Annotated in this window: 106 protein-coding genes and 4 tRNA genes (1 of these 110 cut by a window edge); 38 read left to right on the top strand and 72 right to left on the bottom strand. The window is 64.7% G+C overall.

Translation table 11 applies throughout. The features are described 5' to 3' along the window. The first annotated feature begins 880 nt into the window (after positions 1 to 880). The 6 genes from VGR99_RS17855 to VGR99_RS17880 are packed head-to-tail and all read left to right on the top strand — an operon-like array spanning position 881 to position 6008. Complete coding sequence (locus tag VGR99_RS17855; protein ID WP_326900063.1) at positions 881 to 1588, top strand: c-type cytochrome; 708 nt, start codon at positions 881 to 883, stop codon at positions 1586 to 1588. 11 nt (positions 1589 to 1599) lie between these two features. Then, entirely contained in the window at positions 1600 to 2838 is a 1239-nt protein-coding gene (locus VGR99_RS17860; protein WP_326900338.1) for a cytochrome c, read from the top strand. Between the two features lie 9 nt (positions 2839 to 2847). Then, positions 2848 to 3024 (top strand): hypothetical protein, encoded by a 177-nt coding sequence (locus tag VGR99_RS17865; RefSeq protein WP_188103317.1) that lies wholly within the window; start codon positions 2848 to 2850, stop codon positions 3022 to 3024. After that, positions 3021 to 3584: a cytochrome C oxidase subunit II gene (locus tag VGR99_RS17870; RefSeq protein ID WP_326900066.1), complete on the top strand. Its 564-nt coding sequence runs from the start codon at positions 3021 to 3023 to the stop codon at positions 3582 to 3584. Before VGR99_RS17865 ends, VGR99_RS17870 begins: the two co-directional genes overlap by 4 nt. Then, positions 3571 to 5193 carry a b(o/a)3-type cytochrome-c oxidase subunit 1 gene (locus VGR99_RS17875; protein WP_326900067.1) on the top strand — a complete coding sequence of 541 codons (1623 nt, stop codon included), beginning with the start codon at positions 3571 to 3573 and terminating at the stop codon, positions 5191 to 5193. Before VGR99_RS17870 ends, VGR99_RS17875 begins: the two co-directional genes overlap by 14 nt. Beyond that, complete coding sequence (locus tag VGR99_RS17880; RefSeq protein WP_326900068.1) at positions 5193 to 6008, top strand: c-type cytochrome; 816 nt, start codon at positions 5193 to 5195, stop codon at positions 6006 to 6008. Before VGR99_RS17875 ends, VGR99_RS17880 begins: the two co-directional genes overlap by 1 nt. Before the next feature lie 149 nt (positions 6009 to 6157). On the opposite strand, the gene VGR99_RS17885 is transcribed toward VGR99_RS17880, so the two are convergent. Next, a complete protein-coding gene (locus VGR99_RS17885; protein WP_326900069.1) occupies positions 6158 to 6628 on the bottom strand; it encodes a type II toxin-antitoxin system RatA family toxin in 471 nt (156 codons plus the stop codon). A gap of 6 nt (positions 6629 to 6634) precedes the next feature. After that, positions 6635 to 7591, bottom strand: a complete 957-nt coding sequence (gene lipA, locus VGR99_RS17890; protein WP_326900071.1) for a lipoyl synthase — start codon at positions 7589 to 7591, stop codon at positions 6635 to 6637. A 130-nt stretch (positions 7592 to 7721) separates the two neighbouring features. Between lipA and VGR99_RS17895 the strand changes: the two genes are divergently transcribed. Further along, positions 7722 to 8324 (top strand): DNA-3-methyladenine glycosylase, encoded by a 603-nt coding sequence (locus tag VGR99_RS17895; protein WP_326900072.1) that lies wholly within the window; start codon positions 7722 to 7724, stop codon positions 8322 to 8324. 2 nt (positions 8325 to 8326) lie between these two features. Here the strand turns inward: VGR99_RS17895 and VGR99_RS17900 are convergent, their stop codons facing one another. The 16 genes from VGR99_RS17900 to VGR99_RS17975 all read right to left on the bottom strand — a co-directional run bounded on the left by VGR99_RS17900 (position 8327) and on the right by VGR99_RS17975 (position 28284). After that, complete coding sequence (locus tag VGR99_RS17900; protein WP_326900073.1) at positions 8327 to 11203, bottom strand: valine--tRNA ligase; 2877 nt, start codon at positions 11201 to 11203, stop codon at positions 8327 to 8329. Positions 11204 to 11356: 153 nt separating this feature from the next. Then, positions 11357 to 12118 (bottom strand): DUF2497 domain-containing protein, encoded by a 762-nt coding sequence (locus VGR99_RS17905; RefSeq protein WP_326900074.1) that lies wholly within the window; start codon positions 12116 to 12118, stop codon positions 11357 to 11359. 301 nt (positions 12119 to 12419) lie between these two features. Beyond that, positions 12420 to 13826 carry a TolC family outer membrane protein gene (locus tag VGR99_RS17910; RefSeq protein ID WP_326900075.1) on the bottom strand — a complete coding sequence of 469 codons (1407 nt, stop codon included), beginning with the start codon at positions 13824 to 13826 and terminating at the stop codon, positions 12420 to 12422. A 205-nt stretch (positions 13827 to 14031) separates the two neighbouring features. Then, positions 14032 to 14694 (bottom strand): protein-L-isoaspartate O-methyltransferase, encoded by a 663-nt coding sequence (locus VGR99_RS17915; protein WP_326900076.1) that lies wholly within the window; start codon positions 14692 to 14694, stop codon positions 14032 to 14034. Positions 14695 to 14833: 139 nt separating this feature from the next. Then, positions 14834 to 15013 carry a hypothetical protein gene (locus VGR99_RS17920; protein ID WP_326900077.1) on the bottom strand — a complete coding sequence of 60 codons (180 nt, stop codon included), beginning with the start codon at positions 15011 to 15013 and terminating at the stop codon, positions 14834 to 14836. Between the two features lie 215 nt (positions 15014 to 15228). Then, a tRNA-Asn gene (locus VGR99_RS17925) sits at positions 15229 to 15303 on the bottom strand. 134 nt (positions 15304 to 15437) lie between these two features. Beyond that, complete coding sequence (locus VGR99_RS17930; RefSeq protein ID WP_326900078.1) at positions 15438 to 15806, bottom strand: hypothetical protein; 369 nt, start codon at positions 15804 to 15806, stop codon at positions 15438 to 15440. Positions 15807 to 16017: 211 nt separating this feature from the next. After that, entirely contained in the window at positions 16018 to 17715 is a 1698-nt protein-coding gene (locus tag VGR99_RS17935; RefSeq protein WP_326900080.1) for a flotillin family protein, read from the bottom strand. Between the two features lie 24 nt (positions 17716 to 17739). Then, entirely contained in the window at positions 17740 to 18399 is a 660-nt protein-coding gene (locus VGR99_RS17940; protein ID WP_326900081.1) for an OB-fold-containig protein, read from the bottom strand. Between the two features lie 10 nt (positions 18400 to 18409). Further along, on the bottom strand, positions 18410 to 19573 hold the full coding sequence (locus tag VGR99_RS17945; protein ID WP_326900082.1) for a PspA/IM30 family protein: 1164 nt from the start codon (positions 19571 to 19573) through the stop codon (positions 18410 to 18412). Between the two features lie 1186 nt (positions 19574 to 20759). Next, positions 20760 to 21143 carry a RidA family protein gene (locus VGR99_RS17950; RefSeq protein ID WP_326900085.1) on the bottom strand — a complete coding sequence of 128 codons (384 nt, stop codon included), beginning with the start codon at positions 21141 to 21143 and terminating at the stop codon, positions 20760 to 20762. Positions 21144 to 21157: 14 nt separating this feature from the next. Continuing rightward, positions 21158 to 23488, bottom strand: coding sequence for an acetamidase/formamidase family protein (locus tag VGR99_RS17955; protein ID WP_326900086.1), 2331 nt, complete (start codon positions 23486 to 23488; stop codon positions 21158 to 21160). A 258-nt stretch (positions 23489 to 23746) separates the two neighbouring features. Next, on the bottom strand, positions 23747 to 24988 hold the full coding sequence (locus VGR99_RS17960) for an acetamidase/formamidase family protein (RefSeq protein WP_326900087.1): 1242 nt from the start codon (positions 24986 to 24988) through the stop codon (positions 23747 to 23749). Between the two features lie 49 nt (positions 24989 to 25037). Then, complete coding sequence (locus tag VGR99_RS17965; RefSeq protein ID WP_326900089.1) at positions 25038 to 26672, bottom strand: amino acid ABC transporter permease/ATP-binding protein; 1635 nt, start codon at positions 26670 to 26672, stop codon at positions 25038 to 25040. Next, the gene (locus tag VGR99_RS17970) at positions 26672 to 27553 is read right to left on the bottom strand and encodes an ABC transporter substrate-binding protein (RefSeq protein ID WP_414645135.1); all 882 of its coding nucleotides are present in this window, start codon (positions 27551 to 27553) and stop codon (positions 26672 to 26674) included. Before VGR99_RS17970 ends, VGR99_RS17965 begins: the two co-directional genes overlap by 1 nt. A gap of 467 nt (positions 27554 to 28020) precedes the next feature. Next, positions 28021 to 28284 (bottom strand): hypothetical protein, encoded by a 264-nt coding sequence (locus VGR99_RS17975; protein WP_326900091.1) that lies wholly within the window; start codon positions 28282 to 28284, stop codon positions 28021 to 28023. Between the two features lie 274 nt (positions 28285 to 28558). On the opposite strand from VGR99_RS17975, the gene VGR99_RS17980 reads away from it, so the two are divergent. Then, positions 28559 to 28753, top strand: a complete 195-nt coding sequence (locus VGR99_RS17980) for a hypothetical protein (protein WP_326900092.1) — start codon at positions 28559 to 28561, stop codon at positions 28751 to 28753. A 72-nt stretch (positions 28754 to 28825) separates the two neighbouring features. Here the strand turns inward: VGR99_RS17980 and VGR99_RS17985 are convergent, their stop codons facing one another. The 9 genes from VGR99_RS17985 to VGR99_RS18025 form a co-directional block, all read right to left on the bottom strand. Continuing rightward, the gene (locus tag VGR99_RS17985) at positions 28826 to 28972 is read right to left on the bottom strand and encodes a hypothetical protein (protein WP_326900093.1); all 147 of its coding nucleotides are present in this window, start codon (positions 28970 to 28972) and stop codon (positions 28826 to 28828) included. Between the two features lie 1283 nt (positions 28973 to 30255). Continuing rightward, positions 30256 to 30329 (bottom strand) — tRNA-Cys (locus VGR99_RS17990). Positions 30330 to 30427: 98 nt separating this feature from the next. Next, on the bottom strand, positions 30428 to 30814 hold the full coding sequence (locus VGR99_RS17995; RefSeq protein ID WP_326900094.1) for a hypothetical protein: 387 nt from the start codon (positions 30812 to 30814) through the stop codon (positions 30428 to 30430). Beyond that, on the bottom strand, positions 30811 to 31572 hold the full coding sequence (locus tag VGR99_RS18000; RefSeq protein WP_326900095.1) for an ABC transporter permease: 762 nt from the start codon (positions 31570 to 31572) through the stop codon (positions 30811 to 30813). The genes VGR99_RS17995 and VGR99_RS18000 overlap by 4 nt, the downstream gene beginning before the upstream one ends. Before the next feature lie 153 nt (positions 31573 to 31725). Further along, entirely contained in the window at positions 31726 to 32466 is a 741-nt protein-coding gene (locus tag VGR99_RS18005; RefSeq protein WP_326900097.1) for a tRNA-uridine aminocarboxypropyltransferase, read from the bottom strand. A 37-nt stretch (positions 32467 to 32503) separates the two neighbouring features. Beyond that, a complete protein-coding gene (locus tag VGR99_RS18010) occupies positions 32504 to 35611 on the bottom strand; it encodes an efflux RND transporter permease subunit (RefSeq protein ID WP_326900098.1) in 3108 nt (1035 codons plus the stop codon). Further along, positions 35611 to 38760, bottom strand: coding sequence for an efflux RND transporter permease subunit (locus VGR99_RS18015; RefSeq protein ID WP_326900099.1), 3150 nt, complete (start codon positions 38758 to 38760; stop codon positions 35611 to 35613). The genes VGR99_RS18010 and VGR99_RS18015 overlap by 1 nt, the downstream gene beginning before the upstream one ends. Before the next feature lie 36 nt (positions 38761 to 38796). Next, a complete protein-coding gene (locus VGR99_RS18020) occupies positions 38797 to 40215 on the bottom strand; it encodes an efflux RND transporter periplasmic adaptor subunit (RefSeq protein ID WP_326900101.1) in 1419 nt (472 codons plus the stop codon). Continuing rightward, positions 40205 to 41689 (bottom strand): efflux transporter outer membrane subunit, encoded by a 1485-nt coding sequence (locus tag VGR99_RS18025; RefSeq protein WP_414645131.1) that lies wholly within the window; start codon positions 41687 to 41689, stop codon positions 40205 to 40207. Before VGR99_RS18025 ends, VGR99_RS18020 begins: the two co-directional genes overlap by 11 nt. A 583-nt stretch (positions 41690 to 42272) precedes the next feature. Here VGR99_RS18025 and VGR99_RS18030 point away from each other — a divergent pair. Further along, complete coding sequence (locus tag VGR99_RS18030; protein WP_326900103.1) at positions 42273 to 43307, top strand: cysteine synthase A; 1035 nt, start codon at positions 42273 to 42275, stop codon at positions 43305 to 43307. An 83-nt stretch (positions 43308 to 43390) separates the two neighbouring features. Here the strand turns inward: VGR99_RS18030 and VGR99_RS18035 are convergent, their stop codons facing one another. The 4 genes from VGR99_RS18035 to VGR99_RS18050 are packed head-to-tail and all read right to left on the bottom strand — an operon-like array spanning position 43391 to position 47890. Continuing rightward, positions 43391 to 44128, bottom strand: coding sequence for an amino acid ABC transporter ATP-binding protein (locus VGR99_RS18035; RefSeq protein WP_326900104.1), 738 nt, complete (start codon positions 44126 to 44128; stop codon positions 43391 to 43393). Positions 44129 to 44139: 11 nt separating this feature from the next. Further along, complete coding sequence (locus VGR99_RS18040) at positions 44140 to 45645, bottom strand: amino acid ABC transporter permease (RefSeq protein WP_326900105.1); 1506 nt, start codon at positions 45643 to 45645, stop codon at positions 44140 to 44142. Then, positions 45642 to 46847 (bottom strand): ABC transporter permease subunit, encoded by a 1206-nt coding sequence (locus VGR99_RS18045; protein ID WP_326900106.1) that lies wholly within the window; start codon positions 46845 to 46847, stop codon positions 45642 to 45644. The genes VGR99_RS18040 and VGR99_RS18045 overlap by 4 nt, the downstream gene beginning before the upstream one ends. A gap of 26 nt (positions 46848 to 46873) precedes the next feature. Beyond that, positions 46874 to 47890: an amino acid ABC transporter substrate-binding protein gene (locus tag VGR99_RS18050; RefSeq protein ID WP_326900107.1), complete on the bottom strand. Its 1017-nt coding sequence runs from the start codon at positions 47888 to 47890 to the stop codon at positions 46874 to 46876. 394 nt (positions 47891 to 48284) lie between these two features. Between VGR99_RS18050 and metC the strand changes: the two genes are divergently transcribed. Beyond that, positions 48285 to 49469, top strand: coding sequence for a cystathionine beta-lyase (metC, locus tag VGR99_RS18055; RefSeq protein ID WP_326900109.1), 1185 nt, complete (start codon positions 48285 to 48287; stop codon positions 49467 to 49469). 156 nt (positions 49470 to 49625) lie between these two features. Next, positions 49626 to 51314 (top strand): Na/Pi cotransporter family protein, encoded by a 1689-nt coding sequence (locus VGR99_RS18060; RefSeq protein WP_326900111.1) that lies wholly within the window; start codon positions 49626 to 49628, stop codon positions 51312 to 51314. A gap of 105 nt (positions 51315 to 51419) precedes the next feature. Here the strand turns inward: VGR99_RS18060 and VGR99_RS18065 are convergent, their stop codons facing one another. From VGR99_RS18065 to VGR99_RS18100, 8 genes are all read right to left on the bottom strand, one after another. Next, a complete protein-coding gene (locus VGR99_RS18065; RefSeq protein ID WP_326900112.1) occupies positions 51420 to 52280 on the bottom strand; it encodes a DMT family transporter in 861 nt (286 codons plus the stop codon). A 72-nt stretch (positions 52281 to 52352) separates the two neighbouring features. Continuing rightward, positions 52353 to 52967 (bottom strand): TetR/AcrR family transcriptional regulator, encoded by a 615-nt coding sequence (locus tag VGR99_RS18070; protein WP_326900114.1) that lies wholly within the window; start codon positions 52965 to 52967, stop codon positions 52353 to 52355. Positions 52968 to 53063: 96 nt separating this feature from the next. Then, positions 53064 to 53402 carry a lipid-A-disaccharide synthase N-terminal domain-containing protein gene (locus VGR99_RS18075; RefSeq protein ID WP_326900115.1) on the bottom strand — a complete coding sequence of 113 codons (339 nt, stop codon included), beginning with the start codon at positions 53400 to 53402 and terminating at the stop codon, positions 53064 to 53066. Next, entirely contained in the window at positions 53399 to 54133 is a 735-nt protein-coding gene (locus VGR99_RS18080; protein ID WP_326900116.1) for a glycosyltransferase family 2 protein, read from the bottom strand. The genes VGR99_RS18075 and VGR99_RS18080 overlap by 4 nt, the downstream gene beginning before the upstream one ends. 68 nt (positions 54134 to 54201) lie before the next feature. Continuing rightward, positions 54202 to 55047, bottom strand: a complete 846-nt coding sequence (locus tag VGR99_RS18085) for a phosphatase PAP2 family protein (protein ID WP_326900117.1) — start codon at positions 55045 to 55047, stop codon at positions 54202 to 54204. 1 nt (position 55048) lies between these two features. Beyond that, on the bottom strand, positions 55049 to 56791 hold the full coding sequence (locus VGR99_RS18090) for a glycosyltransferase family 39 protein (protein WP_326900118.1): 1743 nt from the start codon (positions 56789 to 56791) through the stop codon (positions 55049 to 55051). 50 nt (positions 56792 to 56841) lie between these two features. Continuing rightward, positions 56842 to 58977: a penicillin-binding protein 1C gene (pbpC, locus tag VGR99_RS18095; RefSeq protein ID WP_326900119.1), complete on the bottom strand. Its 2136-nt coding sequence runs from the start codon at positions 58975 to 58977 to the stop codon at positions 56842 to 56844. An 8-nt stretch (positions 58978 to 58985) separates the two neighbouring features. Beyond that, positions 58986 to 64190 (bottom strand): alpha-2-macroglobulin, encoded by a 5205-nt coding sequence (locus tag VGR99_RS18100; protein ID WP_326900120.1) that lies wholly within the window; start codon positions 64188 to 64190, stop codon positions 58986 to 58988. 405 nt (positions 64191 to 64595) lie between these two features. Between VGR99_RS18100 and VGR99_RS18105 the strand changes: the two genes are divergently transcribed. Both VGR99_RS18105 and VGR99_RS18110 read left to right on the top strand, forming a co-directional pair. Continuing rightward, positions 64596 to 64672, top strand: a tRNA-Arg gene (locus VGR99_RS18105). Positions 64673 to 65163: 491 nt separating this feature from the next. Beyond that, positions 65164 to 65538 carry a hypothetical protein gene (locus VGR99_RS18110; RefSeq protein ID WP_326900121.1) on the top strand — a complete coding sequence of 125 codons (375 nt, stop codon included), beginning with the start codon at positions 65164 to 65166 and terminating at the stop codon, positions 65536 to 65538. A gap of 41 nt (positions 65539 to 65579) precedes the next feature. On the opposite strand, the gene VGR99_RS18115 is transcribed toward VGR99_RS18110, so the two are convergent. Together VGR99_RS18115 and VGR99_RS18120 are read right to left on the bottom strand one after the other, a co-directional pair. Continuing rightward, positions 65580 to 67136: a hypothetical protein gene (locus tag VGR99_RS18115; protein ID WP_326900122.1), complete on the bottom strand. Its 1557-nt coding sequence runs from the start codon at positions 67134 to 67136 to the stop codon at positions 65580 to 65582. A 27-nt stretch (positions 67137 to 67163) separates the two neighbouring features. Further along, the gene (locus VGR99_RS18120) at positions 67164 to 67982 is read right to left on the bottom strand and encodes a hypothetical protein (RefSeq protein ID WP_326900123.1); all 819 of its coding nucleotides are present in this window, start codon (positions 67980 to 67982) and stop codon (positions 67164 to 67166) included. Positions 67983 to 68450: 468 nt separating this feature from the next. Between VGR99_RS18120 and VGR99_RS18125 the strand changes: the two genes are divergently transcribed. Further along, positions 68451 to 68669, top strand: coding sequence for a hypothetical protein (locus VGR99_RS18125; protein ID WP_326900124.1), 219 nt, complete (start codon positions 68451 to 68453; stop codon positions 68667 to 68669). Between the two features lie 117 nt (positions 68670 to 68786). On the opposite strand, the gene VGR99_RS18130 is transcribed toward VGR99_RS18125, so the two are convergent. After that, complete coding sequence (locus tag VGR99_RS18130; protein ID WP_326900125.1) at positions 68787 to 69035, bottom strand: hypothetical protein; 249 nt, start codon at positions 69033 to 69035, stop codon at positions 68787 to 68789. Positions 69036 to 69732: 697 nt separating this feature from the next. Here VGR99_RS18130 and VGR99_RS18135 point away from each other — a divergent pair. After that, complete coding sequence (locus VGR99_RS18135) at positions 69733 to 69897, top strand: hypothetical protein (protein ID WP_326900126.1); 165 nt, start codon at positions 69733 to 69735, stop codon at positions 69895 to 69897. Between the two features lie 103 nt (positions 69898 to 70000). Here the strand turns inward: VGR99_RS18135 and VGR99_RS18140 are convergent, their stop codons facing one another. From VGR99_RS18140 to VGR99_RS18150, 3 genes are all read right to left on the bottom strand, one after another. Continuing rightward, positions 70001 to 70768, bottom strand: a complete 768-nt coding sequence (locus VGR99_RS18140) for a hypothetical protein (protein WP_326900127.1) — start codon at positions 70766 to 70768, stop codon at positions 70001 to 70003. Positions 70769 to 70952: 184 nt separating this feature from the next. Next, the gene (locus tag VGR99_RS18145) at positions 70953 to 71201 is read right to left on the bottom strand and encodes a hypothetical protein (protein WP_326900128.1); all 249 of its coding nucleotides are present in this window, start codon (positions 71199 to 71201) and stop codon (positions 70953 to 70955) included. A gap of 77 nt (positions 71202 to 71278) precedes the next feature. Beyond that, positions 71279 to 71515 (bottom strand): hypothetical protein, encoded by a 237-nt coding sequence (locus VGR99_RS18150; RefSeq protein WP_326900129.1) that lies wholly within the window; start codon positions 71513 to 71515, stop codon positions 71279 to 71281. A gap of 266 nt (positions 71516 to 71781) precedes the next feature. On the opposite strand from VGR99_RS18150, the gene VGR99_RS18155 reads away from it, so the two are divergent. Next, positions 71782 to 72129, top strand: coding sequence for a DUF6481 family protein (locus tag VGR99_RS18155; RefSeq protein ID WP_326900339.1), 348 nt, complete (start codon positions 71782 to 71784; stop codon positions 72127 to 72129). A 109-nt stretch (positions 72130 to 72238) separates the two neighbouring features. Here the strand turns inward: VGR99_RS18155 and VGR99_RS18160 are convergent, their stop codons facing one another. After that, positions 72239 to 72481 carry a pentapeptide MXKDX repeat protein gene (locus VGR99_RS18160; protein WP_326900130.1) on the bottom strand — a complete coding sequence of 81 codons (243 nt, stop codon included), beginning with the start codon at positions 72479 to 72481 and terminating at the stop codon, positions 72239 to 72241. 352 nt (positions 72482 to 72833) lie between these two features. Between VGR99_RS18160 and dctP the strand changes: the two genes are divergently transcribed. The 4 genes from dctP to VGR99_RS18180 all read left to right on the top strand — a co-directional run bounded on the left by dctP (position 72834) and on the right by VGR99_RS18180 (position 79748). Beyond that, positions 72834 to 73856 carry a TRAP transporter substrate-binding protein DctP gene (gene dctP, locus VGR99_RS18165; RefSeq protein WP_326900131.1) on the top strand — a complete coding sequence of 341 codons (1023 nt, stop codon included), beginning with the start codon at positions 72834 to 72836 and terminating at the stop codon, positions 73854 to 73856. Further along, a complete protein-coding gene (locus VGR99_RS18170; protein ID WP_326900133.1) occupies positions 73853 to 74407 on the top strand; it encodes a TRAP transporter small permease in 555 nt (184 codons plus the stop codon). The genes dctP and VGR99_RS18170 overlap by 4 nt, the downstream gene beginning before the upstream one ends. Then, entirely contained in the window at positions 74404 to 75762 is a 1359-nt protein-coding gene (locus VGR99_RS18175; RefSeq protein ID WP_326900134.1) for a TRAP transporter large permease, read from the top strand. Before VGR99_RS18170 ends, VGR99_RS18175 begins: the two co-directional genes overlap by 4 nt. A gap of 461 nt (positions 75763 to 76223) precedes the next feature. Further along, positions 76224 to 79748 (top strand): autotransporter domain-containing protein, encoded by a 3525-nt coding sequence (locus VGR99_RS18180; RefSeq protein WP_326900136.1) that lies wholly within the window; start codon positions 76224 to 76226, stop codon positions 79746 to 79748. A 66-nt stretch (positions 79749 to 79814) separates the two neighbouring features. On the opposite strand, the gene VGR99_RS18185 is transcribed toward VGR99_RS18180, so the two are convergent. Continuing rightward, positions 79815 to 80501 carry a GntR family transcriptional regulator gene (locus VGR99_RS18185; RefSeq protein ID WP_326900137.1) on the bottom strand — a complete coding sequence of 229 codons (687 nt, stop codon included), beginning with the start codon at positions 80499 to 80501 and terminating at the stop codon, positions 79815 to 79817. 231 nt (positions 80502 to 80732) lie between these two features. On the opposite strand from VGR99_RS18185, the gene VGR99_RS18190 reads away from it, so the two are divergent. The 4 genes from VGR99_RS18190 to VGR99_RS18205 all read left to right on the top strand — a co-directional run bounded on the left by VGR99_RS18190 (position 80733) and on the right by VGR99_RS18205 (position 84614). Then, positions 80733 to 81341, top strand: a complete 609-nt coding sequence (locus VGR99_RS18190) for a TRAP transporter small permease (protein ID WP_326900340.1) — start codon at positions 80733 to 80735, stop codon at positions 81339 to 81341. Further along, positions 81341 to 82606, top strand: coding sequence for a TRAP transporter large permease (locus tag VGR99_RS18195; protein ID WP_326900138.1), 1266 nt, complete (start codon positions 81341 to 81343; stop codon positions 82604 to 82606). Before VGR99_RS18190 ends, VGR99_RS18195 begins: the two co-directional genes overlap by 1 nt. A 24-nt stretch (positions 82607 to 82630) precedes the next feature. Beyond that, positions 82631 to 83614 (top strand): TRAP transporter substrate-binding protein, encoded by a 984-nt coding sequence (locus VGR99_RS18200; RefSeq protein WP_326900140.1) that lies wholly within the window; start codon positions 82631 to 82633, stop codon positions 83612 to 83614. A 73-nt stretch (positions 83615 to 83687) separates the two neighbouring features. After that, entirely contained in the window at positions 83688 to 84614 is a 927-nt protein-coding gene (locus VGR99_RS18205) for a dihydrodipicolinate synthase family protein (RefSeq protein WP_326900141.1), read from the top strand. A gap of 235 nt (positions 84615 to 84849) precedes the next feature. On the opposite strand, the gene VGR99_RS18210 is transcribed toward VGR99_RS18205, so the two are convergent. From VGR99_RS18210 to VGR99_RS18225, 4 genes are all read right to left on the bottom strand, one after another. Continuing rightward, the gene (locus VGR99_RS18210) at positions 84850 to 85761 is read right to left on the bottom strand and encodes a hydroxymethylglutaryl-CoA lyase (RefSeq protein WP_326900143.1); all 912 of its coding nucleotides are present in this window, start codon (positions 85759 to 85761) and stop codon (positions 84850 to 84852) included. Between the two features lies 1 nt (position 85762). Continuing rightward, the gene (locus tag VGR99_RS18215; RefSeq protein WP_326900144.1) at positions 85763 to 87766 is read right to left on the bottom strand and encodes an acetyl/propionyl/methylcrotonyl-CoA carboxylase subunit alpha; all 2004 of its coding nucleotides are present in this window, start codon (positions 87764 to 87766) and stop codon (positions 85763 to 85765) included. A gap of 4 nt (positions 87767 to 87770) precedes the next feature. Then, positions 87771 to 89375, bottom strand: coding sequence for a carboxyl transferase domain-containing protein (locus VGR99_RS18220; RefSeq protein ID WP_326900146.1), 1605 nt, complete (start codon positions 89373 to 89375; stop codon positions 87771 to 87773). An 84-nt stretch (positions 89376 to 89459) separates the two neighbouring features. After that, positions 89460 to 90632, bottom strand: coding sequence for an isovaleryl-CoA dehydrogenase (locus VGR99_RS18225; protein ID WP_326900148.1), 1173 nt, complete (start codon positions 90630 to 90632; stop codon positions 89460 to 89462). Between the two features lie 109 nt (positions 90633 to 90741). Here VGR99_RS18225 and VGR99_RS18230 point away from each other — a divergent pair, with 109 nt between their 5' ends. Then, on the top strand, positions 90742 to 91770 hold the full coding sequence (locus tag VGR99_RS18230) for an AraC family transcriptional regulator (RefSeq protein ID WP_326900149.1): 1029 nt from the start codon (positions 90742 to 90744) through the stop codon (positions 91768 to 91770). A gap of 101 nt (positions 91771 to 91871) precedes the next feature. Here VGR99_RS18230 and VGR99_RS18235 read toward each other — a convergent pair whose 3' ends face one another. Beyond that, positions 91872 to 92159: a DUF3551 domain-containing protein gene (locus tag VGR99_RS18235; RefSeq protein WP_326900151.1), complete on the bottom strand. Its 288-nt coding sequence runs from the start codon at positions 92157 to 92159 to the stop codon at positions 91872 to 91874. A 224-nt stretch (positions 92160 to 92383) separates the two neighbouring features. Beyond that, positions 92384 to 92875: an Lrp/AsnC family transcriptional regulator gene (locus VGR99_RS18240; RefSeq protein ID WP_326900152.1), complete on the bottom strand. Its 492-nt coding sequence runs from the start codon at positions 92873 to 92875 to the stop codon at positions 92384 to 92386. 210 nt (positions 92876 to 93085) lie between these two features. Between VGR99_RS18240 and VGR99_RS18245 the strand changes: the two genes are divergently transcribed. After that, the gene (locus tag VGR99_RS18245; RefSeq protein WP_326900153.1) at positions 93086 to 94576 is read left to right on the top strand and encodes a hypothetical protein; all 1491 of its coding nucleotides are present in this window, start codon (positions 93086 to 93088) and stop codon (positions 94574 to 94576) included. Between the two features lie 23 nt (positions 94577 to 94599). On the opposite strand, the gene VGR99_RS18250 is transcribed toward VGR99_RS18245, so the two are convergent. Beyond that, a complete protein-coding gene (locus VGR99_RS18250; protein WP_326900154.1) occupies positions 94600 to 94905 on the bottom strand; it encodes an ETC complex I subunit in 306 nt (101 codons plus the stop codon). 260 nt (positions 94906 to 95165) lie between these two features. Between VGR99_RS18250 and VGR99_RS18255 the strand changes: the two genes are divergently transcribed. Next, positions 95166 to 96344 (top strand): OpgC domain-containing protein, encoded by a 1179-nt coding sequence (locus VGR99_RS18255; RefSeq protein ID WP_326900155.1) that lies wholly within the window; start codon positions 95166 to 95168, stop codon positions 96342 to 96344. A 14-nt stretch (positions 96345 to 96358) separates the two neighbouring features. On the opposite strand, the gene VGR99_RS18260 is transcribed toward VGR99_RS18255, so the two are convergent. Next, positions 96359 to 96553 carry a hypothetical protein gene (locus VGR99_RS18260; protein ID WP_326900157.1) on the bottom strand — a complete coding sequence of 65 codons (195 nt, stop codon included), beginning with the start codon at positions 96551 to 96553 and terminating at the stop codon, positions 96359 to 96361. A 929-nt stretch (positions 96554 to 97482) separates the two neighbouring features. Here VGR99_RS18260 and VGR99_RS18265 point away from each other — a divergent pair. Then, positions 97483 to 97731, top strand: a complete 249-nt coding sequence (locus VGR99_RS18265) for a hypothetical protein (RefSeq protein WP_326900159.1) — start codon at positions 97483 to 97485, stop codon at positions 97729 to 97731. A 238-nt stretch (positions 97732 to 97969) separates the two neighbouring features. Then, positions 97970 to 98191, top strand: coding sequence for an RNA-binding protein (locus VGR99_RS18270; RefSeq protein ID WP_326900160.1), 222 nt, complete (start codon positions 97970 to 97972; stop codon positions 98189 to 98191). Positions 98192 to 98241: 50 nt separating this feature from the next. Here the strand turns inward: VGR99_RS18270 and VGR99_RS18275 are convergent, their stop codons facing one another. After that, positions 98242 to 98970: an outer membrane protein gene (locus tag VGR99_RS18275; RefSeq protein WP_326900161.1), complete on the bottom strand. Its 729-nt coding sequence runs from the start codon at positions 98968 to 98970 to the stop codon at positions 98242 to 98244. 176 nt (positions 98971 to 99146) lie between these two features. Beyond that, positions 99147 to 99608, bottom strand: a complete 462-nt coding sequence (locus tag VGR99_RS18280; RefSeq protein WP_326900163.1) for a hypothetical protein — start codon at positions 99606 to 99608, stop codon at positions 99147 to 99149. A 95-nt stretch (positions 99609 to 99703) separates the two neighbouring features. Between VGR99_RS18280 and VGR99_RS18285 the strand changes: the two genes are divergently transcribed. Together VGR99_RS18285 and VGR99_RS18290 are read left to right on the top strand one after the other, a co-directional pair. Beyond that, positions 99704 to 100042, top strand: a complete 339-nt coding sequence (locus VGR99_RS18285) for a hypothetical protein (protein ID WP_326900164.1) — start codon at positions 99704 to 99706, stop codon at positions 100040 to 100042. A gap of 153 nt (positions 100043 to 100195) precedes the next feature. After that, the gene (locus VGR99_RS18290) at positions 100196 to 100399 is read left to right on the top strand and encodes a hypothetical protein (RefSeq protein ID WP_326900166.1); all 204 of its coding nucleotides are present in this window, start codon (positions 100196 to 100198) and stop codon (positions 100397 to 100399) included. 336 nt (positions 100400 to 100735) lie between these two features. Here VGR99_RS18290 and VGR99_RS18295 read toward each other — a convergent pair. The 4 genes from VGR99_RS18295 to VGR99_RS18310 all read right to left on the bottom strand — a co-directional run bounded on the left by VGR99_RS18295 (position 100736) and on the right by VGR99_RS18310 (position 103075). Further along, a tRNA-Pro gene (locus VGR99_RS18295) sits at positions 100736 to 100812 on the bottom strand. 74 nt (positions 100813 to 100886) lie between these two features. Beyond that, on the bottom strand, positions 100887 to 101363 hold the full coding sequence (locus VGR99_RS18300; RefSeq protein ID WP_326900167.1) for a DUF192 domain-containing protein: 477 nt from the start codon (positions 101361 to 101363) through the stop codon (positions 100887 to 100889). A 117-nt stretch (positions 101364 to 101480) separates the two neighbouring features. Beyond that, positions 101481 to 102113, bottom strand: a complete 633-nt coding sequence (locus VGR99_RS18305; RefSeq protein ID WP_326900169.1) for a cold-shock protein — start codon at positions 102111 to 102113, stop codon at positions 101481 to 101483. A 200-nt stretch (positions 102114 to 102313) separates the two neighbouring features. After that, on the bottom strand, positions 102314 to 103075 hold the full coding sequence (locus VGR99_RS18310) for an SIR2 family NAD-dependent protein deacylase (protein ID WP_326900171.1): 762 nt from the start codon (positions 103073 to 103075) through the stop codon (positions 102314 to 102316). A gap of 594 nt (positions 103076 to 103669) precedes the next feature. Here VGR99_RS18310 and VGR99_RS18315 point away from each other — a divergent pair. Continuing rightward, positions 103670 to 103834: a hypothetical protein gene (locus VGR99_RS18315; RefSeq protein WP_015686271.1), complete on the top strand. Its 165-nt coding sequence runs from the start codon at positions 103670 to 103672 to the stop codon at positions 103832 to 103834. Positions 103835 to 103900: 66 nt separating this feature from the next. On the opposite strand, the gene VGR99_RS18320 is transcribed toward VGR99_RS18315, so the two are convergent. Further along, positions 103901 to 104188 carry a hypothetical protein gene (locus tag VGR99_RS18320; protein WP_326900341.1) on the bottom strand — a complete coding sequence of 96 codons (288 nt, stop codon included), beginning with the start codon at positions 104186 to 104188 and terminating at the stop codon, positions 103901 to 103903. A gap of 320 nt (positions 104189 to 104508) precedes the next feature. Between VGR99_RS18320 and VGR99_RS18325 the strand changes: the two genes are divergently transcribed. Next, complete coding sequence (locus VGR99_RS18325; RefSeq protein ID WP_326900175.1) at positions 104509 to 104634, top strand: hypothetical protein; 126 nt, start codon at positions 104509 to 104511, stop codon at positions 104632 to 104634. On the opposite strand, the gene VGR99_RS18330 is transcribed toward VGR99_RS18325, so the two are convergent. The 4 genes from VGR99_RS18330 to VGR99_RS18345 all read right to left on the bottom strand — a co-directional run bounded on the left by VGR99_RS18330 (position 104631) and on the right by VGR99_RS18345 (position 106172). After that, positions 104631 to 104828, bottom strand: coding sequence for a hypothetical protein (locus VGR99_RS18330; protein WP_326900176.1), 198 nt, complete (start codon positions 104826 to 104828; stop codon positions 104631 to 104633). The two genes, VGR99_RS18325 and VGR99_RS18330, sit on opposite strands and share 4 nt — an antisense overlap. A gap of 149 nt (positions 104829 to 104977) precedes the next feature. After that, on the bottom strand, positions 104978 to 105343 hold the full coding sequence (locus tag VGR99_RS18335) for a GrlR family regulatory protein (RefSeq protein ID WP_326900177.1): 366 nt from the start codon (positions 105341 to 105343) through the stop codon (positions 104978 to 104980). 192 nt (positions 105344 to 105535) lie between these two features. Beyond that, a complete protein-coding gene (locus VGR99_RS18340) occupies positions 105536 to 105682 on the bottom strand; it encodes a hypothetical protein (RefSeq protein ID WP_326900178.1) in 147 nt (48 codons plus the stop codon). Positions 105683 to 106034: 352 nt separating this feature from the next. Continuing rightward, positions 106035 to 106172, bottom strand: coding sequence for a hypothetical protein (locus VGR99_RS18345; RefSeq protein WP_326900179.1), 138 nt, complete (start codon positions 106170 to 106172; stop codon positions 106035 to 106037). Positions 106173 to 106553: 381 nt separating this feature from the next. Here VGR99_RS18345 and VGR99_RS18350 point away from each other — a divergent pair, with 381 nt between their 5' ends. Then, on the top strand, positions 106554 to 106772 hold the full coding sequence (locus VGR99_RS18350; protein WP_326900180.1) for a hypothetical protein: 219 nt from the start codon (positions 106554 to 106556) through the stop codon (positions 106770 to 106772). A gap of 285 nt (positions 106773 to 107057) precedes the next feature. Here the strand turns inward: VGR99_RS18350 and VGR99_RS18355 are convergent, their stop codons facing one another. Beyond that, positions 107058 to 107354, bottom strand: coding sequence for an HU family DNA-binding protein (locus VGR99_RS18355; protein ID WP_007591377.1), 297 nt, complete (start codon positions 107352 to 107354; stop codon positions 107058 to 107060). Positions 107355 to 107601: 247 nt separating this feature from the next. Further along, positions 107602 to 108393 (bottom strand): helix-turn-helix transcriptional regulator, encoded by a 792-nt coding sequence (locus VGR99_RS18360; protein ID WP_326900343.1) that lies wholly within the window; start codon positions 108391 to 108393, stop codon positions 107602 to 107604. A 96-nt stretch (positions 108394 to 108489) separates the two neighbouring features. Between VGR99_RS18360 and VGR99_RS18365 the strand changes: the two genes are divergently transcribed. Further along, positions 108490 to 110040 (top strand): carboxylesterase/lipase family protein, encoded by a 1551-nt coding sequence (locus VGR99_RS18365; protein WP_326900195.1) that lies wholly within the window; start codon positions 108490 to 108492, stop codon positions 110038 to 110040. Between the two features lie 219 nt (positions 110041 to 110259). Here VGR99_RS18365 and VGR99_RS18370 read toward each other — a convergent pair whose 3' ends face one another. Continuing rightward, positions 110260 to 110685 carry a GFA family protein gene (locus VGR99_RS18370; RefSeq protein ID WP_326900196.1) on the bottom strand — a complete coding sequence of 142 codons (426 nt, stop codon included), beginning with the start codon at positions 110683 to 110685 and terminating at the stop codon, positions 110260 to 110262. A 160-nt stretch (positions 110686 to 110845) separates the two neighbouring features. Here VGR99_RS18370 and VGR99_RS18375 point away from each other — a divergent pair, with 160 nt between their 5' ends. Beyond that, positions 110846 to 111148: a hypothetical protein gene (locus VGR99_RS18375; RefSeq protein ID WP_326900197.1), complete on the top strand. Its 303-nt coding sequence runs from the start codon at positions 110846 to 110848 to the stop codon at positions 111146 to 111148. A 124-nt stretch (positions 111149 to 111272) separates the two neighbouring features. Beyond that, positions 111273 to 111767, top strand: coding sequence for a hypothetical protein (locus VGR99_RS18380; RefSeq protein WP_326900199.1), 495 nt, complete (start codon positions 111273 to 111275; stop codon positions 111765 to 111767). On the opposite strand, the gene VGR99_RS18385 is transcribed toward VGR99_RS18380, so the two are convergent. Genes VGR99_RS18385 through VGR99_RS18395 form a run of 3 tightly spaced genes read right to left on the bottom strand, consistent with a single transcriptional unit; the run spans position 111764 to position 112505 of the window. Then, a complete protein-coding gene (locus VGR99_RS18385) occupies positions 111764 to 112012 on the bottom strand; it encodes a hypothetical protein (RefSeq protein WP_326900201.1) in 249 nt (82 codons plus the stop codon). The two genes, VGR99_RS18380 and VGR99_RS18385, sit on opposite strands and share 4 nt — an antisense overlap. Positions 112013 to 112035: 23 nt before the next feature. Then, on the bottom strand, positions 112036 to 112305 hold the full coding sequence (locus VGR99_RS18390) for a hypothetical protein (RefSeq protein ID WP_326900202.1): 270 nt from the start codon (positions 112303 to 112305) through the stop codon (positions 112036 to 112038). Then, positions 112305 to 112505: a hypothetical protein gene (locus tag VGR99_RS18395; protein WP_326900204.1), complete on the bottom strand. Its 201-nt coding sequence runs from the start codon at positions 112503 to 112505 to the stop codon at positions 112305 to 112307. The genes VGR99_RS18390 and VGR99_RS18395 overlap by 1 nt, the downstream gene beginning before the upstream one ends. A 200-nt stretch (positions 112506 to 112705) precedes the next feature. Here VGR99_RS18395 and VGR99_RS18400 point away from each other — a divergent pair, with 200 nt between their 5' ends. Beyond that, on the top strand, positions 112706 to 112810 hold the beginning of the coding sequence (locus tag VGR99_RS18400; RefSeq protein ID WP_326900205.1) for a cupin domain-containing protein. It continues 375 nt past the right edge of the window; 105 of the gene's 480 nt are visible here — the first part of the coding sequence; its start codon is at positions 112706 to 112708; the stop codon falls past the right edge of the window.

Here is a 112810-nt window from a genome sequence, read left to right on the forward strand (position 1 = left end):
TTCGTAACCCTCCTGCAGGGCATAAAGGTTGCTCTATCGACCTCTTGGCGAATATTCCAGCCCCAGATCGCAATCGCCCGGTTCGCTACGGCCTAGGACAGCCAACAAACCAATTCTTGCTCAGCCTCGTCGGGCAAAACACGCAAGCCGTGGGGCAATGCCTTCCCGCAAAAATATTCGCCTTTACAGAATTTCGGAATGCGCGCATTCTCCCGCCACCTCATCCCTGTCAGAGGGGCGTATCGCGATCGTCACGAACGCGGGATGAGCCGTGGTGGACGCGGGCAGCATCGGCGCGAACGACTTCGCAGGGCGGGCAACCGTGAGCGAAACACCTCGCGCATACGACCGGTGCGGCCCAGCGTACGGCAAAACCGTGTCGTCCTGGCGCCCGGGGTCTGTGCGCCAAGTCTTGCGGTGATGCGGCGGTCCGACCGGGCACGTGCATCAGCCATCTGCAAGGCGACGGGGGCAATAGTGCATCGCTCCCCGGGGAGAGCTCGGCATAAGCCGTCAAACCACTGCGCAGGGAAGGCCGGTTGTTGGGCTTCACCTGTATGCCGCTGTGCAGCTTTTGTCGCCGCCTTTCGCACAGTGGACCGTGGGTGCCCGGCCGGCACCCGGTCTTCCCTGCGCCCTCTGACATCGAGGGCGACATGACCAAGCAAGACTCGGGCAGGGACTGCCGCGAGACCGCAGCGTTATGTGGTTGTCAAAAAGCACGCAAATTTTGTCGAATCCGATCGCGATCGCAAATGTGCAACCGCGACCAAACGTCATCACGGATGTCCGACCTTGCGCCGGGAAATATTGGCGCAATAATGCCGCCCTACGCTGTGATCCGGAATCAACCGCACCAGCATTGTGGAGGGCGACGAAATTGTTCGCTCGCGCCGCGGCCTCGGCCGCCGTGACTATCACCTTGGCCGCCTTTGATGGTGCGGCCGCCCAGACTGCCAACCAGCCGCCCGATACGATGGCGGCGCGGGTGGAAGCGTGCACGCCCTGTCACGGCAACAAGGGCGAAGGCACCAGCGACGTCTATTTCCCGCGCCTTGCCGGCAAGCCCGCCGGCTATCTCTACAACCAGCTCCTCGCCTTCCGCAGCGGCCGGCGCAAATATCCGCCGATGAACTATCTGCTGGAATTCCTGCCCGATCCGTATCTCGAGGCGATGGCCGAGTATTTTGCCAGCGAGCACCCTCCGCTGCCGCAGCCCGCGCCGAGCGAGGTCAGCAAGGAAGTCCTCGCGCAGGGTGAGCTGCTGGCCACCAGCGGCGATGCCGGCCGCAACATTCCGGCTTGCGTGAGCTGCCACGGCCCGGGCCTGACGGGCATGCAGCCTGGCATCCCAGGCCTGCTCGGCTTGCGCGCCCCCTATATCAGCGCCCAGCTCGGCGCCTGGCGCTACGGCACCCGCACCGCAAAATCACCCGACTGCATGCAGCTCGTTGCCGGCCATCTGACCGAGGCCGATGTGACCGCGGTTGCGGCCTGGCTTGCAACGCGCCCTGCTCCAGCTAATCCTGCTCCCGTCGCGAAAGGCACCTACGCGCTGCCCTTCGGCTGCGGCAGCCAGCCCAACTGACGAGGCGGATGATGGGCTCGAAACTGTCGATCGTACTGCTCGCATTCGCCGCGCTCACCACGGCTGCGCAGGCACAGGACAAGACCAGCGATGTCATCGCCCGCGGCGAATATCTCGCCCGCGCCGGCGATTGCACGGCGTGTCACACCGCGCCGGAGGGCCGCCTGTTCGCCGGCGGCCGCGCCATGCCGACGCCGTTCGGCACGCTCTACACCTCCAACATCACGCCGGATCCCGACACCGGGATCGGCAAGTGGAGCGCGGACGATTTCTACAAGACCATGCACAGCGGCCGCTTCCCGGATGGCGGTCTGATCTATCCGGCGATGCCGTTCGCGTCCTACACCAAGGTCACGCGCGCCGACAGCGATGCGATCTTCGCCTATTTGCGCTCGATCGCGCCGGTGAACCAGAAGAACAAGCCGCACGAGCTGCGCTTTCCCTACGACAACCGCCAGCTCATCCTCGGCTGGCGCACGCTGTTCTTTTCCGAAGGTGAGTTCAAGCCCGATCCAAAGAAATCGGCGGAATGGAATCGCGGCGCCTATCTGGTCGAAGGCCTCGGCCATTGCGGCATGTGCCATTCGCCGATCAACGCGCTCGGCGGCACCTCGCAATCGGATGCCTTCAAGGGCGGCCTGATCCCGATGCAGAACTGGTACGCGCCCTCGCTCACCTCCAATCGCGAGGCCGGCCTCGGCGACTGGAGCATCAAGGACATCACCGATCTGCTCCAGACCGGCGTCTCCGCGCGCGGCGTCGTCTACGGCCCGATGGCCGAGGTCGTGCACAACAGCCTGCAATATCTCAACGACGAGGATACGCGCGCCATGGCGGTGTACCTCAAGAGCATCGCGGAAGGCTCATCGCCGCCGCCGGCAAGCTCGGTGCTGCCGAATACCGAGAGCAGCCTGCTGATCAGCCTCGGCAAGACCGTCTACGACAAGAATTGCGCGAGCTGTCACGGCCTGCAGGGCGAAGGCAAGCCGCCGCACTGGCCGCCGCTCGCCAACAACCAGTCGATCGAGATGCAGTCGGCGGTCAATCCGATCCGCATGGTCCTCAATGGCGGCTATCCGCCGGGCACCAAGGGCAATCCGATGCCCTATGGCATGCCGCCGTTCGCGGGGCTCCTCTCCGACAACGAGGTCGCCGCCGTCGTCTCCTACATCCGCACCGCCTGGGGCAATCGCGGCACGCCGGTCTCGGCGCGCGACGCCAACGAGCTGCGCTCCGCACCGCTGAACTGAGGATCCGCCATGTTCAATTCCGATCCTCCGACCAGCCCAGCCGCGGCCGACCAGGCCGTCGAGGAGGTCGTTGCCCAGGGACCGTCAGGCGCGATCGTGCTCGCCGGCATCGCCACGGCCTGCGTCGTCGCGATGTGGCTTGCGTTCTATCTGTTCGTGTTCCTGCCGCGCGGGCCGCTGCAATGAGCACAGAGCAAGCTCATGGCAGCGCCGAGGTTGCAGCGCGCGTCGAGCGGCGCTGGGCCACCATCGCCGTGATCATCATCGTCGGCATGGCGCTGCTGGCGGCGTTCGCCGGCATCCATCGCGCGACCATGCCGCAGCCGCGCGTCGAGACCACCGATCCGTCGCGGATTCACCTCTCCGGCGAGTTCGTCGAGAGCAATCTCGGCAGCGTGCTGGAAGCCAATGGCAACGTGACCGTGCGCGCGATCGGCCAGCAATATTCCTTCACCCCGGCCTGCATCGTGGTGCCCGTGGACACGCCGATCACGCTGCGCGCCACCAGCGCCGACGTCGTGCACGGCATCCTGATCCAGGGCACCAACATCAACACCATGCTGGTGCCGGGCTACATTTCCGAGCAGCTGATGCGCTTTGCGAAGACCGGCGACTATCTGATGCCCTGCCAGGAGTTTTGCTCCTTCGGCCACGAGGGCATGTGGGGCAAGGTCAAGGTGATCGACAAGACCGAATTCGCGGGTCGCGCGAAGGGCGGCGGGAGGCTGAGCTGTGTTGGCGAATAGAAAGCTCATCCTCGCCCATTTCTGGCTGGCCTTCGCCGTGTTCGGCGTCGCGCTCACGCTCGGCGCCTGGCAGATGTTCATCCGCAGCCCGATCGGCACCTGGCTGTCCAATCCCGAGCTCTACTACCGCTCGCTGACCGCGCACGGCACGGTGATGGGCTACGTCTTCCCGACCCTGGTCGCGATGGGCTTCGGCTATGCCATCAGCGAGTCCGCGCTGGAGCAGCGCCTGGTCGGCGTGCGCTGGGCCTGGACCGGATTCTGGCTGATCGTGATCGGCAGCGTCATGGCGGTGATCCCGATCGCGCTGGGCCGCGCTTCGGTGCTCTACACCTTCTATCCGCCGCTGATCGGCAACGTCTTCTATTACCTCGGCGTCGTGCTGGTCGTGGTCGGCTCCTGGATCTGGGTCGCGCTGATGTCGATCAATCTGCGCGTCTGGCGCAAGGCCCATCCCGGCGCGCCAGTGCCGCTGGCGATGTTCGCCAATGTCGCGGGCTCATATCTGTGGGCCTGGACCGCGGTCGGCGCCGCGCTCGAGCTGCTGCTGCAGATCATTCCCGTCGCGGCCGGGCTGAAGAACACCATCGATGCCGGGCTCGCCCGCATCTTCTTCTCCTGGACGCTGCACGCCATCGTCTATTTCTGGCTCATGCCGACCTACATCGCCTATTACACCATCGTGCCGCGCGCGATCGGCGGCCGGGTCTATTCCGACACCATGGCGCGGATCTCCTTCATCCTGTTCCTGGTGGTGGCGATGCCGATCGGCATGCACCACACCTTTGCCGATCCGATGGTGGGTGCCGGCTTCAAGTTCATCCACTCGGCCTTCACTGCGCTGGTGGCACTGCCGACGCTGCTGACCGTATTCACGATCTGCGCCTCCATCGAGATCGCGGCACGCCTGCGCGGCGGCCGCGGGATGTTCGGCTGGATGAGGGCCCTGCCCTGGGACAATCCGATGATGCTGGCGCTGGCGTTCTCGTTCGTCATGCTCGGCTTCGGCGGCGCCGGCGGCCTCATCAACATGAGCTATCAGCTCGATGCCTCGATCCACAACACGCAGTGGATCACCGGCCATTTCCACCTGATCTTCGGCGGCGCCATCGTGATCATGTATTTTGCGATCGCCTATGACCTCTGGCCGCATCTGACCGGGCGCGAGCTGATCGATATCCGGCTGATCCGCACCCAGCTCTGGCTGTGGTTCATCGGCATGATCGTCACGACCTTCCCGTGGCACTGGGTCGGCATCTTGGGCATGCCGCGCCGCATGGCCTATTTCGACTTCGGTGATCCCGCGATCGCACCGCAGGCACTGTCGGTGACCTTCTCGGCGATCGGCGGCTTCATCCTGCTGGCTTCAGGCATCATGTTCATCGTCATCCTGGCGCGCGGCATGCGCGCGCCCCAGGCCGATGCCGGGCCCTACCGCTTTGCGGTTGCCGTGCACCAGGCCACGACCGTGCCGGTCGCGCTCAACACCCATGCGCTATGGGTGGCGTTGATGATCGCGCTCACCCTCACCAATTACGGCTATCCGATCCTCAATCTGGCACTTGGCGGGGGCACCTCGGTACCGGCCGTTTACGTGGGAGCGCAGTGATGAGCGCGCGCGACCTCTTTACCTTCGGCAATCCGCATTTCACGCGCGGTGTCGGCATCACTGCGGCGATCCTGATCGTGACGGCGATCGCCGGCTTCATCGTGCTGCCCTTCGCGCAGCCCTGGGTCCAGTTCGCCAATGTCTGGGATGCGATCTGCAGCGCCGCCGGCGTGCCGCAGCGGGCACCAAGCGTCACCGCGCCCGAGCAGAGCAAGCGGCTGTCGGAGGTCGTACTGACCTCGCACACGCTGTCACGTCCGAGCCAGGAGGCGATCGGCCGCGGCGCGACGCTGGCGCAGCGCTGCGCGATCTGCCATGGCCCGACCGGCATCAGCCGCGCGGACTCGCCCAACCTTGCGGGCCAGTATGCTGCAGTGATCTACAAGGAGCTGCACGATTTCCGCTCGGGCGCGCGCACCAATGCGGTGATGTCGCCGTTCGCCGTCAACCTGACGGACCAGGAGATCGCCGATCTCTCGAACTATTACGCCTATCTGCCGCGGCTTCCCGCCTATCACCCGACGCCGCAACTGCCGAAGCCGAACATCGTCATCTACGGCGCGCCGATGCGCGGCATCGCGCCCTGCGGCTCCTGCCATGGCAGCCTCGACAACAAGACCGGCAGCCCGTGGCTGGAGGGACAGTCGGAGGCCTACATGAAGGCCCAGCTCCAGGCTTTTGCCTCCGGCGAGCGCCGCAACGACATCAGCCAGCAGATGCGCAACATCGCGCGTGCGCTGACACCGCAGGAGATCGATCAGGCCGCGGCGTACTATGCCTCGCAGCCGCCGGAGGTGGTGAAGGCGGTGGATTGAGGTGAGCAGCTCGTGCCCCGGACGCAGCGCAGCGCTCCTTCAGCGGTGCGCTGCAGAGCCGGGGCCCATGCTTGGGGCACTCTGGGTCCCGGCTCTGCGCAGCAACGCTACGCGTCGCAGCGCGTCCGGGACACAAGAGTTACGACAACCTACGACGACGCCAGCTTCGGCCGGCCGTAGATCGCGTCCGCCCGCTTTTCGAACGCGGTCGAGAACCGCGCGAAGGCGGCGTCGAACATCGAGCCCATCAGCATCGCCAGCATGCGGCTCCTGAACTCATAGGCGAGATAGAAACCGACGTCGCAGACGCCCTCGCCTTTAGGCTCGAACGTCCAGCGGTTTTCCAGATTGCTGAACGGACCTTGCAGATATTCGACCAGGATCTTGAGATTGGCGCGGTCGAGCGTCACGCGGCTGGTGAAGGACTCCTTCACCAGCTTGAACGACACCGTCATGTCCGCGACCAGCACCTCGGTGCCGTCAGGCTTGGGCATGCGCTGGCGAATCTTCAGCGCGCTGCACAGCGGCACGAATTCCGGGTAGCGCTCGACGTCGGCGACCAGATCAAACATCTCGGACGCGCTGTGATTGACACGGCGCTTGCTCGAAAATTTAGGCATGGCGATTCAACGGGCAGTCGCGGCCCGCGCGGCCTTCAGTCTCGCAAAGTCCTCGCCGGCGTGGTGCGAGGAACGGGTGAGCGGGCTCGCCGACACCATCAGGAAGCCCTTGGTGTAGGCCACCTTCTCGTAGGACGAAAACTCGTCCGGCGGCACGTAGCGCATCACGGCATGATGCTTGCGGGTCGGCTGGAGATACTGCCCGATGGTCAGGAAGTCGACGTCGGCGGAGCGCAGATCGTCCATCACCTGCTGCACCTCGTGGCGCTCCTCGCCGAGGCCGACCATGATGCCGGACTTGGTGAAGATGGTGGGATCGAGCTCCTTGACCCGCTGCAGCAGCCGGATCGAGTGGAAGTAGCGCGCGCCCGGCCGCACCGTCAGGTAACGCGACGGCACGGTCTCGAGATTGTGGTTGAAGACATCGGGCCGCGCCGCGACGACGACCTCGAGCGCGCCTTCCTTGCGCAGGAAGTCGGGCGTCAGGATCTCGATCGTGGTCGAGGGGCATGCGGCGCGGATCGCGCGGATGGTCTGGGCGAAATGCTCGGCGCCGCCGTCGGCGAGGTCGTCGCGGTCGACGGAGGTGATGACGACGTGGGCGAGGCCCAGCTTGGCGACGGCCTCGGCGACGTTCTGCGGCTCGGCCGTATCCAGCGCATTCGGCAGGCCGGTCTTGACGTTGCAGAAGGCGCAGGCCCGGGTGCAGGTGTCACCCATGATCATGAAGGTCGCGTGCTTTTTGTCCCAGCACTCGCCGATATTCGGGCAGCCTGCCTCCTCGCACACCGTGTGCAGGCCATTGGCGCGCACGATGTTGCGGGTGTCGGCGTAGCCGCGGGTGTTGGGGGCGCGCACACGGATCCAGTCCGGCTTCGGCGGCGAAGCGGAATCGGGGCGATTCACCTTTTCGGGGTGACGGGGGCGCAACGGGTTCGAGATAGTGTCGACAATAACGACCATGGTCTGTCCGGTCTGTTCAGGTCCTACCTAATCGGTCTGCTTGCCTGCTGCAACCCGGCTCGCGCCGCTTCAGGGAACATGGCAGATATGGGCATTATCCTGCTCTGTTCTCAGGCGATTCTCACCTCGAATGGCTCCAACCTCGAAAGCCTCTACACCGCGGCTCGGCAAGGCCCTGAAACGGGCCTTTTTCAACCGCGACGTCCGCGAGGTCGCGCGCGATTTGATCGGTGCGACTATGCTGGTCGACCGTGTCGGCGGGATCATCGTCGAGGTCGAGGCCTATCATCATACCGAGCCGGCGGCGCACTCCTACAATGGCCCGACGCCGCGGAACCAGATCATGTTCGGGCCGCCCGGCTTTGCCTATGTCTACCGCTCCTACGGCATCCACTGGTGCGTGAACTTCGTCTGCGAGGGGGAAGGCTCGGCTGCAGCCGTCCTGATCCGCGCGCTGGAGCCGACGCATGGCCTCGCCGCAATGCGCCGCCGCCGCCATCTCCAGGAGGTGCACGCGCTGTGCTCGGGCCCGGGCAAGCTGACCGAGGCGCTCGGGATCACCATCGCGCACAACACCCTGCCCCTGGACCGGCCGCCGATCGCGCTGCATGCACGGACGGAGGATGTGGAGGTCGTGGCCGGCATCCGGATCGGCATCACCAAGGCGGTCGAGCTGCCCTGGCGCTATGGCGTCAGGGGCTCGAAATTCCTCAGCAAGCCGTTCCCGAAATAGGCCTACGAGGCCTGCTTCAGCCGCTCCAGCGCCTCGAGCAGTTTGGCCTTGCGAGCCAGCGCCGCCTCGCGCTTCTCGCGCTCCTCCTCGACGACCTCCTCGGCCGCGTTGGCAACGAACTTCTCGTTCGCCAGCTTCGACTCGGCGCGCTTGATGTCGGCGTCGGCCTTCGCGATCTCCTTGTCGAGGCGCGTGCGCTCGGCCGCGACGTCGATCACGCCCTTCAGCGGCAGCGCGGCGACCTCACCGCGCACGAGCAGCTGGACCGCGCCGTCGGGCGCGCGATCGGCGAACGAGATGTCCGACAGGCGCGCCATGCGCTTGATCACGTCGGTCCAGCGCGGCGCGCGCTCCTTGGTCTCGGCCGATGCGCCCGCAAGCACCAGCGCCGTCAGCGTGGCCGGCGCAATGTTCATCTCGGCGCGCACCGAGCGGATCTGCGTGACGAGGTCGATCACCCAGCCGATCTCGGCTTCCGCCTTGGGATCGGTGAAGTCGGCGTGGTCGAAGATCGGCATGATCAGCGTTGGCGAGATCAGCGGATCGGTCGGACCTGCCGCAGCCGCGAGCATCGCGAGCTGTTCCGGCGTCGGCGCGGTCGACTTCAGCGGCCACGGCGCCAGCGCCAGCAGGCCGTCGCGCTTGGCCGTCACTTCCCACAGCTCTTCGGTGATGAAGGGCATGAACGGGTGCAGCAGCTTCAGGATCTCGTCGCGCGCCCAGGCAACCATGGCGCGGGTCTCGTCCTTGGCCGGGCTGTCGGGACCGAGCAGCACGGGCTTGGCGAGCTCGACATACCAGTCGCAATAGACGTTCCAGACGAAACGGTAGATCGCGCCGGCAGCATCGTTGAAGCGATAGGCCTCGATCGCCTCGGTCACCTCGCGCGTGGTGTGCGCGCTCTCATGCGCGATCCAGCGGTTGAGCGTTTCCTTCGCCTTCGCCGGCTCGAAGCCTTCGGGCACGGCGCAATGGTTCATCTCGGCGAAGCGGGACGCATTCCACAGCTTGGTCGCGAAATTGCGGTAGCCTTCGACGCGGCTGGTGGCGAGCTTGATGTCGCGTCCCTGTGCCGCCATCGCGGCCAGCGTGAATCGCAGCGCGTCCGCACCGTATTCGTCGATCAGGTTGAGCGGATCGATGACGTTGCCCTTCGACTTCGACATCTTGGCGCCCTTCTCGTCGCGGACGAGCGCGTGGATGTAGATCGTCGAGAACGGCACCTCCTTCATGAAGTGCAGGCCCATCATCATCATGCGGGCGACCCAGAAGAAGATGATGTCGAAGCCGGTGACGAGCGCGTTGGTCGGATAGTAGCGCTTCACCTCGGGCGCATCTTCGGGCCAGCCGAGCGTCGAGAACGGCCACAGCGCCGAGGAGAACCAGGTGTCGAGCACGTCCTCGTCGCGGGTGATGAAGCCTTCGCGCTTGTTGCGGTCGAGCGCCATCTCGCGGCCCTGCTCGGCCGTGATGACTTCCTGCTCGACGTAATAGCCGAGCGCGTGGCTGATCGCCTCCTCCTCGGTCTCGGCGACGAACACCTTGCCGTCGGGGCCGTACCAGGCCGGGATCTGATGGCCCCACCAGAGCTGGCGCGAGATGCACCAGGGCTGGATGTTCTCCATCCACTCGAAATAGGTCTTTTCCCAGTTTTTCGGCACGAACGAGGTTTCACCCGAACGCACGGCCGCGATCGCGGGCTTTGCCAGCGTCTTGGCGTCGACGTACCACTGGTCGGTCAGGTACGGCTCGATCACGCTGTTGGAGCGATCACCGTGCGGCACCATGTGGGTGTGCGGCTCGATGCGCTCGACGAAGCCGAACGATTCCAGCCGCTCGACGATGCGCTTGCGCGCCGCGAAGCGGTCGACCTTGTTGAACTCCTCGGCGAATTGCGAGGCGCCTTCCGGCAGGCCCTTCAGATAGTCCTCGTTGTCGAGGAGATCGAGGCAGCCTTCCTTGTCGAGCACGCTGATGCGGCGCAGGCCGTGGCGATTGCCGACCTCGAAATCGTTGAAGTCATGCGCCGGCGTCACCTTGACCGCACCCGAGCCCTTCTCCGGATCGGAATATTCGTCGGCGACGATCTTGATCTTGCGGCCGACCAGCGGCAGGACGACGTTCTTGCCGACCAGCTTCAGGTAGCGCTCGTCCTCGGGATGCACGGCCACGCCGGTATCGCCGAGCATGGTCTCCGGGCGCGTCGTCGCAACGACGATGAAGGTCGTGGCATCCTCGGGATTGAACGTCTTGCCCTCGATCGGATAGCGCAGATACCAGAGGTGGCCCTTCACCTCGGTCTGCTGCACCTCGAGATCGGAGATCGCGGTGAGCAGCTTGGTGTCCCAGTTCACCAGGCGCTTGTCCTTGTAGATCAGGCCGTCACGGTGCAGCTCGACGAACACCTTGATGACGGCCTTGGACAGGCCTTCGTCCATGGTGAAGCGCTCGCGCGACCAGTCGCAGGAGGCACCGAGCCGCTTGAGCTGGTTGATGATGGTGTCGCCGCTCTCGGCCTTCCACTGCCAGACCCGCTCCAGAAACTTCTCGCGGCCCATCTCGCGGCGGCCGGGCTGCTGGCGCTCCATGAGCTGCCGCTCGACCACCATCTGGGTCGCAATGCCGGCATGGTCGGTGCCCGGCTGCCACAGCACGTCGCGGCCGCGCATGCGCTCGAACCGGCACAGGATGTCCTGCAGCGTGTTGTTGAGGGCGTGGCCCATGTGCAGCGAGCCCGTCACGTTCGGCGGCGGGATCACGATGGTGAAGGGCACCGCGTCGCGGCGGTCGGGGCGGCCGGCCTTGAAGGCACGGCTGTCCTCCCACACGACGGACATGCGGGCTTCGATATCGGCGGGTTGGTAATTTTTCTCGATCATGGGCTGCTAAAAAGCCGCGCGGGCCGGTCAAGTCAACGAAAAGGTCAACGGAAAGGCGGCAGCGGAAGGCGCCGCGGCAAATCGGCTTCCCCGCCCGTTCGGAAGGCCGAATATAATGCTTAAGCGCGGCTTAATGAGGGCCCCGGCCGGCCCTTACCGGCCGCCACGCGAGACCCGCTCGATCTCGGCCTTCACGATGCGTTCAACGAGGCCCGGCAGGTTGTCGTCGAGCCAGGATTTCAGCATCGGCCGCAGCATCTCCTTGACCAGATCCTCCAGCGTCCGCGCATTGCTGCTGAGCACCGTGTGGGCCAGGGAGTTGAAGGCGGATTCGACCGCGGAAACGGTCGACTGCGCCAGGATCGGCTGCTGCGGCGGCAGCGGCGGTGCGTCGAAATCCACCGGCGCAAAAGACGGCATCGGCGTCGGGCGCGGCGGCGGCGTTTCGGCGAATTCGAGATCGTCGCGCGGCTCGACCTTGCGGAAACTCGGCGGCGGCGGAGGCGGTGTCGGATCCATCGCCATCTCGTCGGTCAATTCGAGCACGTCGGGCTCAGGCTCCGGCGCGCGGACCTCGGGCGCAGGCGTGGCCGCGTCCAGCCCCGCCAGCAGCGCATCGATATCGTCTTGGCTGTTCGGGTCGGCACTCGCCGCAGGCGGAGGTGCTGGTGGAGGCGCTGCCGGCTTTGCGGCCGGCGGTGGCGCCGGCTTTTCAGCGGCGGGCTTGGTGGGAGCAACCTTGGGCGGAGAAATGCCGTTCATCGCCTGCGGCTTTGGTGCGGGCGCTACGGGAGCCGGCGCGGGCTTGGCGGCCTCGGCCGGCGGCGGCTTGGCCTCGTCGTCAGCAATGATGCGCCGGATCGAGGCCAGAATCTCCTCCATCGAGGGTTCTGTGACCTTTGCAGGCTGCGTCATCTCCGACTCCACATCATCAACGCCCTCGCATGCGCTGTTTTACACCAAGCACGACGGGATTGGCCGGTTCCGGACGGACGCCTCGACATTTTCGTCGCGGCGGCCCGACTTGTCCCCAGTTCACGGCTCAACGTGCAGCGGTGCGCCCTGCCCTCGGCACTCAAGCTTTACGCACACGACATCGAATGCGGGCGAATCGACCCGCATCTTCTTGGCAAGGCTATGTCAGGGATTTTGATGATTGCAAGCAAAGCACCGGTCGGCGTCCGCTGTTTGCGAAGCCGACCGGATGACTACGGGATCAGCGCCCGTCAGGCGTACGCACGCCGACCCAGCTGTCGCGGACCTGCTGGTAGTGCACGCTGGGATCGTAGACCGTGGTGTTGAGACCGAGCACCTGCGGCGCGAGACGGCCGACCGCGTTGAGCACCGAATAGGATGCCACGACGCGGTCATGCTGGGCCGTGACGAGCGCGACGCGCGCGTTGACCAGCGCCTGCTGCGCGTTGAGCACGTCGAGCGTGGTGCGCTGGCCGGCCTTGGCTTCCTCGCGCACGCCGTTCAGCGCGATCTCGGATGCCGTGACCTGCGCCTGCGCGGACTGCACCTGCGCCTTGCCGGCTTCGAGCTGGCCCCAGGCCTGCACGACGTTGGCACGGGTCTGATCGCGGGTGGTCTCGAGATTCAGGCGCTGCTGCGCCAGGTTCTCTTTCGACTGGCGGATCAGCGAATATTCGGTGCCGCCCTGATAGATCGGCACGGAGGCCGTCGCGATGGCGGAGGCCGTACTCGTTCGGAAGACGTTCAAGGTCTGTTGATAGGCCGTGCTGACACCAGCCGCCACCGTCACCGTCGGCAGCAGCGCGCCTTCGTTGATCTTGACCTGGAGATAGTTGACGTCGATGCCGTACATCGCAGCCGTGACGCTGGGGTTCTCCACCAGGCTGAGATTGACCGCGGAGGCGATCGTCCCGGGCAGGAAGCGATCGACCGGCGAGCCTGGGGCCAGGTTCGTCGGCTCGTTGCCGATGATCCGGCGGAAGTTTGCTCGCGTCGTCGTGAGATTCGATTCGGCGGTCAGGGCCTGGGTCTTGCCGGCGGCGAGCTGCGCTTCGGATTGCGCCACGTCGGTGCGGGTGACTTCGCCGACATTGAAGCGATCGCGCGTCTGCTTGAGCGTCTGTTCGAGCACGCGCACGTTGCTGCGCTGAACTTCGAGCGTCGCCGAATCGCGCAGGAAGTCCATGTAGGTCGTGGCAGCCTGCAGCAGGACCTGCTGCTCGAGCACGCGCAACCCCTCGCGGGACCCCGAGACCTGGCTCTCGGCTGCGCGCGTCCTGTTGGCGGTCTGATTGCCGTTGTAGAGCGTCTGGTTAACGGTCAGGCTGGCGCCGTTGGGCTGAAGGGGCAGCGTGGATCCGAGGTTGTTGGCATGGATCGACTGGCCCTTCTGCACCGCCTGGATATCTTGGTATTGATACCCTGTGGTGAGGCTCAAATTGACCCTGGGGCGATAGCCCGACAGCGCCTGCGGCACGTTTTCGTCGGTCGAGCGCACCTGGGCACGCTGCGCGTTGAGTTGCGGATTGTTCTGATAGGCGCGCACCAAGGCGGCCTCGATCGTATCCGCCAAGGCAGGCGTCGGCCCGGCAAGCGCCAGCATCAGGACCGAAACCGCAGCTCCGGTGAAGAGCTTCACCCCATGCATCCCAAAAATTCCGTTCATCTTAACGCCCGACTCGTGCCCGCGAGCTGGGTTACCGTCTACCGAGTGGAGTCGTTGCCCCGCCGCAACATAGGACGCGGAATGGCGCGACGGAACTACCTCAAGGCAGTTCCCGGTGGAAACTCTTCACGTGCAGCATCCCGGCCACACTTCTGATTCAGAACGGGATTTTAACGGGGTTTGGGCGTCAGAAGACGAAGGCGGCGGCCCGTTCCAGCCCGGGAAGGACCGGAGCTGCGGCATCGAACAGCGCCCGATGGCCGAATTCGCCGTGAGTACGGGTCACGATCATGGCCCGCGGCGGCTTGGATTCCGCCGACACCCCTACCAGGCGCCCGCCCTCCTTGAGCTGGCCGAGCAGCCCCTCCGGCACCACCTCGGTGGCGCCGTTGAGGATGATCACGTCATAGGGAGCGGCCGAAGAATCGCCCTCGGTGCAGGCGGCGGCCTTGCAGGTGACGTTGGCGAGCCCGAGGCCGGCAAAGGCGTCCTTGGCCTTCGCGACCAGAGCCGAATCACATTCCGTCGCGGTGACCTGGCGCGCGATCTTCGCGGCCAGCGCGGCGACGTAGCCCGTGGCACAGCCGACCACCAGCACGTTGTCGCCCTCGCCGATCTCGGCGGCCTGGAGCAGCTTGCCGGTAAGCTGCGGCTTGATCAGGTAGCGCTTGGCGCCACCCTCGCTGACGTCGAGATCGAGGTCCAGATAGGCCAGAGCCTGGCGGGCCGCGGGCACGAAGGCCTCGCGCGGAACCGTGAGCATGGCGTCGAGAACGCGGCGATCAGTGACGTCATTGGTGCGCACCTGGCCATCGACCATTTTGAGGCGCGCGGTCGAGAAACCGGACATTGGCGGACCCTGAAATGCGGACGATGCCGCGGACGGAAGTTGCGGCATCTTTGGAACATGCCCGGCGAAAACGCAACATAGCCGTTGGCATGCGCCCGCCAGCGCTTCCGCAACTCACCGCATCAGGGAACAGGATGGATTATTCGATCGTCACAGCGAGGCGGCCGATCAGGGCGGCGACCTCGTCGAGCCGCGCCGAATCGGGCGTCTCGACCGCACGCTTCAGGCAGGCGAGGCATTCATCGTCGCTGAGCTCGGGAACGTCGGCCGGCAGAATCGAGGGAGCCAGTTGGGCGCGGTCGATCTGGACGTGGGGCATGGGAATCAGCTCCGTAAAAATCCGACACCAGCCAAGCTCAATTCGAATTAAGTCGATTTTGGCGCCGCCATGCGGCGATGAAGCTGCCCGGATACACATCTGCTTGAAATGCGATTCTGCGCTGGATTCGGGGAATTGCTGCTCAGAGCCCGCTCAAACGACATCGCACGCCACTTCAAGGCTCGATCTCAACTTCTTGAATTTCAAGCGGAATTTGGCTCCCCGGGCTGGATTCGAACCAGCGACCATCCGATTAACAGTCGGATGCTCTACCGCTGAGCTACCGAGGAAAAGGGCGAACCTTCGTTCGCGCGCGGCTGCGTATAACAAAGCCGCTTGCGCTTGCAAAGGACGAATTCGTCCTGTTCGCAACGCATCTGAGGAAGGACCAAGCGGGCCCCTCCTCCGGCCGTGAGCGCCGAAACTATTCGGCGACGAAGGACGTGGTCTTGGTGCCGGGGTCGTAGCGCAGCCTCAGCACGTTGAACTTGCAGAGGTTGACGTTCTTCCACAGCACGGACTCGTCATAGTTCTGCCAGTCGACGCGGATGTTCCAGACGCAGCCCTCGTCGTCCTCGTCGAACTCGACATAGGTGCTGGCCTGGTTCTGCAAAACCTTCTCGAGCTCGTTGTCCCACTCGTCCATGCCGTCATCAGGTGCGTTGAAGCCCAGGAACTTGATGGCATAGCCGGTCTCGTTGACGACCGAGACGTTGCGGGAATCGGCTGCAAAGGACGCGGTGGCTGCGAGCGAAAGACCGATCGCAACTAGCCCGGACAGAAAATACTTCATTTGAAATTCCCTCGATCGAAACAGGCTCCGGCGCCTGACGTCGATCGGCGCAGGCGCCGCGGCAACGAATGGCGTTGCCTCTCAGGTTTCGTCCGGAGCACGATCGACAGCTTCGACACGCGATCGACCGCGGCTCCGGAGTTGTGCGCGCCGCGAGACGCGCACGGGAATTTCTTATCGATTCGAATTCTCAGCAGCAATGAACCGGCATTCATAGATCGGCGGTGTTTGTTTTCTCCGGTGCGGGCGCCGGCACCGCAGCGCCGTTGCTCTTGCCGGTCACGGCGCCGACCAGTGCCTTCACGGGATCATCGCCCGGCGCAAAGCCGCCCTGGCGGAGGATCTCGTCGATCATCGGACGCAGCGCGTGCACTTTGAGCAACTCGCCGGCGAGGCCTTCGCCGAAGCCGACGCCGCCATTCGCGGCACCATTGCCGCCGCCGAACGCGCCGCCGGTATGAAGGATGCGGACGTCCTTGAGGTTGGCGATCGGCTTCACCATCTCGGCCAGCGCCGACGGCATGATCTCGATCCGCTTCTTGGCGATCTCGAAATCGATCACGTTGCTGCCGAGCTTGTTCTGCGCCTCGTTCTTCATGGTGATGACGGCGGCCTCGGCTTCACCGATGTTGCGGACGCCGACCGCCTTGATCTTGTTGGACTCGGCTTCGGCCGTGGCCAGCGTCTTGACGGCCTCGGCGCGGTCGAGCGAGGCCTTCTTCTCGGCCTCGGCGGCGACGATCAGCTCGGTCGATTTGCGCTCGGCCTCGGTGCGGGCGGCCAGCACCTGGGTGAGACGGGCACGGTCGGCGACCTCGACCGCGCGTGCGGTGACGACCTTTTCCTCCGCGGAGACGGCGATCGCTTCGGCGGTCTTGGCTTCGGCGACGGCTTCGGAGGTCTGCTTGCTCTTGGCCGCGATCTGGATCTCGTTTTCCTGGGTGGCGATCTGGATCTCGCGCTGGGCGTCGGTCTTGCGCTTGTTGATGGCGAGATCCGACTCGATCACCGCGGTCTCCTTGACCTGCTTGGCCCCCGCCTCCTTCTCGGCAACGGCCCGGTCGGTGTCGATGCGAGCGTTCTCCTCGGTCAGGCGCGCGGTCTGGGTCGCGGTTGCAACCTCGGCGCGGGTGCTGGCGGTCTTGTTGGCAATGTCGCGCTCCTGGGAGAGCTCGGCCTCCTTCTTGGTCCGCTCGATCCCGAGGGTCTGCTGCCGCGCCTCGAGGTCCTTCTGTGCGATCGCCACCTCGTTGTCGCGCACGATGGCGTTGCGGTCACGCCTGCGGGTCTCGGTGACGGTCTTCAATTGGGTGAGACCTTCGGCGTCGAAGAAATTCTCCGGATTGAAGAATTTGACGTCGGTCTGGTCGAGCTTGGTCAGCGACACCGATTCAAGCTCGAGCCCGTTCGACTTCACGTCGGACTCGACGGTGGACTGCACGTGCTTGACGAAGTCCGAGCGCTTCTCCTGAAGCTCGAGGATGCTCATGGTCGCCGCGACCGACCGCAGGCCGTCGACGAACTTGGCCTCGACCTGGTTGCGCAGCGCCTCGGCATCGTTGGTCAGCGCACCCAGCGTCTGGCTGGCGAGCGCGATGCTCTCCTCGTCCGGGCGGACGCGCACGTAGAATTCGGCGACGATGTCGACGCGCAGGCGATCCTTGGTGATCAGGGATTCCCGCTCCTTGCGCTCGACCGTCAGCCGCAGCGTCTTCAGATTGACGCTGGCATAGGAGTGGAAGATCGGCAGGATCATGGCGCCGCCGTCGAGCACGACCTTCTTGCCGCCGAGGCCGGTGCGGACGAAGGCCTCGTCGCGGGTGGCGCGCTTGTAGAGAATGGTGAAGACGATCCCGAGGACGACGATCAGCGCGACGCCGATCATGGCCGGGACAGCGATGTCGAACATGACTTTCTCCAATGAAATGACTTGCTAGCTGCTTAGAGTCGGCTTGGAAGGTTTGAGTTCATCCTCGGCCTTGACCGCCACGAAACGGGTGTCGACGCGATCGACCAGCAGGACCAGGGTTCCCTGCGGCAGAGGCGGCGAAGACGGTGCTGCGACCGCCAGCACGAAATGGCGGTTGCCGTGGATGTCGGCGACGCTGACGCGTCCGGGCGGGCCCTGGTCGAGCGGTCCGACCACGACCTCGCCGACGCGGCCGACGAGATCGCCGAGGCCGACGACGTAGCTCTCGTCCTTGGGGATGATCCGCGCGATGGCGCCGCTCGCGGCGCGGACCAGCGGCACCGAAACGGCGACCGCCCCGACCGAGGCGAGCGTCGCGGGCAAGGGACCGGCCACCATCCGCGCGACGTCCTGGATCAGGAAGCCGGTGATGGAGAAGGCGCCAAGCACCAGCAGCAGGAAGATCAGCAGCGGCACGCCGCCGGCATTGATCCAGGAGATGGCGTTGAGCACGCCATTGTCGCTGGGATGGCTGAAATCGATGCTGGTGCCGAGCATCTCGCTCAAGGACGCCCCGACCAGCATCGAGATCACCTCGAGCGAGCCGACGATGACGATCATGGCCGCCGCGATCGCGAACGGCCTGACCTCGGGCGACATGACGTGTTCGAGCAGTGCGCTCATGACACGAACCTCAGGAGCGCGACTTCAACCGTGCGAGCCTCGCCGCAATCTCCTTGTCGCGATGAAGCGCGCTCAGTTCATCGATGTCGCTCGAATACGGGATGCCCTGCGGCACGCCGGTGGCCCGCGCCACCGCCCTGCCCGCACGCAAGGCCTTCGCTGCGGCCGAAGCGCCGCCGGACTTCCGGGGCGAGGTCGAGGCCTGATGGCTCGCCTGGGCCTCGCTCTTTTCGAGATCGGCCCGGCGCAGCTCGGCATCCTGCAGCGCCGACAGCACGGCGCGCAGCGATGTCACGCACTGCTCGATCTTCTCGTTGTTCTCGTCGATGGCGCGGGAGAGCACCTCGAACTGCGCCTCCAGATCCATCTGCCGCGCGATGCCGGCGCGGGCGAGATCGTCGCGGCTGTCGGCGATCGCTCCCTCGATCTTGGCGGCAAGATCGGTCATCTCGCGCTCGATCTCGGTGCGGCGGGCGTTGAGGCGGTATTCCTCGGCGCGCGCGCCCGCGAGCGCATCGCGCGCCTCGCTCTCGGCGCGCTCGATCTCGCGGATGGCCTGGCCGACCACCTTGAGCTTGTTCTTGCCTTCCGCCTGCTCGATCGCGTCGTAAGCGATCCCGGCAATGAGACGTCCGACCCGGGACAGGAAATTGTCGGGGGCGGCAGCGATGGTATCCATAGCGTTCTCCTCCTCTGGCAGACTGTTCGGCGTGACGCCGTAGTGAACTTCAAAGCCGTCGTCGGTGCGGATGAGATGCGCGGGCGCGCTCTGTCCCCAGCCCTCGGCATAGCCGGCGTAGTCGAAGGGCACGCTGAAGCGCCCTTGCACGGTCGCGATCGAAATGGTGGCGGGCCCCTTGATCTTGGCGAGCTTGTCGTCGAGCGGCAGGCGGCGGCCCTGCGCGGCGCGATAATCGGCGCGGTCCCGCAGGCCCAGCGTCACCAGCCGCGACGGCAGCGCGGTTTCCTTCCGGATCGGCTCATAGGCATGGGCGTGCAGCAGCACGACGTTGGAGCCGACATTATGGGTCCGGGCGACCTCGTCCAGGATCTGCATCATGCGGTCATAGGCCTGGAATGTCGCCTCCATGGCCGCCTTGGCGGCCGGGTCAGGGGCAAGCCGGTAACGCAGCGCAGACGGCGCGTTTCGGGGCGACGGGCTCATGGAAAGCACTAAAGCACCATTTTGGTGCTTTAGGAAGAGGAGATGCGATCACGTTCCACTGATCCTTAGGCACTCTATCGGATTAGTCGCTGTCGCCCGGGGCCGCGTTCAAGGCGACCCGTCACCTCTCGATCACCGCCGATCAAGACTTCTTGCACGCGCGGGTTGCAATTTGAGACGAAATGAGCGTTCGGCACCCCCTTTGCCCGCTTGCACCACTCTCGTGTCCCGGACGCGTTGCAGCGTTCTTACGCTGCTGCGCAGAGCCGGGACCCAGGAAGCTGCGCGGCTTGCTGTCGCATGGGCCCCGGCTCTGCAGCGCATCACTTCGTGCTGCGCAGCGTCCGGGGCACGAGACTGAGGTGCGACGCACCAGCCTCTCAACGTCATTGCGAGGAGCGAAGCGACGAAGCAATCCAGAGTCTTTCCGCGGTGGCACTCTGGATTGCTTCCGCCTTCGCCGAAGGCTTCGGCGGACAAGTCGATGCGCTCGCAATGGCGGAGCGAGCAGACATAGCTTCGCCTTCTCGCGGCTCATTTCGCCCGAGCTTTGCCTGGTCACGTCACCCTCCTTTGTCAGAGGGCGCAGGGAAGACCGGGTGCCGGCCGGGCACCCACGGTCCACTGTGCAAAAGGTGACGACAAGAAGCTGCACAGCGGCATACAGGTGAGGCCTAACAACCGGCCTTCCCTGCGCAGTGGTTTGACGGCTTATGCCGAGCTCTCCCCGGGGAGCGATGCACTATTGCCCCCGTCGCCTTGCGGATGGCTGATGCTCAGGCCCGGTTGGGCCGCGACATCACCGCAAGACTTGACGCACAGACCCCGGGCGTCAGGACGACACGGTTTTACCGTACGCAGGGCCCACCGGTCGTATGCGCGACGGCCTCGCTCACGGTTGCCCGCCCTGCGATTGCCTTCGCGCCGGTTGGCCTTGCGTCCACCACGGCTCACCCCGCGTTCGTGACGGTCGCGATACGCCCCTCTGACAGGGATGAGGTGGCGGGAGAATGCGCGTATTCCGAAATTCTGTAAAGGCGAATATTTTCGCCTGTGACGATTGACCGGCCGGTTGGGTGTTTTGCCCGTCGGGCGACACAAGGTCTCGTAGCCCGGGTGAGCGAAGCGACACCCGGGACAACATCCGTGCCGGTCCCGGATATCGCTGCGCTCCATCCGGGCTACGAAACTGTGGTCACGGCCGCCGGCACACGAGGTCGATCTCGATCAACGCGTCATAAGCAAGCCCGGTGACGCCGACGCAGGTGCGGGCCGGCAGCCGATCCGACGGGAAGTAGGTGCGATAGGTCTCGTTCATTGTGGCGTAGTCCTCCTTGAAGCGCGTCAGATAGATGCGCGTCATCACCACATGCTCGAGACCGAGATCGAGACCGGCCAGAACCACCTTCAAATTCTCCATCACCGCACGGGTCTGCGCGACGATGCCGTCGGGGAGCACGCCGGGCGTTTGCGGTGTGTCCGGCATCTGGCCGGTGACGAAGACGAAACCGTCGGTCTCGACGGCGTGGCTGAAGGGCGCGACCGGCTTCGGGCCGCCGCTGATCATGTGGAATTTCACTCGAGATGTCCTTGTTACGATGCGTCCTGAAACAGACGCTTGCTGAGGATGGCGTGCACGCCCCAATTGCCATCGACGACCTGCGTGACGCCGAAATCGACGGCGGCCGACATCAGCGCGATCGCCTCGTCCTCGCTGAGGCCTTTGGTGTTCATCAGGAAGCGCCGCATCTTGCGGAATGCGTCCTTCATGGCGAGGTCGAGCGAGGATTTGGCGTAGACCTCGCTCTGGCCCTGCGCGCCGAACTCGGCGAGGTAGTTGGGGTGGCTGAAGCCGGTCAGCACCCAATCGGTCTCGGTCTCGATCAGCGGATAAGAGAGATCGGCGAAGGGCCGGCCGGCCAGATCGGCCTTCTTGTGCAGGATCACCTCGAATGTCCCGGTCATCGAGCATTCGATCGCGGTGCCGCTGAGTTCGCCGTCGCCCTGCGTCGCGTGGGAATCGCCGACCGACAGCAGCGCGCCGGGAACCGAGACCGGAAGATAGACGGTCGATCCCTTCCCCAGCCGCCAATTGTCGAGATTGCCCCCAAAGTAGGACGGCGGCACGGAGTCGACGAAATCGACCTCGCGCGGCGCCACCGCGATCACGCCGAAATGCGGCCGCAGCGGAATGCGGATGCCGTCGAGCACGGCGTGCCGACGCTTGATCGTCGCGGGTGCAACGGGGATTCCGGGATAGTCGTAGGTGGTGTGCACGACGCCGAACGGATCGGTCTGCGGCTCCCAACGGTAGGAATACAGCGCGCGGGCATGCGGCTCCTCGGGATCGCCAAAAATCTCGTAGATGGTGACGACCTCGCGCGGCTTGGGGCCGCCGAGAAACTCGTTGTAGTGATAGCCCCACCAGGCCGCGACCGACGAGCCGAACACGCGCCCCGCGTGGTTCGGATTGCGGCTGGCGCGCGGCACGATGTCGAGGATGCGCACCTCGAGCACGTCGCCGGGCTGCGCGTCCTTCACTGCGACCGGGCCCGTGCAGATGTGCACGCCAAATCCCTCGCCGGCGCCGCGGCCGAACACGCTGGCATCCATTGGGCCTGCGCCGCGGCGATCGACGTTCTTCCTGTCGGCGGTCCAGCCGAACACGCTTTCGGCGCCGGGATCACCCGCGATCATCATCTCCGGCGCGTCGGAGGCGTGCTGAGTCAGCGTCTCGATGGTGATGGTGTCGCCCGAGGCAATTTCGATCTGCGGCGGCAACGAGCGGCTGAAATAGCCCCAATGGACGCGACTGGCCTCGACCGGGAGATGATGATGCCGGTGCTCCGCCGATGTCCGCTCCGCTGCACTGGCGCAAGCGACGTTGCTGCGGGCTTCCACGCTCTGATGCGCGCGCGGCTGCGCGAGCGCCTCCTGCGGCCAGCCGCGCTGGCCGGCAACGCCATGCTGCGAGGTCGCCCGCTCCGCTTCCTGCTGGCGGAATTCGCGCGGCGGCAGGCCGAAGCGATGGCGGAAGGCGCGGCTGAAATGCGCGGAGTCACCAAAGCCATAGGTGTAGGCGATCTCGGAGATCGAGCGGTGCGCTTCCGCCGGGTTGGACAGATCGGCCCAGGCCCGCTGAAGGCGCCGCTCGCGGACATAGTGGGTAAAGTTGTCTCCGACCGTCTCGAACAGCTTTTGCAAATAGCGCTCGGAAATCCCCTCGGCCTGCGCGACACGTGCGGGGACCAGCTCGGGATCGTCCAGTCGGCGCTCGATGGTCTGGCAGATCCGGTGCAGCAGCGCCGCCTGCGTTGCGCTCGATCCGGCATCGGATGTCGAGGACGCAAGCTGATGCGCGAGCGTCAGGAGCAGATCGACGAGTGACTGCGCGACAATATTCCATTCAGGGTCGCTCAATGTATCCAGCGCGCGCGCGGTTGCATCGAGCAGGCGCGCGAACACGTCGGCGAAGCCACCTGGTGGGACGACACGGGGCTCGCGGAGCCGCGGCTTGCCCGAGAGACGCCCGTGCAGCGCTTCCGAACTCACGGCCAGCACGATGGCGCGCATGTCGCGCTGGAACACGATGCTCCAGTCCCCGCTCCGCGGCAGCAGCACGAGATGGCCGACGGGAACGATGCGATGGCCGCCGGCGCTCTTGAGCACCATGCCGTCCTCGAGCGGCATCAACGCGATCGGAAGGTCTTCGTTGGTTTGCGAGAGCGGACCGACGGTTTGCGCACCCGCGGCCATCCGCGTCAGCGCGACGCCTGCGGCGCGGCGATGCGAAGCTGTCGCGTGCCCGTCCAGGAAGGAATGGCTGGTCGCCGGCTGCAAGCCGACCGCGGCCAGCACATCGCGCCAGGCCTCGGGGCGGTCGTCTTGCGCGTAGGACTCGCTCGTGAAGGGACGGAAGCTCATCGGATCCACCCAGATTGCGGTGGATCGAAGCAACCTCTGTGCCAGACGCGCGCGATCATCCGTCGCAGCGACGGGCCGCAAATGACCTTCCTTGTTCACGCCCTCACCCCGGAAATGGACTTTGCTTCAGAGTGTTAGAACCCAATGTCAAAGTTAAGCAGGATGCGTAGCCCGGATGGAGCGCAGCGCAATCCGGGACCCCCGTCGCTTGCGGCACGAATCCCGGATTGCGCTTCGCTCCATCCGGGCTACGACCCATCAATCGCACCGAAAGATGTTCTTGCGGATCGTGCCGTGGACGCCCCAATTGGCGTCGACGACCTGGGTGACGCCGAAATCGGCGCCGACCGACATCAGCGAGATCGCCTCGTCCTCGCTGAGGCCGTGCACGGTCATCAGGAACCGGCGCAGCTTTCTGAATGCGTCGCGCATCGCACGGTCGAGACTGCTGTGATTGGCAATCTCGGTCTGCGCATCGGCGCCGAGCGTGGCGAGATAGTTCGGATAGGTGAAGCCGTAGAACGACCAGGCGTGATCGGTCTCCAGCATCGGATGGTCGAGACCTTCGAGATTGGTGCCGGCGAGGTCTGCCTTCTTGTGCAGGATGAACTCGAAATCGCCGGTCAGCGAGGTCTCGATCGCGGTGCCGCCGAGCTCGCTGTCGCCCTGGGCGGCGTGGGGATCGCCGACCGAGAAATAGGCGCCCGGGACCGCGACCGGATAGAACATCCGCGCGCCCTTGCCGATGCGCCAGTCGTCGATGTTGCCGCCGGTATAGCTCGGCGGAATCGAGCTGACGAAATCGGCCTCCGATGGCGCAAGCCCCATGGTGCCGAAATGCAGCCGCGCCGGCACTTTCACGCTGGAGAGGATGTTCTCGCGCTTCCTGATGGTGGCGTGATCGACGCGGACGCCGGGATAGTCGATGGTCGGATGCACGATGCCGTCAGGGTCGGTCTGCGGGGTCCAGACGTAATTGTAGACCGCCTTGGCATAGGGCTCGCCCGAGGTGTCGAGCTCGAAGATGGTGACGACCTCGCGCGGCTTCGGCTCTTCAATGAGGTCGTGATAGTGAAAGCCCCAGTTCGCGGCGACGTTGGAGCCGAAGCAGCGGCCGGCGTGGCAGGCGCTGCAGCTCGGCCGTGGCCGGACGTCCAGAATGCGCACTTCGAGAATGTCGCCGGGCTCGGCGCCTTCGATTGCCACGGGCCCAGTGAGGAGATGCACGCCGATCCCCTCGCCTGCGCCGCGAATGAACGGACCTTCGACCGGGCCGGAGCCGCGGCGCGCGACCGCCTTGTGCTCGCGCGTCCACTGGAACACGCTCTCGGCGCCGGGATCGCCCTGGATCATGCGCTCATAATCGTCGTTGGCGTGATGGGTCAGCGTCTCGATGGTGGCGCGATCTCCGGAGCGGAGCGTCAGCGCCGGCGTGACCTTCTTGGAGAAATAGCCCCAGTGAACGGTTTTTGGCGAAACCGGCAGCGTGAAATGCTTCATGACGTGGCCTCATTAGGGAACGCGGTCTTGAACCTTGCGGAGACGGCGCTCATCGCACCGTCTCCGGAGTCTTGTCGGCCTCCATCACGCTGAGGAAACGCGCCGTCAGCGGATTACGGGGGTTGGAGAGGACCTCGTGCGCCGGGCCCTCCTCGATGATTGCACCGCCGCTCAGGAAAGCGACACGGTCGGCGACCTCGTCGGCGAAACGGATCTGATGCGTCGAGATGATCATGGTGAGGCCGTCGTCGATGGCGAGGCGGCGGATCACTTCCAGCACCTCGTTGACGAGCTCGGGATCGAGCGCCGAGGTCGGCTCGTCCAGCAACAGCACGCTCGGGTTCGGCGCCAGCGCGCGGGCGATGGCGACGCGCTGCTGCTGCCCGCCGGACAGATGCCGCGGCAGGGCATCGGCGCGATGCGACAGACCAACGCGGTCGAGCAGCTCGGTGGCGCGGCGGTCGGCATCGATGCGGGTCATGCCGTGGACCCAGCGCAGTGGCCCCGCGATGTTCTCCTTCGCCGAGAGATGCGCGAACAGATTGAACTGCTGGAACACCATGCCGACGCCGACGTTGGCGCGCTCATTGGCAATGGCACGCGGTGACAGCGGCTTGCCGTCCTCGCCAAAGCCGAGGCGGCGGCCGCCGACGCGCACGGTGCCGGCATCCCAGTTTTCGAGGTGGTTGATGCAGCGGAGCAGCGTGCTCTTGCCGGAGCCGCTGGGGCCGAGCAACGCGACCACCTCGCCGATGCGGACCGTGAGGTCGAGACCGGCGAGCACCTTTTGCGGGCCGTAAGTCTTGGTGAGCTCCCTGGCTTCGACCGCGATGTTGTTGCGTGCGATCGTCGCGGCGCGGCGGGCGCGCTCCTCGCGCGTCAGGGCCAGCGGCGGCGTGTCGGGCAGCTCCGCTGGGGCGGGCTCGGGATCAACAGCCGTTGCCTCCGCGAGCTCAAGCTTGGTGCCGAGTTCGACGCGGCGCCAGGGCAGATAATCGGCGAGCTTGCGCTTGCGCCCCATTGTGGGATTCTTGGCGCGGTCGAGATCAAGCAGCCATTCGACGAAGAGCTGGATGCCGCTGATCGTGGCCGTCAGCACGAGATAGAGCAGACCCGAGGCAAAGAAGATCGAGAAGAAGTCGAAGGTCGAGGACGCCAGCTGCGTCGAGCGCAGCGTCAGCTCCTGCACCGCGACGACGGAGGCCAGCGACGAATTCTTCAGCGCACTGACCGCCTCGTTGCCGAAGGCCGGGATCATGGTGCGGATCGCCTGCGGCGCGATCACCCGGCGCATCAGGACGGACGGCGTCATGCCGAGCGCCTGCCCTGCCGTCACCTGCCCGCGATCGACGCCGAGCACGCCGGCGCGCAGCATCTCGGCGATGAACGGCGCCTCGTTGCAGGCGAGTGCGAGGCCGGCCGCCAGCACCGCCGGCAGCTTGATGCCGATGTGCGGCAGCGCGTCGTAGGCGAACACCATCTGCAGGATCAGCGGCGTGCCGCGGAAGATCACGGTGTAGCCCCGGGCGATCGCCGCCAGGGGCCAGAAGCGCGAGAGCTGCATGCCGGCGAGGATCAATCCCAGGATCAATCCGCCGCCGAGCCCGAGGGCGGTCACCTCGAGGGTGAGCTCGATGCCCTCGAGCAGATAGGGCATGCTCAGGTAATGGAGGAACAGCGACATCAGTCAGCCGTCAGAATGTCCGGCTCCTTGAAATTGTTCACATCGAGCCCGTGCTTCTTCAGGAGCTCCATGTGCGTGCCGGCCTTCTGCACCTCGATCAGTGCGGCGAGCACGGCGTCGCGGAATTTCGGCTTGTCCTTGGGAACGGCGATGCCGACCGAATACGGGATCGTCACCGCGATCGCCTTCTCCAGCTTGTCCGGATAGGCCTTGACCGCGCTGTCGACCGTGTTGACGTCGTTGATGTAGGTGTCGGCGCGGCCGGCGAGGATCGCCTGGATGCAGTTGGCGTTGTTGTCATAGAGCTGGATGGTCGGCTCTGCCTTGCCCGCCTTCTTGCACTCGGGGATCAGGGCCTGGATCAGGGGCACCTCGACATAGCCGGTGTTCTCGGCTGCGGCCGTGCCGCACATCGACATGTTGATGCCGTTGATGCCCTTCGGATTGCCCTTGGCGACCAGCACGCCGTCGAACACCTTCGAATAGGTGATGAAGTCGGCGGCCTTGGCGCGCTCCTTGGTCGCATAGATGTCGGAGATGACGATGTCGGCCTGGCCGGCCGCGAGTGTGGTCAGCAGTGCTGCGAAGGTCACCGGCTTGTAGGTCAGCTTGAAACCGAGGCATTCGCCGATGGCTTCGCCGAGATCGATGTCGAAGCCGATATATTTGCTGGGATCCTTGGGATCGATGGTCTCATAGCCCGGCGTGTGCGGGTTGATGGCGTTGACGAGGGTCTTGCCCTTCCAGTCCGGATATTTCTCCTGGAGCGCGGCGCAGGCAGCGGGTGCGGCAGCCTGTGCGCTCAGTGGCGCAGCGGCGACCAGGCCGGCGGCGATGGCGGCGCCGAGCGCGAGCTTGCGCCATGGCAATGCGCGCGACATCCCCCGCTGCGCCTGGGACAAAACCCGTCTCTCCATCTCCAACTCCCTCGAATTGCCATGGCACTGGCCATGTTCCAAATCTCGGGAGCGAGCCTAGGTGGAGCGGCCCGCGAAAAGCTTGTCCGCGGGCGTACAAAAAATTGGACGGATGGGGCCTGCGATTTGGGCAAGGGGCTGCACAAAAACTGTTCGCGCGCGAGGCGCGCGACGGCCCGCAATTCCGAATTCGGGCGAACCAAATCATTGGAAATGACGCAGCAAACTGCGCGATCAGAGAATCAGATGATGAGGATGCTTGACGTAGATATGACAAAGGCTGGCGCAAATGCTGCGCAAAAAACGAGACAATTGCGTCCGATATCCACAGCACTCCACAGCCTGTCCGCAGCATATCCACAGGGCGACCATGCCGGATTCGCGAGGCCGCGCGGGATACTTGCTGCGCACAAACCCACAGGTCAGCCATGTCAGCCGCCGGCCTGATCGAACACGGTGCGGCAAGCTTCGCTCAAGCTTGATCGGTTACGGCGAAGGCAGGCCGTGATGGCGCGAACATTGGGGATCTCGCCGGCACAGAGCCTGTAGACGTCGGGGGTGCAGGCCCGGCGCTGCTCGGGGGTTCCCTGCTGCGCCTGGGCGGCTGTGGCGAACAGCGTGAGGAACAGCCCGACCGTCGAGGCGCGGCGCGCCCGGCTCTTCACACCTGCAAACCGCAAGAACCTTGCCTTCATGACCAAGTCTCCTGTCTGCCCTGCCCGCCCCCGGCCCTCGATGGCCGGTGTCGTGCGAAGGGGTAGGAGAAATAAATCGAGGGGGATGTGATCTCTTTCACACTGGGGCCGGCTGCGGGAACCGTAGGGTTCCACCGGGATTTCCGGGGCCGTCTTTAGACATTGCTAACCAACCGGGACCCGATCGCCGGATCGTTAAAATGCGAACGATCAGCTCAATCGGCTAACAAACCGGCTTTGCGACATTGCGCCATCCGCGTTCTGCGAGGGTGTAATGAGTGAAGCCGAATTCAACTTGATGCTGGATGCTGTGCGGGACGCCATGGTCTACGAGGATGTCGCGCCTGTGCCGGAGGAGGACTTCGTGCCCCGCTCGTGGTCGTACGCCGCAACGCCCAAAGCCGCCAACGACAACGAGGGCGCCTGGCCCCTGCTGCCGTTTCCCGACGGCTGGGATGCGGCCTGCTGAGGCCTCTCTTTCAACGTGACCCGACGCGCCCGCTTCATGCGGGCGTTTTGCTGTCGGCCGTCCCCGGCCTGATCAGCTCTTGACCCGCTCCTCGCCATCCTGCGGCGCCCGGTCCGGGGCCGTCGGCGGGAAGATGCTGTCGTAGATCGCGCGCGCCTCGGCAATGAGGCGGGCTCGCTCCAACTCGGATTTCGGGACAAATCGGACGATGTCGCCCACGTGGTCTCCAGCGCTCGTTGATGGAAAATGCATCACTTCGCAGATGCGAAGACTATGCCATCCCGCCTGAATCGCAGGGTTCCGCCAAGCCCCGGGCAAACCCGGTGCGCGCCGGTCGGCAAGCCGCGTCGGCGCGCCTGCGCACGGATCAAATTTGTTCTGGAATATCAGGATGTTGTGATGGAGGCCACGACCAGAATTGAACTGGTGTACACGGTTTTGCAGCCTGGCAGCGCGGAATTATGATAACCCGTTGGAACTGACGAAAAATTGCCAGCTGTCGCCGATTGAGGTGAGCACTTTCTTAATTGGAGGACGACTTAAAGTAGGAAGGACAGGGCCGGAGGTTGCCCCACCATCCGCTTCCCTCAATGCCGACGCCGATCAAACAGTCACCAACGTTTTCGAGTGGGACCTTTAGTCCATACCGCTCCCCGTTTGGAGCCCCGTCCGTCGTGTACCGAATTGATTGTCCCGACGACGGATCCTTTGGAATGAAATCGAGGTACCGGCCGCCCACGAGTGCGGTACTCAGATCCTCCACTGAATTGTTCCGAAATGGATGCGGGAAAGCGCCATTAGATGCGCGGTATCGCTCCAGCGCGGCTTGCAACGTTCTCGCTTGACTTATTCGCGTGGCGTCCCGCTGCCTCGATGCAGCCACATCTGCGAGACCATTGGCTTGCCCATCAGCGCTTGATGAAACGGCGGCGGCGCGGTCCAGTGCTGACGTTAGCTCGACTTGCCGCTCCTCCAAGGCACCAAGCCGCTCCGCAACAGACCGCAGAAACTCGTCCTCTCTATACACCAGTGCTCGCCGCTGAACTTCGGAAAGCCCGATTCCGATAACGTTCAGGACCACAAGGCCAAGCAGGATTGAACGCGCTGAAAATTGGGGCGCCATAATTTCGGGTTCCTGAATGAAAGAGACCGTTAGCCGGAATCGCGGGTGTGCCTGCGCCCCCCGTGAGCGACGCCGACGCTTCGGTCCCGGACTACCCTGAGTGACCAAGGTCAGCAAGATCCCAGCGCTTGATGGGCAAAGGTCAACGAGATTCTGATCGGCAGCAACGGCACGACATCGACCAGCTCGCGCGCCCCCGATCAATCTCGTCGGTGCCCCACGTCACCACGGCCAGCGCCAGCACGCCGACCGCGGCCGGGTTACCCCTGAGTCAAATTGATTCACCCCGAACGGCGATCTGAGCCCGGTTGGGATTACTGACGAAAAACTGACGAGGAAGGGATCACTTAAGAAAGCGCTTCTAAGTCATTGATTTTATTGGAGGCCACGACCAGAATTGAACTGGTGTACACGGTTTTGCAGACCGTTGCGTAACCACTCCGCCACGTGGCCCCGTAAGGGCGGAGCAATATAGGGGATCAATGGGTTAGGCAACCGCCTTCGTCCGGCTTTGGCAGCGACTTTCAACCGCTTGATGGGAATGACGAACGCTACGCCTTCCTCCCGCCATTGCCTGCGAGATATTGCGCAAGAATGGCGTCGGTGGCGCCTGCCGCGGTCATCCGGCCCTCCTCCAGCAGAATCGCGCGGTTGCAGGTGCTCTTGATCAGCTCGATGTCGTGCGAGGCCAGCACCAGGATGCCGGCCCGGGCGACGATCTCGTCGAGCCGCTGCCGCGCCTTCTTGCGGAACTGCTGGTCGCCGGCGCGGATGTCGAGGCTGACGCCGTTCAGTGCGGAGACGATGTGCGGCATCGCCGCTTTCCGCCGCAGCGTCACGGCGCTCGCGAAGCGGCTGCGCAGCGAGCGGTCGCGGAACGACAGCACCGGAAACGTCACGGAGGCGTTGCGCAGCACGATGTGGGCCGTGGTGCTCATGCCCGCCTCACAACCAATACGCCACGCGATGGCGGTAGCGCGTAGCAGAGCAGGCCGATGATCGCGGCGACGCTCGCATAGACGATCCCGAGCAGCCATTGCTCCGGATCGGTCGGCTGCGACAGCAGCGGCCTGCGCACGAGATCGAGCAGCGTCGCGAACGGATTGGCGCGGATCAGCCACTGAAACGCCGTGCCGCGCACGGTCTCCTCGGTCCAGATGATCGGCGTCAGGAAGAAGACGAATTGCAACCCGCTGACGATCGCCGAGCCGATGTCGCGGAAGCGCGCGCAGAGCATTCCGAGCGCGACCGAACCGCCGAGCAGCGCGGTGAGCAGGATCGCAAAGCCGGGCACCGCAAGCAGCATGGTCCAGTGCACCGGCCAGGGCATCACGATGTAGAGCAGCACGACGATCACCAGATGATGCGCGAAGATCAGGACGTTGCGCGCGATCATCTGGAGCACGTGCACGACCAGCGGCGCCGGCACGGCCTTGATCAAATGGCCGGAGGCCACGAAGATGTTGGAGCCTTCCTGCAGCGTGGTGGCGATCAGGGTCCAGACGATCAGGCCGACCGCGAAGGGCGGCAGGAAGCCGACAATGTCCTGCTTGAACAGGGCCGCATAGACGGTGCCGACGCTTCCGATCGTTGCGGCGAGCGTCAGCGTGATCCAGAGCGGGCCGATCACGGTGCGCCGGTAGCGCAGCGAAATGTCCATCAGCGCAAGCGTGCGCCAACGATCGAGCCGCGTCACCTGTGCCAGGAGTTCCTTCGCTGCGGCCTGAATACGACTGCCCCTTCCGCGTCCGGTAGTCCGATGCCGCGCAGGATGGCAGGCTTATCGGCCGATCGTCTCTACCGCATGCCTTCCGCGGGCAATCAACCGGATGGATGAGGATGGCCGAGATCAGGCGCGTTTGCCGCGCCGGACATTGCGTCGGCGGTCCTTGGTCACAGGCTTTGGCGCCAATTCCGGCATCTCGGCCTGGACCTCGCGGTAGCGTGCCAGCATCCGTTCAAAACTGGCGTGCAGGGTCTCGGCGATATCGGGGCGCCGCTCGAGGCCGGCCAGGATCGAGGCGGCCGCCTCGATGGTCGAGAGTCCGTCGCGACGCGGCTCCTTGCGCAGCCGCCCGTACCGCGAGGGGTGCTTCGGATTGAGGATCACGCGCTGGCACTTGAGCATCCAGGGATTGCGCCACCACAGCGCCTTGGCCTGGCTCCAGGTGCCGTCGAGCAGCACCACGCCTTCCAGCTTGCCAAGGCGCGTACGCTGGTTATCCGCGACCTCGCCCTTGCGGTTGAGCGCCACGATCTCGCCTTCCGCGTCGAGATCGGCCGCGCGCGCCGAGCCGAGATAGAGCACGGCCCAGTGCGAGGCGTTCTCGACCGGCCGGCCCAGCGCCTTGGACAGGCTCGGCCAGGACAGGCCGACCCGCACGGTGGCGTCTTCAAAATGCTTCGCCAGCAGCCGCGCGGTGCCGAGCGCCCTGTCCTGCTCCTGCGGATGCTGGAGGATCAGAAGCGAAAGCCGGTTTTCGATCGGCGTGACGCTGTCGCAGATGCAGAGCGGCATCGGCTTCTGGCAGTGCGGGCATTCGGGGATCGGCTCGGGCGCGGCGGCCGTGGTCTCGGGCGAGTGTGACATGGTCGCCGCTATACGCTCTGCGCGGCGCCTCAACAACCTATTCCGCCGGCGCGGGCAGCGGGCGCGGCTCGGAGCGCCGCCGCAGGCGGTCGATCAGGAGGTAGATCACGGGTGTGGTGTAGAGCGTCAGGATCTGCGAGACGAACAGGCCGCCGATGATGGTGATGCCGAGCGGACGGCGCAGCTCCGTGCCGGGGCCGGTCGCGATCACCAGCGGAATGCCCGCGAACAGGGCTGCCATCGTCGTCATCAGGATGGGACGGAAACGCGCCTGGCAGGCTTCGAAGATCGCTTCCGCCGAGGACAGGCCGCGCTGGCGTTCGGCGTCGAGCGCGAAGTCCACCATCATGATGCCGTTCTTCTTGACGATGCCGATCAGCAGGATGATGCCGACGAAGGCGATCACGGTCAGCGGCGTATTGGTGATCTGCAGGGCCAGCAGCGCGCCGAGGCCGGCCGAGGGCAGCGTCGAGATGATCGTGAGCGGATGGGCGAGGCTCTCATAGAGCACGCCGAGCACGATATACATCGCCACCAGCGCGCCGAGGATCAGCAGCGGCTGGCGGCCGCTGGTCCTGGCGAAATCGCCGGCATTGCCGTCAAAGCTGCCGCGGATGCCCTCGGGCATATGCAGCTCCTCGACGGCACGCTGGATGTTCTGCGTCGCGGCCTGGAGCGGCACATCGGGCAAGAGGTTGAACGACACCGTGGTCGAGGGGAACGACTGCGAATGATAGACCGCGAGCGCGGCGAGCCCGCGCGTCGCATGCACCACGGCCGAGAGCGGCACCTGCGCGTCGCCCGCGCCGGCGACGTAGATGCGATCGAGGTTGGAGGGATCGACCTGGAATTTCGGGTCGATCTCCAGCACGGTCATGTACTGGTTGCGCTGGGTATAGATGATCGAGATCTGGCGCTGCGAGAACGCGTTGTTCAGCGCGTTGTCGATGTCCTGGACGCGGACGCCGAGCGCCGAGGCCTTTTGCCGATCGATGGACAGGGTCAGTTGGAGCCCGCCGGGATCGCGGTCGCTGGAGATGTCGGTGATGCCCTCGACGCTCTCCATGCGCTTGGCCACGATCGGCGCCCATTTCTGCAACAGGCCGAGATCGGTGCTGCTCAGCGTGTACTGGTAGTCGGAATCGCTCTGCCGTCCGCCGGCGCGCACGTCCTGGGCGGCGAACATGAAGAGGCGGATGCCGGGGACCGGGAACAACGCGCGTCGGAGACGGTCGATCACCACCTGCGTCGAGACGTGGTCGCGCTCCTCCGGCGGCTTCAGGCTGATGAACATGGTGCCGTGGTTCGAGGTCGCCGCTCCCGGGCCCCCGCCTCCGCTGCCGACGGTCGAGCCAATGCCGGCCACGGCCGGATCCTGCATCACGATGTCGGCGAGCCGCTGCTGCAGACTGAGCATCGACTGGAACGAGATGTCGGCCGAGGCGCGCGTCGCGCCGATGACGAAGCCGGAATCGTCGGTCGGGAAATAGCCCTTGGGGACCTTGATGTAGAGCGTCACCGTCAGCGCAATGGTGGCGAAGAACACCAGCAGCGTCAGCACCGGGAATTCCAGCACCGAGCGCAAGGTGCGGGCGTAGAAGGTGACGATGCGCGACAGCGAGCCCTCGATCAGCCGGTCGAACAGCGTCGCCGTGCCGGAGGTGGTCTGCCGGATGTAATGCGCGCAGATCATCGGCGTGACCGTCAGCGACACCAGTGTCGAGACCAGGATCGCGAAGGTCAATGTCAGCGAGAATTCGCGGAGCAGCCGGCCGACGATGCCGTCCATGAAGATCAGCGGCGTGAAGGCGGCGATCAGCGACAGGCTGATCGAGACCACCGTGAATCCGATCTGCTTGGCCCCCTCCAGCGCCGCCTGCATCGGCCGCATGCCGTGCTCGAGATTGCGGTACATGTTCTCGATCATGACGATGGCGTCGTCGACCACGAAGCCGACGGAGATCGCGAGCGCCATCAGCGACAGATTGTCGATCGAGAAGCCCGCCACCCACATTCCGGCGCAGGTCCCGGCCAGCGCCAGCGGCACCGAGATGCCGGCCGCGATCGTCGGCGTCACCCGGCGCAGGAACACGAATACGACGACCATCACCAGGATCGCGGTCGCCAGCAGCGTCCATTGCATGTCCAGAACGCTGGCGCGGATCGTGCTGGTACGATCGACCAGCGTGGAGATGTCGACGCCCGCAGGAATCCATTGCTTCAGGTCCGGGATCAGCGCCTTGACCCTGTCCACGGTGTCGATGACGTTGGCGTCGCCCTGCTTGGTGATCTGGATCAGCACCGCCGGCTGCTTGTTGAACCAGGCGATCGAGCGGGCATTGCGGACGGAATCCTCGATGTCGGCGACGTCGGACAGCCGCACGAAATTGCCGTTCGAGCTCTTGATGATGATGTCGCGGAACTCTTTCGCCGTGCGCATCTGCTTGTTGAGCGCCAGCGTCTCGCTCTGGCGCTCGCCGTTGAAGATGCCGACGGGGCCAAGCGGGTTGGCATTGATGATGGCGGTCCTGATATCGTCGGTGGCGATGCCCGCATTCGACAGCGCGACGGGATTGAGCTGGATCCGCACGGCCGGCTGGTCGGCGCCGCTCACCGTCACGTCACCGACACCGGGCACCTGGGAGATGCGCTGCGCCAGGACGGTATCGGCGACGTCATAGATGGCGCTGGCGGACAGGGTCTTCGAGGTCAACGCCAGAACGAAAACCGGCGCGCCGGCCGAATTGGCCTTGCGGAAGCGCGGCAGCGTCGGCAGGTCGCTCGGCAGGTCCACAAGTGACGCGTTGATCGCCGCCTGCACGTCACGCGCCGCCTTGTCGATGTTGCGGCCGATGTCGAACTGAAGCTGGATATTGGAGACGCCGAGCGAGCTCGTGGACGTGATCTGGTTGATGCCGGAGATCTCACCCAGCCGCCGCTCCAGCGGCGAAGCCACCGTCGCCGCCATCACCGACGGGTCGGCGCCCGGTCGGCTGGCCGAGACGAAGATGGCGGGGAAGTCGACGTTCGGGACCGAGGCGACGGGCAGGAACTCGTAGGCGACGACACCCAGCAGGAACAACCCGATCGACAGCAGCGTGGTCGCGACCGGGCGGCGGATGAAGGGCTCCGAGATCGACGCCATCACTGCATCCCCTCGGTTGCGCCGGCGACCGGCGGGCCGCCGGATTCGGCCGGCGGCAGCGCCTGCTCGAGGCGGCGGTTGATGCGGTCGAGCGCGAGGTAGATCACCGGCGTGGTGTAGAGCGTGAGCAACTGGCTGAGCAGCAGGCCGCCGATGATGGAGATGCCGAGCGGAAAGCGCAGCTCGGCGCCGGTGCCGCTCTCGATCGCCAGCGGCAGCGCGCCGAACAGCGCAGCCAGCGTCGTCATCATGATCGGCCGGAAACGCAGCAGGCAGGCCTGGACGATGGCTTCGTTGGGCGACATGCCCTGCCCGCGCTCGGCCTCCAGCGCGAAGTCGATCATCATGATCGCGTTCTTCTTGACGATGCCCATCAAGAGGATGATGCCGATCAGGCCGATCACCGAGAGGTCCTGCCCGGACAACACCAGCGCCAGGATCGCGCCGACGCCGGCCGAGGGCAGCGTCGAGAGGATCGTGATCGGATGGATGTAGCTCTCATAGAGCACGCCAAGCACGATGTAGATCGTGATCACGGCGGCGAGCAGCAGCCAGGGCTGTCCAGCCAGTGCCTTGGCGAATTCGGCGGCATCGCCGGCATAGACGCCGACGATGCTGTTGGGCATCTCGATGCGGGTCTCGATCGCCTTGACGGCCGTGACGGCGTCGCCAAGTGCTGCGCCCGGCGCGAGGTTGAAGCTCAACGAGATCGACGGGAATTGCGCCTGGTGCGAGATCGCCAGCGGCGCCGTGGTGCGCTTCAATGTCGCCACGGCCGACAGCGGCACCTGGGCGTTCGGCGCTCCCGTGACGATGCTCGCGGCGCCCGGCAGATAGAGCTTTGACAGGATCGAGGGATCGCGCTGGTACATCGGCAGCGCCTCCAGCACCACGCGGTACTGGTTGGCCTGGCCGTAGATGGTCGAGATCTGCCGCTGCGCGAAGGCATCGTTGAGCGTGTCGGTGATCGCCTGGAGGCTGACGCCGAGCTGGCCGGCGCGGGTGCGGTCGACGTCGAGCTGCGCCCGCAGGCCGCCCTCCTGCGCCTCGGAGGAGACGTCGCGGAACAGCGGATCGCGGCGCATCTCCGCAACCAGCTTGCGCGCCCATTCGGAGACGAGCGCCGCATCCGTGCCTGTCAGCGTGTATTGGTATTGCGAGCGGCTCGACTGGGTCGAGATCTGCACGTCCTGCACCGGCTGGAAATAGACGGTCATGCCGGGAATGCCCGCCACCCGCTCCTTCAGCCGGGTCACGACCACGCTGACATCGTCGCGCCGCTCGCCGCGCGGCTTGAGCGTCATGACGAGGCGCCCGACATTGGTGGTCGGGTTGACCGAGCCCGCGCCGATCACCGAGACCACGCCGACGACATCAGGGTCTGCCTTGATCGCGTCGGCGGCTTCGGCCTGCCGCTTCTGCATCTCCGCGAACGACACATCGGGCCCCGCCTCCGTCACCGCCGTGATCGAGGCGGTGTCCTGGAGCGGCAGGAAGCCCTTTGGCGCGACGGCATAGAGCACCAGGGTCGCAATCAGCGTGGCGAAGGTCACGACCAGTGTGAGGCGCTGGTGCTGCAGAACCACGAGCAGCGTGCGGTGATAGAACGCGACAGTGCGGTCGATGAAGCGGCTGATCGCGGCGAGGCCCGGCACCGCCAGCTCCTCATGGGCGTGCTTGAGCAGCCGCGAGCACATCATCGGCGTCAGCGTCAGCGACACCACGGCCGAGGTCACGACCGCAATGGTCAGCGTCAGCGCGAATTCGCGAAACATGCGCCCGACCAGGCCCGACATGAACAGCAGCGGGATGAACACCGCGATCAGCGACACCGTCAGCGAGATCACGGTGAAGCCGATTTCGCTGGCGCCCTTCAGCGAGGCCTCCATCGGCCCGTCGCCGTTCTCCATGTGGCGGACGATGTTCTCGATCATGACGATGGCGTCGTCCACCACGAAGCCAGTGCCGATCGTGAGCGCCATCAGTGACAGATTGTCGAGGCTGAAGCCGGCGAAATACATGATGCCGAAGCTGGTGATCAGCGACAGCGGCAGCGCCACGCCGGCGATCAGCGTGGCCCGCAGCGAGCGCAGGAACAGCAGCACCACCAGCGTCACCAGCACCACGCTGAGGATCAGCGTGAACTGCACGTCGCGCACCGAGGCGCGGATCGTGACGGTGCGGTCGGAGACGATGGTGAGGTTCACGCCGGCCGGGATGGCGCGCTGGACCTTGGGGATTTCGGCGCGGATCTGGCTGACGACGTCGATGACGTTGGCGCCGGGCTGGCGCTGGATGTCGATGATGACGGCCGGCGAGCCCTGGTACCAGCCCCCGGTGCGGTCGTTCTCGAGGCCGTCGACGATCTGCGCGACGTCGGCGATCGTGACGGGCGATCCGTTGCGGTAGGCGATGATGACGGGCTTGTAGGCGTCGGCGGCGGCGATCTGGTCGTTGGCGGCGATGATGTAGGATTGCTGCGCGCCGTCGAGCGAGCCCTTCGGTCCTGATACGTTGGCATTGGAGATCGCGGTGCGCAAATCCTCCATGGCGATGCCATAGGCGGCGAGCCGCGCCAGATCCGCCTGGATGCGCACGGCCGGCTTCAGCCCGCCCAGCACCGAGACCCGGCCGACGCCGGAGATCTGGCTCAGGCGTTGCGCCAGCAGCGTGTCGGCGATGTCGCTCATCGCGCGCAGCGAGATCGTGTCGGAGCGCAGCGCCAGCGTCATGACCGGCGCGTCCGCCGGGTTCACCTTGGCGTAGGTCGGCGGGTAAGGCAGCGTCTTCGGCAGCACGCCGGCGGCCGCATTGATCGCGGCCTGCACGTCCTGCGTCGCGCCGTCGATGTCGCGGTTGAGGTCGAACTGCAGCGAGATCTGGCTGACGCCGAACGAGCTCGTCGAGTTCATCGCCGATAATGACGGGATCTGGCCGAGCTGCCGTTCCAAGGGCGCGGTGATCAGCGAGGCGATCACGTCGGGGCTCGCGCCCGGCAACTGCGTCGTCACCTGCACGGTCGGGAAATCGACCTGCGGCAGCGCCGAGACCGGCAATGCGAAATAGCCCAGCAGCCCGCCGATCAGCAGCGCAATGCCGAGCAGCGAGGTCGCGATCGGACGGCGGATGAAGGGTTCGGAGACACCCATGGGATCTGCCTGCCGCTCAGGCGGCTGTTGTCGGGATCATGGCTGCTTGGCTCCAGATCCCGATGCGCCCGGCCCCGGTGCCGGACCAGTCTGCCCCTTCTGGTCGCCTTCGCTGCTGCTGCGCTTGGCGCGGTGCTCGCCGTCCTTGCCCTGCCAGTCCTTCTGGCCGTCCTTGGCGCCGTCCTTCTGACCTTCCTTGGCCTGACCGTCCTTCTTCTGGGCGTCGGGCCCGCGCGAGCGCTTGCGCGGGGCGAGATCGGCTGACGGCGTCTGGTCGTCGCGGCCGACGATGACCTTGGAGCCGTCGGACAGATTGGCAAAGCCTGTCGTCACGACCTTGTCGGTCGCCGACAGGCCGCTGGCGATCACGGCGTCATGCTCGTTCTGCTGCGTCACCGTCACGGGCTTGGCCGAGACGACATTGTCCTCGCCGATGACATAGCTGAAGGTGCCGACCGGTCCGCGCTGCACGGCCGATGTCGGCACCACCAGCGCCTGCGACAAGGTCTCGACCTTGAGGCGGACATTGACGAACTGGCCCGGCCAGAGCTGGTAATTGGCATTGGGGAATTCGGCCTTGAGCTTGAGCGTGCCGGTGGTCTGGTCGACCTGGTTATCGATGCCAGTCAGCTTGCCGGTGTCGATCACGGTGATGCCGTCATTGCCGAACACGTCGACGGCAAGCGTGCCCTTCGACGCCGCGGCGTTGACCCGCATGATCTGCTGCTGCGGCAGGCTGAACCACACCGCAATCGGCTGCAATTGCGTGATCACCACGAGACCCGTGGTGTCGGCGGCATGGATGATGTTGCCCTGGTCGACCTGGCGCAGGCCGGCGCGGCCCGACAGCGGCGCCACGATCTTGGTGTAGCTGAGCGTCGCCGCCGCATTGTCGATCGCGGCCTGGTCTGCCTTCACCAGCGCCTCGGTCTGCGCGACCAGCGCACGCTGGGTGTCGGCCTGCTGCTTGGAGCCGGCATTGGAGGCAGCGAGCTGCTCGTAGCGCGTAAGGTCGATGCGCTGGTTGGCGAGCTGGGCCTGGTCCTGCGCCTTCTTGGCGACGGCCTGGTCATACGTCGCCTGATAGAGCGCGGGATCGATCTCGCCGAGCACGTCGCCCTTCTTGACGTCCTGGCCCTCGGTGAAGTTCACCGCGATCAGCTTGCCGTCGACCTGCGAGCGCACCGTCACGGTGTTGAGCGCGCGGATCGCGCCGACGCCGTCGAGATAGACCGGGACGTCCTGGATGCGCGGCGTCGCCGCCAGCACCGGCACCGGCAGATCGGGCCGCTGGTTGCGGTTGTTGGCCTGCTGCTGCTGGTGCATGACGATCCAGCCGACATAGCCAAGGCCGCCGAGGATCGAGAGCGTGATCAGGGTCATGACGAAGCCGCGGCCGCGCGACTTTTTCGCCGTCCCTTCCTTCGCGTCTTGCTTATCCGGCTTAAAGAGCATTGACCGGTTTCTCCATGCGCGGCTCCCAGCCGCCGCCGAGCGCCTGATACAGGCTGACGATGGCGAGAAGCCGTGCGAGTTGCGCCTGCCACAGCGCGTCTTCCGCCTGAAATAGTGTCTGTTGGACGTTCAGCACGGTCACGATGTCGGCGGTGCCGGCGCGCAATTGCTGCTCGGCGAGATCGAAGGCGCGCCGGGACGAGGCGACGACATCGCGCTGCAATTGCAGCTTGATCGTGGTTTGCTTGATCGAGTACAGCGCATTGTCGACGTCGGCGAAGGACTGGACGATGGTCTTGCGGTAGGTCTGGAGCAGCTCGTCCTGCCGTGCCTTGGCGAATTCGAAATTGCCGAGGATCTTGCCGCCGTCGAAGATCGGCTGCGTCGCGCTGCCGACGAGCTGGAAGAACGCCGCATGAGGTTGGAACAGCGACACCAGCGCCGAGCTCTGATAGCCGCCATTGCCGGTGAGCTGGATGGTGGGGAAGAACTGCGCGCGGGCATTGCCGATATTCGCGGTCGCGGAGGCCAGTTGCGCCTCCTGCCGACGAATATCCGGCCGCTGCGTCAAAATCTCCGACGGCAGGCCCGGCGTGACGCGCGGGATCGCGATCTTGTTCAGCGAGCCGCCGAGCACACGCACGCTCTCCGGCGGGCGCGACACCAGCACGGCGAGCGCGTTGACATTCTGGTCGAGCGTCTGGCGCAGCGGCGGCACTGACGCCTTCTGGTTGCCCAGCACGCTCTCCTGCTGCGCAACGTCGAGATCCGTGCCGGTGCCGGCCTTGCGGCGATCCTTGATGGCATCGAGGATGCGCTGTGCGCTCGCGATGTTGTTCTGCGCGGTCCGCAGGCGGTCCTGAGAGGCCAGCACCTGGAAATAGGCGTTGGCTACGGCTGCCAGCGTCGTCAGCGCGACGACGTCACGATCGAAGCGGTTGGCGTTCGCCGTCTCCTCCGCCGTCTGCAGCGCGTCGCGGTTCTGCCCCCAGAAGTCGAGCTGGTAGCTCGCGCTCAGCGAGGCCGAGTAGTTGACGACCTCGCGGCCGCCATTGGTAAGACCGGAGGACGACGAGCCGGAGGTCCGCGAATAGGTCTCGGATCCGCCGCCTGACAGGCTCGGCAGCAGCGCCGCGCCCGCCTGCCGTGCCTGGGCGTCGGCCTGAACGATGCGCGCGACGGCGGCCGCGATATCGAGATTGACGGTCTGCGCCTCCTCCATCAATTGCGTCAGTTCCGCGGAGCGGAAGCCGCGCCACCAATCCAGTGACGGCGGCGCGTCGCCCTTGCCGGCATATTTGTACTGCGTGGGAACATCGAGCGCGGGATCGGGAAGATCCTGCGTCAGCACGCAGGCGCCAGAACTGGTGGCCAGGCATAACACCGCAAGCCAGCGCGCCGCGCGGCGCGTCCTGGACGCAGACCCCAAAGACCGCCGCATGGCGATCGCCGGAACACGCTGTGTCACATCCACCCCCCGCCGGGCAGACCGAGCCGCCGCTGCGCTGCCGGATTAACCGATTCGCGGCGGGACAGTCGGAGGGCGTTTGGCAACTCGCTCACAGGTGATGCTTTCTGCGGAACCTTGAGATTCATACTAGCCGGGCGCGGAACAGCGGGACAGTCCCGCAGGTGCGAGATGACCGCTGCCTTGGCGCGATGGCGCGATCGTGCAAATGCAAAATATCCCTGTCTCGCAGCGATTTCTCGGCTTTTTACGTCGGCGCGAAGTGCACTCAAGCTTACCAAGATTTCATGTGATAAAGGCGCCACAGCTGCACAGATGCGGTCCATTTCACGCGTGCCGCCGAGAACGGCAACGAAAGCTGCTCATAGGGCCATGATCTTCCATGCTCCGACAGTGGCAGGACATATCATTCCACCGATATTGCGGCCGCGGACGCCGCAGCTCGCGCGCCGATCTCTCCTGGCGAATATGGTTGCTCTGCCGGCCCCTTGCACCACCTTCGCCGCAGCGCAAAAGCCTTCCCCTTTGGCCTCCCAAGCACTAGGTTCTGGCCAACCAGATCAACCCCTTGCCAGTGATTTCCCCCGATATGACCATTCGAAACGACGTTGTCGAAGCGATCGGCAACACTCCGCTGATCAAGCTCAAGCGCGCCTCGGAATTGACCGGCTGCACCATCCTGGGCAAGGCGGAATTCATGAATCCCGGCCAGTCGGTGAAGGACCGCGCCGGCAAATGGATGATTTTGGAGGCGGAGAAGCGCGGCGAGCTCAAGCCGGGCGGCCTCGTGGTCGAAGCGACCGCCGGCAATACCGGCATTGGCCTCGCGGTCGTCGCGAGCGCGCGCGGATATCGCACGCTGATCGTGATTCCGGAGACGCAAAGCCAGGAGAAGAAGGACTTCCTCAAGCTGTGCGGCGCCGAGCTGATCGAAGTCCCGGCCCTTCCCTATGCCAATCCCAACAACTACCAGCATGTCGGCAAGCGCCTCGCCGACGAGCTGCGCAAGACCGAGCCCAACGGCGTGCTGTTCGCCGACCAGTGGAACAACCTCGACAATGCCAAGGCGCATTACGACTCGACCGGCCCCGAGATCTGGCAGCAGACCGGCGGCAAGGTCGACGGCTTCGTCTGCTCGGTCGGCAGCGGCGGCACGCTCGCCGGCGTCAGCCGCTATCTGAAAGAGAAGAACAAGGACATCCGGATTGCCTGCGCCGATCCGCATGGCGCCGGCATGTACGAATACTTCAGGACCGGCGATCCCAAGGCCACGCCCGGCGGCTCGATCACGGAAGGCATCGGGCTCGGCCGTGCGACCGCGATCGTCGAGAGCGCCAAGGTCGATGACGCCTATCTCATCCCCGACGCCGAAGCGGTCACGGTGATCTACGAGCTGCTCCAGCACGAAGGCCTGTGCCTCGGCGGCTCGACCGGCATCAACATCGTGGGCGCGATGCGGCTCGCCAAGCAGCTTGGACCGGGCAAGACCATCGTCACCGTGCTCTGCGATTCCGGCAGCCGCTACCAGTCAAAGCTGTTCAACGCGGATTTCATGCGCGCCAAGAACCTGCCCGTGCCGGAATGGCTGGAGAAGCGCAGCAACATCAAGCCGCCGTTCGTCTAGGCGGATGCGCCGTGCCCACCATCGTCCGGTAAGCGGGCGCAAGGTGGGCACGCTACGCTTTGCCCCCCCTACGGCAGCTCGCTTCAGCGCAAAATCTGGCTCAGGAACAGCTTTGTCCGCGCGTGCTGGGGCGCGGCAAAGAACTCGTTCGGCGTGTTGGCCTCGATGATCTGGCCGGCGTCCATGAACACGACGCGGTTGGCGACCTCGCGGGCAAAGCCCATCTCGTGAGTGACGACCAGCATCGTCATGCCCTCCTCGGCGAGGTCGACCATGGTGTCGAGCACTTCCTTGACCATCTCGGGGTCGAGCGCCGAGGTCGGCTCGTCGAACAGCATCACCTTCGGGTTCATCGTGAGCGCGCGGGCGATCGCGACGCGCTGCTGCTGGCCGCCGGACATCTGGCCCGGAAACTTGTTGGCCTGGTGCGGGATCTTGACCCGCTCCAGGAATTTCATCGCGGTCGCTTCGGCATCCCTCTTGGGAATGTTGCGCACCCAGATCGGCGCCAGCGTGCAATTGTCGAGCACGGTGAGATGCGGGAACAGATTGAAACTCTGGAACACCATGCCGACCTCGCGGCGCACGGCGTCGATGTGCTTGAGGTTCGGCCCGAGCTCGATGCCGTCGACGACGATCTCGCCCTCCTGGAACTCCTCCAGCGCATTAATGCAGCGGATCAGCGTCGACTTGCCGGAGCCCGAGGGGCCGCAGATGACGATGCGCTCGCCCTTGTGGACCTCCAGGTCGATGTCGCGCAGCACATGAAATTCGCCGTACCATTTGTTGAGGCCGGAAATCTTGACGATGGGGTCGGTCATGGCGAGCTCGATCAGTTGCGGCGGTGGGCGTTGAGGCGATGCTCGACGAACAGCGAGTAGCGCGACATTCCAAAGCAGAACAGGAAATAGATGATACCGGCAAAGGCGAAGCCGGTGAACAGGGTCGATGGCGCCGACCATTTCGGGTCCGCGAACGAGGCACGCAGCGATCCCAGCAGATCGAACAGCGCGACGATCGACACCAGCGACGTATCCTTGAACAGCGAGATGAAGCTGTTGACGAGGTTCGGGATGACGTGGCGCAGCGCCTGCGGCAGCACGATCAGAGAGGTTGTCTTCCACCACGACAATCCCAGCGCCGCCGCGGCCTCGCCCTGCCCGCGCGGGATCGCGGCAAGTCCGCCGCGGACGTTCTCGGCCTGATAGGCGCCCGTGAACAGCGCGATGCCGATCAGCGCGCGGACGAGGCCATCGACCGTGAAATTGCCGGGCAGGAACAGCGGCAGCATGTAGGTGGCGAAGAACAGCACGGTGATCAGCGGCACCCCGCGCCAGAACTCGATGAAGGCGATCGAGAAGATCCGGATCAGGGGAATCGTGGACCTGCGGCCGAGCGCCAGCGCAATGCCGATCGGCAGCGAGGTGACGATGCCGGCGACGGAGACCACCAGCGTCACCAGAAGACCGCCCCAGAGCCGCGTCTGCACGACCGGCAGCCCGCCGTGATCGAGCCCCATCAGCTTGATCACGATGGCGATGGCCGCGAACGTAGCGATGCTCCACGCCAGCGGACGCCATCCCGTGCGCACGCCGCCGCCGAGCACGAAGGCAATCAAGGACACGACTGCGGTCGTGATGGCGAAATCACTCCAGACCGACTGGCCGGAGCCCGCCAGGTAGTCGCGCAGCCATGTCAGCGGAAAGATCAGCCAGTAGATCGCCTTGCCGACGAGGACGATGAAATTGCCGAGGACCCACAGCAGCGGGGCGATCGCCGAGGTCTTGCTGAGGCTGAGCAGCACCTGCCCCGCGCCGATGATGCTGTCGTCGAACAATTGCAGCAGGCCGGCGGTCCAGCTCAGGCCAAAGCCGGTGATGCCGCCGCCATGCAGCAGGAAGAACGCGACCACTGGAAAGGCGAAGAAGAACAGGCTGGCGTTCAGACTTTTCGCCGGCAGGCGCGGAACCAGCATTGGCACCAGCAAGACCGCGGCCAAAAGGAACGTGAGGTTGACCCGCCAGCGCTCCGCCTCGGGATAGAAGCCATAGATCAATTGCGGCAGCTTGGCCTGGATGTACGGCCAGCAGGCACCGCTCTCGGTCAGGCACGCCGTACGGTCCGTGCCGGTCCAGACCGCGTCGACGAACAGGAATTTGACGGAGGGAATGATGGTGAACCAAAGCAGCAAGGCACTGACGATGGTGATCAGGATGTTGGTCGGCGAGTTGAAGAGGCGCGTGCGCATCAGGCCGATGAAGCCCGTCGTCTTTACCGGCGCCGGACGTTCGGCGAGCAGGTCCCGGCGGACATAGCCGGACGATGTGATATCGCTCATGCGCCGAGGCTCCGGCTGACGCGCCAACCATAGACGCTCATGATCGCGCTGGTGAGCAGCGAGATCAGCAGATAGACGCCCATCGTCATGGCGATGATCTCGATTGCCTGCCCGGTCTGGCTCAGCGACGTGCCGGCCCAGACCGACACGAGGTCAGGATAGCCGATCGCGACCGCCAGCGAGGAGTTCTTGGTGAGGTTGAGATATTGGTTGGTCAGCGGCGGCACGATCACGCGCATCGCCTGCGGCACGACGATCAGGCGCAGCGTGGTGCCGCGGCTGAGGCCGAGCGAGGACCCCGCCTCCATCTGTCCCTTGTGGACCGACAGGATGCCGGCGCGGACGATCTCGGCGATGAAGGCGGCGGTATAGGTCGACAGCGCCAGCGTCAGAGCGACGAATTCCGGAATGATGCGCGCGCCGCCGGCGAAGTTGAACCCTTTGAGCTGCGGCAGCTCGACCGTGAAAGGCAGACCGAACACCAGCATGGTGGCGAGCGGCAGGCCGAACAGCAGGCCGAGCACATAGGGCCAGATCCGGATCATCTGCCCGCGCTGGAACAGCGCACGCCGCGCGTAGATGCGCAGCACCAGCGCCGCGACGATGCCGAATCCCAGCACCGCCAGGAACGGCTCGAGACCGGCCTGCCCGATCGGCTGTGGAATGACGAGGCCACGGTTGCTGACGAAGGCGACGCCGAACAGCGAGATGCTCTGCCGCGGGTTGGGCAGCGCCGCGAGCACTGCGAGATACCAGAACAGGATCTGGAACAGCAGCGGCAGATTGCGGATGATCTCGACGTAGATCTCGCCGACGCGCGACAGCAGCCAGTTCGGCGACAGCCGGCACAGCGCGACGATGAAGCCGAGCACGGTGGCGAAGAAAATGCCGACCACCGAGACCACGAGCGTGTTGAGCAGCCCGACCACGAACACGCGCAGGAACGTGTCCGAGCCGGTGTAGGAAATCAGGGTCTGGTTGACGTCGAAGCCGGCATTGTTCCGCAGGAAGCCGAAGCCGGCGGCAATGTGCTGGTTTTCGAGGTTGGCGCGGGCGTTGGAGACGATCTCGTAGCCGATCCAGCCCAGGATCGCCGCAAAGGCAAACTGGACGGCGATGCCGTTCCAGCCTGCCTTGCCGCCCAGAACGCGCCTGATCTTCAGCGCGATCTGGGCCGGCGGTTTTCGAGCTTCGGTGCCCATCGCCGCGAGCCGCGGATCAGGCGTGATCAGCGGATCGGCGGCGCGTACTGGAGACCGCCCTTGTTCCAGAGATTGTTGAGGCCGCGGTTGATGGCGAGCGGCGAGCCGGCGCCGACGTTGCGGTCGAACACCTCGCCGTAATTGCCGACCGACTTCACGATCCGGACCACCCAGTCCTTGGTGAGACCGAGCTGTTCGCCGAAATTACCGTCGGTGCCGAGCACGCGCTTCAGCTCCGGACCTTCCATCTTCGCCTTCTCATCGACGTTCTTCGAGGTGATGCCGAGCTCCTCGGCAGTGACCATCGCGAACAGAGTCCATTTCACGATGTCGAACCACTGGTCGTCGCCGTGGCGCACCATCGGGCCGAGCGGCTCCTTCGAGATGATTTCGGGGAGAACCATGTGGTCGTTGGGATTGGCGAGCTTGAGACGGTTGGCGTAGAGGCCCGACTGGTCGGTGGTGAAGACGTCGCAGCGGCCGGCTTCATAGGCCTTCACGGTTTCGTCGTTGGTGCCGAACGCGATCACCTCGTACTTCATGTTGTTGGCCTTGAAGTAGTCGGCGAGATTCTGCTCGGTGGTGGTGCCGGTCTGCACGCAGACCGAGGCGCTGTTGAGCTCGAGCGCCGAATTCACCTTGAGCGACTTCTTCACCATGAAGCCCTGCCCGTCATAATAGGTCACGCCGGTGAAGTTGGCGCCGAGCGAGGTGTCGCGCGAGATGGTCCAGGTGGTGTTGCGCGAGAGCACGTCGATTTCGCCGGATTGCAGCGCCGTGAAGCGGTCCTTAGCCGAGGTCGGCACGTACTTGACCTTGGTCGGGTCGTTGAAGATCGCAGCCGCAATCGCGCGGCAGATGTCGACGTCGAGACCGGTCCAGTTGCCCTTGTCGTCGGGCGAGGAGAAGCCCGGCAGGCCCTGGCTGACGCCGCAGGACAGCGTGCCCCGATCCTTGATCGTCTTGAGCGTTTGCGCATCGGCGGCTTGGGCAGTCAGGCCGGCGGCGAGTGCAAGAGTGAGAGCCAGGGTTACGCGTTTCATGGGCTGAAGGCCTTTCAAGGTCGTCTCAAGGTCAGGAATGTTGTCTCAGGATCGCCTCTGCCGGGGCAAATCCTCTGGGGACCTGCCTTGCAAGAGTCATGCTGGAAACCTTGCCGAACACTCGCCGATCCCGAGAGGCCATACCCTAATCCCCGCCGCACGCGCCCGCCATTATGGCTGTGACGCAAGGTCCGGTCAGACGATGGATCGAAGGTCGCGGCTGCCCCTCAACATGCGGCGACTGAATAGCACCGGCGCATCACAGAACGACTGGCGAGCCGGGTCAAGGGGTTGACGGGACTCTTCTGTGTTCTGTTATTAACGACAGCGGCCTCCCGGCCGTCCCAGCCGTGCGATCCGCGCCGGCGGAAACGCGCTTTTTGAAAGCAGACGCATGGATTCCTCGCACCCCTCCCAGCAGCAGGCCGAGACCCGGCTGGTCACCTCCGGCCGCGACACCAAGGCGCAGAAGGGGTTCGTCAATCCGCCGGTATTCCACGGCTCGACCGTGCTGTACCCGACCGCCGAGGACCTCCACGCCCATCGCGGCGAGTTCACCTATGGCCGCCACGGCTCCCCCACCACCAAGGCGTTCCAGGAGACGCTGATGGCGCTGGAGGGGCCGCAATGCGCCGGCGTCGGCATCGTGCCTTCGGGCCTGTCGGCGATCTCGACCACCCTGCTCTCGGTGCTGAAGACCGGCGACCATATCCTGGTCTGCGACAACGTCTACCGGCCCTCGCGAAATTTCTGCAACGGCATGCTCACCCGCCTTGGCATCGAGACAACCTATTTCGATCCGTTGATCGGCGCCGGCATCGAGAAGCTGTTCAAGCCGAACACCCGCGCGGTGCTGGTCGAGGCGCCGGGTTCGCAATCGTTCGAGATGCCGGACATCCGCGCCATCGCGGACGTCGCGCATGCGCGTGACGCACTCGTCATCGACGACAATACCTGGGCGACGCCGCTCTATCACCGCTCGCTCGAGCAGGGCGTCGACATCAGCATGCAGGCCGCCACCAAATATATCGGCGGTCATTCCGACATCATGTTCGGCACCATCTCGGCCAACGCCAAGACCTGGCCGCAGATATCGGAAGGCATCCGCCTGCTCGGCGTCTGCGCCGGTCCTGACGACGTCTTCCTCGCGCTGCGCGGCCTGCGCACGCTGTCGGTGCGCCTCGCGCAGCATCATCGTTCGGGGCTCGACATGGCGCAGTGGCTTGCCGCGAGACCCGAGGTCGCGCGCGTCCTGCATCCGGGGCTGGAGAGCGATCCGGGCCACGCGATCTGGAAGCGCGACTTCACGGGCGCCTCGGGCCTGTTCAGCATCGTGCTGAAGCCGGCCCCGCAGAAGGCCGTCGACACCATGCTCAACACGCTCAAGCTGTTCGGCATGGGCTTTTCCTGGGGCGGCTTCGAGAGCCTCGCGATTCCCTTCGACTGCAACGACTATCGCACCGCGACCAAGTGGGCGCCCGGTGGCCCGACTCTCCGTCTGCACATCGGGCTCGAGAGCACCGACGATCTCAAGGCCGATCTCGATCGCGGCTTCGCTGCCCTCAAAGCGGCAATGTGAGCCTGCTCACAAGGCAACACGCCTGCGGACGCGCCAGCGCGCGCCGAGGGAACGAGCAACCGACGCAAACGTTAACGCCGATGCGCCAACAAATGGTTTGAACCTCAAGCATTTGGCGCTAGCCTCACCAATCGACTCTCAATCCGGACACGGAGCATGGGAACGTTGGTTCTGCTCGATCTGATGGGCGGCGTTGCACTGCTGCTGTGGGGCCTGCACATGGTCCACAGCGGAATTCTGCGCGCCTTTGGTCCTGACCTGCGACGGCTGCTCGGCAAGGCGCTCGGCAATCGCTTCAACGCGTTTGCCGCCGGCCTCGGGCTCACCGCGCTGCTCCAGAGCAGCACGGCGACCGCGCTGATCACCAGTTCGTTCGCCGCCGAAGGCCTCGTCAGCCTCGCCGCCGCGCTCGCCATCATGCTCGGCGCCAATGTCGGCACGACGCTGATCGTGCAGGTGCTGTCGTTCAACATCGCCGCCATCGCGCCCGTGCTGTTCGTGCTCGGGCTCGTCGCCTTCCGTTCGGGACCGCGCTCGCGCATCAAGGACATCGGCCGCGTCTGCATCGGCCTCGGCCTGATGCTGCTGTCGCTGCACATCCTGCTCGACACGCTGGCGCCGGCCGAGAACGCGCCCGGCATGCGGGTCATGATGTCGGCGATCACCGGCGATCCGATCCTCTGCATCGTCATCGCCGCGCTCGTCACCTGGGCGGTGCATTCCAGCGTCGCCAGCGTGCTGCTGATCATGTCGCTGGCCTATTCGCAGTTCATCACGCCCTATGCTGCGATGGCTCTGGTGCTGGGAGCCAATCTCGGCAGCGCCATCAATCCCGTGTTCGAAGGCGCCAAGCGCGACGATCCCGCGAGCTATCGCCTGCCGGTCGGCAATCTCGTCAACCGCGTGATCGGGATTGCGCTGGTGCTGCCGTTCCTGGGCGTCATCGCCGAGCACATGCACGCCTGGCAGCCGGACCTTGCGAAGATGACGGCAGCCTTCCACATCGCCTTCAACGCCGGCACGGCCGTCATCTTCATCGGTCTGCTCGACAGCATGTCGCGCCTGTTGACGCGCCTGCTGCCCGATCGCATCCGGGAGGCCGACCCGGCCCGGCCGCGCTATCTCGACGAGACCGCGCTGGAGACGCCGTCACTGGCGCTCGCCGACGCGGCCCGCGAGACGCTGCGCATGGGCGACTTCGTCGAGACCATGCTGCGCAAGGTGATGGCGGCGATGATGACGGGCGACCGCGCCCTGGTCGATCAGGTCACGGAGATGGACAACGCCGTCGACGGTCTCGACGAAGCGATCAAGCTCTACGTGACCAAGCTGACGCGCGGGAGCCTCGACGAGAGCGAGGGCCGGCGCGCGATGGAGATCATCTCCTTCGCCATCAATCTCGAGCATATCGGCGACATCATCGACAAGAATCTGAGCGAGCTCGCCACCAAGAAGATCAAGCGCCGCTTCCAGTTCTCGGCCGAGGGCGCCGAGGAGCTGGCCGCCTTCCACAAGCGCACGATGGACTCGCTGCGCATCGCCTTCGGCGTCTTCATGTCGGGCGACGCCAACGAGGCACGCAAGCTGCTGGTGGAGAAGACCGCGCTGAAAAATACCGAGCTTGCGGCGATCGAGCGCCATCTCGATCGCCTGCGCGAGGGCCGGCCCGAGACCATCGAGACCACCTCGCTGCATCTCGACGTGCTGCGCGACCTGCGCCGCATCCACTCGCATATCTGCTCGGTCGCCTACCCCGTGCTGGATGCGGCCGGCGAGCCCTATCGCCGGCCCGAGGCGGAGACGGCCGCCCTGCCCGCATCAGGTGCCACGGCGATGCCGCGCTAAAGCATGATCCGGAAAAGTGCGCAGCGGTTATCCGAAAAGATCATGCTCAAACAACGACCTAAAGCACGATGACGATTTATCCTAATCTCATCGCGCTTTAGGCGATCAAGCCGGCCGCGTGCGCGGCTTGACCTGCGTGAGCGCGACACCGGAGATCGCAAGCAGCCCGCCGACGATCAGCTTTGGCGTCATGCGCTCGCCCAGGAACAACACGCTCGACATCAGCGCAAACACCGGGAGCAGCAGGCCGAAGGGGGCGACGCGGCCCATCGAGCAGCGCGCGATCAGCCAGAACCACAGGCTGAACCCGACAATGCCGCCGATGAAGATCGTGTAGGCCAGCGCCAGCCAGCCACGCCCATCTGCGGTGACGAGGCTCGTCATCTGCCCGTATTCGAGCAGCAACGACATCGCCAGGACTTGCGGCACAGTGAGCAGCGACGACCAGCCCATCAGCATCAGGGGATCGAACGGCCCATAGCGCTTGGTCAGGACGTTGGAGACCGCGAACGCGAAAGCCGCCCCGACCACGAGCAGCAGCGGCAACGCGTCTCCCGAGAGCCCGGGCCCCGCAGCCAGCACGACAACGCCGATGAAGGCCAGCGCCACGCCGCCTGACGTGACGAGAGACGGCCTCTCAGCGAGCAGCGGCCAGGCCAGCAGCACGGTGAAGGGCGTGGCAAGTTGATAGGCGACCGCCGACATGCTGCCCGAGCCGAGCCCAAGACCGACATAGAACAGCCCGAAGTTCAGCCCGCCCAGAAACAGCGAAATCGCCGCAATCGGCCCGAGCTGCTGACGCGTGGGCCTCGCGACGAACGGGACCAGCAGCAGCGCGATGATAAGGAAGCGCAATGCGAGGAAGAACAGCGGCGGGAATTCGCTCACGCCGACCTTGATCGCGACGAACTGGTAGCCCCAGAGCAAAGGAACGGCGACCGCGCAGACAATCTGGATGGCAGACATCGCTTGGATCCTTTCAGGACTATTCAGTCCAGATATCGACGCGGCAAAGATCGGAGGCATCCATGGAGTTGCTTACCTGATGAAACGGTCGAGCAGCGCGTCCGCGGTGGCTTGTGACGTGGCCCGTGCCGGCGCCGTCTTGCCGGTCACGCGCAGCCCCTCGACGAAACAGACGAGAATGCGCGCGGCACTGGCGGGCTCGACGCCATCGGCCAGCTTGCCCGCGGCTTTCGCGCGGGAGAGCGCATCCGCCACCCTGCCCTCCATCGCCCTGAAGAAGCTCGCGACGCGACGGCTGACGTCCGCGTCCTGGCCGGCCAGTTCCATGGCTGTGGCCACCAGCAGGCAGCCGCGCCGGCCATTGGCCCCGCTGGTGCGCTCGACATAGCCGGCAAGGTAGGTTCTGAGACCGTCGACCGGGTCCTTGCGCGGGTCGAATTCGAACTCCATCCGCGCCAGGGCATCGGCGATGTACCGGTCAAGCGCGCGCAGGAAGAGCGAGTGCTTGTCGCCGAAGGCCGCGTAAAGGCTGCCGCGCGAGAGTTTTGTCGCCCGAAGCAGGTCCGGCAGCGCCGTGCCGTGATAGCCGCGTGACCAGAACACATCCATCGCACGCTCGACCGCGGCCTCCACGTCGAAACCTCGGGGCCGTCCACGGGGCAACTGCACTCGGGATTGCTGGCGCATGCCGATATATGAACCAATCGGTCTTGAAATAGCAAGCGTCGTTTTGGGTAGCGGTTCCGAAGGGATTTTGAGAGGTCTACGACGTGATGCTGCGGATCAGCGATCCAGCGTCTTCGACGCCTGGCCGCGGTTCTTGATGATCAGCATGATGTTGCGGACATAGATGATGGTCGCGAGCGCCTGTCCGAGGATGATGACCGGCTCGCGCTTCACGACGCCGTAGACCAGCGTCATCAGTCCGCCGCCCATGGAGCAGAACCAGAACGCCATCGGCACCACGCTGTTGCCGGCGCGCTCGCTCGCGATCCACTGCACCAGGAATCGCGCCGTGAAGAACAGCTGCGCGACGAGGCCAAACGCCAGCCAGAAATCGAACTTGGCGACGAAGACGTCGTAGAGATAGTCGCTCAGCGCCTGACCGTAATGAATGATCATGCCTGCACCTCAGTCACATCTGGCGTGGGCTTCTTGCGACGGATCAGCCACCACACGCCGCCGAGATCCATGATCCCGATCCAGAGCCGGTCGAAGAAGCCGTAGTTCGACACGCCGGAATGGCGCGGCCGGTCGATCACGTCGACATAGGCGATCTCATAGCCTTCCCGGCGCACCAGCGCCGGCAGGAAGCGATGCAGCCCGTCGAAATAAGGCATCATCAGGAAGACCTCGCGCCGGAATGCCTTCAATCCGCAACCGGTATCGCGCGTTCCGTCCTGCAGGATCGCGTTGCGAACCTTGTTCGCCACGCGCGACTGGAATTTCTTGAAGCCGGTGTCCTTGCGCCCGATCCGCTGGCCGGCGGCCAGCCCGACGCGCGCGCTCTTCTCGACCGCCGCGATCAGGTCCGGCAGGAAGGCGGGATTGTTCTGGCCGTCGCCATCGAGCGTCGCCACGATCGAGCCGCGGGCCGCGCGCACGCCGCTGCGGACCGCCGCCGACTGGCCGCCGGATTTGGCGTGACGGAGCTGCCGCAGATTGTCCCGCTGCGCCATGATGGCGGCGAGCCGCTCGCCGGTCGCATCGGTCGAGCCGTCGTTCACATAGATGATCTCGTAGACCCAGCGGCCGTCCAGCGCGGCCGTGATCTCCTCGATCAGGGGCGCAATGTTGCCGGCTTCGTTGCGCACGGGAACGACGATGGAGACCGAAGGCTGGGACGACGACAAATCGAGGCTCGTGGTTGGAATGGGCCTGCGCCCCCTGGGGAACCGGCGGTCCCGGCAGGCAGCCGCTTTTATGGGGCGGAGGCCCCGCGGGCAACCCTTTTGAGGCGCCCGCCGGCCGGTCCCGGAAGCGGCACAATGCTGCCGTCGGCGCGGATGGCGAAAGCCAGCCTCCGCGCGGCGAACCAGTAGCGGACGGCCATGGCGCCGACCATGCCGACCAGGGCACCGGCCGTGACATCGCTCGGATGATGCGCGAGCAGCACCAGGCGCGTCAGCAGGATCACGATCGCGTAAGTGAACATGAACACGCGCAGCCGCGGCCACAGCGCCGAGACCGCGAACGCCAACGCGAACGCCGTGATGGCATGGCCCGACGGCAGGCTGGCATAGGCTCCCGTCCCCTCGAACGGGATGAAGTTGAACGGATCGGGCTTGCCGCCGACGAAGGGCCGGCCCCGACCGATGAGATATTTCAGGATCTCGCCGACGAAGACGGACAGCGCAACAGACAGAAACAAGTACTGAAGCCGCGTGCCCAGGCCGAGCAGCAATGTACGGCGGGTGCCGTGAAGTCCCGCTGCAACGAGCGCCACGACGACCAGCGCAATCCCCAGCACCGAGAGCACATACTCGTCCTTGCCGAAATCGGTGAGGATGCGGATCGGCCACAGCGCGGGCGTGCCACGCGTCGGCATCAACTGGATCTCGGTCTGGTCGAACGCGGCCATCAGCACAATGATGAGAGCCGCGCCCACAGCACTCAGCCACAGCGAATGCCGCGCCAGCTTTCGCGCGGCCTCGGCGCGTCGCGAATGCGACGGCGACCGCACCAGCTGTGCCAGCGCGCGCCCCGACACGGCAAGCAGTTGCACGGGATAGCCCGGGCGCGGCGCGATGCTGGTCGACGCCGGCATCTTACTCGGTGCCTTCCGAACGGAAGATCGAGATCGAGATCGCGCGCCCTTGCGAGAAATTGTAGCCGTCGATGCGCGCGCCGACCTTGTAGCGCAGGCCGATCGCCTCGGCACGCTGCACGAAGCTGCGCTCCGAGCGCTGCTCGATCAGCGCGAAGCGGCAGCTCCCCTGCCGCAGGAAATCCGCCGCGCCCGAGCCGTCGGTGAGCAGCGTCTGCGTGCCGGTCAGGAACACCAGGCTCGGCTCGTGATAGCCGGCAGAGGCCGCCTTCGGGCCGACGCAGGTGACGTTGCGCAGCGCGCGTGCGACCTCGATGCTCGGAAACAGCGGTGTCAGCGACGGCAGCACGATGCCGTAGACCGTGATGGCCAGCATCAGGGCGGCGACCAGCGCGTTCAGCAACGAGCGCTCGGCGCGGTTGGTGTCGAACAGCCACCAGGCGAACAGGCCGAAGATCAGCGCGGCCGCGATGAACGGCCAGGCCACGAAAGCCGGCTGCCGCGTCAGCATCACTGCGCCGACCACGGCGATGATCGAGGCCGCCGCGGGAATCGCGAACCACCAGGCCGAGCCACGCGCAAGCCAGGAGCGCGACAGCACGTTCCGCTCCAGCGCGCCGACGGTCAGGATCGCGATCGCCGGATAGAGCGGCAGCACGTAATGCGGCAGCTTGGTCAGCACCGCCTCGAACACGATCCAGGACGGGACCAGCCAGGCCAGCAGGAACTGCGCGCCGGGCTCGCGCCGCGCCCGCCACACCGCCGGCGCCGCCATCGCCGCAAGCGGCGCGCCCGGCCAGAACGTGATCCAGAACAGCGCCAGGTACAGGCCGGGCGGTGCGCCATGGGATTCCTGCGCGCCGATCTTGCTCAGCATGTCGCCGCCGACGGAGTCCGCGAAGAAGGCATCGCCGGCGCGCCAGAAGATCGCGACGAACCAGGGCAGCACCAGCACCAGCATCCACATCAGGCCCCAGAGCGGACGGAGCTTCCACAGCCAGGAGGAGTCGCGGTCCTGGATCGCGAGCGCGACGATGGTCAGGCCCGCGAACATCAGGATCAGCGGGCCCTTGATCAGGATGCCGACGGCGAGCGCGGTCCAGAAGATCGCGGGCCAGCTCCAGGGCGGATGCGTCTCGTCCTCGGCGCGCTGCCAGGACAGATAGGCCCGCGCCATCGCGCCCATCGCGGCGGTCACGCAGAACAGCAGCATCGCGTCGGTTTTCGCGAGCCGTGCCTCGACGCCGAGCAGCACCGAGGCGCACATCAGCAACGCCGCCAGCACCGCGGCGCGCCGCGTGACGAATCCGAGCGCGGCCCAATAGGTCATCAGCACGGCGCCGATGGCCCCGATCAGCGACGGCAGCCGGTAGACCCAGATGCGCAACTCGGCCTTCGGCAGCTTCAGCGCGGTCGCGATTTCAACCGCGGCGGATTGCAACCAGTAAATGCCGACCGGCTTCTTGTAGCGGACGTCTTCCTGGAAGCGGATGTCGACATAGTCGCCGCTCTCGACCATCTGCTTGGTGGCCTGGGCGAACCGCGCCTCGTCGCGGTCGACGGGCGGGATGGTGAAGAAGCCCGGCAGGAACAGCAGCAGCGCGCACAGCAGCAGGAAGGCGACCGCGCGGGCGTGGCTGGCCGTGGCGAAGTCGAGCATGGTCACGAGCCGGCTGCCCGGATTCACGGGCGATTTCGGCTCGCGGGGGGCTCCAAAACGCGGTGTTGGGTAGGTCTCGGCCATTGGTTCCGCTTACGCTGAAACCGCCATCGCCACAACCGCTTAAGGCAAGGTCATTGAATTCGAATGACGACTGTGTCCGCGGCGCCCGTGGCATCGATCACGGTGAGCCGTGCAAAGCCCGGGCCGGGCGGATCGATCAGCCGCTGGCGGCGCCCGTCGATCTCGCCGAGGGCCGTTCCGTTAACCATCACGGTCATGGGCAGAACCCCGCCGGCGACCTTGACGGGCATGGCGGCGGCCTCCGCTCCGCCCGAGCGATCGACGTCGATCCGCGAGCCATTGAGCGGGAACTGGATGTGCAGCGCCTGCTCGCCCCCGGTCCGCACCAGTTCCCCGACCGGGCGGAACCGTTTCAGCGGCAGCGGCAGCTTGGCATTGCTGGCGACCAGTGTTCCCTTGGGCGGCTTCGGCAGCGGCGCCAGCGTCTTGCCGGTCCGGGCGAAGGCATCGAACAGGATCGGCGCGGCGGCGACGCGGCCGATCAAGCCGGGAACCGGCGCGCCATCGGGCCGGCCGACCCAGACGCCGATGGTCATGCGGCCGTCGAACCCGACCGACCAGGCGTCGCGATAGCCGTAGGAGGTGCCGGTCTTGAAGGCGATGCGGTTGTGCGCGGCGTTCTCCGGCGGCGGCGTGCCCAAAAGCACATTGCCGACCTGCCAGGCCGCGACCTGATCCAGCAGCCGCAGCGTCTCGCGATCATCCTTGGTCGCCATGACCTCGTGCAGCGGCCTGGTGGTGCCGAGCCGCGCGAAGCCCGTGTAGAGCTGGGCGAGGTCCTGCAGCGTCACGCCGACGCCGCCGAGGCCCATGGCGAGCCCAGGTGCCTCGTCCTTGGGCAGAATGAGATTGCCGCCGGCCTGCCGCAGCCGCGACGCCAGCCGACTCGAGCCGACGCGATCGAGCAGCACGATCGCCGGCACGTTCAGCGACAATTGCAGCGCCTTCTTCACCGGCACGGTGCCCTGGAACGTCATGTCGAAATTTTCCGGCGCGTAGGAGCCGAAGCGTACCGGTCGGTCGTCGATCAGGCTGTCGGGATGAACGAAGCCGTCCTCGAAGGCGAGCCCGTAGATGAAGGGCTTGAGCGTCGAGCCCGGCGAACGGATGGCGCGAGTCATGTCGACCTGCCCTGCCCGGCTCTCGTCGAAATAATCCGCCGAGCCGACGCGCGCGAGCACGTCGCCGCTCTCGTTGTCGACCACGATGATGCCGACCGAAATGTTCGGCCCCAGCGCGATGGCGCGGTCGCGGGCCAAGGGCTCCAGCACCTTCTGCAGGCTGGCATCCAGCGTCAGCTTGATGACCGGCGTGTCCTTGACGATCGATAGCGCGGTGTCGGAGGCGTGCGGCGCCAGGATCGGCATCGGCTTGCGCAGCTTCGGCACGGGAACGGCCTTGGCCTGTTTCGCGTCGTCGAGGCTGACCACATGCTCCTCGACCATGCGATCGAGCACGCGATCGCGCGCCTTGCGCGCAGCTTTCGGAAAGCGATCGAGCCGGCGCGTCTCCGGCGACTGCGGCAAGGCGACCAGCAAGGCGGCCTCGGCCAGCGACAGCCGCTTCGGCTCCTTGCCGAGATAGGCGATCGAGGCTGCGCGGATGCCTTCGAGATTGCCGCCATAGGGCGCGAGCGCGAGGTAGAGGTTGAGGATCTCGTCCTTGCTGAGCGTCCGCTCCAGCTCGATCGCGCGCACGATCTGGTGCAGTTTGGCGTAGAGCGAGCGCTGCCGCCGCGGCTCCATCAGCCGCGCGAGCTGCATCGAGATGGTCGAGCCGCCGGACACGATGTGGCCGCGCGTGCCGAGCTGCAGCGCGGCGCGGCCGAGCGCGAGCGGGTCGAGGCCGTTATGCGCGTAGAAGCGCTGGTCCTCATAGGCGAACAGCAGCTTCAGATAAGTCGGGTCGACGTTTGCTTTCGTCTCCACCGGCAAGCGCCAGCGCCCGTCGGCCATGGCATAGGCGCGCAGCAGCTTGCCGTTGCGATCGACGACCGTGGTCGAGACGCGACGCGCTTCGTCGAGCGGCAGCGGGCCGAGCGAGTAGACCCAGCCGACGAAGCCGATGATGGCGAGGATGAACGCGAGCACGGTGGCTGAGAGAGCGCGAAAAACAATCCGCCCTCTCCGCCCGTCATGGCCGGGCTTATCCCGGCCAATCACACCATCGTTCAGTGCCGTGGTCATCTCACCGTTCACTTCGCCGCCCGCACCTCGACATTGCCCGTTCCCGTCCGGCCGTAGCGCGAGGGATTGTACATGTCCTCGACATAGGCCTGCGGCAGCACGTATTTGCCGGGCGAAACCGCGCGCACGATATAGGCGACGGTGAAGACCGCCTTGGAGTCCGAGGCACGGTCGACGGCCGCGGTGAAGCGGTCGTCGCGGAACTCGGTATCTTCGGGCTCCTCGCCGTCCTCGATCCAGTCCAGCGTGCCGCTGTCGCCGGACGAGACCAGCTTGGGGTTGTCGATCTCCAGGCCCGCCGGCAGATAGTCGGACACCATGATGTGGCCGTACTCCGGCTTGGCCTCGGTGATCTTCAACACCACGGCGAAGCGATCGTTCTGCTTGACCTTGCTGATGTCGGCGGGCTTGCCGTCGAGCGTGAAGTAATTGCGCTCGATCTTGAAGCCGTTGGAGGCGGCCGGCTCCGGCGTCACCGGCGAGCCCGACACCGAGACCACCGCCTGGATCGGCGCATCGCCGGTGTTGGTGATCTTCAGCGGCTTGCCCTCCAGCGTCGCAGCTTTGTAGCTGCGATAGAGCGCGGTCTTGACCGGCTGGCCGTCAACCTCGATCGAGAGGTTCTCCTTGGCGAGTGCCCGCGCCGCTAGCACCAGCCACGCATTCTCCTGCGTGGAGGTGTAGGGCGTGAGCCCGCGCGCGACTTCCACCCGCGACACCGCCTGCGTCAGCGTCGCCCTCGGCGCGTTGCCTTCGCTCGCGAGCGAGACCAAAGCTGCGGCGTCGCGGAGCTGCGAGCCGTAGTCGGTGCGGCCGAACTCCATCACCGGCTTCGGCGCCAGGCTGTCGAGCGCGGCGCCATAGACGCGTTCGGCACGGTTGCGGTCGCCGACCAGCGCCAGCGCGGCGGCAAGCTGCGACTTCGCAATCGGGGTTGCGAGGTTGTTCAGCTTGGTATCGGCGAGATAGCGGAGATCGCCGATCGGCGCCGCGCCGTTACGTGCCAGCACGTAGAGGCCGTAAGCGAGATCGCGGCCGCCATCCTTCTCCGGCTCGTTGCCGTTGACGACGGAGTTTCTGACGCGGTCGAGCGCGTTCTTGAACAGCACGTCCGGCACCGCAAAGCCCTTTTCGCGGGCGCGGGTGAGGAAGTCCGTCACGTAGGCGTCGAGCCAGGCGTCGTCGCCGCCCGCCGACCACAGGCCGAACGAGCCATTGGAGCCCTGACGGGCCAGAAGCCGCTCGATGGCGTCGCGGATGCGCTGGTCGACTTCGGTGTCCATGGCGAGATGCGCCCCGGCCGCGAGGTCGTTGACATAAAGCAGCGGCATGGCGCGGCTCGTGATCTGTTCCGAGCAGCCATAGGGATAGCGGTCGAGCGCTTTCAGGATCGTCGCCGCATCGAGCGCGGTGGACAGGCTCGCCGAGACCGAAACGCTGCCGGTGCCCGGCACGAGATCGGAGAACATGTCCGAGGTCAGCGTCAGGCTCTCGCCCTTCGCCAGCGTCCGGATCGAGCGCCGCGCCAGCACCTGCGTCGCCGCCTTGACGTCGAGCGCATAGTGCCGCGCCAGCGTCAGGCCGTTCGGTCCCTTGATGTCGACGTCGAGCGTCGCCTGCCCCGCCGCGGTCGCATCGATCGCGAGCGAGAACGCGTTGCGCTGCTTGGCGGCGAGCTTGACGGTGGTTGCGGGATTGCCGGTCATCTTCACCGGCCCGCCCGTCTTGACGTTGATGACGTAGTCGCCGGCCTGGCCCTCGACATTGTCGATCTCGAGATTGACCGTGCCGTGATCGCCATTGAGCAGGAAGCGCGGCAGGGTCGTGGTCAGCACCACGGGGTCGCGGATCACGACATCGGTGTTGGCGCGGCCAAGCTTGGTCGCAGTCCACGCCACCGCCATCACGCGCGCGGTGCCGGCGAACTCCGGAATGTCGAAGCTCACCTCCGCCGAGCCCTCGGCGCCGACGGTGACGATGCCGGAATAGAGCGCGAGCGGCTTCTGTGCGGGCGGCGAGCCTTGCAGCTCAGCTGCGCCGGCGTCACCGCCGGACTTGATCTGGCCGCGCGTGCCTGACATGCCGTCGATCAGCTGCCCATAGAGATCGCGGATTTCCGCGCTCAGGCGGCGCTGGCCGAGGTAGTAGTCATCCGGCGCCGGCGGCTTGTAGTTGGTGAGGTTGAGGATGCCGACGTCGACCGCAGCAATCACCACCTTGGCGTCCTCGCCCGGATTGAGCCCGTCGAGCTTGACCGGGATCTTCAGCATCCCGTTGGGCCGGATCAGCGCCGGCGGCGTCAGCTTCACCTGCAGCGTGCGGGTCTGCTTGTCGATGCCGAACCATTTCAGCCCGATCGCCCGGCCCGGCATGCGCTGGGCGGCGGCGTCGAGCGGCCGGCGCAACGTGGCCACCACATAGGCGCCGGTGCCCCAATCCTTGCCGATCGGCAGCTTCACCTGCGCGGTGCCTTCCTTGACGTCGATGGTCTGCGTCGTCAGCAGGCGGTCACCGAGCACGTTGATGGTGAGCTTGCCGGCGGAGCGGACATTGACCGACACCGTCATGGTGTCGCCGGAGGAATATTGCGGCTTGTCGATCGAGGTCTCCAGGAGGTCCGGCGTGTCGGCACTGCCGTCGGAATACCAGCCGACGTCGAACTGCACCGAGGTGACCGGGCCGTCAGCGTCGTTCGACTTCACATCCAGCCGGTAGCGGCCGGGCTGCGGGCTGAGCGAGATGCGGGTCGGCTTGTCGGCGGCGATGGTCACGTCGCCATCGGCGACGCGCGAGGTCGACTTGACCGGCTCGTATTCCCAGTAATTGTTCTGGCGGTACCACTGGTAGCGCGACTCCATCTTCAGCAGCTCGTAGCGCAGGCCGTCGCGGCGCAGCGTCTGCCCCTCCGGCGAGACGAACACGATTTCGAACTCGGCCTTGTCGCCCTCGGCGACGTTCTTGTCGGCAAACAGCGGCTTGACGCCGATCAGGGCGGTCGCGGGCGCGACCGGCAGCACGAGCTTGCGCTCGACCGCGCGTCCCCCCGTCTCGACCATGCGGACGAAGATCTGCGCTTCCTGCGGACGCGTCGAAGCCGGCTGCTTGTCGAGCGTCACCGGGAAGGTGGCAACGCCATTGGCATCGGCCTCGGGCAGGTTTTCCAGCGGCGTGCGCTCGTTCGAGGTGGTCTCCTCGTCGGCGACGCCGAACTGATATCCGGTAAAGCCCGGGCGCCCGGCCGCGGGCGCGATCAGCATGTCGCCTTCGAGCTGGAGGCCCGAGGCCGGCGCGCCGTAGAGGAAATGGCCGTCGGCCTTAAGCTCCACAGGAACGTTAGCTTTGATCAGCTTGTCCTTGGCGGACAAGTCGAATTCGATCCTATCAGGAACATAGTCTTCGACCATGAAGGTGGTCTCGCCGACCGACGAGCCCTTCGGGTCGGTGAAGGCACGCACCCGCCATGTGCCTGTTGGCACCGCGGAGTTGAGCGGCACGGACAGCGTGCGGCCACCGGCGCCCTGGTCGGCGAGCACGGCGCGGCGGTATTCGACGCCATCAGGGCGCTCGACCACCAGTGTCAGCGGCCCGCCGTTGACGGCGTTGCCCTGCCCGTCACGCAGCAGCGCGGTGAGATAGACGGTCTCGCTGGAGCGGTAGACGCCGCGCTCGGCATAGACGAAAGCATCGGCGCCCGCCGGCACGGCGCGGCCCGCGACGCCACGGTCGGACAGGTCGAAGGCCGAGGTCTTCAGGCTCAGAAAGGCATAGTCGGCCTTCTCGCCCGTGACCGTCAGCATTGCCGGCGACAGACCGCCCTCGCCGCGCGCAAGGCCGGCCTCGAACAGCACGTGGCCGCTGTCGTCCGTTTTGCGGGTCGCCAGGATCTCGTTGTTGCGGGCAACCAGCCGCACCTCGGCCTTGCCGACCGGATCGGTCGAAGCCAGCGAGTTCACGAAGACATGGATGCCGTCATTGCCGGAATAGGCGGAGACGCCGAGATCGGAGACGATGAACCATTGCGTGGCGAGCTGGTAGTCGTCGTCAGAGCCCGGGCCCTTGGCCGCGGCGGTCATCACGTAGACGCCGGGTTGCAGCTCGCCGAGCGCCTGGTCGACCGGGAATGCCGTGGTGACGTCCTGGTTCAGCGTCATCGCGGTCGCGAGCTCGCCGGTCCAGACCTTCACGCCGCGCTCGTCGCCGAGGTCGCCGAGCTGGTATTTCGACAGCGTCTTCTGGAAATCGCTGTCAACCACGGTGTTGATCAGGTTGCGGTCGCCGATCCGGAACACGTTGATGTTGACCGCGGGCGTGTTGACGCTGACCACGGGAATGCCGCGCTGGCCGGTCCGCGGCAGCACATAAGCGCGGCTGGTGAAGCGCACGAACGGCTTGCGGTCGCGCACATAGACGTTGAACTCGGCCGATTTCGGCAGCCCCTCCTTCACGGTGGACGGCAGGCCGGCGCGCAAATTGATGTTGTAGCGCTCGCCGTGCTTCAGCCCGTCGACGCAGAGCTGCTTGCCTTCGGCCGACAGCGCCGGCTTGTCCTGCCCGGCGAGGGCCAGGAACGGCGCAAAGTCGGTGCGCTTGGCCAGCTCTTCCGAGAACTGGAAGCAGGCGCGCGGGCTCGCCGAATCCGAGTCCACGGTATAGTCGAGCAGCCGGAAACCGTGCTCGTCGCGCATCTTTTCATACTGGCCGCGAACGTCGGCGACCTCGCGCAAGTCCAGCGACAGCCGCAGCGCATCCAGCGCCGGCCGCCACAGTTTGCGTTCGGCCAGCGATTTGCCGAGCACGGCGAGCGCATCGGCCTCCTCGCCCGGGTTGCCGGCGCGCTGATAGGCGATGTAGGCGGCGGTCGAGGCACGCTCCAGCAGGAACGTCTGTTCGCTCGAGCTTTTCGGGGAGATCTGGAAGATCACCTTGGCGAGCCGCAGCCAGTTGCCGGTGTCCTCCGGCGTGGTTGCCGCGATCTGGCCCAGCACCGACAGGCCGGTGCGGTAGTCGTTGCGGCGGAAGGCGGCGTCGGCGTCGGTACGCAGCGTCGCGCTGGTCTTGGCGACCGGCCCCGCCTCGCTCTTGATCTGCGCCTCCAGCTTGATCGCGGAATCGGCGAGATCGTCGCGCTTGAAGGCTTTGTCGGCGGCCTGCGCGGCCGAGAGGCCGAACGCCAGCGTGGCGCAGATTGTGACGGCGCGAACAAGACCGATCATGGATGGACTCCCGGAAATCGCGGACGAACGCCGCTTGTCGCATGAAATGCGCTGAAAGGTGACGGACTCATGGCGATGGAACCAAATGTGCAAATCGTCGCATTCGCCATGACAAGGCAAGCCCGGAGGAGACCGATCGAGATGCCGCCGCGCACGCCGTCCTGATGGCGCAGCCACATCTGACCAGTCGACCGGCGGCCGTGTCCCGGAAGCTGACCAGCGTTCCCGGCGATGTGAACCATCGTCCAGTCCGCGGCCGCTCAACCCGGCACCCTGACACCCCACCGTTCCGCTTTGTCGCTTTGAGTGCGAAAACGGTTCGGTTCAGACTTGGCGAAAGACCAAATTTTTCATATTGGCATAGTAGACGAACGGCCAGCCGCCCGGACCGGGTGGCTTAAGGACGGTCCCATAGCTCAACTGGATAGAGTAGCGGATTTCTACTCCGCGGGTTGCAGGTTCGAGTCCTGCTGGGATCGCCACGTCAACCGGTCCATCCGACGACAGGCCAATTGCGTCACCAAGCGCGAGCGACGGCGCTCTAATCTACTCCTCGCGGCTAGGCCACGGCCGCGAATGGTTCGAGGCCGAGCTATCGCGAGCCGCCAGCAAATTCCTTTGCAAGTCTATCGGCTCGCCTGGGTCACAAGGGGGCCGCGGTGCATCGCACTCGCCCTGGCGGCTCCGCGATCTATCCGATTCCTGTGCAACGGCACGCAGCTCTGTTGCACACCTCCTCCACACCGTCTCACCGTCCGACGCTATGCTCTTCCTATCGCTTGCCGCAACCAACTCACGGCAAGGACTTTTCTAACTCTGAGTCAATTTCATGCCGGCGCCCAATGGAAGCGCCTTGCAGTACACGGCTGCTAGCCTAAAAATGGGAACTAAGGCAGTAGCATGCCGCTCCATTTATTGCGCGTGATTTCAACTCATGGTAGCTTCGATGTGTCCATTCGTTAGGGGGATGGCCATGTTAGGCGGTGCTCGCTTTTTTGTTCTTTGCTTCGCGATTTTGGCTGCATCAAAAGCCGAGGCGCAGCCTCAGTCACTAGACGCTCAGGCCAAAGCACTCGATCTCATCACCAAGACCGCGGATAGCGTCTGCAGCATTGTAACACTGGCCGGTAACTCACAGAGCCTGAAAATCAAAGGCGAAGTAAAGGCACAGCTGAACGGTCTAATCAGGCAACTCGCCGATCTGGGTATTAGCGGGGATGCAGATTTCAATTCGGATAAGTACGAGGGCCTTATTCGGACTGATCTTGCCACGGCCATCCAGAACAACGCCCAATGCAAGTTCAACGTCTTTGACAAACTTCAGGCGAAGATGATCAAGAGTGATTGAAATCATTCTGGTCGATCGCGTCCCACGACGGTGACTAAGGGCTATTGCCGCTTCCGGCTCTTCGCGCGTGACGGCTTGCCTTCCGCTGGTTTTAGATTCGTCGGCACCTCACCGAGGGGGCGACGATAAGTGTCGATCCGACGCAACCAGCCAGCCTCCCACGCGCGGTTGGCTGGAATATTGCGAACCCGCTGCCGCAAAACAAACTGCGCGGCATCGGCATATTCAGCGAGCACTGCCTTCGGCTCGGTTGTTTCACCACTCATCTTTAGAAGAACTTGCTTCAGGCCCCAGCCCTGCCGCTTGCCAGTCTGCTTGTCGACCGCCGTTTCTTCCGGATTGATGCCCTCGCCCTTAAATTCGACGTAGTCGATAAGAGGGTAGAGATCCTGTGACGCCTCCACGACGCGTGAAAATTGGGTAATGATATGGGCGCGCTCAGCACTATCCGTCGCAGTTTGCAGAATTTTGTTCATCGCGCCATTTGCGCGCACCACCAAGTACTGGGCCTGACCTGCGACGGTGTCGAGCAGGAACTGTCGCAGCTCTTTCATTCGAGGTGAGTTGAAGTTTTTCTGGAAGTCGGCACGGCTAGTCCACGGACAGGGCGGAATCGGCGTCTTATCGACCCAGGTGGGCAGACGCGCATCTTGTTGGCGCAGGAAAGCGAGCAAGGGGGGAAAGCTCTCCTCAAAAGGCGCCGGCTTACCTGCTGGAAACCACAGAAAATGTCCGATGCCGAGCGAGGCAAATTCCTCCCCTGCATTCCATGACGTTATCGCATCACGATTTCCATCCGTTTCGTTCAACCATATCTTGTGTCCCACCTTCTGGGCCACGTCGTCTTGTAGAGCGAGTTGCGGCACGGCGACGACCTTCTCTGTATTGGTGTCTTTGTCCTCATCCTTGCTCTTATCTTTGCTGACCGGTCTGCTCACATCAGACAACGGAACGGGCACGTTCGGCGCCGCCTTTTTCGCACCGAGTTGCTGCCGCGTAGCCATGTCGATTTCCGGCTTTGATGTCTGCGTGTCGGGCCACGCCACAGCCGTCTCCGGCGCTGAGGTCTGTATATCAGGTACAGTTGCTACAGTAACCGAGGCCTTGTCTTCTACTGGGGGCGTAATGGATTTGGGTGCTGGGGGTTGAGCTTGAGGCCGAGGCAAAGATCTTTCTTGTTCCGTTTTTGACTGCTGAACCTCAGACGGCGAGCCGGCAGGGGCCAGGGGCGATGTTTGCTCGTCGGGCGGTGACGCAATCGTGTCCCCTCCCGCCGCTATCGATGCTGCAACTGTGTTCGGCCTCGGGTCTGGCCTTCGATCCGCGTTGAGCGCCGCAGTGGCCTCTAACCTTGCTTTTTGCGCGGCGGCCAGCATCGCTGCGCCGCGTTCTCTGAGCTTTGTTTGATTGTCGGCGACATCCCCCGCGACTGGGGCTGCGCTTTTAGTCGGTACCGTGCGATGCATCCACACGGCGGCGACGACACATACTAGCAATGCGCTATAAACCAGCCACCAGCGGAATCGTGGCGGCTTTTCCTTCAGCGACGTTCTATTGCTGCCGACCCGACGTCGGTCGTCCTCAAAGTCGCCGCTCATGCTCGTGACTCCTTGAGGAGGACTTTCTTAGTGGCGACTCGACAACACGTCTGTCTGCCGCTCGACGATGCGTGGCCCGTTACCGTCGCTCTTTATACCAAACACAAATCTGAAATCGCTGAGCTGTACGCTGCCATTGGCCTTTTTCTTATAGCCGTCGACTTGCTGCGTGAGCACGCATTGGTCTCCGACCCTGCTCGCCGACGACGACGTCGGCGTATACCTCTGCATCGGGTATACTTTTCTGAAGTCATCTTCTTCCTTGATGATGTCGGTCTTGGTCTTCGTGGCCTGCCTCCCGTTGACCGTCCAGGTGACCTGATCATCGTAGATCGAACTGTCGAAAGGTCGGTTGCCATAGATCCCGTGCTGGTCGAGCCAATCGATGATGTAGTCGGTCTGGCACGACAGCCCTGCCCGGGATACCGGTTGAGGTGGAGGCGGCTTGTACGACGGAGGTGGCGTTGGACTTGTTTGGCTTGGTGACATGCTCTTGACCAGGATCGTGAAGACCTGGAATCTACAATTGCTGAGATCTCTTATCAGAGGCGCAGCTTGCTCGCGCACAACCCCTACGTATTCGTCGGTGGTGATGCTGCCGCTATTTTGCCCGCCGGTGGTCTGAATTTGTGAGGCCAATCCTCTTAGTTCAACGCTGACGGCACCTTTCGCTGCGGCTGTCGAGGCGCTGCCCTGGTCTTTAACAACCCCGCAAATGCGTTCTGCAGTGCTTGCGATAACGATAAGCTGAGCTTCGCTAAGTCCTTGAGCTTGGGCCCCTGGCGGTATGATCAGTACCTGCAGAAGAAAGCCTGCAACAGCTGAGAACAAGAAATTCTTACTCATGAAAACGCCTCCAGCCCAATGACTTAGTGACAGAAGCGAGGCAGCATTATACGAGCGGGGCAACTTTATTTGCAATCTTCTAGTGCAGGCGCGAACTTATACATCTTCAGCCTGAGCTAGCTGTTTGTCAGATAACTTGACCTAATGCAGCGATGGCTGGGCCCAGCACGAAACGCGCTACGATCCTGATTGTCAGAGATCAGGATCTCCGAGCGATGAACGGCGAAGAGCACGAAATACCACAAGGCCGAAGCGGTGGTTACGACGGCAAGCTGAGTCCAACTCGCGCAAGATTCTTTGCAGTCCAACTCGATCAGCGCGGCGGACATTGAGCCGCCAATCAAATGCCCTTCACGAACGCGTGGGTAACCATATCCCGGTCTTTGCACCGCGCAAACGAGCCCTATCTAAGCGCCGGGCGAATTGCGCCCGGCAAGGACTTCGATGCAGCGATCCGAGTGGACGAGAATGGCGATCGCATCTGCGGTGGCGCTCGTCGCAATGTCATACCTGGCCATCGACGCAGGCGTCGTGAACACCAGTGTGGTCACAAAGCACATCGAGATCGCGCGGGCGTCCATTGCGGACGCGGCGACCAGCCAGCATCAACTCGCCTTCGCCGTTCATGCGTGGACGCGGAAAAGCCAGCAGAAGCCGCATTTGGAAGAATGCCTGGCGATCGATTGATTCAGCCGTTGCACTGAATTGGCCGACAACCGGCCGGCCTTTCTTTTGTTCACGATCCGACTCCGCTTCGTTCACGAAGCACGAATCGCAACCGCGAAAATCGGCGCGGCGCATTTCTTAATGCGACGTTTCACCCGGCCGGATCGTTCCCGCATTCAACGTCACGAGCACTGGCCGCAAACGGTACGCATCAATCGCGGCGTTCGACAGCAAGAGTCTGCGCCGCTCGCCACGCAATATCATCCGGTCGATCCTGCCCAGGATGAAGCGGGCGGATTCCCTGCGCTCACCCGTGAGCAGGCCGGATCGTTCGAGATATTTCCAGGCGATTTCGAAAGACTGCGCGCGGAGTTCGAGGTCTGTCATAGGCGGCCAACGTCGGCGCGGATCGGATGTTCCTCTGCCAGAACCGCATCGGCTGACGTGCAACGCGCGAAGCGTGGCGCGACGAAGATGCGAGAGCATCGTGGAACGTCACGACCGTTGCATTGGACGATTTGAAATCAAGTGGTGCCGACCCACCAGCCCCGGTCGGCTTCGAAGGGCCCCGTGCTTGTCCCGCGAGCACGGGGCTTTTTCTTGCCGCCTGTTGCCGCGCCCGTTTTCCGGTTGAATGCGATCAGTCCGACTGCTCCTCGCGCCGATCGCGGGCGAGCTGATGCCAGGCCAACGCCAGCTGGATAAGTCGCTGCCGGTCGGGGCCTTCGGATGCCGCGGCGCGCTTCATTGCCGCCTCGGCCTCATGCTGTGGGTCGTACTTGGTACACATGAGACCGACACTAGCCCTTCGATCTCGACAAGCAGATGGCAATTTCGTCCGTACGAATGCGGGGTTGTTTCGACCTCGCTCGGGCACAGCGTTTGCGGGCCGATTTCGGTTAATACGGATCGCGACGCAAGGACGGAGCGTGCATCTGTTTCCAGACATCTGCAGGGCCGCCTGCGCCGGGCCGTTTTTCATTCAGGCGCATCTGTGAAGTGCGTCACAGCCGATCCACCGCGCCTCCGCTAAACAGCATTCCCAACCGCTCGCATCGCCGCGAGAGGGCATGGGTGGCCTGTCATGACACAAAAAGCAGCAGCAGCCGAAGCGCGCGTCCCGAGGCAACCAAGCAGGTCCGACCCGTTTGGCATCACCGTTCTCGCGGCGATCGCCGTGGTGATGCTGGCCTGGATCGCGGGCCTGGTCTGGGCCGCGATGGCGTTCTTCAACTGGCTCGTCGCCTGAGGCGCGAAGCAAACGATTAAGCGGCCCGCCGCAACGCAAAAGAGGCGGGCTTGCACCCGCCTCTTCGTTTCAGATCCTGTCGTCCCAAATCCTGCCTCGCGGCTTAGTAGCACGCGCGCGGATCGGCCTGGACATACTGGCCGCTCGGATAGCGGTAGTAGCAATTGCCCTGGGCCAGATAGTAGCCGGGGCGCGAAGCCGCCGTGGCGCCGGCGATCGCACCGGTCGCGCCGCCGATCACCGCACCCGCGGCCGCGCCTGAGGCATTGCCCGAGATCAAGCCGCCGAGCACGCCGCCGACGATGGCGCCACCAAGTGCGCTTGCGCCGGGATCAGCCGGCGGCGGCGGAGGTGGCGGCGGTTCGTAGGCGACCGGCGGCGGGGCATAGGCCACCGGCACGTCGTCGTAATACTCCTCGGAGATGTAGCCTGGGGGGCCGGCCATCCGCTGCGGATAATAATACCAGACGCCGCCGACGTCCCACCACCAGCCGGAACGGCCGTTATGGACCTCGTGGCGCCAGCGCCCGCCATCCCAGGCGACATTGCCGCGATAGGCATGTCCGCCCCAGTCGCGCGCTGGCGCGGGGCCGTGGGCGTGGTAACGGCCGGGCGGCGGGCCGCCGGCATTGTGCGGACCGGGACCGGCATGAGGCTGGCCGCCGCCGGGCTGCGGCGCAGGCCGGGCCGCCTGCTGGGGCGGCGGGCCCTTGCGCATGTTCTGCGGCGGCGCGCCTGCGCCCGGCGCGGCCTGCGGCGGGCCGGCATCTCTCGGCGGCCGTGCGGCGTCCTGCGCGTGCGCCGAAAACGCGAGCAATGACATGGCCGAAACCACGGGAATGATGATCTTCATGCGGCTGGACGCACTCATGCGTGCTTAACCCCCTACTTTCTCGATTGCCGTGGTCCTGGTGCGATAGACGATTCGTCTCGCTCCGGGGTGATGCCGGCTGACATAACTGACCTGCTTGATCGGCTAAGTCCCGTTACAAATGATTAAGATCACGGCAATTTTTCGGCTCCAGCGGGCTGCACAGGGGCACGCTGGAGCGCTTCTAGCGGGCCGGCTCGATCACGTTGCAATTGCGCCGCCCCGACATCACGCAGTCCTGCATCTTGCTGGCCGCGGTGAGGTCGCGGGCGAGCAACCAGCCGACACCGAGGATCAGAATCGCGATGATCAGACCGGCAATCGCGCCACGCCGGTTGTCGCTGGATTGCGGTTTTGGCGGGGATCTGGGCTTGGCGCCGGGTTCGGGCGTCGACTGGGGCTTGGAGTCGGGCTTGGACTCGGAATTCGACATGGCTGACCGATCACAGGGGCGCGGTGCGCTTTAACACCTCTGCGGCGTGGCGTCACATCCCCGAGGCAGCGGATCGTTCAACCCCTGGTCTGGCGAATTGCATCCTTGCGCGAGGTCTCGACCGCCGGAAGCGCCTCGCGGGCCCGGAGGGCGCAGGTCGTCAGCACGAACGCGGTCTGGGTGCACTCCCAATCCGCGCCCAGGACGGCACTATCAACCGGCTGCGGGCGGGCAAACAGCAACGCAGCGCCGGCCACGGCTGCCACGGCGAGGGTGAACGCGAGCGCCTTCAGGCTCAATCTGGAGATAGTCATGCCCGTGCTCCGTCTCGTATCCGGGCGAACGCTAGGCGTCGCCTTGGGGCGCCCCTTATGAGGGACATCACAATTCGGCAGTTTTTCCGGGCTACGAGAGATCGTTGGGGGCGATTTTTCGTCTACCTGATCGGCTGCGATTATGGGTGGCTTCGCGACGCGCGCCGATGTACACGCTTCTGCGTCGCGTGGCGCCTGCTATGCCCAGCCGACGTACCAACAGGCAGTCATGTAGGATTGAAAGCGAGGATGACAAGGCTCGTTCGATGAGTGGATTCAGGGAACCCGGGTACGCAGACCGGCAGAAGGCGGCACAGGACGCCCGCAAAAATCTTTTGAACAAATTCAAGTCGCAGCCGGGGCACGACGATCCCGCGGTCGCGGCACGTCGCGCCGAGCGCGAGGCCCTCGCGGCCAAGCGTGCCGAGGCAAAGGCCACGCGCGAGGCTGAGAAGGCCGAGCAGAAGCGTCTCGCGGAAGAGGCCGCAGCCGCCGAAGCCGCGCGGATCGCCCGTGAGGCCGAAGAAGCGATCGCGAGGCAGGCTGAGCTCGAGGCCGAGCAGAAGGCAAAGCGCGACGCCCGCTACGCGGCCCGCAAGGCCAAGCGCAAGTAGTGCTCGACGTCACGTTCAATTGAATTTGAACTGAGATGATATCAGGGGCGGTCCATGTGACCGCCCCCGCACTTTTGTGCGCGCAGTCGCGCGCTCCGGCGACGGAAGGTCAGTTCTTCTTCATCATCCCGTCGTCTTTCTTCATCCCGTCCTTCGACATGTGATCCTTCTTCATGCCGTCGTCCTTGGACATGGCATCCTTCTTCATGCCGTCTTTGGACATCGTGTCCTTCTTCATCATGCCGTCGTCCTTGCCCATCTTGTCCTGGGCGAAAGCAGCCGGCGCGAACGCGAGGCCAAGCGAGACAACGGCGGCCGAGACGCCGAGCGCGATGCGGGTACGAATGGTCATGGATCATCTTCCCTTCGAGATTGAGCTTGTCAGCGACGGACGCCGCTATTTGATCTCGACGGATCAATCGCCGGCGTTGTTACGCCGCCGCCGATAAATTTCTGCGAGCCGGCGCCGTCCACGCATTCGCCGCAATCACAACTTTGGCATGCGACCTCCATTCGGAGGACGGGGAACGGCAAGTGTGCAGCGCAGCACGACCGGCACTTGCCGCGGCATTCCGTCTCGAACTATCAGATGAGAGAACTCCACTTGAAAGACCGGCTAGGATGGGCCTACGCCCCGGTCTCAAGACCTGACCCAATCACAGCAAACAAGAACCGTTCGAAGAAACGTTCAAGGGGATCACGCCATGATCACGCGCCGTCATCTAATCGCGACCGCCGTCGCCGCACCCGCCATTCTCCGCTTCGGCACCGGGACCGCGCATGCCGCGACCACGCTGAAGATCTCGCACCAATTCCCGGGCGGCACCATCGACAAGGGCGATTTCCGCGACCGGCTCTGTCGCATGTTCGCCGCCGAAGTTGCCAAGCGCAGCAACGGCGACATCGCCGCCGAGATCTATCCGAACTCCTCGCTGATCAAAACCAACGCGCAGTTCTCCGCGATGCGCAAGGGCGCGCTCGACATCTCGCTCTATCCGATGCCCTACGCCGGCGGCGAATTGCCGGAGACGAACATCGGCCTGATGCCCGGCCTCGTCACCACCTACGACCAGGGCATGCGCTGGAAGAAGGAGCCGGTCGGCAAGGCGCTGACCGACTTCCTCGCCGACAAGGGCATCATCCTGCTCACCTGGGTCTGGCAGGCCGGCGGCGTCGCCAGCCGCTCCAAGCCCATCGTCGCGCCTGAAGACGCCAAGGGCATGAAGGTGCGCGGCGGCTCGCGCGAAATGGACATGGTGCTGCAGACCGCCGGCGCCTCGGTGTTGTCGGTGCCGTCGAACGAAATCTACGCGGCGATGCAGACCGGCGCCTGCGATGCCGGCATCACCTCCTCGACCAGCCTGATCTCGTTCCGTCTCGAAGAGGTCGCGAAGTCGCTGACCTCGGGCGCCGGCGCCTCCTACTGGTTCATGCTCGAGCCGCTGATGATGTCGAAGGCGATCTTCGACAAGCTGCCGAAGAACCAGCAGGACGTCCTGCTCACCGTGGGTACCGAGCTCGAGGCTTTCGGCCGCAAGGGCGCGCAGGACGACGACGTCGAGGTCGCCAAGGTCTACGAGAAGGCCGGCGCAAAAATCTCGGTGCTCGATGCCGCCACCGTCGGCAAGTGGCGCGACATCGCCCGTGACACCGCGTGGAAGGATTACGGCGCCAAGACCGCGACTGCCGCAAACCTGCTCAAGCTCGCCTCCGACGTCGCGGCATGAGCCACGGTCCGCTTCCGGATCGTGACGACCAGGCGACCGCTGCCGCAAGGACAGGCCTTGCGGCGGCGCTCGATCGCGGTCTTGCCGTCCTCAACAGCATCATCGTCGTGCTCGCCGCGATCGCACTGATCGCCGCCTGCGCCATCCTGAGCTACAGCGTGCTCAGCCGCGCCTTGTTCAAGGCCGCCAATTACTGGCAGGACGAGGCCGCCGTGTTCCTGCTGGTCGGCGCGACCTTCATGACGGCAGCCTACGTGCAGCAGAACCGCGGCCATATCGGCATCGAGGCCTTCGTCGGCCTGCTCTCGCCGCTCGCCAACAAGGTCCGGCTCTGGCTGGTCGATGTCGCCACCTTCCTGTTCTGCGCCTTCTTCACCTGGAAGTCCTGGACGCTGGCGCATGAAGCCTATGTCGACGGCCAGGTCTCGAACTCGATGTGGTCGCCGCCGCTCGCCATTCCCTATTCGTTGATGGCGCTCGGCATGAGCCTGCTCTGCGTCCAGATTCTCGTGCAGCTTGCGCTGCCTTTCGCAGGAGCCAGGCGTCCATGAGCGTCTTCGGTATCGGCCTCGCCTACGGCATCGCGACGCTGGTCATCATGTTCTCGGGCATGCCGATCGCGTTCGCGCTCGGCGCGGTCGCGGTGGTGTTCATGGGCATCTACATGCCCGCGGCCTCGCTCGATACGGTGACGCAGAACGTCTACGAGGAAATGGCCTCGATCACGCTGCTGTCGATCCCGCTCTTCATCCTGAAGGGCGCCGCGATCGGCAAGTCACGCGCCGGCCAGGATCTCTATTCGGCGCTGCATGCCTGGCTGCATCGCGTGCCCGGCGGCCTCGGCGTTGCCAACGTGTTCGCCTGCGCGCTGTTCGCGGCGATGGCGGGCTCGAGCCCAGCGACCTGCTCGGCGATCGGCTCGGCCGGCATCCCCGAGATGCGCAAGCGCGGCTATTCCGGCGGTTTTGCCGCCGGCATCATCGCCGCCGGCGGCACGCTCGGCATTTTGCTGCCGCCCTCGATCACCATGATCCTGTTCGCGGTCGCGGCCGAAAAGTCGCTCGGGCGCTTGTTCCTCGCCGGCATCGGCCCCGGCCTGCTGCTGGTCTCGCTGTTCGGCGCCTATGCCGTGATCCGCTTCCGCCAAGAATATGCCGCCGCCGAAGCCATCTTCAAGAAAGGCGGCCCGGAGGCTCCGATCCTGCAGCGCGACGAGTACACGCTTGCCGAACGCTTCAGCGTGCTGCCGCGCGTGATCCCCTTCGTGCTGCTGCTGACCGGCGTCATGATCGCACTCTACGGCGGCTATGCCACGCCGTCGGAAACCGCCGGCCTCGGCGGCCTGCTCGCGCTGGCGCTGATCGCCGCGATCTACAGCGTGTGGCGGCCGAGCGACCTCGCCCCGATCATGAAGTCGACGATCCGGGAATCGACCATGCTGATGATGATCATCGGCATGTCGCTGCTCTATTCCTACGTGATGAGCTATCTGCACATCTCGCAATCGGTCGCCGAATCCATCGTCGCGATGCATCTGCCGCGCTGGGAGCTGCTGTTCGCGATCCTCGTCATGGTCGTCGTACTCGGCTTCTTCCTGCCGCCGGTCTCGATCATCCTGATGACGGCGCCGATCATCCTACCGCCCTTGCGCGCCGCCAATTTCGACATCATCTGGTTCGGCGTGGTCATGACCATCGTGATGGAGATGGGCCTGATCCATCCGCCGGTCGGCCTCAACATCTTCGTCATCCGCAACGTCGCGCCTGATATTCCCCTGCGCGAGGTGATCTGGGGCACCCTGCCCTTCGTGCTGCTGATGATGCTCGCGGTGCTGCTGCTGTGCCTGGTGCCGGAGATCTCGACCGGGCTGCCTGACCTGGTGATGGGGCCGGACGGGAGCAGGTGACGGGAGGAGGTGTATCTCTCGGCCGTTGCCTTGACGTCTGAATGCGCCCTTCCCTTCTGGTCCAATCCTATACGGCACATGCCGTATAGGACCCCGCGATGAACCCTTCACTGTTGATTCCTTGCAACAGCCATCCGAAAAATACAACCTCAAGGCGCAGTTCGCCCATCAGCTAGGCAAAACTCCCTTTCTTGTGCACAAGGCGTATAAGAATCCTGCTATCCACAGCTATCCGGGCCCCTGCGCGACGGCACATGGCGGGCACACCCTGATATCGACGACAGCGTGAACCGGCGTATTGCGAACAAAACCGGGCGCTGCAGAGCAGGTGGGCGGGCATGCTGTTAAGCTTGAGGTTGCTGCGGCGGCGAGCGGTTGGATCGGCGTCCGCTGGACTTTTCATCCTGATTGCGATGGTCTCAGCGGCCCACGCAGATTGTACGCCGGCGGCCGCCAATGGCGTGACGGCGACCTGTACCGGCACCACCATCGACCAGGGCGGCCTCCCGCCGGGCACGATTACCGGGACCGCAGGCTACGGCGCCGGCACCGAGACCGGAATCACCGTCAATGTCGGCAGCGGCGCCAGCGTCACGGGCACCGGCATCAAGTTCGGCATCGCGATCGGAACCGGGACGGTCACCAATTCCGGCAGCATTACCGGCACGGGCAGTTACGGCGTTAGTGCTGGCACCAACGCGACGGTGATCAACAACGTCGGCGCCAGCATCAAGGGGGGCGCAACGGGCGTTTGGGCTGCCGGCACTGCCGATGTCACCAATTCCGGCAGCATCATCGGCACGGGCAGTTACGGCGTTGATGCTGACGCCGGTGCGAAGGTGACCAACAACGTCGGCGCCAGCATCACCGGCGCCAGTTCAGGAGTTGTCGTCGACACCGGCTCAGCCAACGTCACGAATTCCGGCAGCATCGTCGGCACCACCGTCTACGGTATCAGGGCCGGCACCAACGTGACGGTGACCAACAACGCCAGCGCCAGCATCACGGGTGGCCTGGACGGAGTTGCCGCCAATGCCGCCGCCGACATCACCAATTCCGGCAGCATCATCGGCACGACCACTTTCGGCATCGGCGCGGGCACCGACGCGAAGGTGACCAACAATGCCGGTGCCAGCATCACCGGCGGCAGTACCGGCGTTTTCGCCAGCACCGGGTCGGCCAACGTGACCAATTCCGGCAGCATCACCGGTACGGGGACCTCCGGAATTTACGCCGCCACCAATGCGACGGTGGTCAACAACGCTGGGGGCAGCATCGCGGGCGGACAGTACGGAATTCGTACCCTCGCCACCGCCGATATCACCAATTCCGGCAGCATCACCTCTCTGGCGCCGTCCGGCGTCAGTGCCGCGATCAGTGCCGAGGACGGCGCAACGGTGGTCAACAACGCAGGCGGCATCATCCGCGGCGGGAAATTCGGAATTCTTGCGAACAGCGGCTCTGTAGGTCTCACCAACTCCGGCACCATCTCCGGCAGCGGCTTCGGCATTTCCGCTCAAAGTGTGGCGGTGACCAATACTATCGGCGCCAGCATCACCGGCGGCGACTCCGGCGCTTATGCCACCACCGGCTCTGCCAACGTCACCAATTCCGGCAGCATCACCGGCGCGATCAACTACGGCATTTTCGCCAACACCGACGCGACGGTGATCAATAATGCGGGGGGCAGCATCACCGGCCACCTGTACGGAGTTCTTGCCAGCACCGGGGCCGTCAACATCACCAATTCCGGCAGCATCACGGGGACTGTGATCAACGGCGTGGTCGCCAAGACCAATCTGACCGTCACCAACAACGCCGGAGCCTCCATCAGCAGCGGCGGGACCGGGACCTGGTCGATCAACGGGTCCTCCACCGTCACCAATTCCGGCAGCATCATCGGCACCGGCCTTTACGGCATTCTTGCTTCAACCTACGCGACGGTGACCAACAATGCCGGTGGCAGCATCAGCGGCGGGGTGAACGGAATTTTTGCTACCGGCGGCGCCGGCGGCTCGTCGGTGTTCAACGCCGGCACGATCAGCGGCGGCACCAATGCGATCCAGTTCACCGGCACCGGCAACACGCTAACGCTGGCTGCGGGCTCGGTCATCTCGGGCCTCGTGCTCGGCGGCGGCAGCGACACCTTCCAGCTCGGCGGCACGGGGACGGCAAGCTTCGACGTCTCGCAACTCGGCGCCGCCGCGCAGTATCAGGGCTTTGGTACCTTCAACAAGATCGACAGCTCGGTGTGGACGCTGACCGGCACCAGCACCTATGCCGGCGCTGTCAACGTCAACGGTGGCACGCTCGCGGTCAACGGCGATATCTCCGCAGCAAGCCTCCTCACGGTGAACGCCGGCGGCACGCTCGGCGGCAACGGCATCGCCGGCGCGGTCGCCATCAACGGCGGCACGCTGGCGCCGGGGAATTCGATCGGCACGCTGACGACGTCGAGCCTGACCATGACCGCGGCGTCGACCTATCTGGTGCAGGTGTCCGGCGCGACCTCCGACAAGACTATCGTCACGGGCACAGCCAGCGTTAACGGCAAGGTGGTGGTGGACCCGCTGACGCGGGTGTCGGCGACGACGACCTATACCATCCTGACCGCGGGCACCGTGAATGGCACCTTCTCCGGTGCGGACTTCCTCACCGCCAACAATTTCGCCCGCAACGCGCGGCTGAGCTATGTCGGCAACGAAGTGCTGCTGACGCTCGACGCCGGCCTGCTGTCGCCGTCGCTGCCCGGTTACGCCACCATCAATCAGAAAAACGTCGCAGCCGGAATCGACACTGCGCTGGCCGGCGGCGGCACCATGCCGGCCGGCTTCAATGCCTTGTTCGCGCTGTCGGGCAATCCCCTGCTCAACGCGCTGACGCAGGCCTCGGGCGAGACCGCCACCGGCGCGCAGCAGACCACCTTCGATGCGATGAACCTGTTCTTGGGCGTGCTGACCGATCCGTTCGTGGCCGGGCGCGGCAATGCCGGTGCATCGCCCGGTGGAGCGACCGGCTATGCGGCTGACGACAGCGATGCGCTCGGCTATGCTTCGGGCGGCCGCAAGCGCTCGGGCGCCGAGCGCGAGGCTTACGCCGCCATCTATCGCAAGGCGCCGCTGGCGCAGGCGTATGAGCCGCGCTGGAGCGTGTGGGCTTCGGGTTTCGGCGGCACGCAAACCACCGACGGCAACGGGCCGCTCGGCTCCAACACCACCACCAGCCGCATTGCCGGCGCCGCGGTCGGCGCCGACTACTGGTTCTCGCCGTACACCGTGGCCGGCTTTGCGCTCGCCGGCGGCGGCACCAACTTCTCGGTGGCGAACGGCGGCACCGGCCGCTCCGACCTGTTCCAGGCCGGCGCTTTCGTGCGGCACAATATTGGCCCGGCCTATATCACCGGCGCGCTGGCCTATGGCTGGCAGGACATCACCACCGACCGCACCGTCACCATCGCCGGGGCCGATCATCTGCAGGCCCGCTTCAATGCGAATGCGTATTCCGGCCGCCTCGAAGGCGGCTACCGCTTCGTTGCGCCATGGATCGGCGGCGTCGGCATCACGCCCTATGCGGCTGCGCAGTTCACCACGTTCGATCTGCCCGCCTATACGGAGCAGGCGATCACCGGCAACAACACCTTCGCCCTGAGCTACGCTTCGAAGGCTGTCACCGACACCCGCAGCGAGCTCGGCCTGCGCACCGACAAGTCGTTCGCGCTCAACGATGCGATCGTCACGCTGCGGGGACGCGCCGCTTGGGCCCACGATTTCAACGCCGATCGCAACATCGCCGCGACCTTCCAAGCATTGCCCGGCTCGAGCTTCGTCGTCAACGGCGCCGCGCAAGCCCATGACGCGGCGCTGACCACCGCGTCGGCGGAGGTGAAGCTCGCAAGCGGTCTGTCGCTCGCGGCCACCTTCGAGGGCCAGTTCTCCGACGTCACCCGCAGCTACGCCGGCAAGGGCACCGCGCGATACGCGTGGTGAGGCCGCGTGCGACGGCGCCCTCGACAGCACCAGGGCGGGTTATCTGACCCACCCCGCGATTGCCACTCACTTCTTTCGCCGTGACTTCGGCGCAATCGCGCTGCCGGCCACCACCTGCAACAGATCCGTGCGCACGGCCTCGATGTGCCGTTCCAGAAACCGGCAGGCCTCCTCGACTTTTTCTGCGCGGCAGAGCGCGATCAGATGGGCGTGCTCTTTCTCCGCCGTCCCCATCGCCTTGGTGTTGGAGAGCTGCAGGCGCGTATAGCGATCGCTGGTCTGGAGCAGCGAGAGCACGATCGCGCGGGTGCGCGGCTGCGGGGCGTGGACGTAGAGCGCCATGTGGAAGTCGGCATTGAGCTGCCCCCAGTCGCTGACATTGCGCGCCTTGATCGCCTTCTCAAAACTCTTGTGGATGTCGTCGAGCCCGTCGAAATCCTCGGATGTGAAACGCGGCGCCGACTGCGCCAACAGCCGCGGCTCGAGGATGCCGCGCAAATCGAACACGTCGTTGATCTCATCCAGCGACAGCTCGGAGACGATGGCGCCCTTCTGCGGAACGATGCGCACCAGCCCCTCGGCTTCGAGCTGGAACAGCGCCTCGCGCACCGGAATGCGGCTGACGCCATAGGCCTCGCCGAGCGCGTCCTGGCGTAGCTGCGAGCCGGCCGGATAGGTGCCGTCGAGGATCGCCTGGCGGAGCTGGTCGACGATCGCAGCCGACAGGGTGCGATGCTTCAGAGGCTGTTTCATCTGACCTTCTGTTGTCCTTCCCGACTCGTCCGGCCGCAGCGGTCTCTCTCTTGCATGTTGAGGGCCCCGACAAAAGCCGCCTGCCCCACAAACCAGAGTGCCCAGCAAACGCGCGCGTTGCCGCTGAAATGACCGCAATTCCCGTTTGACACCCCAAATGTATAAATTATACATTTGCCGATAGCACGACAATTTTCGCGGTGTGGGGCCTCTTTCATGATCGAGCAGACGATGCCGGCCACGCGCGCATTCAGCGTCCGACGCATGGTCATCCGCGCCTCCAGCGCCCTCCTCGCCGTCGAGCGCGTCGCACTGATGGGCCTGATGTACCTGCTGACCGCCCTGATCCTGGTGAACGTCGTCACCCGCTACGCGCGCTTCCCGATCTACTGGATCGATGAATCCGCGGTCTATTGCGTGGTCTGGCTGACCTTCGTCGGCGCCTCCGCGATGACGCGGCTGCGGCTCGACTTCGCGGTCACGATGCTGACCGAACGTCTGTCGGCGCAGCACCAGAAGATCGCCAAGGTGATCTCGACCGGCCTCGTCGTGGTGTTCGGCGTCGCGCTGATCATCACCTGCGTGCTCTGGATGGATCCGGTCGGGCTCGCCCGCGCCGGCTTCGACGGGCGCAAGCTTGCCGCCGAGACCTTCAACTTCCTCTATACCGAGCACACCCAGACGCTGAACTGGCCGACCTGGGTGCTCTATCTGACGCTGCCGATCTTCGCGGTGTCGATGACCATCCACGGTCTCGCCAATCTGCTGGAAGATCTCGGGCTGGTGCCGCGCACGCCCCCGAAAGGCTTCGAGCTCTCCGAACTCGACGGGGTCAACTGATGGTTACGTCGGCTGCCTTCGTCGCGATCATGCTGGTCGGCGTGCCGATCGGCCTCTGCCTGTGCCTCGCCGGTCTCGTCTACATCGCGGTATCCGGCAACCCGGTGCTGTTCCAGTCCTATCCGCTGCAACTGTTCGGCGGCGTCGACAGCTACGGCCTGATCGCCATCCCGCTGTTCATCCTGATCGGCGAGATCATGAACGGCGGCGGCATCACGCGGCGCATCGTCGACATGGCGATGGCGTTCGTCGGCTCGCTCAAGGGCGGGCTCGCCTACGTCAACATCCTCGCCAATATGTTCATCTCCTCGATCCTGGGATCGGCGACCGCGCAGGTCGCGATCATGGCCCAGATCATGGTGCCGGAGATGGAGAAGAAGGGCTACGACAAGACCTTTGCCGCGGGCCTGACCGCCTATGGCGGCATGCTCGGCCCGATCATCCCGCCCTCGGTGATGTTCGTGGTCTATAGCGTGCTCGCGCAGGTCTCGGTCAGCGACATGCTGATCGCCGGCATCGTGCCCGGCGTCATCCTCACCGTGATGTTCTGCCTCGTCATCGCGCTGATGGGATACATCTACAACTATCCCCGCGCCGACTATCAGACGCCGCGCCAGCGCCTGATGACGATCCTGCGGACGTCGCCGACGCTGCTGATCCCGATCGTCATCGTCGGCACCATTTTGAGCGGCCTCGCCAACGCGACGGAGTCCGCCGCGGTCGGCGCGGTCGCCGCCGCTCTCGTCGGAAAATACTGGACGAAGGAATTCGAGTTCTCCCAGTTGCCGCAGATGATGCTGCGTAGTGCGATCTATTCGGCGATCGTGCTGTTCCTGGTGGCGGCCGCGGCGGTGTTCTCCTGGGTGCTGATCTTCGGCAAGGTGCCGCAGGAGACCGCCGGCTGGATCCAGTCCGCCGCCAAGGACCCGATCAGCTTCATGCTGATCTGCAACGTCATCCTGCTGATCATCGGCACCGTGATCGACGGCATTCCCGGCCTGATCATGACCGTGCCGATCCTGCTGCCGGTCGCGGCCGACGTCTACCACATCGATCCCCGGCATTTCGGCGTCGTCGTGGTGATCAACCTCGTGCTCGGCCTGCTGTCGCCGCCCGTCGGCCTCTGCTTCTTCGTCGCGGCCGCCGTCACCGGCGCCAAGCCGGGCAAGATGTTCATGGTGACGCTGCCGTTCTTCGTCATCTCCTGCGTCCTGCTGGTGCTGCTCTCGCTCTATCCCTCGCTCTCGCTGATCCTCATCAAATAGGCCCGTTCAAAAGGAAGCCCGACCATGCCGCTTTCACGCCGCCGCTTTCTCGCCGCCAGTGCCGCCGCATCGGTGTTCGCGCCGTCGCTGGCGCTTGCCCAGGCCAAGGAATTCCGCCTCGGCCTGATCACGCCGAACGGCCATTCCTGGAACAAGGCCGCGCTCAAATTCGGCGACGACCTCAAGGCCGCGACCAACGGCCGCCTGACCCTGACCGTGTTCCACTCCGGCCAGCTCGGCAACGAGCCCGCGATGATGCAGCAATTGCAGTCCGGCGCGCTCGACATGGGCTTCATCCAGGCCGCCGAGCTCGGCTCGCGCGTGCCGCACATCGCCGCGATCAACGCGCCCTACATCGTGCGCTCGACGCCGGCGGTGGCGAAATTCGTGCGGCATCCGGCGGCGGTGAAACTGTTCGAGGTGCTGCCGCAGGAGACCGGCACGATCGGCCTCGGCTGGGGCATCACCGGCATGCGCGCGGTGTTTTCCGCGAAGGACCTGAATTCGCTCGCCGACATCAAGGGCATGAAGCTGCGCATCAACCCGACGCCGGTGTATCGCGACTTCTATTCCTCGCTTGGCGCAGCGCCAACGCCGATCCCGACGCCGCAGGTGTTCGACGCGATGGCCAACGGCCAGGTCGACGGCCTCGAGGCCGATCTCGAATTCTCCTGGAACCAGCGCTTCGACAAGGTCTCCAAGGTGATCCTGCAGATGAATGCCGTCTTCATGCCGATGGCAGCGGTTGTCTCCGGCCGCGTCTGGCAGTCGCTCGCGGCCGCCGACCGCGAGCTGATCGCCAAGACGGTGAAGGCGACGCTCGACGCGCAGATCGACGAGCTCGCCGGCAACGAGCCGGCGCTGATCGAGAATTTCAAGAACGCGCCGATCCCGATCCGCCAGGTCCCGACCGGCGATACCGAGGCCGTCATCGCCGAGTTCGACAAGATCTGGCTGCCCAAGGCACCCGTTCTCGCCGAGTTGCGCAAGGTCGGCGCCACGCTCTGATCCGATTCGCCATTCCCTTCACAACAGCCGGCGGCCCCAGCCCCCCGCCGGCGTTTCCATCTGGAGAAAAACCATGAGCCGCCGCGTTTCCTGGGAAGGCGTCTTCCCGGCCGTCACTACGCAATTCCACGACGATCTCTCGCTCGACATCGACGCGACCGCGAAGGTGATGGACGGATTGATCCGCGACGGCGTCTCCGGCCTGATCGTCTGCGGCTCGGTCGGCGAGAACACCTCGCTGGAGCGCAAGGAGAAGGTCGCGATCATGGAGACGGCGAAGTCCGTCGCCGCCGGCCGCGTTCCTGTATTGTGCGGCATCGCCGAATTCACCACGGCCTTCGCGGTCGAGACGGCCAAGGAAGCCGCGCGCGTCGGCATCGACGGCGTGATGGTGATGCCGGCGCTGGTCTATTCGTCCAAGCCGCACGAGACCGCCGCGCATTTCCGCGCCGTCGCCAGCGCGACCGACCTGCCGGTGATGCTCTACAACAATCCGCCGATCTACAAGAACGACGTCACCCCCGACATCCTGGCCTCGCTGGCCGATGTCGAGACCGTGGTCTGCTTCAAGGACTCCTCCGGCGACACGCGGCGCTTCATCGATACCCGCAACATGGTCGGCGACCGCTTCGTGCTGTTCGCGGGCCTCGACGACGTCATCGTCGAGAGCGTTGCGATGGGCGCCGTCGGTTGGGTCTCCGGCATGTCGAACGCCTTCCCGCGCGAGGGCGAGACGCTGTTTCGTCTGGCCAAGGCCGGCCGCCTGGCCGAGGCGATGCCGCTCTACGAATGGTTCATGCCGCTGCTGCACCTCGACGCACGCCCGGACCTCGTCCAATGCATCAAGCTGTGCGAGCACATCATGGGCCGCGGCACCGCGCTGACGCGCCCGCCGCGCCTTGCCCTGCTGCCGCAGGAGAAGGCCGAGGTCGAGGCCATGATGGTCAAGGCGCTGAAGAACCGGCCGCGCCTGCCGGATGTCGGCCTGAAGGCGGCCTGACAACAGGCCTCGTAGGGGGCAAAACGCAGCGTGCCCACTTTCTGCCAGTGATCGCGAGAGATGGTGGGCACGGCGCTTCGCGCCTTTGCCCCCTACGAGAGCTAGCCCAGCCGTCATTGCGAGGAGCGCAGCGACGAAGCAATCCAGACTGTCTCTACGGAAAGACCCTGGATTGCTTCGCTTCCGCCGTCGCTCTTCGAGCTATGGCGGACAAGCCGCTCGCAATGACGGAAAACTATGAAACCGCCCGCTTCCTCTTCGCGTTCAGCGCGGAGGCCACGCGGCTCACCGGCGGCTTGCCCAGCACGCCGCTCATCGCATTGGTCGCCACCAGCAGCTTCTCCATATCGACGCCGGTCCTGACGCCCATGCCTTCGAGCATGTAGACCACATCCTCGGTCGCGACATTGCCGGTCGCGCCCGGCGCGTAGGGGCAGCCGCCGAGGCCGCCGGCGGCAGCATCGATGACGCGGACACCCTCCTCCAGGCCGGCATAGAGATTGGCGAGCGCCTGTCCGTAAGTGTCGTGGAAATGCATCGCGAGTTTTGCGGGCGGGATGTTGGCGCTGACCGCACGCAACATGTCCTTGGCCTTTGCCGGCGTACCGACGCCGATGGTGTCGCCGAGCGAGATCTCGTAGCAGCCGAGCTCCCACAGCGTATTGGCGAGATCAGCGACCGCCTTCGGCTTGATCTCGCCGTCGAACGGGCAGCCCAGCACGCAGGAAATATAACCGCGCACCGGCACGCCGTCGGCCTTGGCGCGCACGAGAACCGGCTTGAACCGCTCGATGGACTCCGCGACCGTGCAATTGATGTTGGCGCGCGAAAAGCCTTCCGAGGCTGCCGCGAACACCGAGACCACCTTGGCGCCGGCGGCGCGGGCGGCGTCATAGCCCTTCTCGTTCGGCACCAGCACGTGGAATTCGGCGCCCTTGACGTGGCTGACGCCGCGCAGCACGGCATCGGAGCTCGCCATTTGCGGGATCGCCTTGGGCGAGACGAACGCGCCGACCTCGACCGTATCGAGGCCGGCCGCGACCAGCGCCTCGATGAAGGCGATGCGGGCCTCGACGCTGACGGGCGTCTTCTCGTTCTGGAGACCGTCGCGCGGTCCCATTTCGATGATGCGGACGGGATCGCTCATCTCATTCTCCCGACGGTTCGACCACGGCGAGCTCGATGCCTTCCTGCACGATGTCGCCGACCTTGCACTTGATCGACTTCAGCACGCCGGCATAGGGCGCCCGCAGCGTCTGCTCCATCTTCATCACCTCCAGCGTGAGGATCGGCGCGCCCTTGTCGAGCTTGGCGCCCTCCTCGGCCAGCACGGCGACGACCGTGCCAGGCAAGGGGGCCGCGATCTTGTCCGCGCCGGTCTGCTCCTCGGTCTCGCCGCCGAACGGATCGACCCAGTGCAGGTCGAAGCGGCCGTTGCGCGTGCGCAAGTAAAGCTCATGGCCGGCGATCACGGCGGCGACGGACGATTTGACACCGTCCAGCGTCAGGTCGAAGCCGCCATCCTTCGGCACAGCCGTGAACGCCAGCTCGCGCTCGCCAATCACCAGCGTGGACGGCCCGCTGCCATAGTTCAGCGCGATCTTCTGCTCCGGACCATGGCCGACGCGGAAGGCGAAGCTGCGCTGACGGCGGCCGACCGGCTGCCAGCCGAAGGTCTGCCAGGGCGAATGCGCAGCCCCTTGCGCGGCCTGCCGCTCGTCATTGACGATCGCGGCCACCGCAGCACAGAGCTCGAGCTCGCCGGGCGCCGGCGATGCCGATGTCAGCACCGCCAGCTCGCGCTCGATGAAGCCGGTGTCGATCGCATTGGTCCGCACCTTCGGATGCGTCATCAGCGCCGACAGGAACGGGATGTTGGTGACGATGCCGCGGACGTCGGACTCTTCCAGCCCCCGGTTCAGCCGCTCGATCGCGACATCCCGCGTCGGGGCCCACGCAATCATCTTGGCAAGCATGGCGTCGTAATACGGCGAGACGGTATCGCCTTCGCGGTAGCCGCCATCGATGCGCAGGCCTCCGGTCTCGGCCGGCAGCCGCCAGGTCGAGATCCTGCCGACCGACGGCATGAAATTCTTGGTCGGGTTCTCGGCATAGACGCGCGCCTCGACGGCGTGGCCGTTGAGCTTGATCTCGTCCTGCTTCAGCGGCAGCGCCTCGCCGAAGGCGACGCGCAACTGCCATTCGACGAGGTCGACGCCGGTGATCAGCTCGGTCACGGGATGCTCGACCTGGAGGCGCGTGTTCATCTCGATGAAGAACACGTCCTTGCCGTCGGAGACGAACTCGATGGTGCCGGCGCCGACATAGTTCACCGCGCCCGCCGCCTTTCGCGCAGCCGCGCAGACCGTCTCGCGCTGGGCCGCGTTGAGCGTCGGCGACGGCGCCTCCTCGATCACCTTCTGGTGGCGGCGCTGCAAGGTGCATTCGCGCTCGAACAGCGACAGCAGATTGCCGTGGCTGTCGCCGATGATCTGCACCTCGATATGCCGGGGGTTGTCGACGTATTTTTCGATCAGCATGCGGTCATCGCCGAACGCGGCCTTGGCCTCGCGCTTGGCGCTGACGATCGCGGGCCCAAGCTCGGCCGCCGACCGCACGATGCGCATGCCACGGCCGCCGCCGCCGGCCGACGCCTTCACCAGAATCGGGAAACCGACCTTCTCGGCCGCCTTCGCCAGCGTCGCATCATCCTGCGCATCGCCGTGATAGCCGGGCACGAGCGGTACGCCGGCCTTCTCCATCAGCGCCTTCGAGCCTGATTTCGAGCCCATCGCCGTCATCATCTCGGCGGTCGGGCCGACGAAGACGAGGCCCGCATCGAAGCACGCCTGCGCGAACTCGGCATTCTCCGACAGGAAGCCGTAGCCGGGATGAACGGCCTCGGCGCCGGTCTTCCTGGCCGCCTCGATCAGCCGCTCGACATTGAGATAGCTGTCGCGGGCGCGCGCCGGCCCAAGCAGCACCGCTTCATCCGCGAGCGCGACGTGCATCGCGTCGCTGTCAGCCTCGGAATAGACCGCGACGGTGCGCAGGCCCATGGCGCGGGCGGTGCGGATGACGCGGCAGGCGATCTCGCCGCGGTTGGCGATCAGGAGCGTGCGAAAACGGCGGTAGAGCTTTGAGCGGTCCATCGCATCACATCCTGAACAGGCCGAATTTCGTGGGTTCGATCGGCGCATTCGACGCCGCCGAGAGGCCGAGCCCGAGCACGAGGCGGGTGTCGGCGGGGTCGATCACACCGTCGTCCCAGAGTCGCGCAGTCGCGTAATACGGATGCCCCTGGCTCTCATATTGGTCGCGGATCGGCTTGCGGAACTTGTCCTCCTCCTCCTTCGACCAGCTATCGCCCTTGGCCTCGATATTGTCGCGGCGGACCTGGCTCAGCACCATCGAGGCCTGCTCGCCGCCCATCACCGAGATGCGCGCGTTCGGCCACATCCAGAGGAAGCGCGGCGAGTAGGCGCGGCCGCACATGCCGTAATTGCCGGCGCCGTAGGAGCCGCCGATCACCACGGTGAACTTCGGCACCGAGGCGGTCGCAACCGCCGTCACGAGCTTGGCGCCGTCGCGCGCGATGCCGCCGGCCTCGTATTTCTTGCCGACCATGAAGCCGGTGATGTTCTGCAGGAACACCAGCGGAATGCCGCGCTGGCAGCACAGCTCGATGAAATGCGCACCCTTCAGCGAGCTCTCGCTGAACAGGATGCCATTGTTGGCGATGATGCCGACCGGAAAGCCCCAGATGTGGGCGAAGCCGCACACCAGCGTGGTGCCGTAGAGCTTCTTGAACTCGTCGAACTCGGAGCCATCCACGACGCGGGCGATGATGTCGCGCACGTCGAACGGCTTGCGCCCATCGACCGGCACCACGCCGTAAATCTCCTCCGCCGCGAACAGCGGGTCGCGCGGCGGGTGCATGTTGAGGTTCGGCCGCACCGACGGCTTCAGCGTGCCGACGATGCGGCGGGCAATCCCGATCGCATGGGCATCGTTCTGGGCGTAATGATCGGTGACGCCTGACTGGCGCGAATGCACGTCGGCGCCGCCGAGCTCCTCCGCGGTCACGACCTCGCCGGTCGCGGCCTTCACCAGCGGCGGGCCGCCGAGAAAGATGGTGCCCTGATTGCGCACGATGATGCTCTCGTCCGACATCGCCGGCACATAGGCCCCGCCCGCAGTGCAGGAGCCCATCACGACCGCGATCTGGGGGATGCCAGCTGAGGACATCTGCGCCTGGTTGTAGAAGATGCGGCCGAAATGGCGCTCGTCCGGAAAGATCTCGTCCTGCAGCGGCAGGAAGGCGCCGCCGGAATCCACCATGTAGACGCAAGGAAGATTGTTCTGCCGCGCGATGTCCTGTGCGCGCAGATGCTTCTTCACTGTCATCGGATAGTAGGTGCCGCCCTTGATGGTGGCGTCGTTGGCGACGATCACGCATTCGCGCCCCGAGATGCGCCCGATCCCCGTGACGACGCTCGCCGAATGCACATCGCCGCCATAGAGGCCGTAGGCCGCCAGCGGCGACAGCTCCAGGAACGAGGTGCCGGGATCGACCAGCAGGTCGACGCGTTCACGCGCCAGCATCTTGCCGCGCGAGGTGTGACGGTTGCGCGAGGCTTCACCGCCGCCGCCGGCGACCTGGCTGAGCTTTTCGCGCAGATCGGCGACGAGGGCGCGCATGGATTCGGAATTGCGCGCGAAGTCGGAAGAGGACGGATCGATGCTGGAATGGAGCGGCATGTAAGTCCCGCGTGGCTGGTGATGTCTGGGGAGGCCGCGGACAGGTTGGCCCAGTTCCGCGGCAATTCCAATTGCGTCGTGTCGCTAGGCCGTCTCGGCCATCAGCTCGCGGCCGATCAGCATGCGGCGGACTTCCGACGTGCCGGCGCCGATCTCGTACAGCTTGGCGTCGCGCCAGAGCCGGCCCACGGGAAATTCACTGGTGTAGCCGACGCCGCCGAGCGCCTGGATCGCCTCGCCGGCCATCCACGTCGCCTTCTCAGCGGAATAGAGGATCGCGGCCGCCGCATCCTTGCGTAAGCTGCGGGCGTGATCGGCGCGGTCGCAGGCGCGCCCGACCGCGTAGACATAGGCGCGCGCCGACTGCCAGGTCGCATACATGTCGGCGAGCTTGCCCTGCATCAGCTGGAAATCGCCGATCGGCTGGCCGAACTGCTTGCGCTCGTGCATGTAGGGCACCACCGCGTCCATGCAGGCCGCCATGATGCCGAGCGGGCCGCCCGACAGCACCGCGCGCTCATAGTCGAGGCCGGACATCAGCACCTTGACGCCCTCACCCACCTTGCCCATCACGTTCTCCGCCGGCACCTCGCATTCGTCGAAGAACAGCGGATAGGTGTTGGAGCCGCGCATACCGAGCTTGTCGAGGTGCTGGCCGTGGGTGAAGCCCTTGAATCCCTTCTCGATGAGGAATGCGGTCATGCCGCGCGGGCCGGCTTCCGGATCGGTCTTGGCGTAGACCACCAGCACGTCGGCATCGCCGCCATTGGTGATCCACATCTTGGAGCCGTTCAGCACGTAGCGGTCGCCGCGCTTGTCGGCGCGCAGCTTCATCGAGACCACGTCGGAGCCGGCGCCGGGCTCGGACATCGCGAGCGCGCCGACATATTCGCCGGAGATCAGCTTGGGCAGATAGCGCTGGCGCTGCGCGTCATTGCCGTTGCGGCGGATCTGGTTGACGCAGAGATTGGAATGGGCGCCGTAGGACAGGCCGACGGCCGCCGAGCCGCGCGAAATCTCCTCCATGGCGACGATATGGGCGAGATAGCCCATGTTGGAGCCGCCATATTGCTCCGGCGCGGTCATGCCGAGCAGGCCGAGGTCGCCGAGGCGCTTCCAGAGGTCCGCCGGGAACAGGTTGGCCTTCTCGATCTCGGCCGCGCGCGGGGCGATCTCCGCCTCCACGAAGGCGCGGAGCGTGTCGCGCAGCATGCCGATGTCTTCGCCCAGATCGAAGTCGATGCTCGGGATGTTCAAGGCGATTCCTCCGTATTTTGGCGACCGAACCTAGCGGCATCGGGGCCCTTCTGCGGTCGAAAAGGTTGCATTTTCCGCCAAACTTGGCGAGGATTTCCGAGGAGTTCCGATGCCTTTTCAAGCCGCAACCGCGATCCCGCGCCGTGCCGTGACCCCCGCCGCCTTCGTCCGCGGCGTGGTTGCCGCCTATGCGCGGTACGGACGTGACCCGGCCGAGGCGCTGAGCCGGGGTCAGGTACCGCCAGACCTTGTCAATTCTCCGGACGGGCGGGTCACCGCCGCCCAGTTCGAGGCCCTGGCGGGCCATGCCATGCGCGAGCTCGACGACGAGGCGCTCGGTTGGTTCTCGCGCCGCCTGCCGTTCGGCACCTACGGCATGCTCTGCCGCGCCTCGATCACGGCGCCGACGCTGGAGGTGGCGCTCAAGCGCTGGTGCCGCCATCACCGCCTGCTCACCGAGGACGTGCTGCTCGATCTCGAGGTCGGCGAGGAGACCGCGATCGTCTCGATCAGGGAGCGGCGTGATCTCGGGCCGTTGCGCGAATTCTGCCTCGTCACCCTGCTCCGCTACGTGCTCGGCTTCTCCTGCTGGGCGGTGGACTCCCGGATCGCGCTGCGCGCTGCGGAATTCCCGCACGCCGAGCCGGGCCACGTCTCGGTCTATCCGACCATCTTCTGCCGCAACGTCCGCTTCGGCGCCGAGCGCGCGTCGATCATCTTCGACAAGCACTATCTGTCGCTGCCGCTCACGCGCAGCGCCGCCGATCTCGACAACATGCTCAAGGGCGCGTTGCGGCTGACCGTGCTGCCCTACCGGCGCGACCGGCTGCTGGTCGAGCGCGTCCGCCGCGTGCTGCGCCAAGCGCGCGGCCGCAGCCTCGGCGCCGAGGATGTCGCAAGCGAGCTGGCACTCTCGACCCGCACCATGCACCGCCGCCTGCGCGAGGAAGCAACCTCGCTACGCGATCTCAAGGAAGAGGCAAAGTTCGAACTGGCGAAACAGGAGCTGATGCGCGGCCGCACCCCGATCAAGCGGATCGCGGAGATCGCCGGCTTCCGCAACGAGAAGAGTTTTTCGCGGGCCTTCCGCACCTGGACCGGCGCCTCCCCGCGCGAGTTTCGCGGCCGGTATCGGTGACACGCGCTGTCGCGTGGCTGTCATAAAATAGCGGCCCCAGGGATGAATCCCGGAGGCCGCGAAGTCTGGAAACTGGTCTCGAATTCAGACGTTACTTCGAGTTAGTTCTGCGCACCCGCGCGAGCCTTGGGCTGCTTGGCCTGCTTCGGCTGGAAAGCGAGCGCGTCGTTGGTGGTCTTGGCGCCGCCGACCTGCGAGCAGGTGCCGCCGATGCCGCCGGCCGCCGCGCGGCAGGCTTCCATCGTCGCAAAGCCGCAGCCATGAGCGGCCTGGGCGCCGTTGGTAATGCAGTAATCGTCGGCCTTCGCGGCCGGCGCCGACAGAACCAAGAACGCAGACGCAAACAGCGTCGCAGCAGACGCTGCGATCGTCTTCGAAGTCGAAGTCATGATGTCTTTTCCTGCTTAGGGTCCCACAAAAGCATCCCCAGCTTGCGACGCAGGCCGAGGTTCACACTTTGCATCTAGGCAGCGCGCTTGAGCCGGCAATCACGATCCTGCGCATTGCAGGGCTTCGTAAATCACATGTCACAGTTAAGTGAGTTACTAAACTATATGACGGGTCATTGATTCGGTTTTCGTGAACTCCCACCTTCGCCAAGGTCCTGCGACTTCTATCCCGCCGGCGCCGGCACGACCTCCTGCAACGGCAGCGGCTCGTCCTTGGCGACGCCCAGCACCGGGAAGCTGCGGACGTTCTTGACGTTCGGCATCGCGGCGAAATGCAAGAGCTGCTGGCGCATGCTCTCGACGCTCGGCGCCACGCATTTGAGCAGATAGTCGGTGTCGCCCGAAATCCGCCAGCACTGCTGGATGCGCGGGATCGCGGCGATCGAGTTCTCGAACGCCTCCAGCACCGGCTGGGCCTGGCTGCCGAGCTGGATCGAGACAAACGACACCACCTCATAGCCGAGCCGCCGCTCGTCGATGACGGCGCGCACCGCCCGGATCACGCCGCGGCTGAACAGCGATTTCAGCCGCCGCAGGCAATTGGGCGCGGACACGCCGACGCGTAGCGCCAGCTCGTTGTTGCGAACCCGCCCGTCCTGCTGCAGCTCGGACAATATCTTCAGATCGACGCCGTCGAGCTGGTCACGCCCGGCCATCCCCCACCTCGTCATGGTCCCGTCATATCCGCGCCAGCGAAGCACGCGGAACAATCGCTGCCAAGGGACATGACAAGGGGGCGCGGCCTCCCCGCTCGGCGAGAGATGATCTGCTCCGCGACGGAACCCAGACGTGCACCGTCCCATTAACACAACCTTATACCCTAGATTGTAATTCGCGAGGTACGCCACACTGGGAGTCGGCCGGATATGACGATCGACCTGAGGAGCCGTTGGGTTGCTCCTGGAGCCTGCGCACTCGTCACATTTGCCGCCTTTGCGATCGTTTACTGCGCCAATGGCGGCGCGGCGTTTCCCACCGACGATGCCTTCATCAACCTGCACAATGCCCGTGTCCTCCGCCTCGGTCAGGACCAGACCTATGCCGGCGTGCCGGCTCTCGTCGGCGCGACGAGCGGGGCGCATCTCGCGCTGCTGCTGGCTCTCGAGCAGCTCATAGCTTCCGATACGGCCGCATTGTTCGCGCTCTGCACGCTCGGCGGCGTCGCCTATGTGCTCGGCCTCTTCTTCACCTGCCGCAACCTCGGATGTCCCGACCTGGAAGCGGCACTGATCGCCCTGGGCGGACTGGTGTTCGCCGGCACGCTGTTTCAGCTCCTGAACGGGATGGATACCGGACTGGCGATGGCCGCGGTGGCGTGGAACATCAAGCTGCTGACGGACAGAAGCCGCAGCCTCTGGTTTGCCGTTCTGTGCGGAATCATGCCGTTCATCCGGCCGGAGCTGAGCGTCCTGTCCGTCGCATCGATGCTCGTCCTGCTTGCGGAGAGCAACGTTTCCGTCCGCTTCAAGATCGCCTCTGTCGCGGTGGCGACCGCGAGCGCTACGGCGTTCCTGGCCTGGTATTGGTTCGACACCGGCTCGTTGGTGCCGAACACCGTGAGCGCCAAGATGTATTACTTTGCCGAACGCTACGCGGACTGGTCGGACAAATCGTTCCTGATATTTGCAGCGATCCTTCAAGGGGCCCTGGCGAGCTTTCCGCTGTTCCTGTGCCTTCGCTTCATGCGGCCGCCCGCGGTCGGACGCCTACTCGCGCTGTTCGTCCTGATCTTCCTCGCTGCTTACTTCTGGAGGTTTCCAAGCGGCCTGCTGCACAACGGCGGACGCTACCTCTATGTGCTGGCGCCGATCGTGCTGTTCGGCGTCGCATGCGGCCTCTCGTCGGCGTTTCGCAAGCAGACCTTCACCTTGGTCGCGATCTCGATGCTGTTCCTGCCGCAGGCTTTTGGCGCGCGATACTACGACTACAGAACGCAGGTCGCCGGCACTCGGGCAAGCCTGTCCGACGTCGTGAATTGGCTGAATGCCAATTTGCCGGACAGGCCCCTGGTGATGGTTCATGACGCCGGTTACGTCGCCTATGCCGGACATGCCCCGCTGGTGGATCTGGTGGGACTGAAAACGCCCGCGGCGATGGACTTCCACAAGCGGACGACCTATCCGAGCGTTGGTTCAGAGCGAACGAAGGCGGTCGCGGAGATCGCCGACGCATTCCACCCGCAATATCTGCTGGTGCTCGAGGATTGGGATCGCAGGTTCGGTCTCGTCGAGGGCCTGCGCCTTCACGGCTGGACCACGCGCGAGGTCTATGCCGGGCGCGCCCCGCCGGAGACGCCGGCGGCGAACATCTATCACCTCTATGAGCTGAGATCGCCGGCGCCAGACATTGCGGGCTGACCGGCGTCAGGGGCGCCCGCCCCTCAATGCGTCCAGGGCTCGCCGCGCCGGAACGAGAAATTGTCGGCATAGGCGACCGGGCGACGGATCGAATCCTGGGGCTCGATCACCTGGTAGGCGATGCCCTTGCGCTCGCAATAGGCGATCGCCTCTTCCTTGGTGTGGAAGCGGAGGGTGATCTGCTGCTTCATGTCGCCGGACGAGGTCCAGCCCATCAGCGGCTCGACCGACCGCGGCTGTTCCGGCTCGTAATCGAGCTGCCATTCCTTGGTCTTGGACCGGCCGGATTGCATCGCGTTCTTGGCGGGCTTGAAAATGCGTGCGGTCATGGGTGGTCCGGGCCTCGGTTGGTCTTTATCGTTCGAATTCGATGCGTCACGGTAGCAGTTGGTGCAAACCGTGGGCATAGTATAGAGACACCTTTCGGGAACTGATCGGTGATTCCGGCCCCTGGGTACCCCTCACCGCTGGGTATAGTCATTATGCTGCACCGTGACAATTGCGTACCCGCCGCCCACCCCGGGATCCCGCCCGGCGCCCCCGCCTCGCCGACATCAGCGTATCTGTCCCATTCGAAAGTCCAGCTCGCATGGCCTTCCTGAACGTCAATGCTACGCTCCCCGAGAAAGGCCGCGACCTCAGGCTCGACCTGTTTCGCGGCGTCGCCAACTGGGCGATCTTCCTCGACCACATCCCCGACAACGTGGTGAACTGGATCACCACGCGCAATTACGGCTTTTCCGACGCCGCCGACCTGTTCGTGTTCATCTCCGGCTACACCGCCTCCTTCGTCTATGCGCGGATGATGCTGGAGCGCGGCTTCATCGTCGGCGCCACGCGCCTGACCAAGCGGGTCTGGCAGCTCTACGTCGCCCACATCATCCTGTTCGTGATCTACATCGCCTCGATCAGCTATCTCGCGCTGCGCTTCGGCGATTCCGACATGATCAACGAGTTCAACGTCGCCGGCCTCGTCGACAACGCCACCGAGACACTGCGCCAGGGCCTGTTCCTGCGCTTCAAGCCTCTCAATCTCGACGTGCTGCCGCTCTACATCGTGCTGATGGGCCTGTTTCCCCCGATCCTGTGGTTCATGCTGCGCAAGCCCGACCTGACGATGACGCTCTCCATCGTCCTGTGGCTGGCCGCCCGCCACTTCGGCTGGAATCTGACCGCCTATCCGGCCGGCCAGTGGTACTTCAACCCCTATTGCTGGCAGGTGCTGTTCGTGTTCGGCGCCTGGTGCGCGATGGGCGGTGCGCGGCGCTCGGGGGCGCTGATCAACTCGCCGATCACGCTGTGGCTCTGTCTCGGCTATCTCGCCTTCGCGCTGGTCATGACCATGGCCGGCCGCTTCCCGACCTTCGGCGCGATGTTCCCGGAATGGCTGTTCTCGGCCTTCAACCCGAACGACAAGACCAACCTTGCGCCCTACCGCTTCATCCACTTCGTCGTGATCGTGATCCTGGTGATCCGCTTCGTGCCGAAGGAGTGGCCGGGACTGGAATGGAAGGTGTTCGATCCCCTGATCGTTTGCGGCCAGCAATCGCTCGCGGTGTTCTGCGTCGGCGTGTTCCTGTCCTTCGTCGGCCATTTCGAGCTGTCGATGAGCTCGGGCTCGCTGTTCGCGCAGCTCTTCGTCAGCATCGCCGGCATCGCGATCATGACGACCGTGGCTTATTACATCTCGTGGTCGAAGAAGCAGGACAAGCCGCTAAAGCCGCCGCCGGCCAAGCCGGCCGCCAGCTCGCCCGCAAAGGCCGCCTGAGTGGAGCGGCCGTCTCAGGCCGCTTCTTCGCCGTCGAACTCGGTGAATTTCTTGTAGATCCAGTCGCGGCCGTCGTGCCGGCGCCAGACCTTGCCGTACACCAATTGCCCGTTGATCGAGCGGCGCGGCACGATCACGGTCCAGAGGTGCCAGATCTCGGTCCAGTTCGACTGCGAACCGACGGTTTTGAAGTTGCGATCGAAAGACATGACGCAGAACCCGCAGAATATGAGCGCCGCGACGAACTGTGACCCTGTGTGAGCAATGATTTCAGGCATTCCATCGCGAGCTGGCCGATCTGATAACAATCAACCGGGCGCCCGCAACAACCGCCGCCTCTTAACCTAACCGATCAACCTTACCCGTCGTGTACAAGCGGCAAGACCGGTTGAAAGACGGCGCCGGGTTTTCTAGAATGCGTGCGTGATTTGAGAATGAGCGCGTTCGTTTTGGACGCATCGTAATTTTGAACTGACAGCGAATTTTAAAAAACATTGACGGGCCGGGACGACCACAAATGAATTTGCAATGTGCATGTTTGCGCTTGGCGGTGCGATCGACGCCGCCTGCTCCACTCATCAGGACGGCGGTTCAGGAGCCGCCCAAGCCCGCCAACGACAACCAGAAGGTGTGGCCGTTCGTGCCGTTTCCAGCGGGCTGGCACGCATCGAGCTGACGGGCCGAATCTGACCTGAGTGACGCCAGAAAAGCGCAACGCCGCGCAAGCGGAATATCATCGCTTGGCGGCGTCCGTTTAGGCATTGGGCGCTGAAATCCCCAATACTCTTATGTCTATGGCGACAGCCAAAGGTTCGATGAATCTTTGCTAATTCTGCGCCCCTGCACCCGCCCCAATGCCTTGAAAACGCCCGCAAAAGCCGCGCCGCGCAAAGGATGAACGCCAAGGTTTTGGACGCTCCGTGCCTGCTGCAGGCAGGCATCTGAGGACGTGACAGTCCGCGCGCCCATTGGGGCCATCAAGCCTGGCTAGATGCCGGCGCCGGCGCTCGATGTGCTCTGCGCGTTCGCGCTAAGCGAGCCTTGCGCGTTGTAGGTCTGTCCCGCCTGGCTGCCCTGGCCGCCTTGACTGTCCTGCGCGCTTCCGGACTTCTCGACCTCGGTCGAACCGTCGGAATAAGTGATCGTGGTGGTGGTGACGCCGTCGACGGTGATGGAGACCTCGCTGACGACGGTCTTGGCCGAACCGCTGCCACCCGACCCCGAGCTCCCGCCCGCCGATTGCGCGGACGATGTTGCCGAGGTCGCTGATGTCGATGAAGCCGCCGACGTCGCCGATGATGACGACGTGGCGGTCGATGCGGACGTCGTCGCCGCTGCACTGGTTGACGCAATCGCACTGATCGACATGAAGACCTCGCCTGACTGAGCCTTGCGGGGCGCTGCGACGGCCCCCGCTCTCTCCTTCAACGCGGCGCGCGCGCCAAGCAGGCGCAGGCGGCGCGGAGAGTTCGATTGCCAGGTGTTTCCGCGCCCGAGGCCTGCAACCAATCGTCACGCGGCGAGTTGCAGCTTCTTCCCACCTGTCCGGGAGGATCCGCCGCAACCGGCGGAGGCGCCGGACCAGTCACCCCCGTCTCACGTCCGTGTGAGCTGGGGCGCGGCCGGTGAATTTTTACAAGCGAGCGGCGACCAATGAACAGCAGGCCGCAAGGCAAGGGGATGCTGTGAGTCAAATCGATACGACCGAGAAACTCTCCGAGGTGCCGGAGACGGGAAACTCGCTGTTCGCGCTCTGCGGACTCGGTGTCGCCGGAATTGCCATGCTGGGCTGGATCGGCGCCCTCGCCTGGATCGCCTGGCGCCTCGTGAATTGGCTGCTGTTCTGATCCCGGAACGCGGCCGGGTCCCGTCGACGGGCCCGGCCTCCCCGATCACATCAATAATGATAGTTCACACCGATGGTCGCGGCGTGGATCGTATCCTTGAGATGCGCCACGGTGATGCCTTCGACCGGGCTGATCAGCTGGATCGGGCCCTTCGTACCGAAGTCGTGGTAGTTGTATTCGACATTGGCCGACCAGTTTGGCGCAAACGCCCATTCCGCGCCGGCGCCCAATGTCCAGCCGGTCCGCATCACCGACGCGCTGGGATCGATCGCAGAGCCAGTGGCCGGGCTGACATAGGCGTCATCGACCTTCTCGTGAGTCCAGGCGACGCCCCCCCGCGCGTAGAACAGCCAACCCAAGCCATAGGCATAGCCGAGCCGTGCCGTCACCGAGCCCAGGAAATCGTTCTTGAGCCCGAACTGCGATGGCACCGCGAGGTTGCCGAGCGCGGGAAATCTGACGCTGCTGCCATGCTGGCTCGACAAGCTCGACCATGCAGCACGGCCCTCGGCGCCGACGACCCAGTTGGATGCGAATTGATGGTCGCAGCCGACCTGTCCGCCGCCGACAAAGCCGCCCGTGCCGAAATCGACGGTGCCCCCGGCAATGTTGATCGTGCGATCCTCGCTTGCGAGGCCGCCGAGATGAGCGCCGGCGTAGCACCCGGTCCAGTTGAAGGTGATTGGAGCCGCCGGAGGCGCCTGCCACGCAAGATCAGCCGCAGATGCGGTGGTCGCGGCCAGGGCGAGAACCGCCGCGCCGCAGAAAGCTTTCAACATATCTGACGTTCCCCCGTTGCACGCGCAGAGTTAGTGCACGCGAAGCTGACGCGGAGGTTGCGTGATGGACAGATTGTCGCGGGGCTGACATCTGCAGTGGGAGCCCTGGACAAGACGACCCCAACTATGGATGAGGCCGACCGGTTAAGCTGGCAGGCCTCCTGTTTCACGAGCCGCTACTGGATCGGGAGGTACAGATCCCCTCTCAACGTGCAGTCGACCGTCAACGTCCCTGACGGCAATGCCGACACGGACACATAGGGAAATCGGCCTGGGCCAATCAGCCACTCCGGGTCCATGTCCACCGTCGTGTAGTAAAAACCATTGGAAGCGGGTGCGGGAGAAGCTGGAAGCGGAATGGAAAAATGCCGTGGCATTGGCCCCGTGCCATCGCTGACGAAGAATTGAGCTTGCACCGGCCGCCCCTGAGACGACATGAAGCAATTCAATTTCCGAACCAACAGCAGCTTGTCGGACGGCAACTGTGAAAAGTTCACGGTGCAGTTCGTGGTGCAGCTAAGGTTTGCGGCGGTCTCGTCGTAGTACGTTCCATAAATGGTCGGACCTGCATTGGCCTGACTTCCGCAGAACAGAGCAGCACCGATAGCGGCAAGTTGAGCCACGCGGGCAAAGAGCATTATGACCTCCTAATGGGAAAAGTAGAGACGCACCTTCGCCGCTATCTGAAGGTGCGTCAATCCATGAGGGGCGCTTTGCGCCATGAGCAAATCGATTGGTTCTCGATCCAGCTTGCGCCGCTCTCGCGTCACCCGATGCCGTGGCGCTGAGTGAGAAACGTGGCACGATCTACGGTGATGGCTATGGGCATCGTCGTCGACGCCTTTCGCAGGAGCGCGTGCAGTCTGCCCTTGATGGGCCGCGCATCCATCAAACAGTTGAGATCGCCTGGAGCGAACTGTCCAATTTGATGCTGGCGACGAGAGCGACATCCGATACGCCGTCGAGCCAGACGAGCGTCTCGTCGTCCCCCAATCCAACGGGCGGGGACTGTTCGGCAGAAGACCTGCAGCGTGAATTCTCGATCAACCGCGCCGGCGGCGCGCCCCCTTGAGTCAAATTGACTCACGGTTCGCGCCTATTGCCCTCCAAGCGCTACGGGCATGGCGTCTGCTGCGGACTCGCAACGAACGTCTGCCTGCAATAGGCTGGTAGCGCCACATGCTTTTTCAGGTGGCCATTTCATGAATCAAATTTGGAGCAGCTAATGTCAATCGTGAGAGCTATCGCCGTTTTTGTAATCGTCGCCTTCGGTGGGGTGGTTATCGCCGCCGGCTTCATGACTGCACCGGCCTCCGCCAACAAGATGGATGGCAAGCCCGGGGGCGGAAGAAACTCAGCTCATTATGGCCCAATGAAAAATGCACCTGCGAAGCCGCCGGCCGCGACCAAGAAGACTCCAACTCAGTGAGGGTCTGTCTGTCCTAAGCCCGCCGGTTCACGCCGGCGGGTCCTCAGGGTCAGCAGCCAAACCGGAGAGAATGCGGTAAGCCCGTTCCGCCTGCTCCTTCGTCAAATTCGCTGCCACGTCGGCCCCCATGAGCGCCGGACCCCTGCGATCACGATCGTAGACCATCCAGCCGATGCCTCCCCTCCGAATGAGAAATCTGCCGGTCTTTGCCGCTCTTTTACTCACTACGGGCCTCTTCATCGCTGGAGGTCTCGCGAGAGAAAACTGGCAAATGCCGCCGGTGTTCCCAACCGGAAACGGGCCGATCTAGTTTGAGATCTAAACTATTGAAAGGATTGGTCGGGGCAGCTGGATTCGAACCAACGACCTGCAGTACCCAAAACTGCCGCGCTACCAGGCTGCGCTATACCCCGAATGTCCGGTGAGCCCCGTCGATACACGCTTCCAGAGATGCCAGCAAGGCTGGCAACGCCCCCGCCGGGCGCCCTTATTTGCTGCCGAACAGCGGGTGGCCGACGCGGTCTCCGGGACGGATACCGTATTTCTGCGCCGTTCCCGCCACCACCTCGAGCACGGCCCGGGCGGGTCCCTGGGACGAGATGATCTTGGTCGACATCGGCTCGGTATTTTCCGCGATGCGAAGGATCCGGCCGTCGGCGCGGATGAAGATCATGTCCAGCGAGACATAGGTGTTCTTCATCCACATCGAGACTTCCTGCTCAGGATTGAAGTCGAACAGCATGCCTTTGCCGTCGGCCAGCTCCTTGCGGTACATGAGGCCGGTCTGCTTCTCCTGCTCGGTCGTCGCCATTTCGACCGAGAATACCTGCACGCCGTTCCTGGTGACGATCTCGAGCGGCTGGAAGCTGGCGGCATGGACGGCGGCGGCACAGCCGACGATGACGAGGACGGCAGCAAGCCAGCCCTTCGCGGCGGACCAGGCGGCCTTTCGGTCAAATTTCATGGGAAGCACTCAAGGCGTGGGACTGGAACAGTCCTACGCGGCGACCGCCCGAAAAGCCAGAGGCGCGCTGGCCGGCCAGCGCGCCTCTGCTCACGATTGCGAGAAACGGGTGCCGTGCTAGTGCGACTGCAGACCCGGCGATCCGGTCTCCGGATGGATCTCGGCCGCCATCATGCCCTTGGAACCCGGCCCGAAGCGGACCAGCACATATTGGCCGGGGCGCAATTCGGTCATGCCGAAGCGGCGCAGCGTCTCCATGTGCACGAAGATGTCGGGCGTGCCCTCACCGCAGGTGAGGAAGCCGAAGCCGCGCAGCCGGTTGAACCACTTCACCTGGGCCCGCTCCAGCCCGCTGGTCGGCGTGACCGTGACGTGGGTGCGCGGCGGCAGCATCTGGGCCGGATGGATCGCGGTCGACTCGTCCATCGAGACGACGCGGAAGGCCTGGTACCCCTTGGCGCGCTGGATGCACTCGACGACGATACGTGCGCCCTCGTAGGCGGTCTGGAAGCCATCGCGCCTAAGCACGGTAACGTGCAGGAGCACGTCGGGCCAGCCATTGTCGGGTACGATGAACCCGTAGCCCTTGGAAGCATCGAACCACTTGATGACGCCGTGAACCTCAACGAGGTTGGCGCTGCCCTCACCTAGTCCGGTGAAGGGACTTAGTGCGCTGTCGCGACCGCCGGTGTGCTCGCCCGCAGCGGGAACTCCGACCTTCTTGGACTCAAATCCGTCCGACGACCCCATAACCCCGGACCCCACCACATCCCATGCAACCCGCCACATTGGCGGTGCTCGAATCACGCGTCTTAAGAGAATGTTCTCACTTCGACGCGACGCGAATCTTTCGACTCAAAAGATAACACTCCCGGTTGAGAGGCATAGATAAAAAAGAGATTCGCCGGAACCTATGAACAGCTTGCACAGCCGCGAATCAAATTGATGCCTCAATTTCCGACAAAGGGACCGAGAGTCTCTCCGATGTCGTGGCGGATGACGAGGTCGGCGATGTCGTCCTGCTCGGTCGGCTCGCGATTGATGATTACCAAACGCGCACCTGAGTTCTTCGCCATCATCGGAAAGCCCGCGGCCGGCCATACCACCAGCGACGAACCGATCGCGATGAAGAGGTCGCAATGCTGCGACAACTCGGTTGCGCGCTGCATTTCATGCTCGGGCATCATCTGACCGAACGAAATCGTCGCGGTCTTCACCGGCTCATCGCACTCGGTGCAGTTGGGTGCGGCGCCATCTTCGTCGAACCGTCGCTTCACCCAGTCGAGCTGGTAGGACTGCCCACATCCGATGCAGCGCGCATAAGTGGTATTTCCGTGAAGTTCAATCACGTGCTCCACGGCGAACCCTGACGCCTGGTGCAGATTGTCGATGTTCTGGGTGATGATCGCCGGGATCTTGCCGGCGCGGTACAGCGAGGCCAGCGCCCGATGGCCGCGGCCGGGCTCTGCCGCGGCAAAAACCTCTTCCATTGCAAAGCGGCGGCGCCAGGATTCGTCGCGCGCCTCCTGACTGGCGACGAACTCACCGAACTCGATCGGGCGGTAGCGGGTCCAAATTCCGCCCGGCGAGCGGAAGTCGGGGATGCCGCATTCGGTCGAGATGCCGGCACCGGTGAACGGCACGATGGTCCTCGCTTCGGCGATCATGTCGCCGAGAAGTTCAACGCCGCTGCGAAGATCCGATGCAATCATGGGCAAATCATCCCCCCATCCGAGCATGGCTCTATAACATGTCCGCGGTCGATGTTGCCTTCATCCCGTGATGCGCGCCCTGCCCTCCGGCAGGATCGGCAGGGGTCAGGCCGCCGTCGCGACGTCGCCCTTGTGCGCGCTGTCCTCGTCGCCGCCCTTGCGCGGCTTCGGCACGCTCGGCGCCAGCGCGGCCTTCCTTGCCGGCCTGTCGCGTCGAGAGAGTCTCTCGAGCTCCGCCTGCCGCGCGGCAACCTTCTCCAGCAGCCTTGCGTTGGCGCGCTCGCGAAGTTCGGCCAGCTCTTCGACGCTGAGTCCAGATCGCCTTCGCTGCGGCCTGATGTGTTGTGATTTGCTTTGGGGCTAGCTGCGTCGCGCGCAAGCGACAAGATTACTGACGCTCTTATCCACCGCGACTCACGCAGCGAGGTCGGCAAGTTTTTCCGACCTTCGCTTATCACAATCCTGCAATGCCTCGTCCCCATTGACGCCCCAATCAGAAGCGCCAATGCATGTGTTTACGCGACTCAATGTGATTGCGGCGGCAGTGCTTGAGTTCAGTAGTGCACACATACTCTGGTGTAGAGGGGATTTGACATGACCGAAGACGAACAACGCAAGATCCGCGAACGCGAGGAGATTGCTGCCCGTGTCGCCGCCTTCCGTGCCACGCAGGAAAAATTCAAGCGCGAGCGCGAGGAGTATTTCGTCTCCACGCTCGACAATGCCCGCAAGGTGGAACGGCCCTCGCTCTGGCCGTAAGACGCCTCGCCTCGACGCATGAAAAAAGCCCGGAGCATCGCTCCGGGCTTTTCATTTGTTCAGCTCTTACCAGTGACGGTAGTAGTGGTGCCGGTAATACGGCCCACCGCCATAATAGGCATAGGGGCCGGGGCCGTAGTCGTAATAGGCGGGGCCGCCATAATAGCCGTAGCCCGGACCATAGCCATACGGATGGGACGCAGCGACTGCGCCCGCAGTGATCGCGCCGGCGGCGAGGCCGAACGCGAGGCCCGGACCGATGCCGCGACCGCGCGCCTCGGCAGGCGCAGGCGCCGCAACGGCGGTCACACCCACGGCTGCGACGGTGGCCAGAACTGCCAGTGTCTTCTTCATCATGCACTCCTCCTTCGCGTCTGGGGAAACAACGCCTCGCTCCTGCGATGGTTGCGCGCGGCATGGAACCCGAAGCGGTGAAAAAAATCTCGCTGGAGGTGGAACGAAAGCGCGCCTCCGGGATTGAGTTTGTGAGTGCGGAGTCTCCGCTATCCGGTAGAGACGTCAGCACGCAAGCCCCGTCAGCATCCTCCGCGATGCTGGCGGGGTTTTCAGTTTCGCGGGACCAAAACGGCAGCAAACAACAATCGCTGCCGCTCCTCCCGGAACGGCTGGTTGCAGGCACGTTGAAAGCATCCCTCGTGCAAGGGAGACCCGACATGCCTGCGTGGCTCGAAATCCTGCTCAATCTGTCCGGCTATGCCGGCTTCGTCGCACTCGCGAGCCGCGGCACGGCGTGCCCGCGCGCGTCTGCCGACGACCGCTTCTATGGTGACGAGCGCTAGTTGGTGTGCGGCGCCTGGCCCGCCGTGCGCACCAGCCGGTCGGCCTTGACCGCGACGCGGGTGCCCTCGAGCTGCGGTCGCAGCGAGAAGCTGATCATCACGAAGGCGAGACAGAACAGCGAGCCGACGATGGCGACGCGCCGGTAGGTGTGGCGGTCACCCTGATAAAAAGACGGTTCTGAAAAAGGTGTCATGTCAAAAGCTGCTTCTTGGCAAAGTCGTTCTTGTCCTTGCAAGAACACCTACTCCAAGCAGCAGCGCGCGCAACGCGATTGGGCTTTTAACCTAACCGAATAGGGTTATCGGTTTGCCCGCAGGCTTTCGTTAGGAATTTGCGGCGCCGTCAGATCTCGGCGAGCCGCTTCAGCGTCGCGCGAAAGCTGAGGCTGCGATTGCCCCCCACCAGCACGATTCCGAACACCTCGGCCTCGTCGTCGGTGAACGTCCCGGAGAAGCCGCTCGTCACCTCCTGCCCGCCGAACAGCGGCCGGACCAGGCTGTCCGCGAACGGCGTATGCTGGTTGGTGGCCAGCTCGCCCTTCCAGCTGCCCTTGTTCGAGGTGCCGCTGCGGACGACGTAGGTGCCGCGCGACCAGAAATACGGCCCGCCGCCGAGCAGCACGCCGTCGCGCAGGATCAGCACGCCGCTGTCGCGGCCCTTCACGCCGTCGAGCATATGGATGTGGATGGAGTAAAGGCCGTTCTTCATGGGAGCGCCCGCCTCGGTCCGACGATAGCGCCGCGGACGGAGAGCGTCGAGACGTGACGCAAGCGGATTTGCGGTTCGCCGGCCGCCTTTGTTCCAGCTTCGACTCCCTTTCGTTCTCGAAGAACGAATCGGAATCGACAAAATCAGCGCGGAGCAAATCTTAACAATTCGTTTGCATGCAAACGAGCGGGATCACGCGGTCTCCTCGGACTTGCACGGCCGCACCTGCGGCACCGACGGCCTGCCCCGGCGCAATCTTGCCTCTCGTCTCGGATGTCGATCGTACCAGAACAGTTTTGCGATCTCGACGAACATCTCGAGAAACCAGCACGCATCCATGTCGCTCTCCCTTGCCCACTGTCTAAGAGGGACAAGCGAACGGGACTGTGCGAAGCGTCACGCCGGGATCGCCGTGACGGACCTGTCTCGCATCGACACAGAAGCCACGGCTTGTTCTGCATCCGACTCCATTTCGTTCCCGAAGAACGAATCGGAGTCGAGAAAATCAGCAGAATGCGATTCCTAACGATCGATGAAAGCGCGCGCTGACAACGAACACACGCAATCGCAACGATATGGCGCCTGACCGACGACACCGTTGCCTGCGACATACGCCTCGTCGCACAAGCCCGGCGGGCGCGCACGCAAAACAAGATCGCGCCTGCCGTCGTCGCGTGCGATCCGACGTGCCTCAAGCCGCCTTCTTCGCTTTGCCCTTCTCGGAAAAGCACTCGAGAATCTGGATGCGCAATTCTTCCGCTGCCGGGCCCTCGAGCTTCCTGAGCTCGTTCCACAGCCTGATCACTTCACGTTGTTTCTCGACGGTCATGGGTCACCTCCAAGGCGACACATAAGAACAAAATGAGAACAAAAAGTCCAGATCCTTTCCAGCCTTCGGGCGAGATTTCCTGTGCAAGGCGCTGAACCTTTTCGGCGGCGCATAGACCTATGGGAGCTGGGGATTTCAGCGCCCAGACATATGGCAGCGCCGCCTGACGAACATATTCCGTCACCGCGGCGCTGTTGCCTTTTGGATTTTCAACCTTAAGTTAGGGATACGGCTGACGGCTAGGCGCTGAAATCCCATCGCCGTCAGTTTGGAAAACCCCGTGCGAAAGCGCGGGGTTTTTCTTGTGCGTTGATCCGCCGGAATGACGTGCGGATGGAACGCACGGTCCGCCCCGGCCGTTACTCTCGCCGAGGGTCAAGCATGGCAAGACAATTCTATGCCGTAGAGGTCGTTCGGCAGATCGAGGAAACGGTCGAGATCGTCGTCGAGGCGAAGGACGAGGCGTCCGCGCAAGCCGCGGCGCTCGATCATCTGAAAGCCCGCGGCAACGAATATGAATGGCTCAATGCCAAATCGGAATTCATCGTCTGGCGCAAGCGGGCGATCGAGACGCCCGCCATCGTCGACGTGACCGCGTGATCGACGCCTTGCTCTGCGCAAATGAAAAAGCTGCGGAACGAATTCCGCAGCTTGCGCATTATCGGTACGAATTCAGTGGTGCCGGCGGCTGTGCGACGCGGCCGACGGCTTTGAAGAACCCCGCAGCTTCTGGCGCGGGGTTTTTCTCTTTTGTGCGCCGGCGATGAACCTTTTCGCCGCTCGCGCGTCTCATTGATGAAGCTTCCCCCAGGCTTCACCCCCATCAGAAAGCCCCGCTTCCCCCAGGCGGGGTTTTCCCCTTTTTACGGCGCGCGATGCGCCGGATCAGACGGAGTCCTTGGCCACCTTGAGCGGTGATGCCTTGACCGACTTGCTGGCGGGCTTGGCCGCGAACTGCATCGGCTCCTTGGTGAAGGGATTGACGCCCATGCGGGCTTCGGTCGCCGGCTTGTTCACGACCGACATCTTCACGAAACCGGGAATAACGAACTCGCCGGACTCGTTGAGCTCCTTGTAGCCGACCGTCGCCATATACTCGATGACCGACTTCACGTCGTTCTTCGAGAGCTGCGTGCCCTCGGCAATTGCGTCGATCAACTGAGTCTTGGTCATCTTCGCCATGTCTGGAATCCTCTGGATTGGGTGGGCGCGAATTGCGATGTAACCGTGCCGGGCACACGACAAAGCCGCGCAGCGCGCTTTGTGGTCATGACAGCGGTCAGGAAGCCACGGGGCTTAGAACCCATCGAGGCCGAAAACGCAAGCTGCAGTTTGACGGGAGTTCCGGCACTTTTTGTGCCTGCCCGTATTGACCGAAGCCCCGCGCGCTATATCGGCCGGCACACGACGAAGATGATTCCGCGCGCCGTCACGTCGTCACCGCGACGCTGTTGATATAGGCAGCCGGCGGCTTTCCCAGCGCCTTCCTGAACATGGTGATGAAGGCCGTGACCGATTCATAACCGAGATCGGCCGACACCTGCTGCACGCTCGCGCCCGAGGCGAGCTCCCGGATCGCGACGATCAGATGCAACTGCTGGCGCCAGCGTCCGAACGTGAGGCCCGTTTCCTTCACCACGAGACGCGCAAGACTGCTCTCGCTGAGCGCGACAGACTTCGCCCATTCGCCCAGCGTGCGGCGGTCTGCGGGATTGTCCGCGAGCACGGCTGCGATCTTCTTCAGGCGCGGCTCGTCCGGCAGCGGCAGATGCAATTGCTGCACCGGCATGTGCGGCAGTTCGCCGAGCAGCACACCGATCAGGCGCTCGCGCCGCGCCTCGTCATGCTGCAGGCCGTCGGATAATGCGACGATCAATTCGCGCAGCAAGGGTGAGATCGAGATGGTGCAGCAGCGCGTCGGCAGCGCGACCAGCTCCGCCTCGATATAGACGAAGAACAGCCGCGCGTTGGCGGTGGCGCGATTGCTGTGCGGCATGTTGCTGGGGATCCAGACCGCGCAATGCGGCGGCACCATCCACAAGCCGTTGGGAACGCGACAGGTGACGCCGCCGCCGAAGGACACCACGAGCTGTCCCTTGCGATGGCTGTGGTCGGGCACCTCGCCTTTGGTCCCGTCGGCATCGACGCGCACGGCAATGACCGGCGCGGACCGGTCGTCCACATCCAGGTCGAGCCAGGGATAACTGAGCGGCTGTCTCATCATTGAAGGTTTTCAGCGATCAATTGCGATTATACGCAAATTCATCCAGTGCGAAAGCCGATAGATCTCTTTCCCAGACATCAAGGAGATGCGCCCGTGCACGCCCTCATGACCCCAGGAGCCGCCGCGCTCAGCCGCATCGTGCGCACCCGGGACGGCCAGGTACGTGGCCAGCCGCGCGACGCGAACGGCGTGCTGGCCTTCAAGGGCATCCCCTATGCCGCGCCGCCGGTGGGGTCGCTCCGCTGGCGCGCGCCGCAGCCGCCGGCATCGTGGCATGGCGTGCGCGATGCGCTGGTCTTCGGCGCCGGCAGTCTCTCGTCGCTCAAAGATGATCCCCGGCCGGGACCGCGCGCCGAGGACTGCCTCTATTTAAATGTCTGGACCGCCGCGAAGGCCGCGGACGAGAAGCGGCCCGTGATGGTGTGGATTCACGGCGGCGGATTCCAGTTCGGCTCCTCCGCCAATCCCTCAACCGACGGCCGCCTGCTGGCGGCCAAGGGCGTCGTCGTCGTCAGCTTCAACTATCGCCTCGGCATCTCAGGCTTTCTCGCCCATCCCGATCTCGATGCGGAAGCGCCATCGGGCAATTACGGCCTGCAGGATCAACTCGCGGCGCTGCGCTGGGTGCAGGCCAACATCGCGGCCTTCGGCGGCGACCCTGACAACGTCACCCTGTTCGGTGAATCCGCCGGCGCCATGGCCGTCGGCATCCTGATGGCCTCGCCGCTCGCCCATGGACTGTTTCACAAGGCGATCGGCCAGAGCGGCGCGTTCTGGGACGGACGGCACGGGCCATTGCAAAGCTTCGAGGAAGCCCGGGCACGCGGCATCGCCTTCGCACGCCGGCAAGGCAACGCGTCGATCGCAGCCCTGCGCAGCATGCCGGCCGAGCAGCTGAACGCCGCCGCGCCCTGGAGCTTTGACCGCGACCACGTCACCGCGGCGTTCTCGCCGAGCATCGATCGGCACGTGGTGCATGATGTGCCCGCGCGGCGCGTCCTGCGCGGCAAGCAGATGCACATTCCCCTGCTCGCCGGCTGGAACGGCGCGGAGGAATACCCCTTCATGTCGCAATCCCTGCCCGCGCAATCGGCGCAAGCCTTTCGCGCCGCGGCCGAGGCGATGTTCAGCACGCGTCGCCTCGCCGAGTTTCTAAGCCATTATCCGGCTGACACCGACGCCGAGGCCAAAACATCAGCCGCCGCACTGACCGGCGACATGGTGATCGGCGAGCAATGCTGGCAGTGGCTGCGGCTGCATCGCGCCGGCAGCGGCGCGCCGACCTACGGCTATCACTTCAACTACACCTCGCCCTACACGCCGATCGCCTCGCACGTCACCGAGATCCCCTTCGTGTTCGGCACGCTGACGCCGCAGCAGATCGTCGGCAGCACCACGCCGCCTGATGAGGCCGACCGCGCGCTGTCGCAGGTGATGATGAGCTATTGGGTCAACTTCGCGACATCGGGCAATCCCAACGGGCCCGGCCTGCCGCCCTGGCCGGCCTATGACGAGACAGACATCGTGCAGATCCTGGGCACGACGGTCGAGGCCGGTCGCAATCCGCAAGCAAAGCGCTTCGGCTTCCTCGGCAGCTTCAGGGAGGACGGCGCACTGCCGATGCGCTGGCGCGAGGCGCTCTAGACGCCCTCGCACGCAAGAGCGATTTCCCTTCGGCCCATCCTTCGAGACGCCCGCCTTAGGCGGGCTCGTCAGGATGAGGACGGAGTACGCGGCAGCAGTTTCAACGGGCACCGATATCGCTTAGCCTCATCCTGAGGAGACCGCGAAGCGGTCGTCTCGAAGGACGAGGCGCGCGCTCAAGCCGTCCCAAAACATCAGATGCGATGAGCCTATCGATCCTCACTCCGCCGGAATGAAGCGCAGCGTGCCGGCGCGACGTGTCGGCTGGCCGGTGTCGTTGGTGTGGTTGACGCCGTCCATGACCGGCACCTCGGGGAAGTCGAACGGGCTGACGCCGTCGAGGCACGCCACGTTGACGGCATAGAGCGTCGTGTCGGAGCGACGCTGATGATGGGTGTAGATGCCGCAGCGGGAGCAGAAGAAGTGCTGCGCCGTTCCGGTGTGGAAGCGGTAGCTCGTCAGCGCGTCCTCGCCCCGAAGGAACCTGATCCCGCCCATCTCCGCCATGACGACGACGGCGCCGCGCATCCGGCAGTAGGAGCAGGTGCAGCGGCGGATCGAATTGAAGCCGTCGCTCAGCGTCGCCTCGAAGCGCACCGCGCCGCAATGGCACTGCCCTGCCCGGATGGTCCTGTCCTCGGCCATGTGCCCGTTATCCCCAGTTCCGATCGTTTCGCGCGTCTCAGTCCCGCTTCTCGAGTCACCTCATCGTGAAACTTGTGACTGAGACCGCGTTGTTGATACTTCAGTAACCCAACGCCTCCAAGCTTCGGATCAGTAACCGTTGCGTTGGAGTACCCCCACAGTGCTGGATTTTGACGAGCTGCGTGAACTCGCGGCTGATGTGCGTATTTTCGTCGACGTCGCCGAAGACAAGGCCGAGGCGCTGAGAGCCGTCATCGCGGCTTACGACGTGGTGCTGGCGATCTTCCCGACCGAGGAAGGCATGGGCCTCCACGTCATCAAGGGCAAGGAGATCCTGGACAGGATCGCGACATCGCGCACCCACGCGATCTACAGCCACACCGCGATCGCGGTTCCCGATCTCGAGCATGCGCGCGCGCTCAAATATCTGACGACGCCGGTCGAGCAGCGGATTGCGGCGTAGCCAATAGCGGCGCCAGCGTCGATTGGACGCGCTGTCGCCGCGCATCTCCCACGACGATCACATCTAGCCTGACTGGCGGGATGCTCCGGCTGTTGTATGGTCGGATGTTTCTCGTGAGGGCCTGATGAAGATTGCCATTGTTATCGCCGGCTTGATCGTTGTTGCGGTGGCCGCCCTCGTGGCGATCCAGCCGGGCTTCTTGAAGCCTGCCTCGCTCGCGCTCGTGAAGAAGTCCGACATCCTCGGCTTTTCGCCCGGCATGACATCCGAGGAAACCGACAAGGTCATCACGCAACGCCGCTACCGCTGCCGCCAGCTTCGCGACTCCTACACCCTCGAATGCGCAGCCGACAGCGCCAGGCTCACGATCGACAGCGACGATGCCGACGCCAGGCATCCGATCTGGCGCGTCAAGGCGGAGTTGAACAATCCGGGCTCCCAGGACGCCGCCGTCAAGTCGATCTCCGACCAGTACAACACCCAGCCGACCAAGGACGCCCGCGAGGGATGGATCTGGATCGTCGGCCGTGGGCTGAAGCTGAGCTACAACGGCGCAGCGTTGAAGCTCGTGGACGAGGCCGAGGAGGCACGGCGCAGCAAGGACGGATCACAGCGCTAATCCCTGGTCGCGAAGTGGCATCCGAGCGCCACCAGGACCAGCGTAAAATTCACGCCGAGCAGGATCCGCAAGGCCGATCCCGTCTCGCCGCCGACATACCTGACGTCGTGCCGGTGCGCGTAGCGTTCGGGATGGGCGGCATCGGGCTGCCCGGGTGAGATCGTCAAGAGCATGAGCCAGGCGACGGTGCCGCACAGCGCCGCAACCCTCGCAATCCTTCCGAGCCTTTCAAGCCAGCTCTTCATGGCGCCCTCCGTCGCCGCGCTCCTCAGGTCTTCGGCGCAGTCAGCAGCTTGAGAACGCTGAGAATGACGAAAGCACCGAAACCGTAGCAGAGCGCATTCACGAGCCAGGAAATGGCGATGCCTGCGAAGGGAGAGCTTCCGACCGCTCCCCAGAACAGATACGCCGCGCTGACGCCAGGCCATTCCAGCGAAAGAAACGCGTAGTCGGTGAGCGGCTCCAGGGCGAGGAGCACCGCCGAGATCAGCGCGCCGATCGCCAATGCGATGATGAGGTTCGTCTTCACGGAAGGCATCAAAGACCCAGCAGCCCAATGACAACAGGAATGAGGAAATAGGCTGCGAGCCCAAGAAGGCCTCCGACGATGAAGCGTGCAGTGCGGCCGTGAATTTTCGGCTCGAGCCACGTACAGACGGCCACCACAGCCCGTCCCAGCCAGTTGCGAACGAGGCTTGCGGCGATGTCGAACAGCAGTTCTGCAAGGAATGCGGCCATGGCGTTTGGTCGCTGCCACCTCCGCCGGGGTTCATCAGGTCAGCCAGCGCAACCGCCCGCAGGACATCTTGGAGGCGATCGCAGACGATCACGCATGCACGCCCTGCGCCTACCTCTGCTTGCCTTGGCGACAGGACGGGCTAGCATCCCCTGCAACCACAAGGCGTCAACCCAATCGGCGCCGATCAAGGGAGGTCCTCATGACGACACGCCGCGCCTCGAGCCGCGCCCTGCGCCTTCTGCTGTTGCCACTCGCCTTCGCCGCCACGCTCAGCGTCGGCTCCGCCGCCGAGCTCAACCCCGCC

The organism is Bradyrhizobium sp. (assembly GCF_035935975.1).
Lineage (GTDB): Bacteria > Pseudomonadota > Alphaproteobacteria > Rhizobiales > Xanthobacteraceae > Bradyrhizobium.

Excerpts from the sequence above, each read along its gene's own strand:
- VGR99_RS17955 (WP_326900086.1), bottom strand. The coding sequence starts at position 23,488 with ATGAGCTTCCGTCCCTTCACGAGCGAGTCCTACGCGCAAGACGACCGC.
- VGR99_RS18150 (WP_326900129.1), bottom strand. The coding sequence starts at position 71,515 with ATGACTATCTCCAGATTGAGCCTGAAGGCGCTCGCGTTCACCCTCGCC.
- VGR99_RS18110 (WP_326900121.1), top strand. The coding sequence starts at position 65,164 with ATGTTAGGCGGTGCTCGCTTTTTTGTTCTTTGCTTCGCGATTTTGGCT.
- VGR99_RS17960 (WP_326900087.1), bottom strand. The coding sequence starts at position 24,988 with ATGAAGCATTTCACGCTGCCGGTTTCGCCAAAAACCGTTCACTGGGGC.
- VGR99_RS18120 (WP_326900123.1), bottom strand. The coding sequence starts at position 67,982 with ATGAGTAAGAATTTCTTGTTCTCAGCTGTTGCAGGCTTTCTTCTGCAG.
- VGR99_RS18015 (WP_326900099.1), bottom strand. The coding sequence starts at position 38,760 with ATGGGTGTCTCCGAACCCTTCATCCGCCGTCCGATCGCGACCTCGCTG.
- VGR99_RS17920 (WP_326900077.1), bottom strand. The coding sequence starts at position 15,013 with ATGCCCCACGTCCAGATCGACCGCGCCCAACTGGCTCCCTCGATTCTG.
- VGR99_RS18155 (WP_326900339.1), top strand. The coding sequence starts at position 71,782 with ATGAGTGGATTCAGGGAACCCGGGTACGCAGACCGGCAGAAGGCGGCA.
- VGR99_RS18255 (WP_326900155.1), top strand. The coding sequence starts at position 95,166 with ATGGCCTTCCTGAACGTCAATGCTACGCTCCCCGAGAAAGGCCGCGAC.
- VGR99_RS18200 (WP_326900140.1), top strand. The coding sequence starts at position 82,631 with ATGCCGCTTTCACGCCGCCGCTTTCTCGCCGCCAGTGCCGCCGCATCG.
- VGR99_RS18125 (WP_326900124.1), top strand. The coding sequence starts at position 68,451 with ATGGCGATCGCATCTGCGGTGGCGCTCGTCGCAATGTCATACCTGGCC.
- VGR99_RS18090 (WP_326900118.1), bottom strand. The coding sequence starts at position 56,791 with ATGGCCGAGACCTACCCAACACCGCGTTTTGGAGCCCCCCGCGAGCCG.
- VGR99_RS18390 (WP_326900202.1), bottom strand. The coding sequence starts at position 112,305 with ATGCCTTCCGTGAAGACGAACCTCATCATCGCATTGGCGATCGGCGCG.
- VGR99_RS18305 (WP_326900169.1), bottom strand. The coding sequence starts at position 102,113 with ATGGGGTCGTCGGACGGATTTGAGTCCAAGAAGGTCGGAGTTCCCGCT.
- VGR99_RS18260 (WP_326900157.1), bottom strand. The coding sequence starts at position 96,553 with ATGTCTTTCGATCGCAACTTCAAAACCGTCGGTTCGCAGTCGAACTGG.
- VGR99_RS18235 (WP_326900151.1), bottom strand. The coding sequence starts at position 92,159 with ATGACTTCGACTTCGAAGACGATCGCAGCGTCTGCTGCGACGCTGTTT.
- VGR99_RS18245 (WP_326900153.1), top strand. The coding sequence starts at position 93,086 with ATGACGATCGACCTGAGGAGCCGTTGGGTTGCTCCTGGAGCCTGCGCA.
- VGR99_RS18085 (WP_326900117.1), bottom strand. The coding sequence starts at position 55,047 with ATGCCGGCGTCGACCAGCATCGCGCCGCGCCCGGGCTATCCCGTGCAA.
- VGR99_RS18300 (WP_326900167.1), bottom strand. The coding sequence starts at position 101,363 with ATGAAATTTGACCGAAAGGCCGCCTGGTCCGCCGCGAAGGGCTGGCTT.
- VGR99_RS17870 (WP_326900066.1), top strand. The coding sequence starts at position 3,021 with ATGAGCACAGAGCAAGCTCATGGCAGCGCCGAGGTTGCAGCGCGCGTC.
- VGR99_RS17915 (WP_326900076.1), bottom strand. The coding sequence starts at position 14,694 with ATGTCCGGTTTCTCGACCGCGCGCCTCAAAATGGTCGATGGCCAGGTG.
- VGR99_RS18340 (WP_326900178.1), bottom strand. The coding sequence starts at position 105,682 with ATGGATGCGTGCTGGTTTCTCGAGATGTTCGTCGAGATCGCAAAACTG.
- VGR99_RS17935 (WP_326900080.1), bottom strand. The coding sequence starts at position 17,715 with ATGTTCGACATCGCTGTCCCGGCCATGATCGGCGTCGCGCTGATCGTC.
- VGR99_RS17930 (WP_326900078.1), bottom strand. The coding sequence starts at position 15,806 with ATGAAGTATTTTCTGTCCGGGCTAGTTGCGATCGGTCTTTCGCTCGCA.
- VGR99_RS18395 (WP_326900204.1), bottom strand. The coding sequence starts at position 112,505 with ATGGCCGCATTCCTTGCAGAACTGCTGTTCGACATCGCCGCAAGCCTC.
- VGR99_RS18045 (WP_326900106.1), bottom strand. The coding sequence starts at position 46,847 with ATGGGCACCGAAGCTCGAAAACCGCCGGCCCAGATCGCGCTGAAGATC.
- VGR99_RS17905 (WP_326900074.1), bottom strand. The coding sequence starts at position 12,118 with ATGACGCAGCCTGCAAAGGTCACAGAACCCTCGATGGAGGAGATTCTG.
- VGR99_RS18350 (WP_326900180.1), top strand. The coding sequence starts at position 106,554 with ATGGCAAGACAATTCTATGCCGTAGAGGTCGTTCGGCAGATCGAGGAA.
- VGR99_RS18280 (WP_326900163.1), bottom strand. The coding sequence starts at position 99,608 with ATGCTCTTTGCCCGCGTGGCTCAACTTGCCGCTATCGGTGCTGCTCTG.
- VGR99_RS18160 (WP_326900130.1), bottom strand. The coding sequence starts at position 72,481 with ATGACCATTCGTACCCGCATCGCGCTCGGCGTCTCGGCCGCCGTTGTC.
- VGR99_RS18020 (WP_326900101.1), bottom strand. The coding sequence starts at position 40,215 with ATGCTCTTTAAGCCGGATAAGCAAGACGCGAAGGAAGGGACGGCGAAA.
- VGR99_RS18035 (WP_326900104.1), bottom strand. The coding sequence starts at position 44,128 with ATGACCGACCCCATCGTCAAGATTTCCGGCCTCAACAAATGGTACGGC.
- VGR99_RS18175 (WP_326900134.1), top strand. The coding sequence starts at position 74,404 with ATGAGCGTCTTCGGTATCGGCCTCGCCTACGGCATCGCGACGCTGGTC.
- VGR99_RS18005 (WP_326900097.1), bottom strand. The coding sequence starts at position 32,466 with ATGTCACACTCGCCCGAGACCACGGCCGCCGCGCCCGAGCCGATCCCC.
- VGR99_RS18130 (WP_326900125.1), bottom strand. The coding sequence starts at position 69,035 with ATGACAGACCTCGAACTCCGCGCGCAGTCTTTCGAAATCGCCTGGAAA.
- VGR99_RS18220 (WP_326900146.1), bottom strand. The coding sequence starts at position 89,375 with ATGCCGCTCCATTCCAGCATCGATCCGTCCTCTTCCGACTTCGCGCGC.
- VGR99_RS17940 (WP_326900081.1), bottom strand. The coding sequence starts at position 18,399 with ATGAGCGCACTGCTCGAACACGTCATGTCGCCCGAGGTCAGGCCGTTC.
- VGR99_RS18195 (WP_326900138.1), top strand. The coding sequence starts at position 81,341 with ATGGTTACGTCGGCTGCCTTCGTCGCGATCATGCTGGTCGGCGTGCCG.
- VGR99_RS18360 (WP_326900343.1), bottom strand. The coding sequence starts at position 108,393 with ATGAGACAGCCGCTCAGTTATCCCTGGCTCGACCTGGATGTGGACGAC.
- VGR99_RS18060 (WP_326900111.1), top strand. The coding sequence starts at position 49,626 with ATGGGAACGTTGGTTCTGCTCGATCTGATGGGCGGCGTTGCACTGCTG.
- VGR99_RS17965 (WP_326900089.1), bottom strand. The coding sequence starts at position 26,672 with ATGTCGCTGTTCCTCCATTACCTGAGCATGCCCTATCTGCTCGAGGGC.
- VGR99_RS18315 (WP_015686271.1), top strand. The coding sequence starts at position 103,670 with ATGACCGAAGACGAACAACGCAAGATCCGCGAACGCGAGGAGATTGCT.
- VGR99_RS18240 (WP_326900152.1), bottom strand. The coding sequence starts at position 92,875 with ATGGCCGGGCGTGACCAGCTCGACGGCGTCGATCTGAAGATATTGTCC.
- VGR99_RS18290 (WP_326900166.1), top strand. The coding sequence starts at position 100,196 with ATGTCAATCGTGAGAGCTATCGCCGTTTTTGTAATCGTCGCCTTCGGT.
- VGR99_RS17975 (WP_326900091.1), bottom strand. The coding sequence starts at position 28,284 with ATGAAGGCAAGGTTCTTGCGGTTTGCAGGTGTGAAGAGCCGGGCGCGC.
- lipA (WP_326900071.1), bottom strand. The coding sequence starts at position 7,591 with ATGGTCGTTATTGTCGACACTATCTCGAACCCGTTGCGCCCCCGTCAC.
- VGR99_RS17865 (WP_188103317.1), top strand. The coding sequence starts at position 2,848 with ATGTTCAATTCCGATCCTCCGACCAGCCCAGCCGCGGCCGACCAGGCC.
- VGR99_RS18385 (WP_326900201.1), bottom strand. The coding sequence starts at position 112,012 with ATGAAGAGCTGGCTTGAAAGGCTCGGAAGGATTGCGAGGGTTGCGGCG.
- VGR99_RS17900 (WP_326900073.1), bottom strand. The coding sequence starts at position 11,203 with ATGATCGAGAAAAATTACCAACCCGCCGATATCGAAGCCCGCATGTCC.
- VGR99_RS18040 (WP_326900105.1), bottom strand. The coding sequence starts at position 45,645 with ATGAGCGATATCACATCGTCCGGCTATGTCCGCCGGGACCTGCTCGCC.
- VGR99_RS18325 (WP_326900175.1), top strand. The coding sequence starts at position 104,509 with ATGCCTGCGTGGCTCGAAATCCTGCTCAATCTGTCCGGCTATGCCGGC.
- VGR99_RS18205 (WP_326900141.1), top strand. The coding sequence starts at position 83,688 with ATGAGCCGCCGCGTTTCCTGGGAAGGCGTCTTCCCGGCCGTCACTACG.
- VGR99_RS18050 (WP_326900107.1), bottom strand. The coding sequence starts at position 47,890 with ATGAAACGCGTAACCCTGGCTCTCACTCTTGCACTCGCCGCCGGCCTG.
- VGR99_RS18100 (WP_326900120.1), bottom strand. The coding sequence starts at position 64,190 with ATGATCGGTCTTGTTCGCGCCGTCACAATCTGCGCCACGCTGGCGTTC.
- VGR99_RS18010 (WP_326900098.1), bottom strand. The coding sequence starts at position 35,611 with ATGGCGTCGATCTCGGAGCCCTTCATCCGCCGCCCGGTCGCGACCACG.
- VGR99_RS18135 (WP_326900126.1), top strand. The coding sequence starts at position 69,733 with ATGACACAAAAAGCAGCAGCAGCCGAAGCGCGCGTCCCGAGGCAACCA.
- VGR99_RS17970 (WP_414645135.1), bottom strand. The coding sequence starts at position 27,553 with ATGTCGCGCGCATTGCCATGGCGCAAGCTCGCGCTCGGCGCCGCCATC.
- metC (WP_326900109.1), top strand. The coding sequence starts at position 48,285 with ATGGATTCCTCGCACCCCTCCCAGCAGCAGGCCGAGACCCGGCTGGTC.
- VGR99_RS18140 (WP_326900127.1), bottom strand. The coding sequence starts at position 70,768 with ATGAGTGCGTCCAGCCGCATGAAGATCATCATTCCCGTGGTTTCGGCC.
- VGR99_RS18250 (WP_326900154.1), bottom strand. The coding sequence starts at position 94,905 with ATGACCGCACGCATTTTCAAGCCCGCCAAGAACGCGATGCAATCCGGC.
- VGR99_RS18070 (WP_326900114.1), bottom strand. The coding sequence starts at position 52,967 with ATGCGCCAGCAATCCCGAGTGCAGTTGCCCCGTGGACGGCCCCGAGGT.
- VGR99_RS18320 (WP_326900341.1), bottom strand. The coding sequence starts at position 104,188 with ATGAAGAAGACACTGGCAGTTCTGGCCACCGTCGCAGCCGTGGGTGTG.
- VGR99_RS18345 (WP_326900179.1), bottom strand. The coding sequence starts at position 106,172 with ATGACCGTCGAGAAACAACGTGAAGTGATCAGGCTGTGGAACGAGCTC.
- dctP (WP_326900131.1), top strand. The coding sequence starts at position 72,834 with ATGATCACGCGCCGTCATCTAATCGCGACCGCCGTCGCCGCACCCGCC.
- VGR99_RS18170 (WP_326900133.1), top strand. The coding sequence starts at position 73,853 with ATGAGCCACGGTCCGCTTCCGGATCGTGACGACCAGGCGACCGCTGCC.
- VGR99_RS18065 (WP_326900112.1), bottom strand. The coding sequence starts at position 52,280 with ATGTCTGCCATCCAGATTGTCTGCGCGGTCGCCGTTCCTTTGCTCTGG.
- VGR99_RS17995 (WP_326900094.1), bottom strand. The coding sequence starts at position 30,814 with ATGAGCACCACGGCCCACATCGTGCTGCGCAACGCCTCCGTGACGTTT.
- VGR99_RS18230 (WP_326900149.1), top strand. The coding sequence starts at position 90,742 with ATGCCTTTTCAAGCCGCAACCGCGATCCCGCGCCGTGCCGTGACCCCC.
- VGR99_RS18355 (WP_007591377.1), bottom strand. The coding sequence starts at position 107,354 with ATGGCGAAGATGACCAAGACTCAGTTGATCGACGCAATTGCCGAGGGC.
- VGR99_RS17895 (WP_326900072.1), top strand. The coding sequence starts at position 7,722 with ATGGCTCCAACCTCGAAAGCCTCTACACCGCGGCTCGGCAAGGCCCTG.
- VGR99_RS17880 (WP_326900068.1), top strand. The coding sequence starts at position 5,193 with ATGAGCGCGCGCGACCTCTTTACCTTCGGCAATCCGCATTTCACGCGC.
- pbpC (WP_326900119.1), bottom strand. The coding sequence starts at position 58,977 with ATGACCACGGCACTGAACGATGGTGTGATTGGCCGGGATAAGCCCGGC.
- VGR99_RS18185 (WP_326900137.1), bottom strand. The coding sequence starts at position 80,501 with ATGAAACAGCCTCTGAAGCATCGCACCCTGTCGGCTGCGATCGTCGAC.
- VGR99_RS18190 (WP_326900340.1), top strand. The coding sequence starts at position 80,733 with ATGCCGGCCACGCGCGCATTCAGCGTCCGACGCATGGTCATCCGCGCC.
- VGR99_RS17910 (WP_326900075.1), bottom strand. The coding sequence starts at position 13,826 with ATGCATGGGGTGAAGCTCTTCACCGGAGCTGCGGTTTCGGTCCTGATG.
- VGR99_RS18330 (WP_326900176.1), bottom strand. The coding sequence starts at position 104,828 with ATGACACCTTTTTCAGAACCGTCTTTTTATCAGGGTGACCGCCACACC.
- VGR99_RS18210 (WP_326900143.1), bottom strand. The coding sequence starts at position 85,761 with ATGAGCGATCCCGTCCGCATCATCGAAATGGGACCGCGCGACGGTCTC.
- VGR99_RS18075 (WP_326900115.1), bottom strand. The coding sequence starts at position 53,402 with ATGATCATTCATTACGGTCAGGCGCTGAGCGACTATCTCTACGACGTC.
- VGR99_RS18370 (WP_326900196.1), bottom strand. The coding sequence starts at position 110,685 with ATGGCCGAGGACAGGACCATCCGGGCAGGGCAGTGCCATTGCGGCGCG.
- VGR99_RS18030 (WP_326900103.1), top strand. The coding sequence starts at position 42,273 with ATGACCATTCGAAACGACGTTGTCGAAGCGATCGGCAACACTCCGCTG.
- VGR99_RS18215 (WP_326900144.1), bottom strand. The coding sequence starts at position 87,766 with ATGGACCGCTCAAAGCTCTACCGCCGTTTTCGCACGCTCCTGATCGCC.
- VGR99_RS18310 (WP_326900171.1), bottom strand. The coding sequence starts at position 103,075 with ATGATTGCATCGGATCTTCGCAGCGGCGTTGAACTTCTCGGCGACATG.
- VGR99_RS18335 (WP_326900177.1), bottom strand. The coding sequence starts at position 105,343 with ATGAAGAACGGCCTTTACTCCATCCACATCCATATGCTCGACGGCGTG.
- VGR99_RS18115 (WP_326900122.1), bottom strand. The coding sequence starts at position 67,136 with ATGAGCGGCGACTTTGAGGACGACCGACGTCGGGTCGGCAGCAATAGA.
- VGR99_RS18380 (WP_326900199.1), top strand. The coding sequence starts at position 111,273 with ATGAAGATTGCCATTGTTATCGCCGGCTTGATCGTTGTTGCGGTGGCC.
- VGR99_RS17885 (WP_326900069.1), bottom strand. The coding sequence starts at position 6,628 with ATGCCTAAATTTTCGAGCAAGCGCCGTGTCAATCACAGCGCGTCCGAG.
- VGR99_RS18145 (WP_326900128.1), bottom strand. The coding sequence starts at position 71,201 with ATGTCGAATTCCGAGTCCAAGCCCGACTCCAAGCCCCAGTCGACGCCC.
- VGR99_RS17860 (WP_326900338.1), top strand. The coding sequence starts at position 1,600 with ATGGGCTCGAAACTGTCGATCGTACTGCTCGCATTCGCCGCGCTCACC.
- VGR99_RS17980 (WP_326900092.1), top strand. The coding sequence starts at position 28,559 with ATGAGTGAAGCCGAATTCAACTTGATGCTGGATGCTGTGCGGGACGCC.
- VGR99_RS18275 (WP_326900161.1), bottom strand. The coding sequence starts at position 98,970 with ATGTTGAAAGCTTTCTGCGGCGCGGCGGTTCTCGCCCTGGCCGCGACC.